Source organism: Kitasatospora sp. GAS1066B (genome assembly GCF_041262605.1).
Taxonomy (GTDB): domain Bacteria; phylum Actinomycetota; class Actinomycetes; order Streptomycetales; family Streptomycetaceae; genus Kitasatospora.
On sequence record NZ_JBGCCO010000008.1, the window covers coordinates 1 to 111592 of the forward strand.

Annotated in this window: 108 protein-coding genes, 3 pseudogenes and 1 riboswitch (1 of these 112 cut by a window edge); of the genes and pseudogenes, 52 read left to right on the top strand and 59 right to left on the bottom strand. The window is 72.9% G+C overall.

Going from position 1 to position 111592, the window contains the following annotated elements:
* Positions 1-157: 157 nt before the first annotated feature.
* Positions 158-352, bottom strand: a complete 195-nt coding sequence (locus tag ABH937_RS10635) for a hypothetical protein (protein ID WP_035840595.1) — start codon at positions 350-352, stop codon at positions 158-160.
* A 523-nt stretch (positions 353-875) separates the two neighbouring features.
* Here ABH937_RS10635 and ABH937_RS10640 point away from each other — a divergent pair.
* The 4 genes from ABH937_RS10640 (at position 876) to ABH937_RS10655 (ending at position 3144) form a co-directional block, all read left to right on the top strand.
* Complete coding sequence (locus ABH937_RS10640; protein ID WP_280690649.1) at positions 876-1301, top strand: ankyrin repeat domain-containing protein; 426 nt, start codon at positions 876-878, stop codon at positions 1299-1301.
* A gap of 86 nt (positions 1302-1387) precedes the next feature.
* Positions 1388-1864, top strand: a complete 477-nt coding sequence (locus tag ABH937_RS10645) for a GNAT family N-acetyltransferase (protein WP_280690650.1) — start codon at positions 1388-1390, stop codon at positions 1862-1864.
* 219 nt (positions 1865-2083) lie between these two features.
* Entirely contained in the window at positions 2084-2407 is a 324-nt protein-coding gene (locus tag ABH937_RS10650) for a hypothetical protein (protein ID WP_370218024.1), read from the top strand.
* Positions 2408-2418: 11 nt separating this feature from the next.
* The gene (locus ABH937_RS10655; protein WP_370218025.1) at positions 2419-3144 is read left to right on the top strand and encodes an acyl-CoA thioesterase; all 726 of its coding nucleotides are present in this window, start codon (positions 2419-2421) and stop codon (positions 3142-3144) included.
* A gap of 50 nt (positions 3145-3194) precedes the next feature.
* Here ABH937_RS10655 and ABH937_RS10660 read toward each other — a convergent pair whose 3' ends face one another.
* The 3 genes from ABH937_RS10660 to ABH937_RS10670 are packed head-to-tail and all read right to left on the bottom strand — an operon-like array spanning position 3195 to position 5466.
* On the bottom strand, positions 3195-3602 hold the full coding sequence (locus ABH937_RS10660) for a RidA family protein (RefSeq protein ID WP_370218026.1): 408 nt from the start codon (positions 3600-3602) through the stop codon (positions 3195-3197).
* 44 nt (positions 3603-3646) lie between these two features.
* The gene (locus ABH937_RS10665; protein WP_370218027.1) at positions 3647-4387 is read right to left on the bottom strand and encodes an IclR family transcriptional regulator; all 741 of its coding nucleotides are present in this window, start codon (positions 4385-4387) and stop codon (positions 3647-3649) included.
* A complete protein-coding gene (locus ABH937_RS10670) occupies positions 4384-5466 on the bottom strand; it encodes a sugar kinase (RefSeq protein WP_370218028.1) in 1083 nt (360 codons plus the stop codon). The genes ABH937_RS10665 and ABH937_RS10670 overlap by 4 nt, the downstream gene beginning before the upstream one ends.
* A 117-nt stretch (positions 5467-5583) precedes the next feature.
* On the opposite strand from ABH937_RS10670, the gene ABH937_RS10675 reads away from it, so the two are divergent.
* Genes ABH937_RS10675 through ABH937_RS10685 form a run of 3 tightly spaced genes read left to right on the top strand, consistent with a single transcriptional unit; the run spans position 5584 to position 9163 of the window.
* The gene (locus ABH937_RS10675; protein WP_370218029.1) at positions 5584-6906 is read left to right on the top strand and encodes an alanine racemase; all 1323 of its coding nucleotides are present in this window, start codon (positions 5584-5586) and stop codon (positions 6904-6906) included.
* Positions 6906-8525, top strand: a complete 1620-nt coding sequence (locus ABH937_RS10680; protein WP_370218030.1) for an amidohydrolase family protein — start codon at positions 6906-6908, stop codon at positions 8523-8525. Before ABH937_RS10675 ends, ABH937_RS10680 begins: the two co-directional genes overlap by 1 nt.
* A complete protein-coding gene (locus tag ABH937_RS10685; RefSeq protein ID WP_280690658.1) occupies positions 8522-9163 on the top strand; it encodes a bifunctional 4-hydroxy-2-oxoglutarate aldolase/2-dehydro-3-deoxy-phosphogluconate aldolase in 642 nt (213 codons plus the stop codon). Before ABH937_RS10680 ends, ABH937_RS10685 begins: the two co-directional genes overlap by 4 nt.
* A gap of 84 nt (positions 9164-9247) precedes the next feature.
* On the opposite strand, the gene ABH937_RS10690 is transcribed toward ABH937_RS10685, so the two are convergent.
* Together ABH937_RS10690 and ABH937_RS10695 are read right to left on the bottom strand one after the other, a co-directional pair.
* Positions 9248-10120, bottom strand: a complete 873-nt coding sequence (locus ABH937_RS10690; protein ID WP_280690659.1) for an SGNH/GDSL hydrolase family protein — start codon at positions 10118-10120, stop codon at positions 9248-9250.
* Positions 10121-10268: 148 nt separating this feature from the next.
* Positions 10269-11174, bottom strand: a complete 906-nt coding sequence (locus tag ABH937_RS10695) for a hypothetical protein (RefSeq protein ID WP_280690660.1) — start codon at positions 11172-11174, stop codon at positions 10269-10271.
* A 214-nt stretch (positions 11175-11388) separates the two neighbouring features.
* On the opposite strand from ABH937_RS10695, the gene ABH937_RS10700 reads away from it, so the two are divergent.
* The 3 genes from ABH937_RS10700 (at position 11389) to ABH937_RS10710 (ending at position 14969) form a co-directional block, all read left to right on the top strand.
* Positions 11389-11922 (top strand): DUF6299 family protein, encoded by a 534-nt coding sequence (locus tag ABH937_RS10700; protein ID WP_280690661.1) that lies wholly within the window; start codon positions 11389-11391, stop codon positions 11920-11922.
* Between the two features lie 445 nt (positions 11923-12367).
* Positions 12368-14017, top strand: a complete 1650-nt coding sequence (locus ABH937_RS10705; protein ID WP_280690662.1) for an APC family permease — start codon at positions 12368-12370, stop codon at positions 14015-14017.
* Between the two features lie 100 nt (positions 14018-14117).
* Positions 14118-14969 carry an SAM-dependent methyltransferase gene (locus ABH937_RS10710; RefSeq protein ID WP_280690663.1) on the top strand — a complete coding sequence of 284 codons (852 nt, stop codon included), beginning with the start codon at positions 14118-14120 and terminating at the stop codon, positions 14967-14969.
* A gap of 63 nt (positions 14970-15032) precedes the next feature.
* Here ABH937_RS10710 and ABH937_RS10715 read toward each other — a convergent pair whose 3' ends face one another.
* The 4 genes from ABH937_RS10715 to ABH937_RS10730 all read right to left on the bottom strand — a co-directional run bounded on the left by ABH937_RS10715 (position 15033) and on the right by ABH937_RS10730 (position 17377).
* A complete protein-coding gene (locus ABH937_RS10715; RefSeq protein WP_280690664.1) occupies positions 15033-15479 on the bottom strand; it encodes an SRPBCC family protein in 447 nt (148 codons plus the stop codon).
* 4 nt (positions 15480-15483) lie between these two features.
* Complete coding sequence (locus ABH937_RS10720) at positions 15484-15636, bottom strand: hypothetical protein (RefSeq protein WP_280690665.1); 153 nt, start codon at positions 15634-15636, stop codon at positions 15484-15486.
* A 76-nt stretch (positions 15637-15712) separates the two neighbouring features.
* The gene (locus ABH937_RS10725) at positions 15713-16411 is read right to left on the bottom strand and encodes a transcriptional regulator (RefSeq protein ID WP_370218031.1); all 699 of its coding nucleotides are present in this window, start codon (positions 16409-16411) and stop codon (positions 15713-15715) included.
* Between the two features lie 54 nt (positions 16412-16465).
* Entirely contained in the window at positions 16466-17377 is a 912-nt protein-coding gene (locus ABH937_RS10730; protein WP_370146459.1) for a glutaminase, read from the bottom strand.
* An 85-nt stretch (positions 17378-17462) separates the two neighbouring features.
* Between ABH937_RS10730 and ABH937_RS10735 the strand changes: the two genes are divergently transcribed.
* Positions 17463-18341: an Fpg/Nei family DNA glycosylase gene (locus ABH937_RS10735; protein WP_280690668.1), complete on the top strand. Its 879-nt coding sequence runs from the start codon at positions 17463-17465 to the stop codon at positions 18339-18341.
* 93 nt (positions 18342-18434) lie between these two features.
* Positions 18435-20054: an AMP-binding protein gene (locus ABH937_RS10740; protein ID WP_280690669.1), complete on the top strand. Its 1620-nt coding sequence runs from the start codon at positions 18435-18437 to the stop codon at positions 20052-20054.
* Positions 20055-20061: 7 nt separating this feature from the next.
* Here ABH937_RS10740 and ABH937_RS10745 read toward each other — a convergent pair whose 3' ends face one another.
* Both ABH937_RS10745 and ABH937_RS10750 read right to left on the bottom strand, forming a co-directional pair.
* The gene (locus ABH937_RS10745; RefSeq protein ID WP_280690670.1) at positions 20062-22203 is read right to left on the bottom strand and encodes an elongation factor G-like protein EF-G2; all 2142 of its coding nucleotides are present in this window, start codon (positions 22201-22203) and stop codon (positions 20062-20064) included.
* A gap of 139 nt (positions 22204-22342) precedes the next feature.
* Entirely contained in the window at positions 22343-23758 is a 1416-nt protein-coding gene (locus ABH937_RS10750; protein ID WP_280690671.1) for an FAD-dependent oxidoreductase, read from the bottom strand.
* A gap of 134 nt (positions 23759-23892) precedes the next feature.
* Here ABH937_RS10750 and ABH937_RS10755 point away from each other — a divergent pair, with 134 nt between their 5' ends.
* Positions 23893-24489 carry a cupin domain-containing protein gene (locus tag ABH937_RS10755; protein ID WP_280690672.1) on the top strand — a complete coding sequence of 199 codons (597 nt, stop codon included), beginning with the start codon at positions 23893-23895 and terminating at the stop codon, positions 24487-24489.
* A gap of 33 nt (positions 24490-24522) precedes the next feature.
* On the opposite strand, the gene ABH937_RS10760 is transcribed toward ABH937_RS10755, so the two are convergent.
* The 4 genes from ABH937_RS10760 to ABH937_RS10775 all read right to left on the bottom strand — a co-directional run bounded on the left by ABH937_RS10760 (position 24523) and on the right by ABH937_RS10775 (position 27974).
* A complete protein-coding gene (locus ABH937_RS10760) occupies positions 24523-25374 on the bottom strand; it encodes an isocitrate lyase/phosphoenolpyruvate mutase family protein (protein WP_280690673.1) in 852 nt (283 codons plus the stop codon).
* 62 nt (positions 25375-25436) lie between these two features.
* Complete coding sequence (locus ABH937_RS10765; protein WP_370218032.1) at positions 25437-26363, bottom strand: DMT family transporter; 927 nt, start codon at positions 26361-26363, stop codon at positions 25437-25439.
* Positions 26364-26458: 95 nt separating this feature from the next.
* Positions 26459-26887, bottom strand: coding sequence for a YchJ family protein (locus ABH937_RS10770; RefSeq protein WP_370218034.1), 429 nt, complete (start codon positions 26885-26887; stop codon positions 26459-26461).
* A 67-nt stretch (positions 26888-26954) separates the two neighbouring features.
* Positions 26955-27974, bottom strand: a complete 1020-nt coding sequence (locus tag ABH937_RS10775; protein WP_370218035.1) for a transglycosylase family protein — start codon at positions 27972-27974, stop codon at positions 26955-26957.
* A gap of 2 nt (positions 27975-27976) precedes the next feature.
* A riboswitch (cyclic di-AMP (ydaO/yuaA leader) is annotated at positions 27977-28143 on the bottom strand.
* 245 nt (positions 28144-28388) lie between these two features.
* Here ABH937_RS10775 and ABH937_RS10780 point away from each other — a divergent pair.
* From ABH937_RS10780 to ABH937_RS10790, 3 genes are all read left to right on the top strand, one after another.
* Complete coding sequence (locus tag ABH937_RS10780) at positions 28389-28814, top strand: PPOX class F420-dependent oxidoreductase (protein ID WP_280690676.1); 426 nt, start codon at positions 28389-28391, stop codon at positions 28812-28814.
* A 145-nt stretch (positions 28815-28959) separates the two neighbouring features.
* Positions 28960-29559, top strand: a complete 600-nt coding sequence (locus ABH937_RS10785; protein ID WP_370218037.1) for a hypothetical protein — start codon at positions 28960-28962, stop codon at positions 29557-29559.
* A gap of 161 nt (positions 29560-29720) precedes the next feature.
* Entirely contained in the window at positions 29721-30983 is a 1263-nt protein-coding gene (locus tag ABH937_RS10790) for a hypothetical protein (RefSeq protein ID WP_370218038.1), read from the top strand.
* A 56-nt stretch (positions 30984-31039) separates the two neighbouring features.
* Here ABH937_RS10790 and ABH937_RS10795 read toward each other — a convergent pair whose 3' ends face one another.
* The 3 genes from ABH937_RS10795 to ABH937_RS10805 are packed head-to-tail and all read right to left on the bottom strand — an operon-like array spanning position 31040 to position 33842.
* Entirely contained in the window at positions 31040-31609 is a 570-nt protein-coding gene (locus ABH937_RS10795; protein WP_370218039.1) for a cysteine hydrolase family protein, read from the bottom strand.
* A complete protein-coding gene (locus ABH937_RS10800) occupies positions 31606-33375 on the bottom strand; it encodes an MFS transporter (RefSeq protein ID WP_370218040.1) in 1770 nt (589 codons plus the stop codon). Before ABH937_RS10800 ends, ABH937_RS10795 begins: the two co-directional genes overlap by 4 nt.
* A complete protein-coding gene (locus ABH937_RS10805; RefSeq protein ID WP_370218041.1) occupies positions 33375-33842 on the bottom strand; it encodes a MarR family winged helix-turn-helix transcriptional regulator in 468 nt (155 codons plus the stop codon). The genes ABH937_RS10800 and ABH937_RS10805 overlap by 1 nt, the downstream gene beginning before the upstream one ends.
* A 165-nt stretch (positions 33843-34007) precedes the next feature.
* On the opposite strand from ABH937_RS10805, the gene ABH937_RS10810 reads away from it, so the two are divergent.
* The 3 genes from ABH937_RS10810 to ABH937_RS10820 all read left to right on the top strand — a co-directional run bounded on the left by ABH937_RS10810 (position 34008) and on the right by ABH937_RS10820 (position 38964).
* A complete protein-coding gene (locus ABH937_RS10810; protein WP_280690682.1) occupies positions 34008-35651 on the top strand; it encodes an APC family permease in 1644 nt (547 codons plus the stop codon).
* Positions 35652-35758: 107 nt separating this feature from the next.
* On the top strand, positions 35759-38212 hold the full coding sequence (locus ABH937_RS10815; RefSeq protein ID WP_280690683.1) for a SpoIIE family protein phosphatase: 2454 nt from the start codon (positions 35759-35761) through the stop codon (positions 38210-38212).
* Between the two features lie 128 nt (positions 38213-38340).
* Positions 38341-38964 carry a 4'-phosphopantetheinyl transferase superfamily protein gene (locus tag ABH937_RS10820; protein WP_370218042.1) on the top strand — a complete coding sequence of 208 codons (624 nt, stop codon included), beginning with the start codon at positions 38341-38343 and terminating at the stop codon, positions 38962-38964.
* A gap of 37 nt (positions 38965-39001) precedes the next feature.
* Here the strand turns inward: ABH937_RS10820 and ABH937_RS10825 are convergent, their stop codons facing one another.
* The 12 genes from ABH937_RS10825 to ABH937_RS10880 form a co-directional block, all read right to left on the bottom strand.
* Positions 39002-39382, bottom strand: a complete 381-nt coding sequence (locus ABH937_RS10825; RefSeq protein ID WP_280690685.1) for a hypothetical protein — start codon at positions 39380-39382, stop codon at positions 39002-39004.
* Between the two features lie 98 nt (positions 39383-39480).
* Positions 39481-40245, bottom strand: coding sequence for a Mut7-C RNAse domain-containing protein (locus ABH937_RS10830; RefSeq protein WP_370218043.1), 765 nt, complete (start codon positions 40243-40245; stop codon positions 39481-39483).
* Positions 40246-40317: 72 nt separating this feature from the next.
* The gene (locus tag ABH937_RS10835) at positions 40318-40575 is read right to left on the bottom strand and encodes a hypothetical protein (protein WP_280690687.1); all 258 of its coding nucleotides are present in this window, start codon (positions 40573-40575) and stop codon (positions 40318-40320) included.
* 169 nt (positions 40576-40744) lie between these two features.
* On the bottom strand, positions 40745-41458 hold the full coding sequence (locus ABH937_RS10840) for a hypothetical protein (RefSeq protein ID WP_370218044.1): 714 nt from the start codon (positions 41456-41458) through the stop codon (positions 40745-40747).
* Positions 41459-41559: 101 nt separating this feature from the next.
* The gene (locus ABH937_RS10845) at positions 41560-41793 is read right to left on the bottom strand and encodes a ferredoxin (protein WP_280690689.1); all 234 of its coding nucleotides are present in this window, start codon (positions 41791-41793) and stop codon (positions 41560-41562) included.
* Positions 41790-43118, bottom strand: a complete 1329-nt coding sequence (locus ABH937_RS10850; RefSeq protein ID WP_370218045.1) for an NADH-ubiquinone oxidoreductase-F iron-sulfur binding region domain-containing protein — start codon at positions 43116-43118, stop codon at positions 41790-41792. The genes ABH937_RS10845 and ABH937_RS10850 overlap by 4 nt, the downstream gene beginning before the upstream one ends.
* Positions 43115-43855, bottom strand: a complete 741-nt coding sequence (locus ABH937_RS10855; protein WP_370218046.1) for a ferric reductase-like transmembrane domain-containing protein — start codon at positions 43853-43855, stop codon at positions 43115-43117. Before ABH937_RS10855 ends, ABH937_RS10850 begins: the two co-directional genes overlap by 4 nt.
* A complete protein-coding gene (locus tag ABH937_RS10860; RefSeq protein WP_370218047.1) occupies positions 43852-44832 on the bottom strand; it encodes an FAD:protein FMN transferase in 981 nt (326 codons plus the stop codon). The genes ABH937_RS10855 and ABH937_RS10860 overlap by 4 nt, the downstream gene beginning before the upstream one ends.
* Positions 44829-45320: a hypothetical protein gene (locus ABH937_RS10865; protein ID WP_370218048.1), complete on the bottom strand. Its 492-nt coding sequence runs from the start codon at positions 45318-45320 to the stop codon at positions 44829-44831. The genes ABH937_RS10860 and ABH937_RS10865 overlap by 4 nt, the downstream gene beginning before the upstream one ends.
* Positions 45321-45433: 113 nt before the next feature.
* Positions 45434-46825: a HAMP domain-containing sensor histidine kinase gene (locus tag ABH937_RS10870; protein WP_280690694.1), complete on the bottom strand. Its 1392-nt coding sequence runs from the start codon at positions 46823-46825 to the stop codon at positions 45434-45436.
* Positions 46822-47571 (bottom strand): response regulator transcription factor, encoded by a 750-nt coding sequence (locus ABH937_RS10875; protein ID WP_370218049.1) that lies wholly within the window; start codon positions 47569-47571, stop codon positions 46822-46824. Before ABH937_RS10875 ends, ABH937_RS10870 begins: the two co-directional genes overlap by 4 nt.
* Before the next feature lie 85 nt (positions 47572-47656).
* Positions 47657-48514, bottom strand: a complete 858-nt coding sequence (locus ABH937_RS10880) for a methyltransferase domain-containing protein (protein ID WP_370218050.1) — start codon at positions 48512-48514, stop codon at positions 47657-47659.
* 103 nt (positions 48515-48617) lie between these two features.
* Here ABH937_RS10880 and ABH937_RS10885 point away from each other — a divergent pair, with 103 nt between their 5' ends.
* Complete coding sequence (locus ABH937_RS10885) at positions 48618-49274, top strand: NAD(P)H-binding protein (protein WP_280690697.1); 657 nt, start codon at positions 48618-48620, stop codon at positions 49272-49274.
* Between the two features lie 135 nt (positions 49275-49409).
* On the opposite strand, the pseudogene ABH937_RS10890 reads toward ABH937_RS10885, so the two are convergent.
* Positions 49410-49574 (bottom strand): annotated as a pseudogene (locus ABH937_RS10890) (LysR family transcriptional regulator); the annotation flags it as partial.
* 81 nt (positions 49575-49655) lie between these two features.
* Between ABH937_RS10890 and ABH937_RS10895 the strand changes: the two are divergent.
* From ABH937_RS10895 to ABH937_RS10920, 6 genes are all read left to right on the top strand, one after another.
* Positions 49656-50144, top strand: a complete 489-nt coding sequence (locus ABH937_RS10895; protein WP_280690699.1) for a cupin domain-containing protein — start codon at positions 49656-49658, stop codon at positions 50142-50144.
* A complete protein-coding gene (locus ABH937_RS10900; protein ID WP_370218052.1) occupies positions 50141-50503 on the top strand; it encodes a DoxX family protein in 363 nt (120 codons plus the stop codon). Before ABH937_RS10895 ends, ABH937_RS10900 begins: the two co-directional genes overlap by 4 nt.
* A gap of 108 nt (positions 50504-50611) precedes the next feature.
* On the top strand, positions 50612-50740 hold the full coding sequence (locus ABH937_RS10905) for a hypothetical protein (RefSeq protein ID WP_280690701.1): 129 nt from the start codon (positions 50612-50614) through the stop codon (positions 50738-50740).
* Positions 50741-51107: 367 nt separating this feature from the next.
* Positions 51108-51863 (top strand): (5-formylfuran-3-yl)methyl phosphate synthase, encoded by a 756-nt coding sequence (locus ABH937_RS10910; protein ID WP_280690702.1) that lies wholly within the window; start codon positions 51108-51110, stop codon positions 51861-51863.
* Positions 51864-51871: 8 nt separating this feature from the next.
* Positions 51872-53275 (top strand): aldehyde dehydrogenase family protein, encoded by a 1404-nt coding sequence (locus ABH937_RS10915; RefSeq protein WP_370218053.1) that lies wholly within the window; start codon positions 51872-51874, stop codon positions 53273-53275.
* Positions 53272-54417, top strand: a complete 1146-nt coding sequence (locus ABH937_RS10920) for an NAD(P)-dependent alcohol dehydrogenase (protein ID WP_370218054.1) — start codon at positions 53272-53274, stop codon at positions 54415-54417. The genes ABH937_RS10915 and ABH937_RS10920 overlap by 4 nt, the downstream gene beginning before the upstream one ends.
* 6 nt (positions 54418-54423) lie before the next feature.
* Here ABH937_RS10920 and ABH937_RS10925 read toward each other — a convergent pair whose 3' ends face one another.
* Together ABH937_RS10925 and ABH937_RS10930 are read right to left on the bottom strand one after the other, a co-directional pair.
* Positions 54424-55329, bottom strand: coding sequence for a class I SAM-dependent methyltransferase (locus ABH937_RS10925; protein ID WP_280690705.1), 906 nt, complete (start codon positions 55327-55329; stop codon positions 54424-54426).
* 328 nt (positions 55330-55657) lie between these two features.
* Positions 55658-56989: a ricin-type beta-trefoil lectin domain protein gene (locus tag ABH937_RS10930; RefSeq protein WP_370218056.1), complete on the bottom strand. Its 1332-nt coding sequence runs from the start codon at positions 56987-56989 to the stop codon at positions 55658-55660.
* A gap of 416 nt (positions 56990-57405) precedes the next feature.
* Here ABH937_RS10930 and ABH937_RS10935 point away from each other — a divergent pair, with 416 nt between their 5' ends.
* The 7 genes from ABH937_RS10935 to ABH937_RS10965 all read left to right on the top strand — a co-directional run bounded on the left by ABH937_RS10935 (position 57406) and on the right by ABH937_RS10965 (position 66341).
* Entirely contained in the window at positions 57406-57702 is a 297-nt protein-coding gene (locus ABH937_RS10935) for a WXG100 family type VII secretion target (protein ID WP_280690707.1), read from the top strand.
* A 100-nt stretch (positions 57703-57802) separates the two neighbouring features.
* The gene (locus ABH937_RS10940; protein WP_348533664.1) at positions 57803-62254 is read left to right on the top strand and encodes an FtsK/SpoIIIE domain-containing protein; all 4452 of its coding nucleotides are present in this window, start codon (positions 57803-57805) and stop codon (positions 62252-62254) included.
* The gene (locus tag ABH937_RS10945; RefSeq protein WP_280690709.1) at positions 62254-62532 is read left to right on the top strand and encodes a hypothetical protein; all 279 of its coding nucleotides are present in this window, start codon (positions 62254-62256) and stop codon (positions 62530-62532) included. Before ABH937_RS10940 ends, ABH937_RS10945 begins: the two co-directional genes overlap by 1 nt.
* A 37-nt stretch (positions 62533-62569) precedes the next feature.
* Positions 62570-64072 (top strand): hypothetical protein, encoded by a 1503-nt coding sequence (locus tag ABH937_RS10950; RefSeq protein ID WP_280690710.1) that lies wholly within the window; start codon positions 62570-62572, stop codon positions 64070-64072.
* 14 nt (positions 64073-64086) lie between these two features.
* The gene (locus ABH937_RS10955) at positions 64087-64857 is read left to right on the top strand and encodes a hypothetical protein (protein WP_370218057.1); all 771 of its coding nucleotides are present in this window, start codon (positions 64087-64089) and stop codon (positions 64855-64857) included.
* The gene (locus ABH937_RS10960; RefSeq protein ID WP_370218058.1) at positions 64854-65570 is read left to right on the top strand and encodes a hypothetical protein; all 717 of its coding nucleotides are present in this window, start codon (positions 64854-64856) and stop codon (positions 65568-65570) included. The genes ABH937_RS10955 and ABH937_RS10960 overlap by 4 nt, the downstream gene beginning before the upstream one ends.
* 57 nt (positions 65571-65627) lie before the next feature.
* Complete coding sequence (locus ABH937_RS10965; RefSeq protein ID WP_370218059.1) at positions 65628-66341, top strand: LuxR C-terminal-related transcriptional regulator; 714 nt, start codon at positions 65628-65630, stop codon at positions 66339-66341.
* Here ABH937_RS10965 and ABH937_RS10970 read toward each other — a convergent pair.
* From ABH937_RS10970 to gdhA, 4 genes are all read right to left on the bottom strand, one after another.
* A complete protein-coding gene (locus tag ABH937_RS10970) occupies positions 66298-69795 on the bottom strand; it encodes a BTAD domain-containing putative transcriptional regulator (RefSeq protein ID WP_370218060.1) in 3498 nt (1165 codons plus the stop codon). The genes ABH937_RS10965 and ABH937_RS10970 overlap by 44 nt on opposite strands.
* A gap of 372 nt (positions 69796-70167) precedes the next feature.
* On the bottom strand, positions 70168-70986 hold the full coding sequence (locus ABH937_RS10975) for a methyltransferase domain-containing protein (protein WP_370218061.1): 819 nt from the start codon (positions 70984-70986) through the stop codon (positions 70168-70170).
* A 95-nt stretch (positions 70987-71081) separates the two neighbouring features.
* On the bottom strand, positions 71082-71369 hold the full coding sequence (locus tag ABH937_RS10980; RefSeq protein ID WP_280690716.1) for a DUF3303 family protein: 288 nt from the start codon (positions 71367-71369) through the stop codon (positions 71082-71084).
* Between the two features lie 183 nt (positions 71370-71552).
* Positions 71553-72911, bottom strand: coding sequence for an NADP-specific glutamate dehydrogenase (gdhA, locus tag ABH937_RS10985; protein ID WP_280690717.1), 1359 nt, complete (start codon positions 72909-72911; stop codon positions 71553-71555).
* Positions 72912-73348: 437 nt separating this feature from the next.
* Between gdhA and ABH937_RS10990 the strand changes: the two genes are divergently transcribed.
* Complete coding sequence (locus ABH937_RS10990; RefSeq protein WP_370218064.1) at positions 73349-75448, top strand: SpoIIE family protein phosphatase; 2100 nt, start codon at positions 73349-73351, stop codon at positions 75446-75448.
* A gap of 23 nt (positions 75449-75471) precedes the next feature.
* Here ABH937_RS10990 and ABH937_RS10995 read toward each other — a convergent pair.
* The 5 genes and pseudogenes from ABH937_RS10995 to ABH937_RS11015 all read right to left on the bottom strand — a co-directional run.
* A pseudogene (locus tag ABH937_RS10995) lies at positions 75472-75576 on the bottom strand (EamA family transporter); the annotation flags it as partial.
* 73 nt (positions 75577-75649) lie between these two features.
* Complete coding sequence (locus ABH937_RS11000) at positions 75650-76021, bottom strand: nuclear transport factor 2 family protein (RefSeq protein ID WP_370218065.1); 372 nt, start codon at positions 76019-76021, stop codon at positions 75650-75652.
* A gap of 62 nt (positions 76022-76083) precedes the next feature.
* The gene (locus ABH937_RS11005; RefSeq protein WP_370218168.1) at positions 76084-77070 is read right to left on the bottom strand and encodes an SDR family NAD(P)-dependent oxidoreductase; all 987 of its coding nucleotides are present in this window, start codon (positions 77068-77070) and stop codon (positions 76084-76086) included.
* 161 nt (positions 77071-77231) lie between these two features.
* Complete coding sequence (locus tag ABH937_RS11010; RefSeq protein ID WP_370218067.1) at positions 77232-78143, bottom strand: NADP-dependent oxidoreductase; 912 nt, start codon at positions 78141-78143, stop codon at positions 77232-77234.
* 75 nt (positions 78144-78218) lie between these two features.
* Positions 78219-78968, bottom strand: coding sequence for an SDR family oxidoreductase (locus tag ABH937_RS11015; protein ID WP_370218069.1), 750 nt, complete (start codon positions 78966-78968; stop codon positions 78219-78221).
* An 89-nt stretch (positions 78969-79057) separates the two neighbouring features.
* On the opposite strand from ABH937_RS11015, the gene ABH937_RS11020 reads away from it, so the two are divergent.
* Positions 79058-79615, top strand: a complete 558-nt coding sequence (locus ABH937_RS11020; protein ID WP_280690723.1) for a MarR family winged helix-turn-helix transcriptional regulator — start codon at positions 79058-79060, stop codon at positions 79613-79615.
* A gap of 86 nt (positions 79616-79701) precedes the next feature.
* Here the strand turns inward: ABH937_RS11020 and ABH937_RS11025 are convergent, their stop codons facing one another.
* Positions 79702-80517 carry an exodeoxyribonuclease III gene (locus ABH937_RS11025; protein WP_280690724.1) on the bottom strand — a complete coding sequence of 272 codons (816 nt, stop codon included), beginning with the start codon at positions 80515-80517 and terminating at the stop codon, positions 79702-79704.
* A 309-nt stretch (positions 80518-80826) separates the two neighbouring features.
* On the opposite strand from ABH937_RS11025, the gene ABH937_RS11030 reads away from it, so the two are divergent.
* Complete coding sequence (locus ABH937_RS11030) at positions 80827-81585, top strand: GntR family transcriptional regulator (protein ID WP_280690725.1); 759 nt, start codon at positions 80827-80829, stop codon at positions 81583-81585.
* A gap of 96 nt (positions 81586-81681) precedes the next feature.
* Here the strand turns inward: ABH937_RS11030 and ABH937_RS11035 are convergent, their stop codons facing one another.
* Positions 81682-82839: an ROK family protein gene (locus ABH937_RS11035; protein ID WP_280690726.1), complete on the bottom strand. Its 1158-nt coding sequence runs from the start codon at positions 82837-82839 to the stop codon at positions 81682-81684.
* Positions 82840-83174: 335 nt separating this feature from the next.
* Here ABH937_RS11035 and ABH937_RS11040 point away from each other — a divergent pair, with 335 nt between their 5' ends.
* Positions 83175-83915 (top strand): methyltransferase, encoded by a 741-nt coding sequence (locus ABH937_RS11040; protein WP_370218070.1) that lies wholly within the window; start codon positions 83175-83177, stop codon positions 83913-83915.
* Between the two features lie 42 nt (positions 83916-83957).
* On the top strand, positions 83958-84383 hold the full coding sequence (locus ABH937_RS11045; protein ID WP_370218071.1) for a GNAT family N-acetyltransferase: 426 nt from the start codon (positions 83958-83960) through the stop codon (positions 84381-84383).
* A gap of 24 nt (positions 84384-84407) precedes the next feature.
* On the opposite strand, the gene bioD is transcribed toward ABH937_RS11045, so the two are convergent.
* The 3 genes from bioD to bioB form a co-directional block, all read right to left on the bottom strand.
* Positions 84408-85145 (bottom strand): dethiobiotin synthase, encoded by a 738-nt coding sequence (gene bioD / locus ABH937_RS11050; protein WP_370218073.1) that lies wholly within the window; start codon positions 85143-85145, stop codon positions 84408-84410.
* 86 nt (positions 85146-85231) lie between these two features.
* The gene (locus ABH937_RS11055) at positions 85232-86527 is read right to left on the bottom strand and encodes an adenosylmethionine--8-amino-7-oxononanoate transaminase (RefSeq protein WP_370218074.1); all 1296 of its coding nucleotides are present in this window, start codon (positions 86525-86527) and stop codon (positions 85232-85234) included.
* 8 nt (positions 86528-86535) lie between these two features.
* Entirely contained in the window at positions 86536-87795 is a 1260-nt protein-coding gene (bioB, locus tag ABH937_RS11060; protein WP_370218075.1) for a biotin synthase BioB, read from the bottom strand.
* A 262-nt stretch (positions 87796-88057) separates the two neighbouring features.
* Between bioB and ABH937_RS11065 the strand changes: the two genes are divergently transcribed.
* Entirely contained in the window at positions 88058-88936 is an 879-nt protein-coding gene (locus ABH937_RS11065; protein ID WP_370218076.1) for a hypothetical protein, read from the top strand.
* 50 nt (positions 88937-88986) lie between these two features.
* Here the strand turns inward: ABH937_RS11065 and ABH937_RS11070 are convergent, their stop codons facing one another.
* Positions 88987-91482: an RNA helicase gene (locus tag ABH937_RS11070; protein ID WP_280690869.1), complete on the bottom strand. Its 2496-nt coding sequence runs from the start codon at positions 91480-91482 to the stop codon at positions 88987-88989.
* Positions 91483-91588: 106 nt separating this feature from the next.
* On the opposite strand from ABH937_RS11070, the gene ABH937_RS11075 reads away from it, so the two are divergent.
* Positions 91589-92770: an 8-amino-7-oxononanoate synthase gene (locus tag ABH937_RS11075; protein ID WP_280690733.1), complete on the top strand. Its 1182-nt coding sequence runs from the start codon at positions 91589-91591 to the stop codon at positions 92768-92770.
* Between the two features lie 478 nt (positions 92771-93248).
* On the opposite strand, the gene ABH937_RS11080 is transcribed toward ABH937_RS11075, so the two are convergent.
* Positions 93249-94406, bottom strand: coding sequence for an MFS transporter (locus tag ABH937_RS11080; RefSeq protein WP_280690734.1), 1158 nt, complete (start codon positions 94404-94406; stop codon positions 93249-93251).
* 294 nt (positions 94407-94700) lie between these two features.
* On the opposite strand from ABH937_RS11080, the gene ABH937_RS11085 reads away from it, so the two are divergent.
* Positions 94701-95474, top strand: a complete 774-nt coding sequence (locus tag ABH937_RS11085; protein WP_280690735.1) for an enoyl-CoA hydratase/isomerase family protein — start codon at positions 94701-94703, stop codon at positions 95472-95474.
* A gap of 33 nt (positions 95475-95507) precedes the next feature.
* On the opposite strand, the gene ABH937_RS11090 is transcribed toward ABH937_RS11085, so the two are convergent.
* The gene (locus ABH937_RS11090; RefSeq protein WP_280690736.1) at positions 95508-96161 is read right to left on the bottom strand and encodes a GNAT family N-acetyltransferase; all 654 of its coding nucleotides are present in this window, start codon (positions 96159-96161) and stop codon (positions 95508-95510) included.
* A gap of 234 nt (positions 96162-96395) precedes the next feature.
* Between ABH937_RS11090 and tdh the strand changes: the two genes are divergently transcribed.
* The 4 genes from tdh to ABH937_RS11110 all read left to right on the top strand — a co-directional run bounded on the left by tdh (position 96396) and on the right by ABH937_RS11110 (position 100560).
* Positions 96396-97427: an L-threonine 3-dehydrogenase gene (gene tdh / locus ABH937_RS11095; RefSeq protein WP_370218077.1), complete on the top strand. Its 1032-nt coding sequence runs from the start codon at positions 96396-96398 to the stop codon at positions 97425-97427.
* Positions 97428-97435: 8 nt separating this feature from the next.
* Positions 97436-98629 carry a glycine C-acetyltransferase gene (locus tag ABH937_RS11100; protein WP_280690738.1) on the top strand — a complete coding sequence of 398 codons (1194 nt, stop codon included), beginning with the start codon at positions 97436-97438 and terminating at the stop codon, positions 98627-98629.
* A gap of 73 nt (positions 98630-98702) precedes the next feature.
* Positions 98703-99614: a LysR family transcriptional regulator gene (locus ABH937_RS11105; RefSeq protein ID WP_280690739.1), complete on the top strand. Its 912-nt coding sequence runs from the start codon at positions 98703-98705 to the stop codon at positions 99612-99614.
* A gap of 55 nt (positions 99615-99669) precedes the next feature.
* On the top strand, positions 99670-100560 hold the full coding sequence (locus tag ABH937_RS11110) for a Gfo/Idh/MocA family oxidoreductase (RefSeq protein ID WP_280690870.1): 891 nt from the start codon (positions 99670-99672) through the stop codon (positions 100558-100560).
* 6 nt (positions 100561-100566) lie between these two features.
* On the opposite strand, the gene ABH937_RS11115 is transcribed toward ABH937_RS11110, so the two are convergent.
* Genes ABH937_RS11115 through ABH937_RS11135 form a run of 5 tightly spaced genes read right to left on the bottom strand, consistent with a single transcriptional unit; the run spans position 100567 to position 104975 of the window.
* On the bottom strand, positions 100567-102027 hold the full coding sequence (locus tag ABH937_RS11115; RefSeq protein WP_280690740.1) for a cytochrome P450: 1461 nt from the start codon (positions 102025-102027) through the stop codon (positions 100567-100569).
* 12 nt (positions 102028-102039) lie between these two features.
* Positions 102040-102675: an ATP/GTP-binding protein gene (locus tag ABH937_RS11120; protein WP_280690741.1), complete on the bottom strand. Its 636-nt coding sequence runs from the start codon at positions 102673-102675 to the stop codon at positions 102040-102042.
* Entirely contained in the window at positions 102656-103015 is a 360-nt protein-coding gene (locus ABH937_RS11125; RefSeq protein ID WP_280690742.1) for a DUF742 domain-containing protein, read from the bottom strand. The genes ABH937_RS11120 and ABH937_RS11125 overlap by 20 nt, the downstream gene beginning before the upstream one ends.
* Positions 103012-103398: a roadblock/LC7 domain-containing protein gene (locus ABH937_RS11130; protein WP_370146461.1), complete on the bottom strand. Its 387-nt coding sequence runs from the start codon at positions 103396-103398 to the stop codon at positions 103012-103014. The genes ABH937_RS11125 and ABH937_RS11130 overlap by 4 nt, the downstream gene beginning before the upstream one ends.
* Positions 103399-103415: 17 nt before the next feature.
* Positions 103416-104975, bottom strand: coding sequence for an ATP-binding protein (locus ABH937_RS11135; RefSeq protein WP_280690744.1), 1560 nt, complete (start codon positions 104973-104975; stop codon positions 103416-103418).
* 550 nt (positions 104976-105525) lie between these two features.
* On the opposite strand from ABH937_RS11135, the pseudogene ABH937_RS11140 reads away from it, so the two are divergent.
* Both ABH937_RS11140 and ABH937_RS11145 read left to right on the top strand, forming a co-directional pair.
* Positions 105526-105690, top strand: a pseudogene (locus tag ABH937_RS11140) (VOC family protein); the annotation flags it as partial.
* A 58-nt stretch (positions 105691-105748) separates the two neighbouring features.
* Complete coding sequence (locus ABH937_RS11145; protein WP_280690745.1) at positions 105749-105880, top strand: hypothetical protein; 132 nt, start codon at positions 105749-105751, stop codon at positions 105878-105880.
* Between the two features lie 57 nt (positions 105881-105937).
* Here the strand turns inward: ABH937_RS11145 and ABH937_RS11150 are convergent, their stop codons facing one another.
* Positions 105938-106561 carry a hypothetical protein gene (locus tag ABH937_RS11150; RefSeq protein ID WP_280690746.1) on the bottom strand — a complete coding sequence of 208 codons (624 nt, stop codon included), beginning with the start codon at positions 106559-106561 and terminating at the stop codon, positions 105938-105940.
* 363 nt (positions 106562-106924) lie between these two features.
* Between ABH937_RS11150 and ABH937_RS11155 the strand changes: the two genes are divergently transcribed.
* The gene (locus ABH937_RS11155; protein WP_280690747.1) at positions 106925-107734 is read left to right on the top strand and encodes a Clp protease N-terminal domain-containing protein; all 810 of its coding nucleotides are present in this window, start codon (positions 106925-106927) and stop codon (positions 107732-107734) included.
* A gap of 187 nt (positions 107735-107921) precedes the next feature.
* On the opposite strand, the gene ABH937_RS11160 is transcribed toward ABH937_RS11155, so the two are convergent.
* On the bottom strand, positions 107922-108653 hold the full coding sequence (locus tag ABH937_RS11160; RefSeq protein ID WP_280690748.1) for an SDR family oxidoreductase: 732 nt from the start codon (positions 108651-108653) through the stop codon (positions 107922-107924).
* Positions 108654-108748: 95 nt separating this feature from the next.
* Here ABH937_RS11160 and ABH937_RS11165 point away from each other — a divergent pair, with 95 nt between their 5' ends.
* From ABH937_RS11165 to ABH937_RS11175, 3 genes are all read left to right on the top strand, one after another.
* Complete coding sequence (locus tag ABH937_RS11165) at positions 108749-109597, top strand: LysR family transcriptional regulator (RefSeq protein WP_280690749.1); 849 nt, start codon at positions 108749-108751, stop codon at positions 109595-109597.
* Between the two features lie 73 nt (positions 109598-109670).
* A complete protein-coding gene (locus ABH937_RS11170; protein ID WP_280690750.1) occupies positions 109671-110096 on the top strand; it encodes a VOC family protein in 426 nt (141 codons plus the stop codon).
* A gap of 236 nt (positions 110097-110332) precedes the next feature.
* Complete coding sequence (locus ABH937_RS11175; protein WP_280690751.1) at positions 110333-110779, top strand: DUF4231 domain-containing protein; 447 nt, start codon at positions 110333-110335, stop codon at positions 110777-110779.
* Here ABH937_RS11175 and ABH937_RS11180 read toward each other — a convergent pair.
* The gene (locus ABH937_RS11180; RefSeq protein ID WP_280690752.1) at positions 110668-111057 is read right to left on the bottom strand and encodes a S1 RNA-binding domain-containing protein; all 390 of its coding nucleotides are present in this window, start codon (positions 111055-111057) and stop codon (positions 110668-110670) included. The two genes, ABH937_RS11175 and ABH937_RS11180, sit on opposite strands and share 112 nt — an antisense overlap.
* Positions 111058-111127: 70 nt before the next feature.
* Between ABH937_RS11180 and ABH937_RS11185 the strand changes: the two genes are divergently transcribed.
* Positions 111128-111592: the beginning of a DUF1446 domain-containing protein gene (locus tag ABH937_RS11185; RefSeq protein ID WP_280690753.1), read on the top strand. It continues 1302 nt past the right edge of the window; 465 of the gene's 1767 nt are visible here — the first part of the coding sequence; the start codon lies at positions 111128-111130; the stop codon falls past the right edge of the window.

Genomic DNA, 111592 nt, shown 5'->3' on the forward strand with positions numbered 1-111592 from the left:
CCGGGGCGGGTGGCGGAACGGGGGGGGGGGCGCCCGGGGGGGGGGGGGGGGGGTGGGGCGGGGGGGGGGGGGGGGGGGGCCCCCCGGGGGGGGCCCGGGGGGGGGGGCCCCCCCCCGGGCCCGCCGCTCGTGTCGTGCGGTTCCGCAGACGTGCGGCTCAGAACTTGATGCCGCCGAGCAGGTTGGCCAGGCTCGCGCCGCCGGCCTGGATGCTCGGGGCGATCGCGGTGCCCGCGAGGTAGAAGCCGAAGAGGGCGCAGACCAAGGCGTGCGAGACCTTGAGCCCGTCCCGCCGGAAGAAGAGGAACGCGATGGTGCCGAACAGGACGATGCCGGAGATGGACAGGATCACGGGGACTGCTCCTCGGTGAGGCGGGACGGGGTGCCACTGCCGGGGCATGGCAGCGATGGGGTGGTCCGCGAGGCCATACAGGGGACAGTGTCACGGAGAGTGCCCCAATCCTGACAAAAAGTAATAGATGACGGAACGGAGCAAATGGGTGGTCTTCGCTCGAAGCCGCAGGCCGGAGGCGGGAACGAAGGTTCGGGTGGGCGCCCGGCGCTGGCCCGGCGGACGGAATTCACGGACTTTCGCGCGCGTCGGAGGCGGCGGGGACGACCGTCGGGCGACGCGCCGAATTCGCTCGAACGGTGGCGTGCCCACGGTCCCGCCGGGTCGCGTCCGGGGCCTCGCGCCGGGGAGTCGTGCCGCGCTCTGCCGTGCCGGGCGCCGCCGGGTGGCCGGATCGCGGACGGTCACTGGCCCGGACGATCACGGACGGCTACGGTTCCGGTGGCCGCACCGCCGCCCCGGGAGGCACTCCCCGGCCGCGACCTGAACCCCGAGCTTCGCTCCCTACTCGAAAGGGCCCGTGATGGCCGACTCGTCCGAATCCCTGCCGCCCACCACCGAGGAGCCCGACGAGGCCGAGCTGATCGAGCTGGCCGGCCGGATCTTCGACGCCGCCCGCGGCGGCGACGCCGAGGCGCTCGGCGCCTTCCTGGCCGCCGGGGCGCCGGTGAACCTCGCCAACGACCGCGGCGACACCCTGCTGATGCTGGCCGCCTACCACGGCCACGCCCCCGTCGTCCGGCTGCTGCTGGCGGGTGGCGCCGACCCGAACCAGGCGAACGACCGCGGCCAGACACCGCTGGCCGGCACCGTCTTCAAGGGTGCCGACGAGGCCTTGGAGGCACTGCTGGAGGGCGGCGCGGACCCGCATGCGGGGCAGCCCTCGGCTTTCGAGACCGCCCAGATGTTCGGCAAGGCGGAACTGCTGGCCCGCTTCGGGGGGCGCTGAGCTTTCCGGTCGAGCCTTCGTGCTCGGCCCTTTCCGGCCAAACATCGAATCATCGGATGATCGGGTTGGTCGCTATCCTGGCGGCCATGGAGCTTCGCATCACCGGGTACGACCACCCCGACGCCGAACTGCTGACCGCCGAGGTCCAGCAGGAGTACATCCGCCGGTACGGCGAGATCGACCGCACCGAGATGCGGGCCGAGCATTTCACCGACCCGCACGGAATCTTCGTGGTCGGCTACCTGGACGGCGCGCCGGTCGCCTGCGGGGGCTGGCGCGCCAAGGACGGCGGTCACGCCTTCCTGCGCGACGGCGACGCCGAGCTCAAGCGGATGTTCGTGGTCCCCACCGCCCGCGGCCGCGGCCTGGCGCGCAGCGTGCTGCGCCACCTGGAGGCGCTGGCCCACCAGGCCGGGCGGCGGCGCCTGGTGCTGGAGACCGGCACCGAGCAGCCGGAGGCCGTGGCGCTGTACCAGGCCGAGGGCTACCTGCCGATCACCAAGTTCGGAATCTACCGGGACGCTCCCGAGTGCATCTGCCTGGGCAAGGAGCTGGCCGCCTGAACTCCGTTCGGTGGTTACCGATGCCGCCGATCGGCCGGTTACTTGACTGATGTCGGTGAATTATCCCTACTCCGGTCGTGGGGTCGTACCACCGGGTGGCGGATAAACCGCGAATGGAGCGGGTGGGCTGGGCTAGCGTCTTCCCCGCTGCGCCTTCGAGTGCTTCCGGAAAACCGGGAGCACTCGTCCCTGCCCATCCGCTATTTCCCGGGAGACCACGTGCACGACAATTGCCAGCCGGAAAGCAGTGCGGCCGCCGCCGACGGAGTCCAGCTCGCCGTGAACGCGCTCGCCGAATTCCCTGTCCGGGGTGGGTCCGGAAACATCGAGGGTCGCATCGCGGCGGCCGCCGAACTGTGCCGGGCGGTGGACAAGGCGCTGGACTCCCTGGTGGTCCGGATCGCGGCCGAGGCGGCCGAGGAGGGCTGGACCACCGGGCGGATGCGCGACACCAGCGCCGACTACCACCAGCGCCTGCAGCAGGCGCTCGCCGTCCCGCGCCGTCCCGCCGACGCCCGGCTCCAGGCCCAGGCACAACGGTGAGCGGGGCTCCGATGACGACGTACCGCAACGCCCACGTCCTGCGCTGCCCGACCCGGTGGGCCGATGTCGACCAGAACGGGCACATCAACAACGCCCGGTTGGTCGGCTACATCCAGGAGGGAATCTACGATCTTTTCCACCACCACGCCCGGGCGGTGCGGGATTCGCTCTTTTCAGCCGGATTCCTGATCGCGCGGCACGAGATCGATTATCTGGAACAGTTGCACCACGGACCGGACCCGCTGCTGGTCCGGCTGATGGTGGAACGGCTCGGCCGCAGTTCCGCGCAGGTCCGGGTGGACGTCTGCCGGGGTCCGTTCACCTACATGACGGCCCGCACCGTGGTGGTGGCCCGGGATCGGGTCTCCGGGCGGTCGCGCAAGCTGAGCCAGTCGGAGCGGCGCTTCCTCTCCGATTATCTGACGGATGTTCCGTCGGGCGGCGCGTCAGGCGTTTCGCCGGTCGGCGGGACCGCTGCCGGGCCGGCGACCGTGCCGGGCAGGGCTTCGGTTCCGGCTGTGGTCACGGCTGTGCTTCCGACGGTGCTGCCGCCTGTGGGTCCGGTGGTTCCGTCGCCCCGGCCGGCGGTCACCCCGTCGGTGATGGCCCGCAGCAAGCCGCTGTCGGGTCGTTCACTGCCGGCCCGTCAGGGCGCGGGCCGGCGCGGTCCGGGCGGCCAGGCCCGCAAGCTGCCACTGCCGGGCCGCGGGCCGGGCCGGGTGCTCTGCGAGGTGTGAGCACGCACCCGCCGCGGCCGGCCCGCCCCCCGGCCGCGGCGGGTGCGTGCTCAGTCCAGGACGGCCTGCGCGTCGATCTCGACCAGCATCGCCTCGTGCGGCAGTCCGACGAAGACCGTGGTGCGGCACGGCTTGACCGCGCCGGGCGGCAGGTGCTCCGCCAGGAACGCGGCGTAGGCCTCGTTCATCGCCGCGAAGTGCGCCCGCTCGGTCAGGTAGACGCGGAACATCAGCACGTCGGCGACGCTCGCCCCACCCGCCGTCAGGACGGCCCGGACGTTCTCCAGGGTCCGCCGGGTCTGCGCCTGGACGTCGCCCTCGTGGAGGTAGGCGCCGGTCTCCGGGTCCTGCGGGCCCTGCCCGGAGACCTGGAGGATCGGGCCCTTGCGGACGCCCTGGGAGAACACCCAGGCCGGGGCCGGGGCTTGGTCGGTGCGGATCTCGGTCTTCTCGCTCATCGCCGCTCTGTCCTTCGGTCGGTGGGGAGGGGCCAGGGCCTCTCTCACGGGGCGCCGCAGTCGGTGGAGATCGCGGCGGTGGTGACGAGCAGCCGGGGCAGCAGCTCCAGCACCTGCTCGTAGGGCAGTACCAGATCAGGCACCGAGAGCGAGGCGGCCGCGACCACCCGTCCGGTGGCGTCCCGGACGGGTGCGGCCACGCAGTTCATGAACGGTTCGTGCTCGGCCCGGTCGTGCGCCCAGCCCTGCTGCGCTACTTGGGCCAGCTCGGCCAGCAGTGCCTTCGGGGTGGTCAGAGTGCGCTCGGTGAAGGGGGTGAACTCCAGTGTCCTGACCATCGTCTGACGTTCGGTCAGCGGCAGGTCGGCGAGCAGCACCTTGGCGACCGCCGCACAGTGCATCGGCACCGGCAGCCCGATCCTGGAGTACATCCGGACCGGCTGCCGGGACTCGTACTTGTCGATGTAGACCACCTCGCCGCCCTCCAACGCCGCCAGGTGGACGGTCTGTCCGGTGGCCGCGTTCAGCTCGGCCAGGTGGGCGGTGGCCACCCGGCGCACCGAGCGCTGCTCCAGCGCCCGGCTGGAGAGTGCGAAGAGCCCCGCGCCCAGGTGGTAGCGGTACTCGCCGTCCCGGTGGACCAGCCGGGACTCCTCCAGGCTCTGCAGCAGCCGCAGCGCGGTGGTCTTGTGCACCTCGAGCAGTGCCGCCAGCTGCTCCAGCGAGCGCTCGCCCTCGGCGAGTTCGGTCAGCAGGGTGAGCGCCCGTCGCACGGTCTGGCTCATCGGTCACCGCTCTCGGACGGGTCGGGGGACGGCGCCGTCACGGGGGAGTCGACGCCCGCCGGGCCGACCCGGGTGGCCGCCCACTGCGCCTCGTCGGCCGCCAGCAGTGCCGCGACCAGCGCGGGTGGCGGCAGCGTGCCCTGATCGCCCGGCGAGGTCAGCGCGGTGGCCGCCGCCAGGTGGCCGAGCCGCAGCCGCCGGCGCTGGTCGAGTCCGCGCAGCGTGCCGGCCAGGTAGCCGGCCGCGAAGGCGTCGCCCGCGCCGGTCGGCTCCACCACCTCGACCCGCAGCGCCGGTTCGGTCACCCGGCGCCCGTCCCGGTCGAGCGCCGTCGCCGCTCGCCCGGCCTCCTTGACCACCAGCGTCGCGGGGCGGGGCAGCAGGGCGCGCAGCCCGTCCGGGGTGCTGGTCCCGAACGCCTGCTCGGCCTCGTCCGCGCCGAGCAGCACCAGATCGGCGCCGTCCAGCAGCTCCGGCAGCACCGCCGGATCGCGGTGCCGCCAGAGCGCGGGGCGCCAGTTGAGGTCGAAACTGATCAGCCGTTCGGCGCGCGGCGCCGCGAGCAAGGTGCGGAGCAGGGCGAGGCAGCTGTCGGAGAGCGCCGCGGTGATGCCGGACAGGTGCAGCAGCCGGGCGCCGGCCAGCAGTTCGGCGGCGGCGGGGTCGTCGAGCAGCTCGGGGCCCAGGGCGGCGGCGGCCGAGCCGGTGCGGTAGTAGTGCAGCCGACTGTTGCCCGGCCCGAGGTCGTGCGGGTGCTCGGCGGCGCCGCCGACCTCCTTGACGTACAAGCCGGTTGGTCGATCCGGGTCGATCACCACGGCCGAGGTGTCGACCCCGTGGGCGGCCAACTCGACGAGCAGGCGGCGGCCGAAGCCGTCCGCGCCGACCCGGCTGAGCCAGGCGGTCGGTATGCCGAGGGCGGCCAGCGCGCAGGCGACGTTGGACTCGGCGCCGCCGACCGCGCCGCGGAAGCCGTCGACGGTCTCCAACGGTCCCGGGCGATCCGGGAGCAGGACCGCCATCGACTCGCCGAGGCAGAGCGCCTGCGCCGCTGTCGCGGCTCCCCGCACTGCAGTCACCAGGCCCTCCCCTTCGTTGACCGCTGTCGTCCCGCATGTTAGAACGGCAACGACAGCATATGCAAAGGGCGTTGCATCATACGCAATGTCCGAGGTGAGAAGCGTGGTGGCGAAGTCATGGGGCAACCGGCAGGGGTGGCGGGCGAGGCAGCTGCGGCCGGGCGGGCGGTCATCGACCGGGCCAAGGTGGCCGAGCTGGCCGCGGAGCGTCTGGACTGGCGGTTCAAGGCCCTGCCGCCAGCCGCCTGGGGGCTGACGGTCAGTCAGTACCTGGCGATCGAACCGACCTTGGATCAGTTCGCCACCCCGCTGCTGACCCTGGACGCGGGCGCCCTGGCACACAACCTGCGCACCATGGCCGACTGGTGCGCGCGGGCCGGTGTGGCGCTCGCCCCGCACGGCAAGACCACCATGGCCCCCGCGCTCTGGCAGGCCCAGCTGGACGCCGGTGCCTACGGGATCACGCTGGCCAACCTGCCGCAGTTGCGGGTCGCCCGGGCCTTCGGGGTGCGCGAGGTGCTGCTTGCCAACACGTTGCTCGATCCGGCGGGACTGGCCTGGCTGGCAAAGGAGTTGGCGGCCGACCCGGCCTTCCGGTTCAGCTCCTGGGTGGATTCGGTGGCGGCGGTGCGGCTGATGGACCAGGCGCTGCGCGCCGCGGGGGTGGCGGCGGGGCGGCCGGTCGAGGTGCTGGTCGAGCTGGGCGGCCCGGCCGGGCGGACCGGGGTGCGGGACCTGGCGACCGCGCTCGACGTGGCCCGGGCCGTCGCGGCGGCGCCCACGCTGCGCCTGGCGGGCGTCGGCGGCTACGAGGGCGCGCTGGCCCATGACGCCACGCCGCGCGGCCTTGCCGCCGTCGAGACCTACCTGCTGCGGCTGGTGGAGCTGCACGACGCGCTGCGCAGCGAAGGCCTCTTCGCGGCGGGCGAGCGGGTGCTGGTGAGCGCCGGCGGCAGTGCCTACTTCGACCAGGTCGCCCGGGTGCTGGCCCCGCTCGGCGCCCAGCCGGACACCACGGTGGTGCTCCGGTCGGGCGCCTACCTGGCGCATGACGACGGCTTCTACCGCGGGGTCTCCCCGCTGGTGCGCGGCGCGGGCGACGAGCCGCTGCGTGCGGCGCTGCACGGATGGGCGCGGGTGCTCTCCCGGCCCGAGCCGGGGCTGGCGCTGCTGGACGGCGGCAAGCGCGACTTCCCGTACGACGACGGCCTGCCGGAGCCGCAACTGGTGCGCGACGGGCGGGCGTTGAAGGGTATGGTGACGGCGCTCAACGACCAGCACGCGTTCCTGCGGGACAGCGACGCCGAGGTTGGTGAGGTGGTCCGGCTCGGCCTGTCGCACCCGTGCACCGCCTTCGACAAGTGGACGTTGATCCCGGTGTTGGACGACACCTCGGCCCACCGGCCCAAGGTGGTCGACCTGGTGCGGACGTTCTTCTGATGTCCACGCTGCTCTTCCGCGGCGCCACGGTGGTCGACGGCACCGGCGCCGAGCGCCGCCGGGCCGACGTGCTGGTCCGGGACGGGGTGATCGCGGAGATCGGCGAGGCCGCGGCGCTCGGTCCGCGCCCGGCGGGCGGCGCGGCCGTCGATGCGGACGGACTGGTACTCGCGCCCGGCTTCATCGACATGCACAGCCACTCGGACCTGCGGCTGCTGGTCGAGCCCGACCACCCGTCCCGGGTGACCCAGGGGGTCACCTGCGAGGTCCTCGGCCAGGACGGACTCTCCTACGCGCCCGTCGACGAGCGGACCCGGCCCGCGCTGCGACGCCAACTCGCCGGCTGGAACGGTGATCCCGAAGACTTCGCGTGGAACTGGCGGACCGTCGGGGAGTACCTGGACCGCCTGGACGGCCATGGCATCGCGGTCAACGCCTGCTACCTGGTGCCCCACGGTACGCTGCGCGCGCTGGTGCTCGGCTGGCAGCGGCGGGCCCCGAGTGCGGGCGAACTCGACGCCATGCGGGCGCTGTTGGCCCAGGGGCTGAGCGAGGGCGCGGTCGGAATGTCGAGCGGGCTCAGCTACCCGCCGGGGATGTACGCGGACACCGACGAGCTCACCGCGCTCTGCGCGGTGGTCGCCGAGTACGGTGGCTACCACTCACCGCACCAACGGTCCTACGGAGCCGGGGCGCTGGACGGCTACGCGGAGATGCTGGAGATCTCGCGCCGCTCCTGCTGCCCGCTGCACCTCGCGCACGCCACGATGAACTTCGGCGTCAACGCCGGACGGGCGGGGGAGCTGCTGGCCCTGCTCGACGTAGCCCTCGCGGAGGGCTGCGACCTGACCCTGGACAGCTATCCCTACCTGCCGGGCTCCACCACGCTGGCCGCCCTGCTGCCGAGTTGGGCGGCCGAGGGCGGTCCCGAGGCGACCCTGGCCCGGCTCGCGGACGACGGGGTACGGGAGCGGATCCGGCTGGCGCTGGAGGAGCAGGGCAGCGACGGGTGCCACGGGGTGGTCGCGGACTGGCGCACGGTGCAGATCTCCGGCGTCCGGGACGCTTCGCTGACCGCCGCCGTCGGACGGACCATCGCCGAACTGGCCGCCGAACGGGGGTGCGGCGGCAGCGAGATCTTCTTCGAGCTGCTGCGCGCCGACGAGTTGGGCACCACGATCCTGCAGCACGTCGGCCACGAGGAGAACGTCCGCGCGATCATGCGGCACCCCGCGCACACGGTGGGCAGTGACGGGCTGCTGGTCGGGGCCCGGCCGCACCCGCGCGCCTGGGGCACCTTCGCCCGCTATCTGGGCCACTACGCAAGGGAGTCGGGCGTGCTGACCCTGGAGCAGGCGGTGGCCCGGATGACCGGCCGCCCGGCGCGCCGGCTGCGCCTGGAGCGGCGCGGCACGATCCGCGTCGGCCACCACGCCGACCTGGTGCTCTTCGACCCCGAGACGGTGGCGGACCGCGCGACCTTCGAGGACCCGCGGCGGCCGGCCGCCGGCATCCACCAGGTCTACGTCAACGGCACGGCGGTGCTGCGCGACGGCCGCCCGACCGGCGCGCTGCCGGGGCGGACGCTGCGGCGCGTGGCGGGCGGGCTGGTTCGATGACGAGCGGCTCCAGGAGCGCACTCGCCGCCGACCGGGTGATCGCGGTGGTGCGCGCGCCGGTGATACCGGACGCCGCCGAGCTCTGTGCCGCGCTGCTGGCGGGCGGCGTCCGGTGGGTCGAACTCACCTGCACCACACCGGACGTGGTCGACCAGCTCGCCCTCGCCGCAGCGGCGGACACGGGCTGCCGGCTCGGCCTCGGCACGGTGCTGACGGCCGACCAGGCCCGAGCCGGCATCGCCGCGGGCGCCGAGTACCTGGTGACGCCGGCCTGCCGCGCCGAGGTGGCGCAGGTGGCACGCGAGGCGGGCGTGCCGGTGTTCCTCGGCGCGCTCACCCCCACGGAGGTGGCGCAGGCCGTGGACCTGGGCGCCGCCGCCGTCAAGATCTTTCCCGCCCGCGCCTTCGGCCCCGGCTACCTGAAGGACCTGCGCGGTCCCTACCCCGACCTGCCGCTGATCGCCTCCGGCGGCGTGGACAGCACCAACGCCACGGCCTTTCTCGCGCAGGGCGCCCTCGCCGTCTGCGCGGGCAGCGAGGTCGTCCCGGCCGCGGCGGTGGCGGCCGGCGACTGGGCGGAACTCACCCGCCGGGCCCGCGCGTTCTCGGCGGCGCTGGCGGGTGGCGCACCCGGGTGACCCGGGTGACCCGGGTGACCCGGGGCGCGGGCGGCCGTCGGCGTCCCGCAGCGGGACGAGGCGCCGACGGCCGGTCAGGAGAGCTCAGAGCTTCGCCAGGAAGGCGTCCGCGATCACCTGGTACCCGGTGTCATTGGCGTGGATGTCGCCACGTGACATGTTCGTCCAGGTCATGATCCGCGCCACGTTCAGCGGCACCTGCTGGCCGTCCAACGGGACCAGCGGCAGCAGCGAGTTGGTGTTGAACGCCTTCGCGACGTCGGCCGTGGGCACCCCGTGCAGCGCGTCGACGAAGTCCAGGGTGCCGTTGAGGGTGTCGGCCAGCGGCACCGACAGGCCGGCCAGCACCTTGCCCTGGGTGCCGGTCATCCAGGCGGCCAGGAACGGGTCGTAGAGGTTCATGCCGACGAACGTGGTCCGCGGGCCGGCGGCCGCCTTCAGCTTGCTGAGGATGGTGTTGAGGTCCCAGCCGGCGGTGGCGATGCCCTTGGCGGCGCAGGCGGCGTCCAGGTTGCCATTGGTGGCGCAGCCGTCCACGTCGTTGGCACCGATGTCCAGGGTGACGGTCAGCTCGTCGTGCCGATGGGCCGTCAGGAAAGCTATCGCGGCGTCGAGTTGGGGGCCCGCGTACGGGTGGGGGTAGGGGCAGCCGCCGTTGATCATCGAGCCGGTGGTCTCGCCCGGGCAGCCGAGGTCGGTGAAGGAGAACGGGTGACCGGCTCTCTGCGCCCGCTGGCCCAGGGTGCGGGCGAGGTCCTGGGCGTAGCCGTGGCCGACCTCGGAGCCGCCGCCGGGCAGGGTCTGGTAGCCGGCCGCGAGCGAGTCGCCCAGGGCCAGGTAGTAGCGGGTGCTGGGGGCCGCGGCCGAGGCGGGGCCGGCGCCGAGGCCGAGCAGAGTGGCGCCGAGCGCGGTGGCACAGGCTGCCGCGCGCAGGCGGCGGCTGAGACGAGAACGCATGAACCCTCCCGAGGCGACCCGGCGCGGCCCGGGTGGCGGCGCGCGGGTCGAACCCGGCGAGGTTACTGCCTGGTATCGGGGAGGGTAAGAGCTGCGGAACGGTCAGCCGCCGCCGATCATGAATCGTTACCCGTCACCGCAACCGCCATCAGGGCAGCGAGACCAGGCCCAGCGCGAGCAGGTCGGCCAGTGGCTCGGCGATGCTGCAGGTGCCGAAGGCGGTGAACGTCGCCCGGGCGGCCTGGGCCTGCTGGTGGCTGAGGTCGGTGAGCTTCTCGGCGATCAGCTCGCCGTCCCGCTCGCTCAGCAGTGCGGCCAGCTCGCCGTGCTCCGCGCCCTCGAGCGCCGCGTGGGTGGCCAGCAGCACGTTGAGGAAACCGTGGTGCGCGAAGCCGGTGGCCGCGTCGTCGTGCCGCAGCGCGTGGTGCAGGCCGGCCGTGCACTTGAAGGCCAGGCGTCGGTAGACCGCGGCGTAGAGGAAGGAGGCCAGCTCCAGCTCGCCGGGGAAGGCGGCGGGGGTGGTGCCGCCGGTGCGGAACTTGGCCCGGTAGGGGCTGCTCTCCAATTCGTCCAGCGCGAGCAGTAGTTCGGGGCCGCGGGTCACCTCGACGGCGGCGTCCACACCCGGCGCGTACTCGGGCAGCAGCTTGTCGAGCGCGGTGCGGACCTTGCGCACGCCCTCGGCGGCGGTGCCGTCCTGGTCGGCGAGCACCTCGATGCCGGCGATCCGCAGGCGCGGGTCGGCCGCCACCGCGCGCAGCGCCGGCTCCAGGCCCGCGCTGCCGTCGGGCACGATCAGGCCGACCGCCAGCGGGTCGGTGCCCAGGCCCGGGTGCTCGGCGCCGTCGCCCAACTGCTCCAGGAGCGCGCCGATCCGCCCGGCGCCGCAGAGGAAGGGGCCGACCAGCTCCGCGTACCAGGCCGTGCGGTGGGCCAGGTGGGCGGGCACGGCCTGCGGCAGCGGCAGGTCGCCGGGCGGGAAGATCGCCGCGTCGTCGCAGAGCCCGGCGAAGAGCGGGGGGATCACGCTCTGGGGGGTCTGAGGGATCGTCATCGGGGGCTCGTCCTTCGGGTCGCGGCGGGGCACGGCGATGTGTCCCTGGTGCCCGAGCCTGCCGCAGGTCGCCGTGGTGGGGCAAGGGGCTCCCCGGGCCGGGGGCTGACACGCGCTGAACGGGTGAGAATGCGCGGCCCGCCTGACCGGAGGAGATAGCTGTAGGCGCGACGCGCCATCACCGAGTGCGCGCAGCCCATCACTGGAGGTAGTCATGCGGATTGCTCCCGCTTCGATCCGGCTCCGCCCCCGTCCCGGCAGATCGGGCGCCGCCGGGCTGCTCGGCGCGGCCGTGCTCGCGCTGCTGGCCGGTGCCGCCCCCGCCGGCGCGGTCAACGGGGCGGTCGCCGGTCCGCCGAACGCCCCGATCAACCGTCCGGCCGCCGGTCCGGCGGGCCCGACCGGCGGCGGGGCCGTGGCCGTGGACGCGGTCGGCACCGTCGGGTCGGACGGCACCGTCACGCTCTCCGGCAGCTACCGCTGTCTGACCGGTGGGGCGGTCTTCGTCAGCAGCAGCCTGCGGATCGGCGACCAGTCCCGCAGCATCGGCAACGGCACCAGGGCCACCTGCGACGGGAGCCCGCACCGCTGGTCCAGCCAGGAGAAGCCGTACGCGCTCGACGCCAGGCCGGGCCCCGCCCGGGTGGAGGCGACGCTTGTGCATCTCACCGAGGGCCCGCTGGTGCCCATGCCCGAATTCCTCGCCGTGCAGCAACAGGACATCACCCTGGTCGCCGACGGCCGCTGAGCCGGGGTCGACCGGGCTCGGAGCCCGCAGCTGATGGGGCGTCAAACACTGCCGGGGGCTTGCGAAGCGGCGGGTGCCCCGGATTCCCGGGCCGCCGATTGGCACCCCCGGCGCACCTTATAGCTATACAGCGATTATGAAAAATATGACCGCGTGGGCCGACAATAATGCAGCAAGGTCCGAGAAGGCTCAAATGAAGCTCAAATATTGGTCTCGACCTGCTGGGCTGTAAGTGGTCAACTGCCGTGACGCCGCTGACCTGCAGCGATCCTGCCACACTCAGGATCCGCTCAGCCTTGGTGCGAACGCCCGAATTGGAGCGCCAAAGGGGCGGCGGGGTGCCCGGTGAACGTAACTATTCGGCTGAGGGGTCTTTGCAGATCCTTAATGGCCCGCTAGCGTTCACCGCACTCTCACCCGCCATCTTTGAAGAGGGTCCCCACACATGGCAGTTGTTGACAAAATAACGTCGTCCGGCACTGGTAGCGGTACCAAGCTCCGCCGGGACATCGGGCTGGTAGGCCTGCTCTGGGCCTCAGTCGGCTCGATCATCGGTTCCGGCTGGCTCTTCGGCGCCAAGAACGCCGTCATGGTCGCCGGGCCGGCGGCAGTTATCTCGTGGGGGATCGGGGCCGTCGCGATCGTGCTGCTCGCGCTGGTCCACGCGGAGCTGGGCGGTCTCTTCCCGGTATCGGGTGGGACGGCGCGCTACCCGCACTACGCCTTCGGCGGCCTGGCCGGCATGTCCTTCGGCTGGTTCTCCTGGCTCCAGGCGGCCACCGTGGCGCCGATCGAGGTCGAAGCCATGATCGGCTACTCGGCCTACTGGAAGAAGTACGTCAGCTTCTTCGGCGACCTCCAGCACACCAACGGCACGCTGACCGTCACCGGCTTCGTCGTCGCGGTCGTGCTGATGGCCGCCTTCGTGGCCGTCAACTTCCTCGGCGTCCGGCTGCTGGCCCGCACCAACAGCGCCGCCACCTGGTGGAAGGTCGCCGTCCCGCTGTTCGTGATCTTCATCCTGGCGCTGACCAACTTCCACCCGTCGAACTTCACCTCGCACGGCTTCCTGCCGTACGGCGTCAAGGGTGTGCTCGGCGCGATCAGCGGCAGCGGCATCATCTTCTCGCTGCTCGGCTTCGAGCAGGCGATCCAGCTCTCCGGTGAGAGCAAGAACCCGAAGAAGGACATCCCCCGCGCCGTCATCGGCTCGGTCGTGATCGGCACCCTGATCTACACCCTGCTGCAGGTCGTCTACATCGGCGCGCTGCCGGGCAGCTCCTTCGTCCACGGCTGGGCTCACCTGGCCTACCAGGGCATCGAGGGTCCGTTCGCCGGCCTGGCGACCGTCATCGGCCTCGGCTGGCTGGCGCTCATCCTGCGCATCGACGCGGTGATCTCGCCCGGTGGCACCGGCCTGATCTACACCACCTCGACCTCCCGGATCTCCTACGGCCTGAGCCGCAACGGCTACACGCCGAAGATCTTCGAGAAGACCGAGAGCCGTGGCGTGCCGTGGTTCGGCCTGATCATGGCCTTCATCACCGGTGTGATCTGCTTCCTGCCCTTCCCGAGCTGGCAGGCGCTGGTCGGCTTCATCTCCTCGGCCAGCGTGCTGATGTACGCGGGTGCCCCGCTGGCCCTCGGCGTCTTCCGCAAGCGGCTGCCGAACCGCGAGCGCCCCTACGTGCTCCCGGCTGCCGAGATCATCTCGCCGATCGCCTTCGTGGTCGCCGGTCTGATCATCTACTGGTCCGGCTGGGACACGCTGTGGCGCCTGGGCGTCGCGATCGTCCTTGGCTACGTCCTGCTCGGCTCCTACGCGGCCTACGCGATCGCGAAGAACCTGCCGGACGCGCCCAAGATGAACTTCAAGTCCGCGCAGTGGCTGCCGGTCTACCTGATCGGCCTCGGGGTCATCTCCAAGCTCGGCGGCTTCGGCGGCCTGAACGACATCCCGCTCTGGTGGGACATGGTGGTCGTCGCGGCCTTCTCGCTCGGCATCTACTACTGGGCCCGCGCGGTCGCGCTGCCCACCGAGGAGATCGAGCGCAACATCGGCACGATCGAGGTCGTCGACGAGGGCGGCCACTGACCGTCCGCCGCTGATCGCTGAACGCCGTCGGGCGCACCCCTACCCCCAGGGTGCGCCCGACGGCGTTCCGCTGTCAGAAGGGCCGCGTAGCATGCCCGCCATGACCGCCCATCAGATTCCCGAGGGGGTCGGCCGCACCGCGATCGGCGTGGCCCGGGCCCGCGCGTTCGAGAGCGCCCGGCCGGACCGCCTGTTCGACGACCCGTACGCGGCCGCCTTCGTCGTCGCCGCCGGCGAGCAGCCGCCCCTGGCGCCCCGGCCGAACCGCTCGCCCGCGCTGATCGCCATGGCGCGCCACCTGGTCGTCCGGACCCGCTTCTTCGACGACTACCTGCTGGGTGCCGCCCGCGAAGGCTGCGCGCAGGTGGTGGTGCCCGCCGTCGGGCTGGACACCCGGGCCTTCCGGCTCGCCTGGCCGGCCGGCACGCGGGTCTTCGAGCTCGACATGCCGCCGGTGCTGGCCTTCAAGGAGCGCGTGCTGGCCGAGCAGGGCGCCGTCGCTCCGGTGGAGCGCACCGTGCTCGCCGCCGACCTGCGCGAGGACTGGGCCACGGTGCTCGCCGGGGCGGGGTTCGACCCGGCGGTGCGCACCGTCTGGCTGCTGGAGGGGCTGCTGGTCTACCTCGGCTCGGACGAGGTCGCCGCGATCCTCGGCACCATCGGCGAACTCAGCGCCCCGGGCAGCCGGTTGGCGCTCACCCACGGGCGCGGCAGCAACGAGCCCGCACAGCCGGGCGGCCCGGCCGAGGAGATGGCGCCGGCCCCGGAGCTGAGCGCCGTCTACGCCCTGTGGCGCGGCGGCCTGGACGAGGACCCGATCAGCTGGCTGAACCGGCACGGATGGCAGGCCGAGCGCCACGACCGCGCCGAGCTGGCCGTCGGCTACGGCCGCCCCGCCGACTACCTGAGCTCGAACCGCAGCTTCGTCACCGCCGAGCGCACCGCCGGCTAGGGCCTCTGTCGGTGCGTCGCAAGTCGGCGGTGCGACCTGCGACGCACCGCCGACCACTTCGGATCAGCTGCCGGGCAGCGGGCGGTCCTCCTCGACCAGACGCTTGAACTGGGCCAGGTCGCCGCGGATGGTCTCCTCGATGGCGTGTGACTGGGCGAAGCCGTGCGGGCCGCCGTAGACCTCGTGGACGGCTTCCGGGTCGTACTCGACCCGTACCTGCATCCGGGTCGTACCGTTCTCCAGCGACCGCAGCGCGAAGGTGCCGCGAAGGTGGGCGGCGTCCAGGGTCTGCCAGTTCATCACCTGGTTCTCGCCGTGGTCGGTGATCGCGGTCTCGAAGACGCGTTCCGCGCCGGCCACCTCGATGTCGCAGTGGGCACGGTGGCTGCCGTGCGGGTGCGCATGCCGCAGGCCGGCCACGAACTCGGGGTACTGGTGGATCCGGTGCAGCTGCTCCCAGCACACCTGGACCGGGACGTCGACGTCGATCTGCTCTTCCAGCGTGCTCATCCGCTCACTCCGCGTCCTCGTAGGGTTCGCCCTCCGCGCGGGACTCGTCCTGGGCGTGCTGGACCTGATCGGAGGTGACACCCTCCAGCGCGTTCAAGTCCTCGGCCTCGGTGTCGTCCGGCTCGGTGTCCGCACGGTGCGGGCTGACGGTGGACATCAGTTGCCTCCCTGGAATTCAGGGGCGGTCGGTCTTAGTCCAGCGTGCGCCCGTCGGCTACCGTGGGCAACCGGCCTCAGGCCAGGCCCAGGCCCGGGTCCGGGTCGGCAACGGCTGCGGGGGAGAGGTCGGCGAGGGTGTTCCAGAACATCAACTCGTAGTCCTGCAGCAACCGTCCGTAGCGGCGGCCCTCGGCGAGCCGGGTCTCGTCGAAGCCGCCGGCCGTGACCACCGCCAGTGCCTCGTCGTCCAGTTCGGGGGCCGGCGTGGCGAAGAAGTCGAAGAAGGCGCAGGCGGCGTCGGAGAAGCCGTAGTGCCGGCGCAGCGCCCGCGCGGTGATCGCGCAGTAGTGGCCCCAGGCCGCGAAGTTGGCGGCCAGCGCGAGCACGATGGCGGTCGGCTCGCCGTTCAGGGCCAGCCAGGCGACCTGCCCGGGGTAGGCCTGGCAGCCGGCCAGCGGTTCGCGGGCGGGCAGCGCCGCCTGGTCCAGGCCGCAGGCGGCCGCGAAGGCGGTCAGTGCGGTGAGGGCCAGCGACTCGCCGTCGGCCAGCGTGGCGAAGTAGCCGCCGGCGGGCGTGTCGGCGCAGCGGGCGGCCAGCACCAGGAAGCTGCGCCGGTCGCTGCGCAGGATCCGGTACTGCTGCCCGGCCAGTTCGGCGAGCGTCGAGAGCGGAGCCAGGCCCTGCTCGATCCGGGGCGCCAGGCGGTTGTCGTGTTCGGCCGGGGCGAGCTCCCGGCGGATCGTCAGCAGGGCCTCGCGGGGCGTCGGCGTCATGGCAGCAGGGTATCGGCGCGAGCACGGCCGGCGGTCGACACCGCTGACGTGTCGTCAGAAGACGGACCAGCCGGTGGCCGTGGTGAAAGCGTCGAGCGCGGTGACCGCGCCGACCGAGTTGCCGGCCCGGTCCAGCGCCGGTCCCCAGGCGCAGAGCGCGCCGCGCCCAGGGACGATGGCGAGGATCCCGCCGCCGACCCCGCTCTTGCCCGGCAGCCCGACCCGGTAGGCGAAGTCGCCCGCCGCGTCGTAGGTGCCGCAGGTCAGCAGCACCGCGTTGATCCGCTTGGCGTCGCTGCGCGAGAGCAGCCGGCTGCCGTCGGCGCGCAGGCCGTGCCGGGCCAGGAAGAGGCCGGCCTGCGCGAGGTCGCGGCAGCTGGCGCTGATCGCGCAGTGCGCGTAGTAGTGCGTGAGGACCGCGTCGACCGGGTTCTCCAGGTTGCCGTAGCTGGCGATGAAGTGGGCGAGCGCGGCGTTGCGGTGGCCGTGGGTGGCCTCGGAGGCGGCCACCGCCGGGTCGGTGTCCAGCAGCGGGTTGCCCGACTCGGCGCGCAGGAACTCGCGCACCGCGCCGCCGGCGTCCCCGGTGAGGGTGAGCAGGTGGTCGGTGACCACCACGGCGCCCGCGTTGATGAACGGGTTGCGCGGGATGCCCTGCTCGGACTCCAGCTGGATCAGCGAGTTGAACGGCGTGCCGGACGGCTCGCGGCCCACCCGGTGCCAGATCCCCTCGCCGCCGGTGGCCAGCGTGAGGGCGAGGGTGAAGAGCTTGGAGATGGACTGGATGGAGAACGGCGCCTCCCAGTCGCCCGCGCCGTACAGCTCGCCGTCGACGGTGGCCAGGGCCAGCCCGAAGGTGGCCGGATCGACCGCGCCGAGCGCGGGGATGTAGTCGGCCACCCGCCCGGTGGTCAGCACGGGCCGGGCGGCGTCCACGGCGCGCTGGAGTTCGAGCTGGTAGTCGATCCGGTCATAAAGCATATGAGCACTTTTTCACGACGCGGCGGCGTCGACCAGCGGCCCCCACCGCTGCGGCGGCAGACTGGATGGTATGCCGGAATTGCCCGAAGTCGAAGCGCTCAGCGCCTTCCTGGCGGAACAGCTGGTCGGCCGCGAGATCGACCGGGTGTACCCGGTCGCCGTCAACGTGCTCAAGACCTACGACCCACCGGTCACCGCGCTGGAGGGCCGCACCGTGACGGCGGTCGGGCGGCGCGGCAAGTTCCTGGTGATCACCGCCGGCGGCGGCGCCGACGAACTCCACCTGGTGATCCACCTGGCCCGGGCCGGCTGGCTGCGCTGGCAGCGGAAGATGTCCGCCGAGCCGCCGCACCCCGGCAAGGGACCGCTGGCCCTGCGCGTGCGCCTGGTGGACCCTCCCACCACGGGCTTCGACCTGACCGAGGCCGGCACCAAGAAGGGCCTGGCGGTCTCGGTGGTCGCCGATCCGGCCGAAGTCCCCGGCATCGCCCGCCTGGGCCCCGACCCGCTGGACCCCGCGTTCACGCTCGCCGCGCTGCGCGCGCTGCTGGCCGGTGAGCGCCGCCAGCTCAAGGGCGTGCTGCGGGACCAGAGCGTGCTGGCGGGCATCGGCAACGCCTATTCGGACGAGATCCTGCACGTCGCGAAGATGTCGCCCTTCAAGCTGGCGGCCAAGCTCACCGAGCCGGAGACCGAGATCCTCCACCGGGCGATCGGCGACACCCTGCGCGATGCCGTCGAGCGCTCGCGCGGGCTGGCCGCCGGGGAGCTGAAGGCGGAGAAGAAGATCGGCCTACGGGTGCACGGCCGGGCCGGTCAGCCCTGCCCGGTCTGCGGGGACACCATCCGCGAGGTCTCGTTCGCCGACTCGGCGCTGCAGTACTGCCCGACCTGCCAGACCGGCGGCAAGCCGCTGGCCGACCGGCGGCTCTCCCGGCTGCTCAAGTGACGGCGAGGGTATGGCGGTGACGCTGCGGGGTATGGCAGCCTCGCTTCCCGGTTCCCACCCTCACCCGTCCCGTCGCCCGTCCTGGAGCTGCCGATGCTCAGCCACGCCCACGGTGCCACCGACCGCCCCCTGCTGACCGAGACGATCGGTGCCGCCCTGGCCCGCACGGTGGCCGCCTTCGGCGAGCGCGAGGCGCTGGTCGACGTCCCCAGCGGCCGGCGCTGGACCTACCGTCAACTCGCCGCCGAGGTGGACGCGGTGGCGCACGGGCTGCTCGCGCTCGGCGTGCGGACCGGCGACCGGGTCGGCATCTGGTCGCCGAACTGCGCCGAGTGGGTGCTGGTGCAGTACGCGACCGCCCGGATCGGCGCGATCCTGGTGAACATCAACCCGGCCTACCGCACCCACGAACTCGAGTACGTGCTGCGCCAGTCCGGGATCGGCGTGGTGGTGGCGATGCCCGCCTACAAGACCTCCGAGTACGCGGCGATGCTGGCGGCGGCCCGGCCGAACTGCCCGGAGCTGCGCGAGGTGGTGCTGATCGGCGAGGACTCCTGGGACGGGCTGCTCGGCGCCGGGCGGGCGGGCGACCCGGCGGCGCTGGCGGCCGTCGCGGCCGAGCTCGGGGCCGACGATCCGATCAACATCCAGTACACCTCGGGCACCACCGGCTTCCCCAAGGGCGCCACCCTGTCGCACCGCAACATCCTCAACAACGGGTACTTCGTCGGCGAGTTGTGCGAGTACACCGAGCAGGACCGGATCTGCGTCCCGGTGCCGTTCTACCACTGCTTCGGCATGGTGATGGGCAACCTGGCGGCCGTCTCGCACGGCGCCTGCGTGGTCATCCCGGCCCCGACCTTCGACCCCGCCGCCACCCTGGCCGCCGTCGCCGCCGAGCGCTGCACCTCGCTCTACGGCGTGCCGACCATGTTCATCGCCGAACTCGACGACCCCGGCTTCGCCGACCACGACCTGAGCTCGCTGCGCACCGGCATCATGGCCGGCTCGCCCTGCCCGGCCGAAGTGATGCGGCAGGTCATCGAGCGGATGCACATGCGCGACGTGTCGATCTGCTACGGCATGACCGAGACCTCCCCGGTCTCCACCCAGACCCGCCGCGAGGACGGCTTCGAGCAGCGGATCGCCACCGTCGGCCGGGTCGGGCCGCAGTTGGAGGTCAAGGTGATCGACCCGGCCACCGGCGCGACCCTGGAGCGCGGCACGCCCGGCGAACTGTGCACCCGGGGCTACTCGGTGATGATCGGCTACTGGGAGCAGCCCGAGCGCACCGCCGAGGTGCTGGACGCCGAGGGCTGGATGCACACCGGCGACCTCGCGGTGATGGACCGGGACGGGTACCTGGCGATCACCGGGCGGATCAAGGACCTGGTGATCCGGGGCGGCGAGAACATCTACCCCCGGGAGATCGAGGAGTTCCTGCTCACCCACCCCGACATCCTGGACGTCCAGGTGGTCGGGGTGCCGGACGAGAAGTACGGCGAGGAGCTGATGGCCTGGATCCGGCTGCGGACCGGTGCCCCCGGGCTGACCGCCGAGATGCTGCGGGCGTACTGCACGGGGCGCCTGGCGCACTACAAGATCCCGCGGTACGTGCACCTGGCGGACGCCTTCCCGATGACCGTGACCGGCAAGGTGCGCAAGGTGGAGATGCGCGAGGAGGCGGTGCGGCTGCTCGCCCAACAGGGCTGACGGTCCGTCAGTCCCGCGCCTTGGCGACCCGGTCCGCGAGCGCGGCGGGCATCGGGTCGTAGCGCAGCGGGCTGCGGGTGAACGAGCCGGTGCCGTGCGAGAGCGAGCGCAGGTCGACCGCGTAGCGGGTCAGCTCCAGTTCGGGCACCTCGGCCCGCAGCAGGCTCTGCCCGGGCCCGGCCGGCTCGGTGCCCAGCACGCGTGCCCGGCGCACCGACAGGTCGCTGAGCACCGCGCCCTGGTACTCGTCCGGTACCAGCACGCCGACCACGGCCACCGGCTCCAGCAGGCGCACGGTGGTCCGGGTCGCCGCGTCGCGCAGCGCCAGCGCGCCCGCCGACTGGAAGGCGGCGTCCGAGGAGTCCACCGAGTGCGCCTTGCCGTCCACCAGCGTGACCCGGACGTCCACCAGCGGGTAGCCCTCGCCCACGCCGTTCGCCAGCTGGGCCCGGACACCCTTCTCCACCGAGGGGATGAAGTTGCGGGGCACCGCGCCGCCGACCACCTTGTCGACGAACTCGAAGCCGCTGCCGCTGGGCAGCGGCTCGACCAGCAGCTCGCAGATCGCGTACTGGCCGTGCCCGCCGGACTGCTTGACCAGCCGGCCGTGCCCGGTGGCGGACCCGCCGAAGGTCTCGCGCAGCGCCACCTGGTACTCGACCTGCTCGACCTGCACGCCGAACTGCGCGCTCAGCAGGTGCAGCAGCACCCCGGCATGTGCCTCGCCGGTGCACCAGAGGACCAGCTGGCGGGTGTCGGGGTTCTGCTCGACCCGGACGGTCGGATCCTGCGCGGCCAGCCGGGACAGGCCCTGGGCCAGCTTGTCCTCGTCACTGCGGCTGTGGGCCGCGATCGCGATCGGCAGCAGCGGTTCCGGCAGCTCCCACCGGGTGAGCGTGGCCGGGGCGGCCGGGTCCGAGAGGGTGTCGCCGACCCTGGCGCCGGTCAGCTTGCCGACGCAGACCAGGTCGCCCGCCACCGCGTGCGGGACCGGGCGCTGCTGCTTGCCGAACGGGCTGGTCAGGCCCGCGATCCGCTCGTCGGCGGCCTGGTGGGCGGCCCCGGCGCGCTGCTCGGCGGCGTCCGGGCCCGCCACGTGCAGCGGGCTGTCCGGGTGCAGGGTGCCGGAGAAGACCCGCACCAGGCTCAGCCGGCCGACATACGGGTCGCCGGTGTTCTGGATCACCTGGGCGACCAGCGGGCCGCGCGGGTCGCCCGGCAGCTCGCTCCCGTCGGTGAACTCGGGCAGCGGCCGGTCGCTCGGGGCGGGGTAGGCGGAGACGATCAGGTCGAGCAGGTCGACCGCGCCGGTGCCGTCCTCGGTGATCGGCAGCACCGGGTGGATCGCGTCGTGCAGCACCGCGCCGCGCAGCCCCCGGGTGAGCGCGTCCTCGTCCAGCGTCTCGCCGCCGAGGTAGCGCTCGAGCAGCTCGTCGTCCTCACCCGCGATCGCCTCCACCAGCCGCTCCCGGGCCGGACCGGTCGCCGGCGCCGACTCCGCCCGGCCCTGGGTCTGCGCCTGGCCGTGAGTCCGGCCCTGACCGTGGAACTCGCCGGAGAGCAGCTCCACCGTGCCGCGCACCTGCCCTTCGCTGCGCACCGGCAGGTCCAGTGGCTGCACCGAGTCCGGGTGCCCGGCGCCGAAGGCCTCCTGACAGCTCTTCAGTACCTCGTCGAAGTCCGCCCGCGCCGCATCCATATGGGTGACCGCGATGGCCCGGGGCAGGCCGAGCACCGCGCACTCCTGCCAGAGCGCCCGCACCGGACCGCCGATCGGGTCGGTCGCCGAGATCACGAAGACCGCCGCGTCGGCGGCCCGCAGCGCGGCCCGCAGCTCGCCGGCGAAGTCGGCGTGGCCCGGCGGGTCGAGCAGGTTGATCTTGACGTCCCGCCAGCCGACCGGCACCAGGGCGAGCCGGACCGAGCGCTGCTGCTGGTGCTCGATCTCCTCGTGGTCGGAGACGGTGGTGCCCTCGCTCACCCGCCCGGCCCGGGGCAGCTCCCCGGCGGCCAGCGCCAGCGACTCGGTGAGCGTGGTCTTGCCGGCCCCGCTGACGCCGACCAGGACCACGTTGCGCACCTGCTCGGGCCGATCGACGGCGGTGACCTGTCCGGCCGCGCCGGCCCGGGATGATGCTCGCTCGGACATGCCGGTGCTCCTCGGACGCACGGGAAAGCTGGTCCTTCGAGCTTTCCACCGGGTCAGGCCGGGGTCCACCGGGGCACGGCCCAAGGGCCTAACGGGAGGCGGCGGCCGCCGCGGCGTTCTCGGGGCTTGCCGTGCGGGTTCAGTGCCGGCCGGCGATCCGGTCGGCGACTCGTGCGATCGGCGAGGTGGTGGGCCGGCCGTCGCGTTCCTGGCGATCCGCGGCGTGGAAGGCGGTGTACATGCTGTGCACGCCGAGCCAGCGCAGCGGCTCCGGCTCCCAGCGGCGGACCGTGTGGCCGACCCAGGGCAGCGTGGTCAACTCGCTCTCGCCGGCCGCCGAGGTCTCCCGCAGGACCAGGTCGCGCAGGGTCCGGGCGGCGAGGTTCGCGGTGGTGACCCCGCTGCCCACGTAGCCGCCGGCCCAGCCCAGGCCGGTGCGCGGGTCCAGCTCGACGGTGCAGCACCAGTCGCGTGGGACGCCGAGGACCCCGGACCAGGCGTGGGCGACGCGCGTGTCGGCGGCGGCCGGGAAGAAGGCGGTCAGGATCGCCCGTAGCTCGTCGACGGTCCGCTGGGCGGTGGCCCCGTCGTGGTCGATGCGCGAGCCGAAGCGGTAGGGCACGCCGCGTCCGCCGAGTGCGATCCGGTCGTCGGCGGTGCGTTGGGCGTACATGTAGGCGTGCGCCAGGTCGCCCAGGGTCTCCCGGCGCTGCCAGCCGACCTGCTCCCAGAACGACGCCGGCAGCGGATCGGTGACGATCATGGAGGAGTTCATCGGCAGCCAGGTCCGCCGCTGGCCGCGCAGGGCCGCGGTGAATCCCTCGGTGGCCCGGAGCACGAACCGGGCGGAGACCGTCCCGCGCGCGGTGACGGCCTGGGCCTGCCGCTCGGCGCCGGCGGGCCGGATCTCGGTGACCGTGGTGCCCTCGTACACCTCGACGCCGAGGCCCAGTACCGTGGCGGCCAGGCCTCTGACCAGGCGGGCCGGCTGGATCCGGGCGCCATGCGGACTCCAGCTCGCGCCCAGCGTGCCGGCCACGGCGAGCCGTTCGGCGGCCTCGGTGGCCGAGAGCAGCAACTGGTCCTGCTGGCCGAAGGCGTGCTCCTCGGCGACGAACGCCTGCAGACGGGCCAGTTGTGGCCGGCTGCGGGCCACCTCCAGCACCCCGCCCTTGACGATGTCGGCCTCGATGCCCTCGGCGTCGGCGGCCCTGATCACCTCGTCCACCGAGGCGTTCATGGCCTGTTGCATGCGGATCGCGGCGTCCTTGCCGTGGCTGCGGGCGAAGGCCGCGCGGCCGGCGAACCCGCCGTAGAGCCAGCCGCCGTTGCGGCCGGAGGCGCCGTAACCGCAGAACCGCTGCTCCAGCACCGCCACCCGCAGGCTCGGATCGGCCTTCTTCAGGTAGTAGGCCGTCCACAGGCCGGTGTAGCCGCCGCCCACCACGCACACGTCCACCTCGGTGGAACCGTCGAGTGGCCGGCGGGGCTCTGGCGCGCCCAGCGAGGCGTACCAGAAGGAGACGCCGCCGTTGGTGGTGGTGACTGTGCCCACGGGAACCTGCTTCCGATCTGTTCCGGTCGATGCTGGTGGGAGTCGAGGTTCAGCTGCATTGAACAAGAAGTTCAGTGAAGCTAGCATCGGCGTTAAGTGGTGGCAAGGGCCGCAGAGATCGAGGGATGGTGGTCATGACGCGATCGTCCGGGGGGAACGGCGAATCGCACGTCGGTGTCCGGGTACGGGACTACCGGCAGATGCGCCGGTTGACTCTGCGTGCGCTGGGCGAGGCGGCCGGGGTCAGTCCCAGCTTCCTGAGCCAGTTGGAGAACGGGCGCACCGAGGCGAGCGTCGGCTCGCTGCGTCGCATCGCCGTGGCACTCAACATCTCGGTCGCCGACCTGTTCGAGAGCGGCGAGCCGGCGCGGCACCAGGTCCTGCGGCGCGCGGACCGACCCGAGGTGGGCGTCCAGGCCGGCTCGCGCAAGTTCATGATCGCGCAGCCGCCGCTGCGTCATCTGGAGGTCTACAGCGCCGACTTCGAGCCCGGGGCCAGCACCGGCGACACCGCGTACTCCCACGGCGACGCCCAGGAGATCCTGCTGGTCCTCAGCGGCGAGGTCAGCCTCGAACTCGACGGCGAGCAGCACGTCCTGACGACCGGGGACAGCATCGAGTACGCCACCTCGGTGCCGCACCGTCTGGTGAACACCGCGGCCACCGCCACCGAGGTGCTCTGGATCATCAGCCCGCCGACGCCCGCCGAAGTCCCGGTCGAGCGGTCCTGACTGGTCGACCGGGAGTCGTCCGTCGGGGGGGCGTCAAAGCTGGTCGCTCATCAGGGAGTTGGCCTCGGACATCGGCATCGCGTCGGCGAACGAGGCGAAGCCGCCGGTGTTCAGGATCTCGGCGGCGGAGCGTTGGGCGGCGGCCAGGGCGACCCGGGCGAAGGCCGAGCCGACACTGATCCGGCGGGCACCCAGCTCGGCGAGCTGACGGACCGTCAACTTGGCGAGCGGGCCGGCGGCGAGCACGTTGACCGGCTTGTCGACGGCGGCGCAGACGGTGCGGACGGCCTCGGCGTCCGGCAGACCGGGCGCGAACAGGACGTCGGCGCCGGCGGCTTCGAAGGCCCGCAGGCGGCGTACGGTGTCGTCCAGGTCCGGCCGGCCGTGCAGGAAGTTCTCGGCGCGGGCGGTGACCGTGAACGGGAAGTCGAGTTCGCGGGCCGCCGCCACGGCGGCCCGGATCCGCTCCACGGCCTGCTCGAACGGGTGGATGGGAGTGGCGGGGTCGCCGGTGGCGTCCTCGATCGAACCGCCGACCAGTCCGGTCGCGGCGGCCAGCCGGATCGTCTCGGCCACCGCGTCCGGGCTCGCGCCGAAGCCGTTCTCCAGGTCGGCGGAGACCGGCAGGTCGGTGGCGGTGACGATGGCGCGGGCGTTGGCCAGCGCCTCCTCGCGGGTGACCAGGTTCGCGCCGTCGGTGCGGCCGAGCGCGAAGGCCAGCCCCGCGCTGGTGGTGGCCACCGCGGTGAAGCCCAGGGCGCTCAGCAGGCGCGCGGTGCCCTGGTCCCAGGCGTTGGCGACGACGAAGGCGCCGGGGCCGGCGTGCAGGTCGCGGAAGGCGTGCGCGCGGCGGCGCTGGTCGTCAGGGGTGATGGGAAGCTGCACGGGGAGTCCTCTGCTGATGAGTAGTCAGCTGACGGTATGTCAGAAGAGCGCTGTGCCGACGGTCAGCGCCGACGGGCGAGGGCGACGCCGCCCAGGCAGAGGCAGCCGCCGGCCAGGCTCAGCAGAGCCGGCACCTCGCCGAGGATCGCCCAGGACATGACCACCACCAGCGCCGGGACGGCATAGGTGGTGGCGCCCATCCGGCCGGCGGTGGTGCGGGAGAGCGCGTAGGCCCAGGTGCTGAAGGCGAGCGCGGTGGGGAACAGGCCCAGGTAGACCAGGTTGAGCGTGGCCGACAGCGGGGCGTGGCCGAGCTGGCCGGCGAGCTGTCCGGAGAACGGCAGGCAGGCCACCGTGCCGATCAGGCAGCCGAAGGCGGTGGCCTGCAGCGCAGTCGCGTGCCGCAGCGCGGGCTTCTGGGCCACCACACCGGCCGCGTAGAGCAGGGCGGCGGCCAGGCAGAGCAGCACGCCCAGCACCGAGGAACCGCTGCCGCCCGACTGCGCGAGACCCACCACCACCGCGCCCGCGAACGAGACGGCCATGCCGACCATCAACTGCCGCGGGAATCCCTCGCGCAGCAGCCAACCGCCCAGCAGCGCGATCAGCATCGGGCCGATGTTCACCACCATGGCGGCCGTGCCGGCGTCGACCTTCTGCTCGCCCCAGTTGAGCGCGACCATGTAGAGGCCGAACCAGAGCAGCCCGGAGAGCGCGATGCCCGGCCAGGCGGCGCGGGGTGGCAGGCCTTCGCGGCGGATGGCCCAGACGGCCAGCAGCGCGATCGAGCCGACGGTCAGCCGGCCCAGCGCGAGCGCACCAGGGCCGTAGTGCGCGGCGGCCGAACGGATCGCCACGAAGGCCGAGGCCCAGAGCAGCACGGTGACGGTGGCCGCGGCCACCGCCTTGGGGTTGAGCTTGGCACCGGGTGGGGCGGTGGTGGGGGCAGCGGCAGGGGCGGTGACTGCGGAGGGGGCGCCTTGGTCCATGCGGGCCAAGCTAGCCCGGGGTTGCCGGGGCGGCCAGGCAATTAGCGGCCGCCCGCGGGCCCCCGGCAGGGTGCCGGCGAGGACGGCAGGACGGTTCAGTCGGCGACCACGCCGTCCAGGTAGACCCAGACGCCCTGGTCGCGCACGAAGCGGCTCTTCTCCCGCATGCTGCCGGAGAGGCCCTGTTCCTGGTAGCGGGCGACGAACTCCACCGTGCCCTCCTGGTGGAACGGGCCGCCCTCGGTGCTGCCCAGGATCTCCAGCCGCTGCCAGCGCAGTCGGGGATCGAAGTCGACGGCCGGCGGCCGGGTCTGCGGGTGCCAGCTGCGCAGCAGGTAGGCGGCGTCCTCGACCACGAAGGCGCTGAACCGCGAGCGCATCAGCTGCTCGGCGGTGGTCGCCTGGGCCAGGCCGCTGTGCAGCCGGCCGCAGCAGTCGGCGTAGCTCGCGGGCAGTCCGCACGGGCAGCGGTCCGGCGCGGCGGGGGCGGGGGCCGGGCGGGGCCTGGTGGGGCGTCGTGACATGGGTCCATTCTGACGGCTGCCCGAGGTGCCCGGCGCCAGGGGCGCCGGGCACGGGGCTGACGGTCCGTCAGGGCAGCTGGAGCTGCTGACCGGGGTAGATCAGGTCGGGGTTGGTGCCGACCGTGCCGAGGTTGTCCTGGTAGAGGTGCTGCCAGGTGTCGAGGTGGTGGCTCTGGGCGATGGTCCAGAGGTTGTCGCCGTGCTGGACGGTGTAGCCCTGGCCGGCGGCGGGGGACTGGGGGGTGCCGGGCGCGGCCGGGGTTGCCGGGGTGGTCGGATCGGCTACGGGCGCGCTGGTCGGGGCGGTGCTCGGCGTGCCAGTGGCGGGGGTGGTCGCGGTGCCGGCCGGGGGAGTGCTGCTCTGGGCCTGGGTCGGCGCTGCGGGGGCCTGGGTTGCCGGGGTCGGCGAGCCGGTCGGCGCCTGCGGGGTCGGGCTGGCGGTGGGCGCGGCGGCGTTGGTGGTGCCGGGCGCGGCCGGCGCCGGGGCCGTGGTGCCGGGGGCGGCCGGGGCCTGGGTCGGCGCAGCCGTCGACGTGGGCGCGGAGCCGGGCAGGGGGCTGGTCGAGGTGCCCGTCGAGGCGCTGGGCCCGATCGACACGCCGATCACCGGCGCGGTCGGCGTGTCGGTGATCGGGGGTGCGGTGGTGGGCGCGGACGTCGACGCAGTGGGCGCGGGTGTGGGCACGGAGGTGGCGGTCGGCGCGGTCAGCCCCGCCACCGTCGCGCAGTTCCCCCAGACGCCCGGACCCTGGCCGGCGAGCAGCTGCTCGGCCACCTTGATCTGCTGCGCCTCGGTCGCGTGCGAGGCCACCGCGCCGTACCGGTCGCCGCCGTTGGCGACCCAGTCCTGCTGGGTGAACTGCAGCCCGCCGTAGTGCCCGTTGCCCGTGTCGGCGCTCCAGTTGCCGCCGGTCTCGCACTGGGCCACCGTGTCCCAGGCGGTGGCCGGGGCGGCGTGCGCGCCGGTGGCCGTGAGCAGTGGCAGGGCCAGACCGGCGCCGGCCACGGTCGCGACGGCCACTGCGCGGTCGGCCTGGCTCGGCCGACGGTGGCGGCCCGGACCGGAGAACACCCCGGATATGCCCATGGAAGATCCCTCTCCGCACGCCTGCGAGGTGAGCTGTCGGGTTCGGACCGGAGGCTGGCCCGGCCGTTCGCGCGGACGGATCCGGCGGACGGCTTCACCCCGAGCCGTACGGGGACGGCATGAATCCTGGGTCCCCCGCCCCTGCCCAGAGGTGTGTCGTGGTCCCGGGAGCGCGTTGGGCAGGACTCGGCGTACCGCGTCCGGGTGCCCGCACGGTGACGGGTTGCTGGGGAGACTAGACGGATCATCACCCTGATAACAACCCCGCATCGCACACGTCACACGCGAATCACGGCAGCTGGGCGATGCTCCGTACCGGGAACACCGCGCGCTGTCGCGGCCGGTTCGCCTCCCGGCCCGCTAGTTTGGCGGTGGAACAGCCGATCAGTTGCTTCAGTTGCTGAGGAGAGGCCGATGGCCGACGAAGTCAAGATCCGCGAACTGTTCGCCGCCCAACGGACCGGCGTGCTGGTGACCCTGAAACGGGACGGGCGGCCCCAGCTCTCCAATGTCCGCTATGCGTACGACCCGGCTCGGGAGCTGATCCGGGTCTCGATCACCGCCGATCGCGTGAAGGCGAAGAACCTGGCCCGCGACCCGCGGGCGAGCCTGTACGCGACCAGCCCGGACTACGGGACCTGGGCGGTGGCCGAGGGCACCGCCGAGCTGACGCCGGTGGCCGCCGCCGAGGACGACGCCACCGTCGAGGAGTTGGTCGACCTCTACCGCACGCTGTCAGGCGAGCACCCGGACTGGGACGAGTACCGCGCGGCGATGGTCCGCGATCGCCGGCTGGTGGTCGAACTGCACGTCGAGCACCTGTACGGCCAGACGCCCTGAGGCTGGACGGCCGGGCGGCGCAAGGGAGTTGCCCACCCGCCCGGCCGAGCGGGTTTGCCCGATCGGCGGACATCGCGCCGCGCACCACCGCACCATAGGGGGCACGCGCGCCCGACCGGGATGCGGTGGGCGCACCGGGAGCGAGGTGAGGGCTGTGCACGAGTTGGAGCCGGCCATCGAGGCGGCCGAGGGCGATCCGCACTGGTGGTGGGAGGTGGACGCCGCGCTGATGGGCAAGGCGGCCGCCTTGGACGTGGCCATGTACTGGGCCCGGGGGCTGACCAACTGGGCGGCCAGATACGACCCCCGGGTGGCCGGCGGCGATCTGGCGGCGGTGCGGACCCTGCTCGGCCTGGCGGTCTACCGCGCGGCCCAGGGCGAGGGCGTCACCGATCCGGGCCGGATCCCCACCCTGCTGCCGCTGCTGACGCTCGCTCGCGGCGTGGCCAGGACCACCGCGGAGGTCCGCCCGCTCGGCTACGGTGACCGGGGGCGGCTGCGGCTGGCCGACCGGGCCCGGCTGCGGGCCGCGTTGGACGACCCGGATCAGGCCGTCTTCGAGCGGCTGCGCAAGGAGACGGTCCTGGTGCTGGTGGCCAACACCGACCACGCGCGCACCGAGATGTGCCGCCGGTCCAACGACGCGACGGTCTGGAAGGACCGCCCGCTGATCACCATCAACTCGCGTGAGCCGCAGCTGCCGGAGCACGGGGCGCTGCCCTGGGACTGGTACAGCACCGGCTGACCGCGCCGGCCCGGTCGATCCGCCTAGCCACCCGGCCGTCGACCGGCCGCCCCGGTCGTGCCTGCCGTGCCGGCCCTCCCGTACGCTCTGGGGTCCGCGGGCCGAATACACCTGGCCGGCGCGAGACAACGGCACTGTGCGGTACAGGGGGAGAGCAGAGCATGAGCGGCGATGACGTGTGGCGGGCGCCGGATCCGGAGCCCGATCCGGCGCCGGGGCAGCCGGGCGGCGGGCAGGCCGACGCGGCGGCGCCGAGTGACCGGCCGGGTGCCGCCGGCCCGTACCCGCCGCCACCGCCGCCGTACCAGCAGCCCTACCAAGCCACTCAGGGCTACCAGGGCCCGTACCCCGGCGCCGCGCCGGGTGGTTGGCCGCCGCCCTGGGCGGGTTGGGGCGTTCGGCCCGCGCCGCCCAAGCCCGGGGTGATACCGCTGGCCCCGCTCGGGCTCGGCGACGTGCTCAGCGGTGTCTTCACCACCATGCGCCGCTACGTCAAGCCGCTGCTGCTGCCGCTGCTCGGCGTGCTGGCGGCCGCCGCCGTGCTGTTCACCGTCTACGGCACGGTGGGCTACCTGCTGACCTCGGGGACCTTCCAGCAGTTGTCGGACCAGACCGAGGCCCAGCCGACCGACAGCCAGGGTTTCACCATCGGCGTGCTCGCCATCGTCGGCGGGCTCCTGCTGCTGCTCTGCTTCCTGGCGTTCTCGCTGGTGGCGAGCGTGTCGAGTGCGGCGGTGCTGCGGCACGCCGTGGTCGGCCGCCCGGTGACGGCCGGTCAGCTCTGGTCGCAGGCCCGCCCCCACCTGTGGCGGGTGCTCGGTGCCCAGCTGCTGCTGGCGGCGGCCGGGCTCGCCGCGGTGCTGGTCGCGCTGGTGCCGGCCACCGTGCTCGGGCTGCTGACCGACAGCGGTGCCGTGTTCGGCGTGCTGGCGGTGCTCCTGCTGCTGGTGGTGCTGGGGCTCGGTGGCTACGCGGGGGTGCGGCTGACCCTGCTGGTCCCGGTGGTGGTGCTGGAGAACCGGCGCCCGGTCGCCGCGATCCGCCGGGCCTGGACGCTCAACCACGGCGCCTGGTGGCGCAGTCTGGGCATCCCGTACCTGATCCGGATGATCGGATCCTTCGTCAGCCAGGCGATTCTGGCCCCGGCCTGGGTGATCGGCGTGATCGGGCTCGGCCTCACCGCCGGCGATCGGGTCGACCAGTACGGGGACACCGTGTCCGGCGGCCCCTCGGCCTTCGGCGTGGTCTTCTGCATCGCCTTCGTGCTGCTGGGCCTGGGCGTCGCGACGGTGCTCACCGCACCGATCACGCCGCTGACCGACGGGCTGCTCTACGTCGACCGGCGGATTCGCCGCGAGGCACTGGCCGACTCGCTCGCGGCGCAGGTCGGAATCCCCGTTCCACCGAGCACTCCTGGCGTCTAGGACGTGAACGCCGCTGCCGACCGGCGCGCGCCGGTCGGCAGCGGCGTTCCATGCCGTCACCTGCCGAGGCTCGTCACCCACGCCTCGATGTCCAGGACCTCCGCCTGCCGGGGGAACACCTTCTCGGTGAGCACCCGGTGCACCTCGGGGTCGGCGTCCAGGCAGCCGTCGGCCAGCACGGTGAGGCCGAAATCGAGGTCGGCGGCCTCGCGCAGGGTGGAGAGCACCACGCCGCTGGTGGCGATGCCGGTCAGCACCAGGTGCTCGATCCCGCCGGCGCGCAGCACCAGGGCGAGGTCGCTGCCAGCGAAGGCGCTGACCCGCTTCTTGGTGACGACCGGTTCGCCGTCCTTCGGCGCGACCTCGTCCGAGACCTGGGTGCCGGGGTCGGTGTCGGTGAAGGCGCCGCTGAGCCGCAGGGCGCCGAAGGTCTTGTTGCGGGGGCTGATCTCCGGGTGGCCGGCCCGGAAGCCGACCACCACGTAGATCACCGGTATCCCGGCGGCGCGGGCGGCCTCGACGGCGCCGGCCAGCCGGGGGAGGTACTCAGGGGCGGGGAAGCGGTCCACGATGGTCCGCTGAACGTCCATCACCAGCAGGGCGCTGTTCGCGGGGTGCTGCGTCATCGCTGAGGTCCTTTCACTGCGGGGGTCTTGGTGTCGGAGCCGGCCCGGTCCGAGTCGGGGTGCTGTCCGGCTCCGGCCTGGCCGCTCCTGGCGGCGCGCGGGCCGCGCAGCGCCGAGGCGAGCGCGCCGATCAGGGCCAGCGCGGCGGCCGCGCTGAAGACGGTGACCAGGCCGTGGTGGAACGGGCCGGAGACCAGTTCGGGGAAGAACCGGTTGCCGGTCAGCACCTGCGAGTTGGCCGCCGGCAGGCTGTGCAGTACGCCGCTGGGGCCGAGCAGCTGACCGATCGGGTTCTTGCCGAGGAAGGTGGCGAAGAGCGTGCTCACCGGCGGCAGCCCGGCCACCTGCTGCGCCGTCGCTGGCGGCACCTGCTGCGCGGTCAGGCCACTCTGCAGCGCGTGCGGCAGCGAGCCGGCCAGGCCGACGATCATCAGCGAGAAGAACAGGCCGATCGACAGCGCGGTGCCGGAGTTCTGGAAGGTGGAGCGCATGCCGGAGGCCACGCCGCGCTGCTCCGGCGGCACGCTGCCCATGATCGCCGAGGTGTTCGGCGCCGAGAACATGCCCTGGCCGATCCCGCTGACCAGCAGGAGGGCCGAGAAGGCGGGGTAGGGGAAGTCGACCGGCAGCAGCATCAGGCCGATGAAGGCGGCGGCCACCAGGAGCAGCCCGCTGGTGGCGAAGAGCCGCGCGCCGTACCGGTCGGAGAGGTAGCCGGAGATCGGACCGCCGAGCAGGAAGCCGACGGTCAGCGGCAGCATGAAGATGCCGGCCCAGAGCGGGGTGCGCTCGAAGGAGTAGCCGTGCAGCGGCAGCCAGATCCCCTGCAGCCAGATGATCAGCATGAACTGCATGCCGCCGCGGGCGATCGCGATCAGCAGCGCCGCCAGGTTCCCGGCGGCGAACGCGCGGATCTTGAACAGCCGCAGCTGGAACATCGGTTCGGCGATCCGGGTCTCCGCGACGCAGAAGGTGGCGAGCAGCGCCAGGCCGGCGCCCAGGCCGCCCAGCACCCAGGGGTTGGTCCAGCCGGTGGGGTGACCGCCGTAGGGCTGGATGCCGTAGGTGATCGCGGCGAGAAGGCAGGCGGCGCCCCCGGTGAAGGTCAGGTTGCCGACCCAGTCGATCCGCCCGGGCCTGCGGGTGCCGGTCTCCCGCAGGCTGCGGTACGACCAGAAGGTGCCCAGCACCCCGACCGGCACGCTGACCCAGAAGACCGCGCGCCAGTCGATGGTGGCCAGCACGCCGCCGACCAGCAGGCCGAGGAACATGCCCATCAGCGCGGTGATCTGGTTGATGCCCAGGGCCATGCCGCGCTGGCGGGCCGGGAAGGCGTCGGTGAGGATCGCCGCCGAGTTCGCCGTCAGCATCGATCCGCCGACGGCCTGCACGATCCGGAAGCCGATCAGCCAGAGCGCCCCGCCCCCGCCCTTGAGCGGATCGAGCGAGAGGGCCAGCGAGGCGGCGGCGAAGATCGCGAAGCCCAGGTTGTACATCCGGACCCGGCCGAACATGTCGCCGAGCCGTCCGAGTGCCACCACCAGCACGGCGGTGACCAGGGTGTAGCCGAGGATCATCCAGAGCAGGTAGCCGATGTTGGCGGGGGCCAGCGGGTCCAGGCCGATGCCGCGGAAGATCGCCGGCAGCGAGATGATCACGATCGAGCCGTCGATGGTCGCGATCAGCACGCCCATCGTGGTGTTGGAGAGGGCGATCCACTTGTAGCGGCCGCCGTCCGGCTCCTTGGCTATCGCGGTCGCCGGCATCACAGTCCCTCCGCCAGGCGTTCGAGCAGCGGCAGCGTGGCGCGCAGCTGCTGCCGCTCCTCGTCGGTGAACTCGGTGCCGAGGGTGGCGGCCAGCAGCCGCACCGACTCCGAGCGGCGCTCGGTGAGCACCTGGCGGCCCGCTTCGGTGAGCGTCATGATCACCCGGCGGCCGTCGCTGGGGTCCGGTCGCCGGCTCACCAGGCCGCGCTCCTCCAGCCCGGCCAGCGTGGTGGCCATCGCCTGCGGGCGCACTCGCTCCAACTCGGCGAGCGCACCGGGCGAGTTGGCGCCCTCCCGGTCCAGCCGGGCCAGCACGGACACCTCGGAGTGCGCCAGGTCCCCCGAGATGTGGGCCTGCCGCACCCGGCGGGCGATCCGGCCGACGATCAGCCGCAGCGTCGCCGCGAGCTCCTCCGGGCTGTCTCCGGGTGGTGGATCCGCGGCGAGTGGTGGTGTGGTCTGCATAAGTAATAACAATAGCTTAATCAATCTGCCGTAACTACCCCCGCTGCCTCATTAGCCCGGACGGTTGGCGGTCCCGTCGTGTCGCGGGCCCGAAGTCACCAGGCCGGGCCGGATCTGCGGCAGCGTCGGAGCGATACCCACCGTCGTTCGAGAGAGGCCGCAGCCATGGCAACGCCCGCCCCGGCGCCCCAGCGCTCGTCCCCCAGGCACGCCCTGCGTCGCGAGGTGGGCATGATCGGCCTGCTCTGGGCCTCGGTCGGCGCGATCATCGGCTCCGGCTGGCTCTTCGGCGCCGAGAAGGCCGTCAAGGCGGCCGGGCCGGCCGCGATCATCTCCTGGATCGTCGGTACGGTCGCCATCGTGCTGCTCGCCCTGGTGCACGCCGAGCTCGGCGGCCTCTTCCCGGTGGCGGGCGGCACCGCGCGCTACCCGCACTACGCCTTCGGCGGGTTCACGGGGATGTCGTTCGGCTGGTTCACCTGGCTGCAGGCCGCCACCATCGCGCCGATCGAGGTGCAGGCGATGATCGGCTACGCCCGGCACTGGAGCTGGGCGGACGGCCTGCAACACCCCAAGGACTCGACGCTGACCGCATCAGGCTTCGCGGTGGCGGCCGCGCTGCTCGCCCTCTTCGTCGGGATCAACTTCTTCGGCGTCAAGTGGCTGGCCCGCACCAACAGCGCGGCCACCTGGTGGAAGGTCGCCATCCCGGTGGTGACCATCGTGATCTTCGCCGCCACCGAGTTCCACGGCCACAACTTCAGCTCGCAGGGCTTCGCGCCGTTCGGCGCCCGCGGCGTGCTGTCGGCGATCAGCACCAGCGGGGTGATCTTCGCGCTGCTCGGCTTCGAGCAGGCGATCCAGTGGGCCGGGGAGAGCACCCACCCGCGCCGCGACATCCCGCGCGCGGTGCTCGGCTCGGTGTTCATCGGCAGCCTGGTCTACCTGCTGCTCCAGGTGGTCTTCATCGGCGCCGTGCCGGGATCCGCCATCACCGGCGGCTGGGGCGAGCTCACCTACGCTGGGATCAGCGGCCCGTTCGCCGGGCTCGCCACCGTGATCGGCCTCGGCGGGTTCGCCACCGTGCTCTACATCGACGCGATCATCTCGCCCGCCGGTACCGGCCTGGTCTACATCACCTCCAGCTCCCGGATCACCTACGGCCTCAGCCGCAACGGCTACGCGCCGGAGACGCTGCAGGCCACCGACCGGCGCGCGGTGCCCTGGATCGGCCTGCTGATCGCCTTCGTGGCCGGGGTGCTCTGCTTCCTGCCGTTCCCCAGCTGGCAGAAGCTGGTCAGCTTCATCACCTCGGCGGTGGTGCTGATGTACGCGGGCGCGCCGCTGGCCTTCGGCGTGCTGCGCAAGCGGTTCCCGGACCTGGAGCGACCCTTCCGGCTGCCCGCCGGGGAGGTCGTCTCGCCGATCGCCTTCGTCGTCGCGGGCCTGGTCATCTACTGGGCCGGCTGGGACACCCTCTGGCGGCTGGGCGCCTCGATCCTGATCGGCTACCTGCTGCTCGGCTCGTACGCGGCCTACGCCAGGGTCAAGCGGCTCCCGCGCGCGCCCCGGATGGACTTCCGGGCCGGGCAGTGGCTGCCGGTCTACCTGGTCGGCCTGGGGGTCGCCTCCTGGCAGGGCCAGTTCGGGGTCGGGGCGCAGAAGAACCTGCCGCTCTGGTGGGACATCGCGGTGATCGCCGCCTTCTCGCTGGTCATCTACTACTGGGCGATGGCCGTCGCGCTGCCGGCCGAGGAGATCGAGCGGAACATCGCGGACGTCGAGGTGCTGGACGCCGGCGGGCACTGATCGCTGTCATGGGGGCAAAAGTCGGTGGCGTTCCGGAGCGCCGAGACGCCGGCGGCGGCCTCCCGGTGGAGGATGAGGGGAGGGCTTGACCGGGCGAGGTGGACGGTATGGACGACTCCCGCTTCCCGTTCCTCGACGGTGTGGCAGGGGTGCTGGTCGATGGCGGTGGCAGGATCCTGGACTGCACGGCGGCAGCCGAGGCGCTGCTCGCCCTTCCCGCCGGAGTGCTGCGCGGCCGTCTGGTCCGCGAGCTGCTCGCCGGGCGGCTCGAACCCGCCGGGGCGCTGGACGGGGTCAAGCTGGGTGAGCCCGAAGGCGCCTGGGCCGGGCGGGTGCAGGTCCGCACCGGGGACGGCCGGCTGCTCGACCTGGAGGTCCGGCTGCTGGCGCTGCGCGGCGCCGCCGGCGGGGATCGCACGGCCGCCCGCTACGTGGTGCTCGGCGCCCCCGCGGCCACCGCCGACCGCTGGCGCCAGGACCAGGCCTTCACCCGCGAGCTCTTCCTCCAGGACCGGTTCGGCCTGGTGGTCTTCGACCGCGACCTGCGGATCGTGCGCACCAACACCCACCTGCTGCCCTACTCCGGCATGCCCGTCGCGCTCAGCGGGCGCCGGCTCGCCGACTTCCTGCAGCCCCAGGACGCCGCCGCCGTGGAACAGCACCTGCGGCAGGTGATGGAGACCGGCCGGCCGCTGGTGCTGGCCGAGGAGCTGGCCAGGACGGTGATAGACCCGCGCGGTGGTCGGATGATGGCGATCTCCGCCTTCCGCCTGCAGGGCGCCGACGGCGAGGTGATCGGGCTCACCGCGCTCTTCAACGACATCACCGAGGAGTACCGGACCCGGCGCCGGCTGGCTCTGCTGCACCAGGTCACCGCCGCCATCGGCCGCTCGCTCTCGGTCACCGACAGCGCGAAACAGCTCGCCGAGGCGCTGACCGGCACCTTCGCCGACGTGGCCAGCGTGGAGATCGCCGCCGCCGTGTTCAGCGGTGAGGAACCCGCCCCGGACCCGAACGGGCGGCTGCTGCTGCGCCGCACCGCCGTGGCCGGTCCGCCCGAGTCGCTGCCGGCCCCCGGCGACACCGTGCTGGTCGGCCCCGACGGCGAGACGGTGCTGGTCGGCCCGGACGGCAGGGAGGAGGTCGGGGTGCTCGGGGCCCTCGCCGAGCCCTGGCGGCTCACCGCCCCGCTGAGCGCCCGCGGCGTGCTGCTCGGCCGGATCAGCGTGCGCCGCGACCGCTGGAAGGAGGCCTACGAGGAGGAGGACCACGCACTGCTGAAGGAGGCCGCCGCCCGCGCCGGGCTCGCGCTGGACAACGCGCGCCGCTACACCCGCGAGCACCGCGCCGCGATCGGCCTGCAGCGCAGCCTGCTGCCGCCGGCCGTCCGCTCGGTCGCCGCCGTCAGCACCGCCAGTGTCTACCTGCCCACCGACACCGTCGGCGGGGTGGGTGGCGACTGGTTCGACGTCATCCCGCTCTCCTCCGCCCGGGTGGCGCTGGTGGTCGGCGACGTCACGGGCCACGGCCTGCACGCCTCCGCCACCATGGGACGGCTGCGCACCGCCGTGCGCACCCTGGCCGACCTGGACCTGGAGCCCGAGGAGCTGCTGGTCCACCTCGACGACCTGGTGGCCCAGTTGCTGGTGGAAGCCGCGCTGGCGGCCGACGACGAGGACGACCTGGAGGCCGACGGCCTGCACCCGACCCGGTACGGGGTGGTCGCCGAGCCGGCCGTGGAGCAGAGTGGCAGCGCGCGCTCCCGGCCCGAGGCCGCCTCCTTCGGCGGCACCTGCCTGTACGCCGTCTACGACCCGGTGTCGCGCACCTGCACCGTGGCCAGCGCCGGCCACCCGCCGCCCGCCGTCGCGCATCCGGACGGCAGCACCGAGTTCCTGCCGGTGGTGCCGGGCCCGCCGCTGGGCGTCGGCGGCCTGCCGTTCGAGTCGGTCAAGGTGGAGCTGGAGCCCGGCAGCGTGCTGGCGCTCTACACCGACGGCCTGATCGAGCGCGGCGAGGGTGACATCGACGCCGGGATGGCCGAGTTGACCCGGCGGCTGGCCGTCGTGCTGGCCCAGGACCTGCCGCTGCCCGAGACGGGTCAGCGGATCATCGCCGGCCTGCCGCCCACCCGGCTGCAGGACGACGTCACCCTGCTGCTGGCCCGCACCAAGGCCGTCGCGGCGGCGGACACCGCCGTCTGGTCGGTGGAGCCGGAGCCGGCGGCGGTGGCCAAGGTCCGTGAGGACGCCACCAGCACCCTGGAGGACTGGGGGCTGGCGGAGTTGGCCTTCACCACCGAACTGGTGCTCAGCGAGCTGGTGACCAACGCGATCCGCTACGCCGGCGGCCCGGTGGTCGTGCGGCTGATCCGCGCGGACACGCTGACCTGCGAGGTCTCGGACGGCAGCAGCACCCAGCCGCGGATGCGCCGGGCCCGGCTGACCGACGAGGGCGGGCGCGGGCTCTACCTGGTGGCGCAGCTGACCAACCGCTGGGGGAGCCGGTACACGGCTTCGGGCAAGACGATCTGGACCGAGCAGGAGCTACCGGGCGGGTGAGCCGCGGGATCGGCTGCCACGAGGCTGCTGACGCTCTATCATGTCGTCTCCCCCGTATGCCGTCCTCCGGAGGTGCTGGTGACCGCGACCTCAGCGGCGATACCTGACGGTGCGGCGGGCGGCGGTCGATGACTGAGGCCGCCGACGTGGAGGTGTGGCTGACCCGGGTCGATGGCCAGGAGCGGTCTGCCGCACGGGAGTTGGTGTTGCGGCTGGTGGCGGAGCGGACCGGGACACCGGTCGGGCGGCTGCGGCTGGGGCGGGCCGCGTCGGGGCGGCCGGTGGTCGAAGGTGTGGCGGGTGTGGCGGGCGTGGCGGTGAGCGTGAGCCGGCTGCGCGGGGTGGTCGCCGTGGCGGCGGGGGACGGGGTGGCGGGGGTCGGCGTGGCCGTGGAGTGGATCCGGCCGCTCGCCCACGCGGCATTGGCGCGGCGCTGGTTCCCGGCCGCCGAGGCCGCCTGGATCGCTGGACAGCACCCGGACCAGCGCTCGGCCGCCCTCCTCTGGCTCTGGACCCGGAAGGAGGCGCTGGCCAAGGCGGTTGGTCAGGGGCTGGGTGGCGGCACCGGTCTGCTGCGCCCGGTCGGGGCGGCGCCGTCGAGCTGGCCGCCCGGGCCCTGCTCGGCGCTGCCGATCGGCTCGGAACCCGGCTCCGTGGCCTGGCCGGTGACGGAGGATCTGATGCTGGCGGTCGCGGCCCACGGCGCGCACCGCACGGCCTTGACGGTCCGTCAGTCACCGTGCGGCGCATGATGCCTGATCGAAGCCGTGCGGAGACCGCCAGTTGGCGTCAGCCAGTGTGCCCGGCGCGGTGCACCCGCAGGGCCCAGCGCACCAGCGGTACCTGGAGCGGGAGTCGGGCGAGCGTGGCCGCGCGCTGCGGGGTCGGCCGGTGGCGCGCGTCGTAGGCCATCTTGACGTTGGCCGGGTAGACGGCCACGAAGAGTCCGGCCGCCGCCAGGGCGGCGAGCCGCCGGGTGCGCGGTGCGACGACGGCCGCCCCGATGGCGAGTTCGGCCACCCCGCTGGCGTACGTCCAGCGGCGCGGGGCGCCGGGCAGCGCGCGGGGCACCATCGCGTCGTACGGCTTGGGCGCGACGAAGTGGGTGATGCCGGCCCCGATCAGCAGGCCGCCGAGGACCCGGGCGGAGCGCTCTGCGGAAGCGGGCATGGGGTTCACTCCAGGGCTCGGCGGATCTCGCTACCCGGTCTCGGCAGCTGATCTCGTTACTGGAGAGTAGCCGCTGGCAGCGGTCGGCGACAGCCCCCTCAGTGCGCCGGGGTGGGGAGCGGCTGAGCCGTCGGGCCGAACTCCCGCAGCGCCTCGTCCACGATGGCGGTCAGCTGGGCGTGGTGAGCGCCCCGCCAGTAGACCTGCCCGCAGTCGCCGCAGCGGGCGAACGCGTCGTACGAGCGCTCGGTGCCGTCCAGCAGCTGCTCCTGCACCGCGTCCTTGGTGGCCTCGTGCAGCGTGCCGTTGCAGGCCGTGCACCTGGTCCACGGCGCCAGTGGTGGCGCGAACCGGGAGAGCACGTCGCGCAGTTGCTCGGCCGGCCGGTGGCTGTACACGTACCCGCCCGCCCACAGCTCGCGGCGCCGCAGCAGCCCGCGGTCGCGCGAGAGCAGCACCCGCCGCTCGGTGGCCGAGCGGGTGGCGAGCGCGGCGTCGCCGATGTCCGGGTTCTCGTACGCGGCGTCAACTCCCAGCAGGCGCAGCCGGCGGGCGAGCGTGCCGAGATGGACGTCGAGCAGGAAGCGCAGCGGCCCCGGCACCTGCTGCGGTCGCGTGACGCCCTGGACGGTGATCTGCGCGCCGTGCTCGGGCAGGTGCCCGGCCGGCACCGGACGCCCGTCGGCGAGCAGTGCGCCCACCTCGGTCAGCGGCACGCCGAGCGACTCCACGACGTGGCCCAGGGTCGAGGCGCCGTCGGTGCGGACCAGGGTGCGGTCCGCCTGGCGCCGACCTGAGGCGAGGAACAGTCGTAGCTCAGGGGCGACGATCAACGAGATCTCGGGCTTCTGCGCGCTCTCCACGCGGCCAGCATGCCAGCGCGGGGGCGGGCCGGGCCAATCGTTTCACGGTCGGTGGGGGTGGGGCGGTCCGAGTCAGGAGGCGTGGGTCTGCGCGTGCACCGGGCCGCTGCCGGAGGTCGGCGGCTGGGCCGGGGGTTGCAGCGGTGAGGTCGAGGGCGTGCTGGACGGCGTGTCGCCGGCGGGGGCCGGGCTGCTGCCACCGGCCGCCTGGCCGGGGACGGCGTGGGCGAAGAACACCCCGAGCGCCGCACAGAGCAGCACGGCGCCCGCCCCGATCCGGCGGGTCCAACCGGCCGACCGGGCCAGGCCTGTGTCGCGCAGGGTGTTCATGCCGCGCACCTCCTTGCGTCTGCCACCAGTCTGCGACGGCGGGTGTAGGGCGAGGGTGAAGTCCCGGTAGGCGCAGCGCTGGGGCCTCTCTTACGGATCTTGCCCGGCGTCGCGCGCCCCGCGGCGTCAGCCGCTGGTGTCACAGCCGACAAGATCCGTAAGAGAGGCCCTAGTTGCCCCAACGGCTCGCGAGCGGAGCGCCGGCGATCGCGAGGCCGATGCCCACCGCGAGGGCGAGGACGGGCAGCAGCCAGCGCAGGGCCCGCCCCGGCACGTGTTCGGCGGCGCGGCGGGCGGCGGCGCGGTGGCCGGTGCCCACGGCGGCTCTTCCGGAGGGCCGGCGGCGCAGGTCGGCGCCGATCAGCCTGGGCAGGCGCCACAGGTGGACCAGCACGTGCAGGCCCATGGCCGCCAGCCAGAGGTAGAAGAACGCCTTGTGCAGGAAGAGCACGGGCAGGCCGTCGACCGTGCGCTCGCCGGTCAGGGCCAGCGTGGTGCCGGTGGCCAGCACGCCGGCGGTGGTGACCACCACCGCCGGGCCGAGCAGCCGCAGGGCCGGCGGCGGCGGGCCCTGGTGGCGGTAGGCGGCGGCGCCCGTGTAGTACCGCACGGCTCGGTAGCAGACCGTGCCGAGCTTCAGCGTGGCCGGGCCGATCAGGGTGAGGCCGAAGATGAAGTGCCAGGTCAGCAGCCGGCTCACGGACAGGATGGTGACGCCCTGGGCGGCGAAGAGCACCAGCAGCAGGGTGCCCACCAGCGCGGTGAGCCGCTGGTTGCCGAGCGGGCGCCCGCCCGTGCCGGCGCCGGGCGCGGCGGGATCGCCGGGCCCGCCGGGCCCGCGCTGCGGGGCGAGGTGCGAAGGCGCGCTGCTGGTCGGTGGCACGAGGGCTCCCTGGGGTGCTCGGCGGAGCGGATCGGTCGCCACCGCGGGTGCCTTCCCCGGGGGCGTGCAGCAGTCTGACGGGTCATCGACTAAGAAATGGTTCAGGCGGCCGGTGGCGGGCGGTCACCGGCCGCCCGCTCCAGGCGCAGGGCCAGGACCGGGCAGGCGGCGACCGCCCGGCGGGCGTGGCCGAGCAGGTCGGCGGGCACGGCCTGGCCGTGGATGACCGGGTAGCCCCATTCGTCCAGGTCGATGAGCTCGGGCAGCAGCTCCGCGCACAGGCCCCGCCCGTCGCAGGCGATCCGGTCGATGGCGAGCCGGTGGTGACGGTTCATCGCCAGCCCACCTCGTCGGCTGCCGGCCCGCCCGGTACGGGCAGCACCGGTGGCAGTGCCGCGCCCGGACACGGACCCGTCTCCAGGTGGCGCCGCACGTCGGCGGCGAAGACCGCCAGCGCCGTCGCGGCCAGCCGGGACGCCCCGTCCGGGTGGCGGCAGGCGCCCCGTCCGGCGAGCAGCTCGACCCGGTGCGGGAGCCGGGCGGGCAGCTCGGCGTCCGGGCGGCCCCAGGCCAGTTGGTGGAAGTCGGCGGCGACGGCCGGCAGGCCGAACCGGCACGGCCCGCACTGCCGGGCGCTCTGCGCGGCGAGGAAACCGAGGACCCGTGCCGTCTCGGCCAGCCCGCAGGAGTCCGCCGGCAGCGCCACCAGTACCCCCGCGCCCGGCCCGGCGCCCAGCGCGGCCAGCTCGGGCCTGGCGAACGGCACCGCCGGCGCCTGCTCGGCGCTGAGCCAGCTGCCGAAGAACCCGCCGACCAGCACCGCGCCCAGCGGCCGGCTCGTCCCGCCCGCCGCGGCCAGCACGGCGCCCAGCGGCGTGCCGAGCGGCAACTCGTGCACCCCGGGCGCGTGGACGGCGCCGGAGACGGTGAGCAGCGTGGTGCCCGGCGCGTCGGCCGTTCCGGTGCCGCGGAACCAGCTGGGGCCGTAGCGGGCGATCAGTGCCAGGTGGGCCAGCGTCTCCACGTTGTCGACCAGGGTCGGGCGGCGGTCCACCCCCTTCTCGAACGGGCGGGGCGGTGTGGCCAGCGGGCGGGCCGGGCCGCCGTTCAGCCACTGGACCAGTGAGGTCTCCTCGCTGGAGACGTAGTGGTGGGGGAGCCGGTGCACCTCGACGGGTATCCGGTCCAGCCCGGCCCGCCACCGCTCCGCGACCGCCCGGGTCAGCCGGTCCACCTGGGTGGCGCGGGCGCTGCCGCGCGGCAGGCAGAGGTGGATCACCGTGGCGTCGACGGCGGCGGCGGCCAGCGCTGCGCCGTCCAGGACCAGGTGCGGAGCCAGGTCGAGCAGCGCCTCGTCCTTGCGGCTGGCGGGCTCGCTCTCCATGCCGTTGACGACCACCACAGGGCGACCGCGCCCCTCGGCGACCGCGCGCAGCTTGCGTCCGGTGGGGAAGGCCGCGCCGCCGCGTCCGGTGAGGCCGGCCTGCTCGACGGTTTGGAGCAGCGCCGCACGGGCCTGCCGGGCGCCGCGCTCGGACGGGAGCGGGGCGGGGCCGTAGCGCCGCAGGTGCTCGGTGAGGTCGGCCGGGCCGCCCGTCTCGAACCAGCCGCGCAGCAGGCGGTGTTCGGTGCTCTGCCGAAGTTCGGTGGTCTGGGTCATCCGAGCTCCCGGGAGATCAGGCCGGTCGACGTGCTGACAGTCGACGTGCTGACGGTCGACGTGGCGGGGGCGAGTGCGCGGTGCGACCAACCCGGTTGCAGCGGACCGGTGGCCAGGAACACGGTCAGCACGGCGGGGACGGCCGCCGCCGCCACCGCGCCCCACCAGCGCGCGGCCCGGTGGCCGGGGCCCGCCCGGTACAGGCGCCACCAGACCGCGCCGACCACGGCCAGCAAGCAGACCGCGTAGAGGCCGAGTTGGAGCGAGAGCCGGGTGTCGGTCCCGGTCCCGGCAGCATGGAACAGGGCCAGCGGCCAGCTCGCGTACGCCAGCCAGTGCACCGCCTTCCAGCGCCGCTGCCCGATCCGCAGCCGCACCGCGCTGGTCAGCAGCACGGCGAGCAGCAGATCGAAGGCGAGCGCGCCCAGGCCCACCCAGAGCGTCCGGTAGGAGGAGGCGAACGGGACCACCGCGTCGATCCAGCCGAAGTGCACGTAGCTGTCGGCGATCGCGGTGACGATGTGCAGCAGCAGGAACGCCAGCGCCAGCAGCGAGAGGTTGCGGTGCAGCGCGCCGATCTCGAACCGGGCGATCCGCTTGGGCGCGTACCGGCCGCCGGCCACGATGCCGAGCAGCACGGTCGCGGTGAGCAGCAGCAGCGCCACCGTGCCGCCCGCGCGGGTGGCGTACCAGAGCGGGCTGGGTCCGGCGGCGGCCAGCAGGACCGTGCTCGTCATCGGCGACCTCCGTCGGTGGGGCGGTCCTCGGTGGGCTGGTCTTCGGCGGGCCAGGCGGCGAGCCGGAGCACGGCGCCGTCCGTGCGCACCAGCCGGGCGGGCAGGGCGCGTTCGCGCAGCCAGCCGGGGGCCGCCTCGCCCAGCACGATCGCCGCCGTGCTGGCGGTGTTGGCGTCCAGACAGCTCGCGGCGGCCACGCTGACGGTCCGCCAGACGGGTGGCGGCACGTCGCCGGTGGTCGGGTCGACGATGTGGTGCAGCAACCGGCCACCGCGCCGCCAGGTCCGGGCGGTGATGCCCGAGGTGGCGAGGCCGCCGCCGCGCAGGGCGACCACGGGGCTGTCACCGCGGTCATCGCCGTCGCTGTCGTGCTGCTCCGGGTGCCCGTCGGCGATCCGCACCCGCCAGCCGTCGGCCGGCGGCGGACCGGCCACCGAGAGGTCGCCGCCGAGGTTCACCAGCACCCCGCAGCCGGTCGCCCGGGCCGCCCGCCGGGCCGCTCGGTCGGCGGCCAGCGCCTTGGCGGTGGCGCCCAGGTCGAGCGCGCAGCCCGGTGGCAGCCGCAGGCGGCGGCTCGCCGGCGCCCACTCGACGCTGCGCCAGCCGCTCGGCCGCACCGGCAGCGCCGGGCCGACCTGCTCGGGACGCACCGTCGCGAAGGTCCGGTCGTAGCCCAGCGCGACCAGCGCCGGGCCCACGGTCGGGTCGACCGCGCCGTCGGTGAGCTCGGCGGCCCGGAACGCGGCGTCGAGCGCTTCGGCGAAGAGCGGTCCGACCGTCACCGGCTGCCCGGCGGCGGCGTTCGCTCCGGAGAGCTCGGAGTCGGCGCGGAAACGGCTGCAGGCCAGGTCGATCGCCGCGAGCTCGGCGGTGAGCACCTGCCGGGCCGCGGCGAGCCGCTCCGGGTCGGTGACCAGCAGCACGGCGGTCGTCCCGAGGGCGGGGAAGCGGTCGATGGCCGGGGCGGCGCGGCTCATGACGCCTTCGACGTGGTGGTCGGCTGCGGCTGGGGCTGCTGCGGGGTGGGCGCCACCGGAGTCGGCGGCTGCTGGGGCGGCTGGAGCGGCGGTACGGGCTGCACCGGTTGCGTGGGCTGGACGGGCACCGGCTGCGGGGGCGGTGTCGGCCGGGCCGCTGCTGTCGGGCTCGCCTGGGACGGGACAGGAGCTGGTGCGGATGTCTGTGCGGTGGTGGGCATGGGTGTCGTCGGAGTCGGAGTCGGAGTCGGAGTCGGGGTCGCGTTCGGAGTCGGGGTCGGCGTCGGGGTGGCCGCGACCGCCGAAGGCCGCGCCGCCGGCACCACCGCCGTGCTGCCCGGCAGCGAGTGCGCGTACCCCGTGCCCAGCACCACCGACCCCGCCGCCGCGGCCACCCCGGCGCCGATGGTCGCCGCGCCGACCCGGCGCAGCCCCCAGCGGCGCAGCCGGACCGCGCGCCGGTTCGGGGTCGGGTGCTGAGCGCTCATGAAGGGGGCTCCTCGGGTTCCTCGGGGTCCGTCCACCTCCAGAGTCCCCATCGACCTGTCGGGAACCCGTTCAGAAGACCTTCACAACTCGTAAAGACCGAGAGAAGGCCAGGTCAGCCGCTCGCCGCCCGGGCGGCCGGCAGTTCGAGTTCGACCGTCAGGCCACCGCCCGGCGTGTCGGCCAGCCGCGCCTCGCCGCCGTTGGCGGTGACCAGCCGGTGCACGATCGCCAGCCCCAGGCCGGTGCCGGTCGCCTCCGGGTTGCCGAAGCGGCGGAACGCCGCCTCCCGCGCCGCCGCCGTCATCCCCGGGCCGTCGTCCACCACGCGCAGCAGCACCCGGCCGCTCCCGGCGGCCGCGCCCTCGATCCGGACCCGACCGCCCGCCGGGACGGCGTCCAGCGCGTTGGCGAGGAGGTTGTCCAGCACTTGCTCCAGGTCGCCGCCGCCGAGCGAGGCGGCCAGCCGCGCCGGGCAGCTGGTGCTGAGCGCCACCCCGCGCTCGGTCGCCAGCGGTTCCCACGCCGCCACCCGCTCGGCGGCCACCTCGGCCAGTCGGACGGTGACCGGCTTGGGCACCGCGCTCTCCGCCCGCGCGGCCGCGAGCAGCCCGTCCACCAGCCGGGAGAGCCGGGCGATCTCCTCCTGCGCCCCGGCCAGCTCGGCCGCCGTCTCGCCGTCCGCCCCGGTGGGTCCGTCCGCCAGCAGGTCGAGCCGCAGCCGCAACGCCGTCAGCGGGGTGCGCAGTTGGTGCGAGACATCGGCGATCACCGCCCGGTGCCCGTGCACCAGCGTCTCGGTCCGCGCCGCCATGGTGTTGAACGTCGCCGCCAGCCGCCGGACCTCCTGCGGTCCGCGCTCCACCGGCGCCCGCGCCGCCAGCTCGCCCTCGCCGAGCCGGCGCGCGGCCAGGTCCACCTCGTGCAGCGGCCGGCCGACCCAGCGGGCCAGCCGGACCGAGACCAGCGTCCCGGTCAGGATGCCGCCGACGCCGATCAGGGCGAGCCAGCTCCAGATCACCGCGATCCGGTCGTCCAGCGGGTCGGTGGAGCGGGTCAGCACGGCCACCCCCACCGCGTCGTCGGTGTCACCGACCGGCACGGCCACCGTGAGGCGGTCGTCGGCGCGCGCTGTGCGGGTCTGCGGCGAGTCCGACCTGCCGGCGGCGTTCGGGCTCGCGAGCACGGCGCCGACCAGGGACGGGACGACGCCGCCGGTGGCCGTGCCGCAGGAGGTGCGGGCGATCTGCGCTCCGGTGGCGTCGTAGACGGCCGCGCAGCCGCCGTCCCGCTGGGCGTCGTCCAGCAGGCGCAGCATCGCCTCTTCGGACTTCTGGTCGGACAGGTGCTCCTCGGCCGCCGACGCGATCGCCCGGGTGGCGGCCTCGGCGGAGCTGCGGAAGGAGGTCTCCTCGCGCTCGGTCAGCAGGATGCCGAGCGGGACCACCGCCAGCACCAGCAGCACCACGACCAGCAGCGAGACGGTCAGCGCGATCCGCCGGGTCATGGCCGCGGGGTGCCGGTCGCGGTGTCCTGCGTCGCGCCCTCACCCACGCCCAGCCGGAATCCGCGCCCGTAGACGGTCTCCACCAGCCCCGGCACGCCGAGCTTGCGGCGCAGCGCGGCCATGTGGACGTCCAGCACCTTGGTCGGGCCGTACCAGTGTTCGTCCCAGGCGCGTTCCAGGATCTCCTGGCGGGTCACCACCCGCCCCGGGTCGACGGCCAGGCACTCCAGGATGTCGAACTCCTTGGGCGTCAGCGCCACTTCGCCGCCGTGCACGGTGACCTTGCGGGTGCGCGGGTCCACCGTCAGCGGTCCGTGGCTGAGCAGTTCTGGCCCGATCGGCCGGGTGCGGCGCAGCACCGCGCGGATCCGGGCCAGCAACTCGGCCAGCCCGAACGGCTTCACCAGGTAGTCGTCCGCCCCCTCGTCCAGCGCGCTGACCCGGTCGCCCTCCTCGCCGCGCGCGGTCACCACGATGATCGCCGCCGCGTCCGAGCGGCGCCGCAGCAGCCGGCAGACGGTCACCCCGTCCAGGTCCGGCAGCCCGAGGTCGAGCAGCACCACGTCCGGTACCGGGTCCTGGCGCAGTGCCGCCTGCCCCGTGTCCACGCTGCCCGCCGCGTACCCCGCCCGCGCCAGGCCGCGGACCAGCGACCGGGAGATCGCGGGGTCGTCCTCGACCACCAGGACACGGACGGCCGGGGCGCCGGGAGCCTCGGCGGGGTGGCCGGGAGTGGTGTCGTGCATGCTCCCAGCCTAGGGCCGAACCCTTCGCGGACCGGTCGCGGTCCACGTCGCCGTCACGCCGCCTTCGCCGCCCCCGTCGTCGCCGTCACGCCTCGTCCGTCGCGCGCCGTCCCCAGGCGGTGATCAGCGGGGCGGTGGTGACGTCCAGCTCCTGGTCCGGTGCCGTGCTCGCCAGCCGGTCGAGGTGGCGCTGGATCTCGGCGCCGGTCGCCAGCCCGCCGGCGATCAGCTGCTCGCTCAGCTGACGGACCGTCGCCGCCTCCAGGGTCCGGCAGGCCGCCGAGGTGACCGGGAAGTAGCCCTCCGCCCGCACCTCGTGCAGGCCCGCCCCGCGGAGCAGGGCCGGCAGGGTGCGCCCGAAGGCGAGGTCGACGCCACGCTCGGCCAGCAGCGCGCGGAAGCCGCGCCGGATCCGGTTGGCCAGCTCCTCGGCCGGTCCCCGCTCGTCCGGGCAGGCGAGCGGTTGGAGCGCCGGGTCCGCGTCCTCCACCACCAACCAGCCGCCCGGGCGGACGGCGGCGGCCAACCGCCGCAGCACCGCGGCGCGCTCGGGCAGGTGCACCAGCACCAGGCGGGCGTGCACCAGGTCGAACCGCCCCTCGGGCGGGGCGTCGCGGACCACGTCGTGACGGCGCACCTCGATCGGTGGCCCGGCCGGTGGGTCGAGGTCGGCCAGCCAGGAGGTGTCGATGTCGGTGGCCAGCACCCGCCCGCTCGGCCCGACCCGCTCGGCCAGCGCCAGGGGCAGCGCAGGGCCGCCCGCGCCGACCTCCCAGCAGCGCCAACCCCGCAGTGGCCCGAGCCGCTCCAGGTGGGTGAGCGTCCACGGGTCGAACAACTCGGCGATCGCGGCGAAGCGTTGGCCCGCCTCGCGTTGCCGGTTGTCGAGCAGGTAGCGGGTGGCGGCATTGTCGGGTGCGCTGTCAGGTGTCCGGTCGTTCATGCCCCCATCCTGCACCCCGTCCTGCCTGCGGTTCGTCCGGCCACCACGCTGACGGTCCGTCAGGTCCACGGTCGGCGCCGCGCCGCCCGGTACCGTGGCGGGCATGCGAATCGTCATCGCCGGTGGCCACGGCCAGGTCGCGCTCCACCTCGAACTCCTGCTCGCCGCCCGCGGCGACCAGCCGGTCGGCCTGATCCGCCGCTCCGAACAGGCCGACGACCTGCGCCGGCAGGGTGCGGAGCCGGTGCTCTTCGACCTGGAGACCGCCGCGCCCGAGCAGCTCGCCAAGGTGCTGGACGGCGCCGACGCGGTCGTCTTCGCCGCCGGTGCCGGGCCCGGCAGCACCGCCGCCCGCAAGGACACCGTCGACCGGGGCGCCGCCGTCCTGCTCGCCGACGCCGCCGAACTGGCCGGTGTGCGACGCTACTTGATGCTGTCGTCGATGGGCGCGGACGCCCGCGCCGGGGACGGCGCGGACCCGGTCTTCGGCGCGTACCTGCGGGCGAAGGGCGCCGCCGACGACGACCTGCGCGGGCGGCACGGCCTGCACTGGACGGTGCTTCGCCCCGGCCGGCTGACCGACGAGCCGGCTACCGGGCTGGTCCGGCTGGCCGACTCGACGGGCCGCGGCGCCGTCCCCCGCGAGGACGTGGCGGCGGTGCTCGCCGCGCTCCTGGCGGACCCGCCGCCGCTGGCGGGGCGGACGGTGGAGCTGGTGTCGGGCACGGTGCAGGTGGCGGCGGCAGTCGCGGCGGCGTAGGAAGAGGCCGCGCAGGAGCGGGCCGGCGGGGCCGGAACGCCACTTCGGGGAAGGCTACTTCTGGTACGCGGCGGTCGCGATCTGGACGAACGAGCGGATCAGTGGATTCGGGTCGCCCTCGTTCCAGGCCGCGACCACACGGCTCGGCGCCATGTCGATCAGTGCGCCGCCGAGCTCGGTCTCCAGCTGCTTGACCGCCCGGCTCAGCGGCGGCTGGCTCATGTGCAGCCGGGAGGCGGCCCGGCCGAAGTGGAGTTCCTCGGCGACCGCCACGAAGTAGCGCAGCGTGCGTAGCTCCATGCCCGCCACGATACCCGTACGGTATCGACGGTACGGAACAGGTCTTGGACGGCCGCACCGCCCTGGCGGTGGAATCGAAGCATGACCGATGAACCGCAAACCAGCGAGCCGATCGCCTACCCCGCCGTCTCGGTGGTCGGGCCGGGCGACGGCGAGACGATCGTCCTGGGCACCACGCGCCTGCGCGTCCTCGAAGACGGCAGCAACACCGGCCACCGCCTCGGGATCGCCGAGTCCGTTCTCGCGCCGCACACGCCCGGACCGCCGCAGCACCGCCACGCCCAGCACGACGAGGGCTTCTACATCATCTCCGGCACGGTGCGCTTCACGGTCGGCGAGACGGACTACGACGCGCCGGCGGGAACCCTCGTGATGGTCCCGCCCGGCGCCCCGCACACCTTCGCCAACCTGACCGACCAACCGGCCGTCATGCTCAGCACGTTCACGCCGGACAGCTATGTGCAGTACTTCCGGGACCTGCGGGACATGATCGCCGGCGGTCAGGCGCTGACCCCACAGGCGCACCTCGCGACGATGAGCCGGTACGCCACCGAGCCCGCCGTCTCGTGAACGTCGCCTACTGGATCGTCGCCGGCCTGCTCGCGCTCTTCTACCTCTACGGGGGCGGAGTGAAGGTGGTCCGGAACCGTGAGCAGCTCCGGCCGATGATGGCCTGGGTGGACAGCACGCCGATGCCGGCCGTCAGGGCGATCGGGATGATCGAACTGCTCGGTGCGGCCGGGCTGATCCTCCCGCCGCTGACCGGCATCGCGCCCTGGTCGGCGCCGGCCGCCGCCATCGGGTTCGTGGTCCTGCAGATCGGCGCGACCAGGGTCCACCTGAGGATGGGCGACCGCCAGGTCGCCCTCAACCTCGCGCTCCTGCTCGCCGCGGCCGTGACCGGCTGGCTGGCGACGACCTGGCTGTGACTCCGGGACCCTCGGACTGCGCCGGTTGCCGCACGTGAAGTGCCGTTCCTACGATGAACATATGGAAGCGAAGCCCGGCACCTGTGGCGGCGACCAGGAGTGGTGGTCATGACCAGGATCGACCCCGCCCACCGGCTCGCCCATCGCTGGCCGGCCGTGCTGGTCGTGCTGCTCGCCGTCGCGGTGCTGGTCCTGCTGATCGTGCTGCTGGACACGTTCCCGATCGCGTCCTCCTGAGCGTGATCGCCGGATGGGCGAAGCGGGTTGCCGATCGGCTCCTTTCGCCGGGACTTCGACGGCCCACTCGGCGGGGAGCCGTGGGGGCCCGAACAGTCCCCGCAGAGCCCGGCCGTGCGCTCGGCGCGGTGCAGGCGCCGTCCTCCGGTACCGAGTTCCGCGAGCGGGCACCACCTGCGCGCGCCTGGTTCGGACCGGCGTGGACGGCGCACTGGAGGGTGGACACGTCGTGGCAGTGAGCCGTCCGGATTCCGTGCGCCCTACCGATGGTCACGGGCCGCGGCAATGATGAGCGGACCGCAAGTGATTCAGGCGACTCCGTGCACCTGCCCGTTGGCCGGTGGGCACGCGGTGGAAGGAACCCACGTTGTTGCTTCTCATCTCCCCGGACAGCGTCGAGGAGGCCATCGACTGTGCGAAGGCGGCGGAGCACCTTGACATCGTCGATGTCAAGAGGCCTGAGGAGGGCTCGCTCGGCGCGAACTTCCCGTGGGTCATCAGGGAGATCCGCGACGCGGTCCCGGCTGACAAGCCGGTGTCCGCCACCGTGGGAGACGTACCGTACAAGCCCGGCACGGTGGCCCAGGCGGCGCTCGGTGCGGCTGTCTCCGGAGCGACCTACATCAAGGTCGGCCTCTACGGATGCACGACGCCCGAACAGGCCATCGATGTCATGCGCGGGGTCGTCCGGGCAGTGAAGGACTATCGGCCGGACGCGTTCGTCGTCGCCTCGGGCTACGCCGACGCCCACCGGATCGGTTGCGTCAACCCGCTGGCGCTGCCGGACATCGCCCGCCGTTCCGGCTGTGACGCGGCCATGCTCGATACCGCGATCAAGGACGGGACACGGCTGTTCGACCACGTTCCGCCCGACGTCTGTGCGGAGTTCGTCCGGCTGGCCCACCAGGCCGATCTGCTCGCTGCCCTCGCGGGCAGCGTCAAGGTGGCAGACCTCGGCGCGCTGACCCGCATCGGCACGGACATCGTGGGGGTGCGCGGGGCGGTCTGCGAGGGGGGCGACCGCAACACCGGAAGGATTCAGCCGCAGTTGGTGGCCGCTTTCCGGGCAGAGATGAACCGGCATGCCCGGCAATCCGCAGCCGGCGTCGCCGAGGCGAGCTGACTGCCGGCATGCCGACACGTCAGCCCGGTCGCGCGCCCGGGACCCGCACCGAGCGCTTCGCCGTCGTCGATCCGGCAACGGGCGAGGCCTTCGACGAGGCTCCCGACCAGCAGCCGGACGAGTTGGACGCCGTCGTCGGCCGGGCCCACGAGGCCTGGCGCAGCTGGCGGGCCGACCCCGTCGCCCGTGCCACCGCGTTGCTCGCGGCAGCCGACGCCGTGGAGGCGGCCGGGACCGACCTCGCTCCGCTGCTCACCCGTGAACAGGGCAAACCGCTGGCCGAGTCGTACGCGGAGATCGCCCGCACGGCGGCCCGCCTGCGCTACTTCGCAGAGCTGGCCCCCTCGCCCCAGCCGATCACCGACGGTCGGCCGGTACGCAGCGAGGTCCGCTGGCGACCGCTCGGGCCCGTCGCCGCGATCGTTCCGTGGAACTTTCCCCTCCAGCTCGCGTCGGCGAAGTTCGCGCCCGCGCTCGCCGCAGGCAACACGACGGTGCTCAAGCCCTCCCCGTTCACACCCCTGGCCACCCGGCTGCTGGGGTCCGTGATCTCCACCGCGCTCCCCGAGGACGTACTGACGATCGTCACCGGTCGCGAACCCCTCGGCGCCCGCCTCGCGTCCCATCCGGGGATCCGCCACGTGACCTTCACCGGTTCGATTCCCACCGGTCGGGCCGTCGCTGAGGGCGCGGCGGCCTCGCTCGCCCGGGTGACCCTGGAGCTGGGCGGTAACGACGCCGCCATCCTGCTGGAGGACGTGGATGTGGAGCGGATCGCGGACCGGCTGTTCTGGGCGGCGTTCCGCAACTGCGGGCAGGTCTGCATGGCGGTCAAACGCGTCTACGCCCCGGCCCGGCTCTACTCCCACGTGGTCGAGGCCCTCGCACAGCGTGCGAAGACCGCCGTCGTCGGAGCCGGGCTCGACCCGGGTACGCAGCTGGGGCCGGTCAACAACGCCCCCCAGCTGGCCCGGGTCGAGCGCTACACGGCCCAGGCTCTGGCAGCCGGCGCCCGAGCCGTGGCCGGTGGTCACCGGCTGGACCGACCGGGCTACTTCTTCGCCCCGACGATCCTGGCCGATGTCCCGTCCGACAGCCCGGTGGTGACGCAGGAGCAGTTCGGCCCGGTCCTGCCGGTGCTGCCGTACGGGAGCCTCGACGAAGCCGTCGAGGCGGCCAACGGCACCGGCTTCGGGCTGGGCGGTTCGGTATGGGGAACCGACCTCGACCGGGCCGAGGCGGTGGCCGACCGGCTGGAGTGCGGGACGGCGTGGATCAACCACCACGCCGAACTGTCCCTCGCTCAGCCCTTCGCCGGCATCAAGGAGAGCGGTGTCGGCGTCGCGGGCGGGCCGTGGGGGCTCTACGGGAACCTCAGGCCTTTCGTCGTGCACCGCCCGGAGGAGGCGTGACGAGGAGGTTCGGCGCGGCGGTACTGCGCTCGCACGAGAGCCGATTCGCCGTCGAGGAGGTGATCCTGAACGCGGGGCCGGCCGACGGCGAGATCCTGGTCAGGATCGCGGGCTGCGGGATGTGCCGCACCGATCTCGCGGTCCGGCGCTCAGCGGGCCGCTCACCGCTGCCGGCGGTGCTCGGCCACGAGGGGGCCGGGGTCGTGGTGGAGACGGGCGGCCCGGACACCGGGCTGAGCGTGGGCGACCACGTGGTGCTGAGCTTCGACTCCTGCGGACACTGCCGGAACTGCCTGGGCGCGGCCCCCGCCTACTGTGACTCCTTCGCCTCGCTCAACCTCTTCGGAGGGCGCGAGGAGAACGCGGAGCGGTTCACCGACGCGGCCGGGGGCGAACTGGCTCCCCGGTGGTTCGGCCAGTCCTCCTTCGCCGAGTACGCGATGGTCCCGGCCCGCAACGCCGTCCGGGTCGACTCCTCGCTGCCCATCGAACTGCTCGGCCCGCTCGGCTGCGGTTTCCTCACCGGCGCCGGAGCGGTCTTCAACTCCTTCGGCCTCGGCCCCGGCGACACGATCGCGGTCTTCGGCGCGGGAGCGGTGGGTCTGGCCGCGGTGATGGCGGCCGCCGCCGCCGGGGCGGTGGCGGTGGCCGTCGACCGGCACCCCGAACGGCTGGCGCTCGCCGAGCGGTTCGGCGCGATCCCGCTGCGCGCCGGCTCGGCCGACCTGCCCTCCCTGCCCGACCTGCCCGAGCTGCCCGACCTGCCCGACCGTATCCGGCGACTGACGGACGGCGGCGCGCAGTTCGCGCTGGACACCACGGGCTCCGCCCGACTCATCAACGACGCGCTCCGGGCCCTTCGCCCGACCGGCCACCTCGGCCTGGTGGCACGGCTCCACACCGCGCTGCCGCTCGAGCCGGGTGCACTCGACCGGGGTCGGAGGATCTCCCACATCTGCGAGGGGGACGCGGTGCCGGGACTGCTGGTTCCGCGGCTGACCGGGCTGTGGCAGGCCGGGCGGTTCCCCTTCGACCAGCTGATCCGCACGTACCCGCTCGCCGACATCAATGAGGCCGAACGCGACTGCGACGCGGGCCGCGTGGTCAAACCCGTCCTGGTCCCGGAGCGAACGAGCGGATGAACTGCTCTACGGCCTGGGCTTGTTCGCGAACACCCACCGGTTGCCCGCCAGCGCGTCGTTCTGCTCGGGCAGCGGGCCGCGTCCGTGCCGGCGGGTGAAGTCGAACGGGGTGTGGACCGAGGTGGACCAGCCTCTGCCCGCCAGATCACCCGCGGAGTCCGGCCGCGGCTCCACGTTGAACAGGTTGAGGAGGTCGACGCCGATCTGCTGTTTCGTCGAGGAGTAGAGCGGGTTGTCGCGGTATTCCAGCAAGTCGATGTCGACCTTGGCCTCGAACGCCAGAGCGCTTCCCCCCGTGCTCAACCGGTCCACCGTGTCGACGAGATACGTCTCGGCGGCGTTGGACAGGTAGAACAGCAGCCCCTCGGCCAGCCAGACGCTCGGTGCGGCCGTGTCGAAGCCGGCAGCGGTCAGCGCTCCGACCCAGTCGGCGCGCAGATCGATCGGGATCGGTACGCGTGCGGCCTTGGGGGTGGCCGCCAGCCCGCCGAGCACCTCGTGTTTGAACGCCAGCACGCCTTCCGTGTCGATCTCGAAGATCACGCAGCCGGCAGGCCAGTCGAGTCGGAACGCCCGCGAATCCAACCCGGCCCCGAGCAGTACCACTTGGCGGGCGCCCGCGTGTACCGATCGGAGGAGGAAGTCGTCGAGGACCCTTGTCCGCAGACCGAAGTACCGCGCGAATCTCCCCCACAGCGGGTTCGCGTCCCCGTCCGGAACCTGGTGCATGCGGACCGGCCAGCCTGCGGACGCCGGTGCGGCGAGCACGAAGTGCTCCGCGTAGACGTCCCGCGCCAGGGTGTCGTGGCGGTGGGTCTCGATCGCCCGTGCCGCGGCGACCATGAGAGCGGTCAGGCCGACACCCCCTGCGACGCCTTCAACGCCGGTGCTCCGATCCGCTGTGCCGACCATGTGTCCTCCCTTGGGGGCGAGTTGAGACCAGGAACAGCGAGGAGAGCGAGCGCCGACGGACTCCTCACTATCCGGCCGACGATCGCCCCCCCGCACGAAAAGCCAATCGGAGTCACCTGATCGAGTGAATCTCGCCCACACGGCCCCAGGGTGCCCCGCACTGTGCTGCCCGCTGCGGGGCCTGGCGCACTGCGGGATCAACACGCCTTCTCCGGAGCTCAGTGCCGCCAGATAACAGCCACTCGGCCCCGACAGCAGCCCCAGCGGCTCGACATCGCGCACCGCTCCGGCGCGTACGGCCGGAGCGCCCGCCGTGGAACGGCGGCGGTCAGCCCTGTTTGAAGGCCTGGGCCGCGCTCTGGTCGCAGGGCAGCAGCTGGACCGCCGTGCCGCCGTTCACCTCGCCCACGCACAGCTTGGCCTGGGCGGAGTAGATGGTGCCACCGTTGACGGCGAAGTGCTGCGCCGGGTTGCCGCTGCAGTTCGCGACCTGCACGACCGTGCCGGGGGTGGTGGCGCCCCAGGCGGCGTCCATGCAGATGGCGCCCGTCCGGAGCGTGCCGTTGGCGCCGGCGGCCCACTTCTGGGTCGCGCTGCCGTCGCACGCCGCGAGGACCAGCGGTGTGCCGTCGGTACCCGCCCCGCCGCTGAGGCACTTGCCGGTGCCGGGGTTCACCAGCGCGGTCGGCGCGCCGCCGGCCCCCGGGCTCGCGGGCGCCGTGGTCCTCGCCGGGTTCGAAGCGGCGGGTCCCTGGTTGTGGGAGGCCTGGGCCACGGGTGCGGAGGGCGAATGCGACGGGGAGCCCTTCAGCGTGAGCACGAGGGCGCCGCCCACCAGGCAGGCGACGACCACGGTCGCCGCGGCGATCCACCAGCCGGTGAACCGCCGCTCGCGCGGGCCGCTTTCGCCCGCCGCTCCGCCGACCGGATCGGTGTCGGCCTCCTCGTGGGCGGGCGCGTCCATGGCCGAATCCAGCCGGCGCATCACGGGCTCGTCCAGCAGGCCGGTGTCCACGACGCCGGCGGAGTCGATGGTGAACCGCCACCGCGGATGGTCGACGCGGCCGACGACGACCACCGACCAGGGGCCCTGCGGATTGTCGGCCAGCCGGTAGATGAACTCGCGGTCCCGGCCGCCGGGCAGGCCGATCAGCAGCGCCACCCCGCCGCGCTCGTCGGCCAGTGCGGCATCGCCGTCGGTCAGCGCCGGTGCGTCGGTGGATCCCAACCGCTCCGCGCCGCCGGATTTGAACCCGATCCGGACCACCTGCACACCCCGTGACCACGGGCTCGTGGTGAGCTCGCGGGTCCAGTCCTCGGCCAGGGCCCTCGCCTGCTGGGCGTCGCCCTCCAGGCTGATGATCCCGCCGACCTGGCTGAGGTTGAGCAGCACGAATCCCTTGCTGGTGTGGCCGAGTGAGACCAGCCGCGGGTACGGCTCGGTCAGCGACTCCGCCACGCTCTCGCTCTGCAGCCGGCGCAGCTGAGCCTGCCAGGTCCGGCCGCCGTCACTGGCGGTCCATCCGGCGGGGGGCCGCTCGTCGGGGGTCTTCAGGCTCAGCCAGACGGTATCGGGCCCGACGACGACGGCGTGGGCCACCGGCACGGCGCGGTTCTCGCGGTCGCAGGCGGTGGCCAGGACGCGCACGACCCGGTCCACGGTCCACAGGCCGTGATCGGCCCGCGGGCCCAGCCCCGACCGCGGCTCGGCCCGTCGCGACCTGCGTATCCGGGCAAGCCAGTCGCCGCGGCGAGGAACGCGTTCAGCGGGTCGGCTCAGCAGTGTCACCTGTGTCTCCTCGTCAAGAACCGCATCGTCAAAGCCGCATCGTCGGGAGCCGCGCCGAATCGACCGGCGCGCACGGGGAATTCGGCCTCCCCGGAACGGTGCTCTTCCCGGCCGAGTGGTGTCAACGCCGAGCACCGGGCCGGCTTGGGCCCCAGGGCCCAAGCCGGCAGCGGGGGTTCTGGACCGCCCTCGGGTCCGTTCCTAGCATCGACGGCGTCGGTGCCGAACGTGTCGTTGCCTGTCGAGGCCTGTCGAGACGCTCGGCAACACCAGAAGGGACACACACCATGGCGAACCTGAACGTCACCTATCAGGAGATGTCGGACACCGCGACCACCATGCGGAACAACAAGGCCGACATCGACGACAAGCTCAACCAGTGCAAGAGCATCGTCGACAACCTGACCAGCAACGGCTTCGTCACCGAGCAGGCGTCGGGCCACTTCGACGAGGTGCACAACGAGTTCAACTCCTCGGCCACGCAGGCCATGGACACCCTGGACCAGCTGTCGCAGTGGCTCGACAAGGCCGTGGCCGCGATGCGTGACATGGACACCCAGCTCTCCGGCTCCCTCAACAAGTAGCCTCTGGCCCGGAGTTGGCCGGGCATCCGCACGTGTGCCCCGCGCCGGCCGTACTGGCGGCGCGGGTGCTCGGACTCATGAGGGGTTGGGAGCCATGCCCATGATGATCACCATTGCCCGGCGTCCGGACTGGTCGGCCGACGTGGTCGTGGACGCCGATCCCACCACGCTCCTGCGCGACGTCGTCAAGAACCTGCTGGACAGCCTCGATGTGTCGCAGGCCCCGCCGATCGGCGACTCGCCCGTGACGGCGATCTATCTCGCCGATCAGTTGCTCGACCTCTCCCAGCCCCTGGCGGGCAGCGGGATCCACGACGGCACCGTGCTGTGGCTCGGCCGGCCGGGGCCGCTCCCGAGCCGCCGCGCCGGCCTGGTCACCATCAGGGTGGTGGCGGGCGCCGGCGCCGGGCGGGTCTGGTACCTCAACGCGGGCGAGCACCGGATCCGCACCGGTGCCGGTGTCCAGGTCACCAAGGGCGGTGATCCGGCGGCGGTGGCCGCCATCGTCCGGGTGTCGCTGGACGCGTCGGTGCACGTGCGCGCTGTCGCGCCCGCCGCCCTGCTCAACCGAGCCCCGATGCCCGACCACGAGGTCCGCTGGCGGGAGACGGTCCAACTCCTGGTCGGGGACACCATCCTGGAGGCGCACCCGCTGCTGCGCCCGGATGCCGTCGTCGAACCCTCGCACGACGGTGAGTACCTGGACTACAACCGCCCCCCTCGGCTGCTACCCCCGGTGCAGCGCACGGCATTTCGCATCCCGACCCAGCCCAGGCCGGCGGCCCCGAGCGCGCTGCCGTGGCTGGCGGCCGGTCTGCCCGCCGTCGGCGGCGGCCTGATCGCGGTGATGACGCACAACGCGATGTTCCTGATGATGGCGGGGATGTCGCCGGTCATGATGATCGCGAACTGGCTCAACGGGCGCCGTCAGGGCAAGCTCGGCAACCGGCGGCAGCTGGCCGAGTACCAGGTCCAACTCGCGGCCACCGAAGCCGAGATCGCGGCGGCGCTGGATCAGGAGCGGCTGGACTGCCGCGCCGCCAGCCCGGACCCGGCCGAGTTGCTCGTCATCGCGACCGGCCCGCGGGCCCGGCTCTGGGAGCGCCGCCGCACCGATCCCGACCACCTGCTGGTCCGGGTCGGCGTCGCCGACCTGCCCACCGGGATTGTCGTGGAGGAGGGCGAAGGCACCCAGCGCCACCGGGACCTGCGTGCGGCGCAGGACGTGCCCGTCAACTTCTCCATCGCGCAGACCGGAGTCGTCGGTGTCGCGGGGCCGGACGGCTGGCCGCGGCGGATGGCCCGCTGGCTGGTCGGTCAACTGGCCGTCCTGCAGAGCCCGCGCGACGTGCAGCTGTACGTCCTGACCGACCCGGCGGGCGAACCCCTGTGGCAGTGGGCGGCCTGGCTGCCGCACACCCGGCCGATGCTGGGGCAGCAGGCCCTGGCGCTGGTGGGTGCGGACGCCGAGACGCTCGGCCACCGGGTCGCCGAGCTGATCGAGCTCATCACCGCCCGCCAGCAGGTGCGCCTCAACGCCGGCGCTTCGGCCGTGCTCGCCGACCCGGACGTCGTCGTGGTGATGGACGGCGCGCGCCGGCTGCGGGCGCTGCCCGGAGTGGTGACGATCCTTCAGGAAGGACCCGCGGTCGGCGTCTACAGCATCTGCGTGGACGCCGACGAGCGCACCCTGCCGGAGGAGTGCGCGACCGTGGTCGTCGGGGGCGAGGCGCGGCCGGCCGCGCTCCGCCAGCAGCGCGCCGCGCAGATCGACGGGATCCGCGCGGACGAGGTGGCGGACAGCTGGTACGCGGAGACCGGGCGCCAGTTGGCGCCCCTGCGCGATGTCAGCGAGACCCAGGGCGAGGCCGCGCTGCCGGGCGCCGCGCGCCTGCTAGAGGTCCTCGGTCTCGAGGACCCGACCGCCGCCGCGATCGCCGCCCGCTGGCGCTCCTCGAGCCGCAGCACCAAGGCCGTGGTCGGGTACTCGCTCAACGGCCCGTTCGCCCTCGACCTGGTCAACCACGGCCCGCACGGCCTGGTGGCCGGCACCACGGGCTCCGGCAAGTCGGAGTTCCTGCAGACGCTGGTGGCCTCACTGGCCGTGGCCAACCGCCCGGACGCCATGACCTTCGTCCTGGTCGACTACAAGGGCGGCGCCGCGTTCAAGGACTGCGTCGAACTGCCCCACACCGTCGGCCTGGTGACGGACCTCGACACGCATCTCGTCGAACGGGCCCTGACCTCGCTGAGCGCCGAGCTGACCCAGCGCGAGCACCTGCTGGCGGCCGCCGGCGCGAAGGACCTCGAGGACTACATCGACTACGCGGGCCGGCGCCCCGGACTGGCGCCGATCCCGCGCCTGCTCATCGTCATCGACGAGTTCGCCTCCATGGCGCGCGAGTTGCCCGACTTCGTCAGCGGCCTGGTGAACGTCGCCCAGCGCGGCCGCTCGCTGGGCATCCATCTGATCCTGGCGACGCAACGCCCGTCCGGTGTGGTCTCGGCGGAGATCCGCGCCAACACCAACCTGCGGGTCGCGCTGCGGGTGACCGACGCCGGCGAGAGCACCGATGTCATCGACGCCCGGGAGGCCGCGAACATCTCGGCGGCGACCCCGGGGCGGGCCTTCGCCCGGCTCGGGCACAGCTCGCTGATCCCGTTCCAGACAGGCCGGGTGGGCGGCCGCCGCCCGCTGGCCGACCGGGCGGCCGCGGTGGCCCCGCCGTTCCTGCAGCCGGTCTCCTGGCTGGACCTCGGACTGCCCGCGCCGCAACGCCCGCACAGCGCGACCGAGACCGACGAGGTGACCGACCTGTCGGTCCTGGTGACGGCGATCAGGCAGGCCAACGACATGCAGGGCATCGCCCCGCAGCGCCGCCCGTGGCTACCGCCGCTGCCACTGTCGCCGGTGGTCGAGCTGGCGACGGAGCCGGTCGGCGGTGCGAGCGGGAATCCGTCGTTCTCCTGGGCGGTCCAGGACCTGCCGGCGCAGCAGCGCCAGGAGCCGGTGACGGTGGACCTGGCCACCTTCGGGCACCTGCACATCGTCGGGGCGCCGCGCTCCGGGCGCTCCGCGGCGCTGCGCACCTTCGCGGCGGCCGCGGCCAGCGCCTCCAGCGTCGCCGACCTGCACCTGTACGGGCTCGACTGCGGCAACGGCGCCCTGCTTCCGCTCTCCAGGCTGCCGCACTGCGGTGCGGTGGTGCAGCGCACCGAGAGCGACCGGGCCGCCCGGCTGCTCAAGCGCCTGCACGCCGAGGTGCAGGAGCGTCAGCGCCTGCTCGGTGAGGGCGGCTTCGCCGACGTGGCCGAGCAACGAGCGGCCAGGCCGGAGTCCGAGCGGCTGCCCCACATCGTGCTGCTGCTGGATCGCTGGGAAGGGTTCATGGGCACCCTCAGCGAGTACGACAACGGGGCGCTGACCGACCTGATCCAGACCCTGCACCGCGAAGGCGCCAGCGCCGGGGTGCACGTGGTCATCGCCGGTGACCACATGCTGCTGAGCGGCCGGATGAGTTCACTCTGTGACGACAAGCTGGTGCTGCGGCTGTCGGACCGCAGCGACGCGAGCCTGGCCGGGCTGAACCCGCGGAAGATCCCGGAGAACCTGCCACCGGGCCGCGGGTACCGCGCGGTCAGCGCGATCGAGACCCAGGTCGCGCTGCTGGCGGCCGACCCGGCGGGCCCGGCGCAGGTCGCCGCGGTGCACGCGCTGGCGGCACGGCTCGTCGAGCGCGAGGCGGGCGTCCCGAAGTCGGTGCGGCCCAACCGGATCGCGGTGCTGCCGACCCAACTGCCGTTCGAGCAGGCATGGGAGATGGTCGGGACCCCGGCCCCCATGTGGGCACTGATCGGGGTCGCCGGCGACGACGTGGAGCCGGTCGGGGCCGATCTGCTGGGCGATCAGCCGACCTTCCTGGTCGCCGGGCCGTCCCGGTCCGGGCGCAGCACGGCCCTGGGCGTGATGACCGAGTCGCTGCTGCGCGGCGGGTGCGAGGTGGTCATCGGCGCCCCCATGAACTCCCCGCTGCGCGGCTTCGCCGGTCGGCCCGGAGTGCGTGGCGTCCTCACCGACGACGCCCCCACCGAGGCCGAGTTCGCCGAACTGCTGGACCCCGGGGCCGGTCCGGTGGTGCTGGTGGTCGACGACGCCGAGGTGTGGCGGGACCTGCCGTGCCGGGACTGGCTGAAGACGTTCGTCCGCAAGGCCTCCGGCAGCAGGCGAGGCGTGATCATCGGCGGCGAGATCGCCTCGGTGGCGAACGGCTTCTCCGGCTGGCAGGCGGAGGTCAAGAAGAACCGGCGCGGGGTGCTGCTGTCGCCGCCCAACATGGGCGACGGCGACCTGGTGGGCGTCCGGCTGTCCCGTTCCCAGGTCGCCGCCCGGGTCGTACCGGGCGCGGCCCTGGTGCACCTGGGGAGCGGCAGCCTGCTGGCCGCCCGGATCCCGCTGCCGGCGCCTGCTCAACCCGACAAGCCCGCGCCCGACAAATCCGCGCACGACAGTCTCGTCCACGACAATCTCGTCCACGACAACCAGGAGCAGTGATGGCAGACCTCGTGGTGAAGGACCTGCAGGACCTGGTCAACGACCTCAACTCGCTGATCGGCCAGTTCGAGGGGGCGCTGGACTTCCAGAACGACGACAAGGGGCTCTGGGGACAGCACAACGCCAATCTCTCGATGGGTGACTTCGCCGACAACTGGACCGTTCACCGCGACGCGATGGTCAAGGACATGAAGGCCCTGCGCGACAAGGTGAGCAAGGTCGACGACTCCTGGTCGCAGGCGGAGACGCAGCTGATGGACACGTTCCAGAACAAGTGACGTGGTGGTCAAGTTGAAAGAGGCCAAGGAGAACTGAATGTCCGTCAGAAACCTCGACTGGGCGCCGTTGGACCTGCACTCGGACCCGGTCCACGCCGACCCCGATGTGGTGGTCGCGGCGCAGAAGCGCTACGCCATGATCGCCTCGACCATCGACGACACGACCGCCAAGCTCGGGCAGATCGTCGACGCCAACAGCGACAGCCTCGCCGGCCAGTACGTCGCGGGGCTGAAGTCCGGGGCGAGTTCGCTCAAGGACCGGCTCAGCAAGGCCGCCGTGCGCTACCACGACGTCGCCAACGAGATCAACAAGTACGAGCCGGATCTGGACCGGGGGCTCAGCGAGACCGCCGGTGCGCTGACGGACGCCGAAGCGGCCAAGAACGCCCAGACCAAGGCGAACGGGATGCCGGATCCGCAGAAGAGCTCGGACGGCACCACCACTCCCGCGGAGCAGCAGAAGGCCACCGACAAGAGCAAGGCCCAGTCCGACGCGGACGGGAAGCTGGCGGCGGCGAAGACGCGGCTCAACAACGCGCTGGACGCGCTCAATGTGGCCGGCAAGCGTTTCGGTGACGCGGTCAACTGCAAGAACTACGACGACGGGCTGACCGACTCCTACAAGGACAAGCTCGACGCCGTGATGGCCAAGATCAGCCAGATCTTCGCCATCATCGGCATGATCCTGGCCGCCCTCGCGATCCTCATCCCCGGTGTGGACGTGCTGGTCATCGCCGGAGTGGTGGCCGGCGCGGTCACGCTGGTCGCCAACATCGTGCTCTATCACGACGGCAAGGGCAGCGTCGTCGACGTCATCCTCGGGGTGGTCGGGCTGGGCCTGGCCGGCGCCGGCGCCGCCATCTCGCTGATCGGCAAGGGGCTGTCCGCCGGCGCCAAGGCCGCCGCCGCCCTCGGCGGTAAGGTGCCCAAGCCGATCGTGACCGGGGGTGGCAACAACATCGAGATGGTGCCGCTGCGGCCACCCGGCGGCGGAGGCGGCGGCGGTGGCGTCCCGAACTTCTCCAGGCCGTTCGGGCCGGGCAACCAGCCCCGCCCGGTACCGAACTACTCCAGGCCGTTCGGGCCGAACAACCTGCCCAAGCCGGTGCTGCCCAAGCCGGTGGCGCCCAAGCCGGCGGGCCCGAACGCGGCCGCCGACTGGAAGAACCTGTCGGACTGGTTCAACAATCCGGCCACCAACTGGGTGCTGGGCAAGCTCGGTGTCATCACCCCGGACACCGGGTTCTGGGCCTCGGCCTGGGAGCAACTCAAGGGCGCCGGCGACATGTGGGCCACCCTGTTCAGTGATCCGGCGAAGTTCGGCAAGGACTTCGCGGCCATCATCACCGGTCTGAAAGGCCCCCTCGACCTCTCGGCCATCATGAAGGCGGGCGGCCTCGGCAACATCTCGCCGCTCTGGTTCGCCTGGGGTGGCCTGAACGGCGCGTTCGGCATCGGTGCCGGATTCATCTACACCGGCGGGCGCCTGATGGGCTGGATCCCCGCGGTCAACCCGCCGGGCCAGGTGCCTGCCACGTGAGCGAGGGAGGGACGATGAGCGAGGATCTGCTGGCACTGACGCGGCAGCCGTGGCACTGGGAGTGGGTGCCGACCGTGCGACCGGGCGAGCCGGCGGACGAGGCGTGGATCGAGCGCCTGGCGGCTCTGTTCGAGGAGTGGACGTCCGAGGGCCTGGCCGCCGCGCGCGCGGCCTGGCCCGCCGACGCCGGGGCGGAGTTCCCCTTCACCTCGGAGATGCTGGGGCGTGATGCCGCCCGCTGGCTACTGGAACGCGCGGAGGGACTGCCCGCCTGGACCCGGCTGGCCTGGGGCGCGGCGTTCGTGAACGGCCGGCCCAGGTGGGCGCCGGTCCCGGTGGTCGTGGAGTTCACCGGGCCCGTGACCGGGGATCCCAACTACCTCATGCACCTGGTCGGCGCCCGTGGCATGGAGGGCGACGCGCGCGAGCCCGTGGTCGACTACGTGACCACCTCGATCGGTGACGGGCTACGGGTGTTCGCGCTGTGCCGCAGCGAGGAGGGCGCCGCCTACGCCCGCGTCCACGCCGCGCTCCGCCTCGACGTGCCACCGACCGGCGGCGCGCCGAGCGTCGGCATCGACGTCACGCTGACCACGCTCGTCTTCGAGATGGGACTGATGGCCTTGATCGGCAACGGAGTCGAGCAGTTGATGCACCAGATAGCCGACGAATGCGTTCCGACCGACGGGGGCCCGGCCCGGCTCGGATTCGTCGCGGGCACCGAAGTCACGGGCACCGAAGTCACGGGCACCGAGGTCGCGGCCACCGGGGGAGGGCCGGCATGATCGACTTCGAACTCGTCCTCCCGGACGGCTGGGTACAGATTCCCACCACGCCGGACACCAGTACGCTGCGCCGCCGGGTCATCGAGGATGTGATCCAGCACCACCTGCCCGACTCGCTGCCACGGGACAAGGCCGGTCCGTGGCGCCGGATGCTGCGCAAGGAACTCATCGAGGCGACCGACGAGGCCACCCGGCAGAGCGCCCGTTCGGTCCTGCTGCCGCTGCAGGAGTTCAGCGGCATCCGGCTGCCCGGATCGATGCTGGTGACCGTCCTCGAAGGCGAGGACGAGAGCGAGGACCCGGAGCAGCTGCTGGCCTCGATCCTCAGCGACGCGGGGTCCGAAGGGACCTACCTGGAGATCGGCGGTGCCCCGGCGGTGCGGGTGGCCTCGGTCATCGACAGCGGCCGGCTCCGCCGCAAGTCACCGTCCTGGCGGGTCTCGTACTACGTGTCCAATCCGGACGCGCCCGGCGTGTGGGGACTGCTGACCTTCACGGTGCTGACCGACGGGGACGTCGAGGCCGCGCCGGTGCAGGCCGTCGTGCTGCTCTTCGACATGATCGTGTCGACGTTGCGCTGGGCGGACCGCGTCGACGTCCCCACCGAGGACGAGGTGCTCGCCCAGCTGGCCGAAGTGGCCCAGGCGGCCGGGGAGTCGGGCGCGGGCTCTACGGCCGTGGGGGCCGACGGTGCCGTGGGTGCCGAGCCGTGAACTCCCTCTGAACCGGGTCTGAAGGAAGTATGAAGCCGGCTCCGCCACGCTGGGCGTATGACACTCGTCGCCACGTCCGCGCCGGTCAGTCCGACCAGCGTGCGGATCGCCATCACCAGCCCGGACATCCTGGCCCAGATCCGGCAGGTGTTCGCCAGCAAGAACCTGGCCGTGGACATCGTCAGCATGCCCTTCGTCGAGGTCACCGTCCGACCGGCGATGGGTGCGATCGGTGCGGTGGGCGCGGCCGGCACGGACCGGTCCGCGGTGGGGACCGCGCTGGAGCGGGTGGCCGCCCCCACCGCCCGGGCCGGCGCCCCGGCCGGTGCCTCGCCCGCTCGCCGGCTCTGCGCCGAGTACCGGCTGAGCGTCGTCGAGGTCGGCGGCCGCCCCAGGGCCGAGCTTCCTGCCCCGCAGGGCCGGCCGCACCCGGCGCCGGAGCCGGCCCCCGACGCCGACAGTCCGGTGGTCGCCCTGTCGCGGCGTCAGCACGAGGTGATGGCCCTGGTCTCCCGCGGCGCGCGCAACAGCGAGATCGCCGCACGGCTGAACGTCAGCGAGAAGACCGTGAAGAACCACATCAACCGGATCTTCAGGTCGCTGGGCGCGGGCAGCCGGGTCGAGGCGGTGCTGATCTGGCAGCGCCACCAACGCCGGCAGCGCCAGCAGGGCGACCAGCGCCAGCAGCAGAGCGACCAGCATCACCAGGGCGCCCCGCGCGACGGTGTCATCCGGCGCGGCGTACCGCATCCTCCGCTGCTGCCGGTCTGAGGTCGGCGGCCAGGGTGCGGAGGAAGGCCATGACGTCGGCGACCTCCTCGGCCTCGAGTTCCTTCAGCAGCCGCAACGCCCGGGTTGCCAGGCCGTGGGCCGCCTGCCGGGCCGATCCCGTCCGGTACACCTTGGCGAGCCCGAACAGGGCCACGGCCTCGTGGTAGCGGTCGCCGCTGGACTCGCAGACCGAGAGCGCGTCCTGGAAATGCCGCTGCGCCCGCTCGGCGTTGTCCAGCCCGAGTTCCGCCACGCCCAGGTTGATCAGGATGTTGGCCTCCAACAGTACGTTCCGACAGCGTCGGGCCGCCGTGAGACCGGGGCGCCCGCACCGCAAGGCCTCCTCGAACTCGCCGAGTTCGGCGTGCAGTTCGCACAGGACGTCCAGGCAACCTGCCGAGTAGTACGCCAACCCGATGCGGTGGGCCAGGCGCAGTGCCTGCCTGGCGTAGGGCAGGGCAGCCGCGTAGTCCTTGGCCTGCCGAAGGGCGGAGGCCAGATTGCCGAGCAGACCGGTGCGCAGCACGTCGTCGCCGAGATCGTCGAGCAACCGCAGGCCACGCTGGAGCCGCTGCACCGCGGTGCTGTTCTGGCCCATCCGCGCGTGGGCCACGCCCAGGTGGTTGAGCAGGACCGCCTGGGCGCGCCGGTTCTCGGTCATCTCGGCGCTGCGCAGCCCGATCTGCAGCGTGCTCATCCATTCCCGGGCCTGCCCGGTCGCGTAGAAGTAGTCGAAGAGCAGGTAGGCCAGTTGCCAGGCCTGTTCGTGGCAGCCGATCCGCTGCGCGGTGCGGACCAGCGGGGCGATGTTCTCCCACTCCTGTGCGCACCAGGCCACGAACGCCTTCTGGTCGTCGAAGCGCAACGGCTCGTGGCGGGCGCCGCTGTCGGTCTCCGTCCCGGTCCCGGCTTCGGTCTCGGTCTCGGCTTCGACGGTGAACGGGAGCTTGATCTGGGTGGACTGGTGATACCGCGTCAGGATCCTTACGTACCAACGGAGTACCCGCTCCAGAGCCGCTCGACGTGACGCGCTCGTCTCGCCGCCGCGGGCCACCTCCTCCGCGTAGATCCGGGTCAGGTCATGCATCCGGTAGCTGGTGCCGGTGGTCTCCACCAGATGCTGCGCGGCCAGGCTCCGCAACGCCGCGGTCGCCGCCGACGGCGGGACGTTCAGCAGGGCGGCGGCCACCTCCACGCGGATGCTCACTCCGGGGAACAGCCCGAGCGTGCGGAACGCGTGCGCTGTCGCGGCGTCGAGCCTGGCGTAGGACCAGGAGAGCACGCCGCGCGCCGAGTACAGCTCGTCGTCCGGGATCTGCAGGGCGTCGAGCCGGCGCCGTACGTCCTCCAGGTCGGCGATCAGGTCGGCGATCCGTGACCGCGGGCCCGCCGTCACCTGTTCCGAGGCGATCCGCAGCGCCAGCGGCAGGTGGTCGCACAACTCCGCGAGGCGCCGCGCCGCCGACGTCTCGGCGTCGACCCGAGCGCTCCCGATCGAGTCGGAGAGCAGCCGCAACGATTCCCCGGCGGTGAACGGGGACAGCGTCACTCGGCGGGCCGAGTACCGGACCGCGAGGCCGCTGAGCCGGTTGCGGCTGGTCACGACGGTGAAGGACGGACCGCCACCCGGCAGCAGGTCCTCGACCTGGTCGGCGGAGGCGGCGTTGTCCAGCACGATGAGCATGCGCTTGTCGCGCACGATGCTGCGCCACAGCGCGACCCGCTCTCCCTGGTCCGCCGGGATCGTCCCCGCGTCCAGCGAGGTGAGCAGGTGGTGCAGGGCGTCCACGGGGGAACTCGCCGGCTGCTTGGGGTCGAAGCCGCGAAGGTTCACGTACAACTGGCCGTCCGGGTACTCGGCGGCGAGCAGATGACCGCAGTGCACCGCCAGCGCCGTCTTGCCGACCCCGGCCACGCCGACCAGCATCACGATCTGCGGGCACCCGGCCTCGCCGGCCCCGCCGTCGGCGGGCGCGGTGCGCGCCACGTCCAGCACCTGCCGGACCGAGTCGACGCGACCCACGAAGCCGCCGACGCCGCGCGGCAGTTGTGCCGGCCGGACCGGAGCGGCGGCCGCCGGCCCGGTCGGGGCGCTGCGCGGCCCGGCGGTGTCGGTCAGCATCGACGAGTACAGGGACTGCAGTTCGGCCGACGGGTCGATCCCCAGGTCCTCGGCGAGCAGCTTGCGCAGCTCGTGGTACTGCGCGAGCGCGTCGGCGGTCCGGCCGCTCTGGCGCAGCGCTGTCATCAGCAGGGCGCGCAACCGCTCGTGGTACGGATTGTCCGGCACGTGGCCCCGCAACTGGTCGGCCACCGTGGTCGGTCGCTCGAGCTCCAGCAGCAGCTCGGCACGCTCCAGCAGCAGGCGCAGCCGCAGATCCGCCACCCACGTCCGGTGCTCGGCCGCGAACGGACCCGGCAGCCCGCTGAGCACCGAGCCGGGGTGCCAGTGCGCCAGCGCCTCGTCGAAGGCCCCGACCGCGGCGCCCGGGTCCCGCTGAGCCCGGCTCGTCCGAGCCCGTGCCGCCAGCCGCTCGACCACTCTGATGTCGAGCCGCCCGGGGTCGAGTTGGAGCGCGTAGCCCGATCCCGAGCTGGTCAGCGGCGCGCCCAGACCGGCCAGGGTCCGGCGTAGACCGGACACGTAGGTGTGCAGGCTGCCGGCCGCGGTGGCCGGCGGTGCCTCGCCCCAGATGTAGTCGATCAGATCGTCACGCGAGACCACGCTGTTGGTCCGCAGCGCGAGAACGGCGAACACCGCGCGCTGCTTCGGCGGCCCAAGGAGAATTTCGCGCCCTTCGGCATGTGCGCGGAGCGGTCCGAGCGTCTCGACACTCAGGCAACCGTTCTCCATGACGGTCTCTCCCTCTGAGGAAGCAGAGTCCTGACCGGCCCGGCGCGCGAAGAGGCGAGGTCCGGCTCTGCGTAGTCTGTGTCGCGATCGGGCTTGCGACAAGGGCGGAAGGCGCGCCGCTGTCGCGGGCGACCGGAAGGGCGCAGCGTCGGTCCTGGGACCGCCACCCGCAGCGGCGGTCGGCGCCCCGGCACGGGGCGTGGCTCTGTCGGCCGCACCCGGATCCAGTTCCGCAGTGTCTCCGGGTCGATCCCCGAGGTCATCGGCGACCGACGCGATCGTCGGTCCCGGCCGCTCCTGGTCCAGCGGGACAGTGTCCGGCTCGAACTGCGGCGGGTGGCGCTTCATCACCATCGGCACGGGAATGCGGCCCACCCAGACCATCGGGGTCCGAGTGTCGCCGGAGGCCGACACCCGGGTCAAGCCCCGTGACCATGTTCGCTCAGCGCGCCCGACCAGGGCCGAACCCGCGGTCGGGCAACCGTTTCTGCGGTCTTGTGCCCAATCGGGTGCCAGCGGGCGAGTATTCGGGCACCGTGATCTGGCCGCAGTGCGGTGCGAGGCCGCTGACCTGCTCTCATGCCCCTTGGAAGCGGGCATATTTCGGGCCTCTTCAGGCCCGCGCTGGAACTGTCCGCCGCTGCGGCGCGGGGGTATAAATCTTGCTACAGACACTTCGGTCTGGACCACACGTCATGTCGGGCCCGAGGCACCGGGCCTGACAACACGGCACCTGAACACCACACTTGAACACCGCACTTGAGGCACCACCCGCGGGTGGCCACAGCACGGCCGTCGTCTCCGCAGGACGCACGGCCGCCGCCTCGGTCGCCCGCACCCCGAACCCGGTCCCCACCCGACCGGGTTCGCCAGGAAAGGGGACAGCACGATGGGGATCAGGCAGACAGGCCTGCGCAGCGCCGCGCCACCGGGCGCGGTGGTCCGAGGCGCCCTCGCAGCCGGCCCGGCCGGTCAGCCGGGCCGGTGGGCGACGACGGCGAACATCGTCACCGACAGGTGGAAAGCGCCCTGCTCGGCGGCGGCCGTGAGGTCGGCGTAGAGCCGGTCGCGCTGCTCCTCGGTGATCAGGCTCCGCCCGAGGGCCGCCGTGCCGAGCCCGCGGACGATCGGCCAGCTGACGGAGCGGGGGTCGTGCAGGACGACGTCGGACCCGACGTCGTCGACGGTCAGGCCCGCTGCGCTCAGCCAGCTCGCCAGGCGGCGTCCGGCGTCCGGGGTGGCGGCGGTGGCCTGGGTGACGGAGGCCAGCGCGGGGCGGATCTCCGGGGCGGCCGGGTGCAGGACGAAGGTGGCCCAGTCGGTGTCGAGCAGCGCGACCCGGCCGCCCGGGCGCAGGACCCGGGCGATCTCGGCGACGGCCCGCGCCGGATCGGTGAGGTGCTGCAGCACGCGCTCGCACCGGACCACGTCGAGGTCGGCGTCGGGCAGCGGCAGCGCGAGCGCGTCGCCTTCCAGGAACCGGGCCGGGCTGTCGGCGTCGGCGGCGCGCCGCTCGGCGAGGGCGCGCAGGCCGGGATGGGGTTCGAGGCCGATCGCGGCGCCGTCCGGGGCGACCGCCGCGGCGAGTACCCGGGTCTCCGAGCCGGTACCGGAGCCGACGTCCAGCGCCCGCTCGCCGGGGCGCGCGGCGAGGCGCGAGTGCGCCCACTCGCGCAGCCGGCGCACACCGGGGTTGGCGGCCTGGGCGTCCAGCGCGGCGGCCAGCCGGTCGGTGGCCGAGGGGTCGGCGTTGGCCGCGTGGAAGCCCGAGGTGGGGCGCGGGTCGCTCATGGCGCTCACTATAGGCGCGGCTATCGGCCGGGCCGCGCCCGGCAACGAGCGATGGCCCGCCCCCCGTGCCGGGTGCGGGCCATTCGTCGGTGCGGTCAGGCCTTCGGCAAGCCTGCTTGGACATCGTCGAAGTTCATCACCGGCGTCAAGGTGATCTTGGCGCCGAGGTCCTGAAAGAACGGCTCGGCGACGCTCGGGATGTCGGACGGCTCCTTCAGGTCGAAGACGACGAATCCGGTCCGCATCCCGTCCAGCGCTCCGAAGTACGCGGCCTCCGGCTTGATCCGGTCGAAGACCGACTTCATGGTGTTGGCCAGCGTCTTGCCCGCGATCGCCTTGTTCGCCTTCTCGGTGTCCATCTGGACCGTCAGCAGCACCCTCATGGTCGTTCCACCTCTGGTTGGCGTTTCGGCACACTCGTGCCTCCCCCAGATCGTGGCCGCGATCGGCGGCCTTGGCAGCCGGGGTAAGGCATCGGAGGGACGAGAGGGGAGTTGCCCGGTGCGGCACGACGGCGCCGCACCATCGAGGCGGTGCGGCGCCGGTCTAGCGGAGCGGCTGAAGCGTCAGATCAGGCCCTGGGCGAGCATCGCGTCCGCGACCCGTTCGAAGCCGGCGATGTTGGCGCCGGTGACGTAGTCGCCGGGGGCGCCGTAGCGGGCGGCGGTCTCGAAGCAGGTGTCGTGGATGTCGCGCATGATGCCCGCGAGGCGGTCCTCGACCTGGGCGAACGACCAGACGTCGCGGCCGGCGTTCTGCGCCATCTCCAGGCCGCTGGTGGCGACGCCGCCCGCGTTGGCGGCCTTGCCCGGGCCGAACGCGACGCCGGCCTCCTGGAGGATGCGCACGGCCTCGGGGGTGGTGGGCATGTTCGCCCCCTCCGAGACGGCCTTGACGCCGTTGCGCACCAGGGTGGCCGCGGCCTCGGCGTCCAGCTCGTTCTGGGTGGCGGAGGGCAGGGCGACGTCGGCGGCGACGTCCCACACGCTCCCGCCGGCGACGTAACGGGCGGAGCCGCCGCGGCGCTCGGCGTAGTCGCTGACCCGGCCGCGCTCGACCTCCTTGATCTGCTTCAGCAGGGCGACGTCCATGCCCTTGTCGTCCACGACGTAGCCCTGCGAGTCGGACGCCGTGATCACGTTCGCACCGAGCGCCTGGGCCTTCTCGATCGAGTAGATCGCGACGTTGCCGGAACCGGAGACCACGACCGTCTGGCCGTCCAGGTCCTCGCCGCGCTTCTTCAGCATCTCGGCGGTGAACAGCACGTTGCCGTACCCGGTGGCCTCCGTCCGGGCCTGCGAGCCGCCCCAGTCCAGGCCCTTGCCGGTCAGCACGCCGGCTTCCCAGCGGTTGGTGATCCGGCGGTACTGGCCGAACAGGAAGCCGATCTCGCGGCCGCCGACGCCGATGTCACCGGCCGGCACGTCGGTGTGCTCGCCCAGGTGCCGGTAGAGCTCGGTCATGAACGACTGGCAGAAGCGCATCACTTCGTTGTCGCTGCGGCCGCGCGGGTCGAAGTCGCTGCCGCCCTTGCCGCCGCCGATGTTCAGACCGGTCAGGGCGTTCTTGAAGATCTGCTCGAAGCCGAGGAACTTCACGATGCCGAGGTTCACCGACGGGTGGAAGCGCAGACCGCCCTTGTACGGGCCGAGCGCGCTGTTGAACTCCACCCGGAAGCCGCGGTTGACGTGGACGACGCCCGCGTCGTCCAGCCACGGGACCCGGAACATGACCTGCCGCTCCGGCTCGGCGATCCGCTCGATCAGCTTGGCCCGGGCGTACTCCGGGCGGGCCGCGAGCACTGGCGCGAGGCTGTCCAGTACCTCGCGAGCGGCCTGATGGAACTCGGATTCACCGGGATTGCGCCGGAGGATCTCCGCGTAGACGGATTCCACCGAGGTGCTTTCGATGGTGCGTGCCGACATGGGATCGGTTCCCTTCCCGAGTACCGGTGACGGAGCGGCGGTTCTGCCCGGCGACGACATCGGCGATCGGGCGGCGGGCAGGGACCACCGGAACCGGACGGTGTCAGGCGCTGCCTGCCAGGCACCGTAGTGTCACATTTTGTTGAAGCCATCTCAATATCTATGGCGCACCGTCTCATTGGGCGGTCCTCCGCCGTCCGGTGCCCACCGCCGAAGGGGGCCCGGACCCGTCCCCGCCGTCCGGTGCGGGACTCGGCTCGCCGTCCTGCGCGTACACCTTCCGTCAGGACCGCAGGTCGTCGATGATGAGCTATCCCGTGGGCCGGTTGCGGCCGGCGGAGAGACGATGGAGGACACCGAGGCGACCGGGCGCGCCGCTCGGCTGCCGGGCCGGGACGCGGCAGCTGCTCACCGGGTGGGCGGAAGGAGGGCCGGCAATGCGCACAGGAGATGCGTCCGGGGCCCGGCGCGGCCCGGCCGGGGTCGTCCCGTCCGAGGCGGGCGGTCTGCTGGACGTGCTGAGCCTGGCGGCCGCGGTGCTGGACGCGGACGGACGGATCGTGCTCTGGAGCCCGCAGGCCCACGAGCTGTTCGGCTGGAGCGCCGAGGAGGTGCTGGGTCGGCACGCGGCCGAGGTCCTGGTGGCCGAGGAGCACGTCGGCGCGGTCCTGGAGCTGTTCGTCGAGGTCATGGAGGGCAGCGGAAGCTGGGCGGGAGTCTTTCCCGTGCGGCACAAGGACGGCAGCATCCGGCCGATGGAGTTCCGCAACATGCGGCTGCAGGATCGGCAAGGCGGTCTGTACGCACTCGGGATCGCCGCCGACGAGGCCACGCTGCGCGGCGTCGAGCGGGACCTGGCACTGTCGGCGCGCCTGGTGGCCCAGTCCCCGATCGGGCTAGCGGTGCTGGGTACCGACCTGCGGTATGTGCTGGTCAACCCGGCGCTCGAGCGCATCAACGGCCTTTCCGCCGGCGAGCACCTCGGTCGCACCGTTCATGAGGCACTGCCGTTCCTGGACGTCGAGTCCATCGAGTCCGCGATGCACCAGGTCCTCACCAGCGGGACATCGCTGGTGGACGAGTTCACCGTCGGCCGCACGCGGGCGGATCCGGACGTCGAGCACGCCTGGCGAGCGTCGTACTTCCGGCTGGAGGACCCGGCCGGGCGGGTGCTCGGGCTGGCGACCTCCGTGGTGGACGTCACCGAGCAGCACCGCGCGGCCACCGAGGCGGCCGAAGCCCGGCGGCGGCTGGCCCTCATCGCCCGTGCCTCGGTGCGGATCGGCACCACGCTCGACCTCGACCGGACCGCCCGAGAGCTCGCCGACTTCGTCGTTCCCGACTTCGCCGACGTCGCGGCGGTGGACGTCCTCGACTCGGTCCTGAACGGCCGCCCGATCGGCACGGTGTCCGGCGGCGCGGCGCCCGCGACGTTCCGGGCCCTCGCGGTGGCGGCGGCCCACGCCACCGAGGCCGTTCGGGCCGCCGACCCCACCGGCGAGATCGCCAAGTACGATGCCGACCGGCTGGTCACCCGCTGCGTGACCACCGGGCGCCCGGTCCTGGTGGCGCACGTCGAGGCTCGGGACCTGCCGCGCATCGCCCGCGACGACCAGGCCGCCACCCTGCTGGCCCAGGCCGGCCTGCACTCCTACCTTGCCGTGCCGCTGATCGCCCGCGGCGAAGTCCTCGGTGCTCTCGACCTCAAACGCACCCGCCACCCGTTGCCGTTCAACGACGACGACGTCATCCTGGCCGGCGAACTGGCCGCCCGCGCCGCCGTCTGCATCGACAACGCCCGCTGGTACCAGAGCCAACGCCACGCCGCCCTGACCCTCCAGCGGCACCTCCTCCCGCACCAGCCGCCCCAGCCCATCGGCCTCGAGGTCGCCTACCGGTACCAACCCGCGGCGGCTGCCGGCGAGGTCGGCGGCGACTGGTTCGACGCCATCCCGGTGTCCGGCGACAAGACCGCCCTGGTCGTCGGCGACGTCATGGGCAGCGGCATCAACGCCGCCGCCACCATGGGGCAACTGCGCACCGCCACCCGCACCCTGGCCGGGCTCGACCTCGATCCCGCCCAGGTCCTGCACCACCTGGACCGCATCACCCAGGGTCTGGAGGAGACCATCGCCACCTGCGTCTACGCCGTCTTCGACCCGCACCGCGCACAGTGCCGCATCGCGATGGCGGGCCACCTGCCGCCCGTCCTGATCCGCTCCGACCGCGCACCCGCACTGCTGGACCTGCCGACCGGCGCGCCGCTCGGCGTCGGCGGCGTCCCCTTCGAGGCCACCAGCCGCGAACTCGGGCCCGGAGACCGGCTGGTGCTGTACACCGACGGGTTGGTCGAGACCCGCGACCAACCCATCGACAGCCGCCTGCGCACCCTCCTCGATCTGCTCGCCGAGCCCCGGCTCCCGCTGGAGGCGACCTGTGACCGGCTCCTGTCCGCACTGCGGGACCCGGACGGCCACGATGACGTCGCCCTGCTCATCGCCCAGGTCGACCCCCACCGACCGATCGGCCGAGACTGATCCGACGCGCCGGCCGCGACGGGCGGTCCCAGCGCTTGACCGAGGACGACGAGACCGGCCAGGGCGGCCAGCACGGGGTTGACGCTCATGAACAGGCCGAAGAACCGGGCCGGAACGCGGCGCAGGGGCCTGGCCGGTGAACCTCGTGCGATGCGACTCGTGCGCCCGCGTGCTGGGCGCGAAGCGTTCGGGCCCGTCGCGCTAGGAGGGTTGGCTGCTCCCGCTGACGAAGGTGTAGAGCTCTACGATGACGCCGTCCTTGCAGCGGGCGATGTCCATTCCGGTCGCGACGGGCGGTTGACCGGCAGGGCCGAACTGGAAGCCGAGGTGGCCGAGGTCGTCGTTGACGGAGACGGGGCCGTCGGGCCGGAAGACCCAGTCCGGGCTCTGCGCACGCAGCTCCGTGGCGCGCTGGGCGAGCGCCTCGCGGCCTCGGATCACGCGGTCGGGTTCGTGCCACACGACGTCCTGGGCGTAGGTCTGCGCGATGGCCGCGTTGCGGCGCTCGGGAGCCGGTTCGTTGAAGACGTCGAGAAGGTTGCGGCGCATCAGGTCGGCGACGGAGCTGTTCATGAGCGGTCCTTCGGGTCGGCTTGCAGGGTGAGTTGTGGCCCGGCTGGCAGGACCACCCGGGATCAGTGCTGTTGGTCCTGCGAACGCGTCAGGGTTGCGGAGTGCGAAGAGCCGGAGGACCAGGGGCGGATGAGGTCGAGCGAGACCTGCCACAGGCGTGCGGCGTTGTCCTCGCCGAGCGCGTACGCGGCCACTCCGCGGCGAACACCGGGCTCGTTGGGGCCGGCCTCGTTGCAGTCCTCGAAGTAGCGGCCGCCGATGCCGTCGAGGAGGGGAGAGGCTGCCAGTAGGGCCGAGGTGGCCGCACCTTGCTCCTCGTTCTTCCAGGAGACGCCGGTGCTGTCGGTGGAGGCGTCGACCTGCGGGATGTGCCGCATGAGGCCCGTGGAAGGGATACGGCCGGGGTTGAGTGCGTTGGCGAAGATGCCGTCGCCGGCCCACCGCTTCGTCGCCTCGACGGCGAAGAGGACGTTGGCTGTCTTCGACTGGCCGTAGGCGACCCACTCGTTGTAGGGACGGTGGTCGAACATGATGTCGTCGAAGTCGACGTTGCCGCCGATGTGCCCGACGGAACTGACGGCCACGATGCGCGCTCCATGTGCCTTGGCGAGGGCGTCGTGCAGTCCTACGGCAAGTGCGAAGTGTCCGAGGTGGTTCGTGGCGAACTGCATCTCCCAGCCCTCCGCCGTGCGGTTCAGCGGCATGGCCATGACGCCGGCGTTGTTGACCAGGATGTGCAGTGGCCCCTGCCATGCGTCCACGAACTGCCGGACGGACTCCTGGTCGGCGAGGTCGAGCCGTGCGACGTGGAGGTTCTGGTTGCCCGTGGTCGCCGCGATGTCGCTCCTGGCTTTCTCGCCGGCTTCGGTGTTGCGTACCGCGAGGGTGACTTCCGCGCCGACTGAGGCCAGTGCACGTGCCGTTTCGAGGCCCAGCCCGGATGAGCCGCCGGTGACGATGGCGCGCTTGCCCGTCAGGTCGACGCCGTTGACGACTTCCAGCGCGGTCGACTCTGCTCCGAACGGCGTGGTGAGCAGTGTGTGTGCCATGGGGTGTTCTCTCCTGTCTCCATTGTCCGCACGCGAGCGGTGCGGCGATGAAGGCGGCCCGGGGGCGGCTTTGAGGCTGGCGCCCGCGTCGACCTCGGCGCGGGCGCAGTGGGGGCTGATCGCCAACCGTGTGGCGATGGCAGCGACGAGCGGGCCGGCGGTCACGAGACCGCGAGCACGGCCTTCCTGCGCAGGGTCCCGGCCTGCAGTTGCGCGTGAACGTCCGCGGCGTCCGCGAGCGGTCTGACGGTTCGGTCGCGCAGGATCAGATTGCCGTCGGCCAGTTGCTCCATCGCTTCCGTCAGCGCCGCCGGGATCTCAGCCGGGATCGGTCCGGAGAGAGTGGCGCCGAGCTGCTCGGCACTCGGATTGGTGAGCGTGATGACGCGTCGGGGAGCGCTGGCAAGTCCAGCCGCTGTTTCCAGGTCACTGGCGCGCGCCGCGTCCATCACCGCGTCCACCTGTCCGACGGCCGAGCGCACTGCGTCGGCCATGTGCTCGCCGTACTCGACTGGGATCGCACCGAGGTTCTCGGCGACGCCGAAGTCATCGCGTCGGACCGCAGCGACGACCCGCACGCCGCGCGCGACGGCGAGCTGGGTGGCGATGGTGCCGACCGAACCGGTGCCACCGAGCATCAGCAGGGTCTCTCCCGGTGCTACTCGCAGCAGATTGAGCACGCGCACCGCGGCTTCACCAGAAGCCGGCAATGCCGCCGCGGCGTCCCAGTCGACCGATGGCGGCTTGCGCACCCAGTAGTCGGCCAGTACGAGTTCGGCGTAGCCACCGAGCCCGGGCAGGAAGACCGCGACCTCGTCACCGGTCGAGACATCGGCGACCGCGCTTCCGACGGCATCGACCACCCCTGCGGCCTCGAAGCCGAGCACCGCGCCAGGCGATGCGGGGAAGACGTTGCGCAGGTGCCCGGACCTGATGGCCAGATCCGTGGGCCCGACACCGGCGAAGCGCACGGCCAGGCGGATTTGGGTCGGGCCGGGGTCGCCGATCTTGATGTCGCCGAGCTTGAGTACTTCGGGGGGTCCGAAATCGGTGAGCAGGACTGCCTGTGACATGAGCTCCTCCTTCTGGAAGGTGGTGTCAGAACTGCGTAGGAGTGGTGCGGAGCGCGCGGGTGCCCGCGTGTGCGACTACTGCTGTTCTTCGCCGCCGTCGGCGAAGAGTTCGCTGCCGGTGACGAAGCTGCTCTGGCCGGAGGCGAGAAACAGCACGGCGTTGGCGATCTCGTCGGGGCGGGCGACTCGCCCCAACGGCACTCCGCTGCCCAGCTGGGCGATGAGTCCGTCGGCCTGGGCCGCGTCGCCGGCCAGGCCGCGCAAGCCGGTGGTCTCGGTCGGGCCGGGCACGATCACGTTGACCCGTACGCTTCGGCCGGCCAGCTCCACCGCCCACGTCCGTCCGAACGATCGGATGGCGGCCTTGGTCGCGGCGTAGACGCCGAAGGCGGGGGTGCCGCTGGTGGCGGCGGTCGAGCCGGACAGGATGACCGAGGCGCCCTTGTTCAGCAGTGGCAGAGCCTTCTGCACGGTGAACACCGTGCCCCGGACGTTGACGGCGAAGGTCTGGTCGAAGTGCGCGGCGTCCAACTCTTCGAGCGTCGCGAACGACCCACCACCGGCGTTGGCGAACAGGACGTCCAAGCCGCGACCGCGTTGAGCGATCTTCGCGTAGACCGCATCGAGATCGGTCAGGTCGGACACGTCGCCGCGGACGCCGACCGCGCCGTGACCGATCGAAGTGACCGCCTGGTCGAGCTCGGCTTGGCGGCGGCCGGTGACGAACACGTGGGCGCCCTCCTCGGCGAAGCGCTGGGCCGTCGCGAGCCCGATCCCGGACGTGCCGCCGGTCACGAGGGCCGTCTTGCCTTCAAGCTGGTTCATCGTCGTCCTCCCTCGGGGATTACGTGACATGTCAAGCATAAGCCCGAGACGGATCGCAGTATTCCCGGCGCCACGCCGAGGGTGTGAGAATGAGCAGACGAGCCGATGACGGCTGGACCGAGGAAGGCCTGCACGTGATGCCCCGCAAGCGGCCCGTACCCGAGCCCGTCACAGGATGGCTCGACGAGGAGCAACAACGGGCATGGCTGGCCTACATCAAGGTCCAGCTACGGCTGGTCTATGAGATGAACCGACAGCTACAGGCCGACAGCCGCATGTCCCTCGCCGACTGGGACGTGCTCACCGCGCTCGGCGCAAGCGAATCCGCGAGCCTGACCGTCACCGTCCTCGCCGCCCAGATCGGCTGGGAGAGAAGCCGGCTGTCCCACCACGCGAAGCGGATGGCGAGCCGAGGACTGGTCGAACTCGCGACCGCCGACTCCGACCGGCGAGCCACCGAAGTCCGCCTGACCGCCGAGGGCCGCCTCACCCTGGAGCGAGCCGCTCCCGGTCATGTCGAACTGATCAAGCGGCTGTTCTTCGGTGGAATCCCCCGCGAACTGCTGGACCCGCTGAGCACCGCACTGGAATCCGTGTACACGAACCTCCTCACACACGGATCGCTCCCCCCACCGGACAACCTCTAGTGTCGAGCTGGGCTCGGCCCTGCCCGGTCGCCGAGGGCAAGCAGTGCGACGACCGAGGTGGCTGAAACCGGTCGCCCGATCTTCCGTCAGCGCTGGGGGAGTTGACCGAGGTCGAACTCGGCGGTCACCGGCGCGTGGTCGGACCACCGCTCAGCATGGGTGGCGGCGCGCTCGACGCGGGCGGAGACGCAGGTGTCCGCAAGGTTCTGACTGGCCATCAGATAATCGATCCGCCAGCCGGAGTCGTTGTCGAACGCGCGCCCCCGGTAGGACCACCACGTGTACGGGCCGGCCTGGTCCGGGTGCTGGCGGCGGACCACGTCGACGTAGCCGGCCTCGTCCAGGACCTGGGTGAGCCAGGCGCGTTCCTCGGGGAGGAAGCCGGCGGCCTTCTGGTTGGCCTTCCAGTTCTTGAGGTCGGCTTCCTGGTGGGCGATGTTCCAGTCGCCGCAGACCACGACCTCGCGGCCCTCGGCGGCGGCGCGGGTGCGCAGGGCGGTGAGGTGGGTGAGGAACTCCGCCATGAAGCGTTCCTTCTCGTCCTGGCGCTCGGTGCCGACCTCGCCGGAGGGGAGGTAGAGGCTGGCGACGGTCAGGCCGGGGAGGTCGATTTCGAGGTATCTGCCCGAATTGTCGAATTCGGCGGACCCGAAGCCGATCTGGGACCGCTGCGGCTCGGCGCGCGACAGGATGGCGACGCCGGCCCTGCCCTTGGCGGCAGCGGGTGCCCAGAAGGCGTGCCAGCCGGGCAACTCGCGCAGCTCGGGCGGGAGTTGGCCGCTCTCGGCGCGGACCTCCTGGAGGCAGACGACATCCGCCTCGGTGGCCGCGAGCCACTCGATGAAGCCCTTCTTCGCGGCGGCTCGAATCCCGTTGACGTTGGCAGTGGTTACGACGGTCACCCCGGCAGCCTACCCGGCTCGGGCGGCGGGGCCCGGTCAAGGCCCGCTCGCCGTCAAGGTCCTGTTCGCTGCCAGGGCCTGTTCGCCGGCAAGGTCCGTTCACTGGCAAGGCGTGTCATTGGTCTTGACCATCTTCCGGCGAACCGCCTAGGGTCACTTACTGCAAAGACCTTTAATAAAGAAGGACGGATAAAGCCCGCGCCCTCACCTGGCACGCCAGCCAGGCCCCGGCCGGGGTCCACCCCGGTCCTTCAGGATGCCGGCAGTCCCGTCCACAGCGGTCGACGGTCGGACAGGGTGGAGGACACGGTGGGGACAGCTCAGCTCGCGGCGGTACCGGAGCCGAAGTACTGGCACCTGCGCACGGTGCTGCTGCGCGCCATCGACTCGGAGTTCGCCACCGGTGCGGTGATCCCCAACGAGCGTGAGCTGTCCGCTCGATTCGGGGTCGCCCGGGCCACGCTGCGCCAGGCCCTGGACCAGCTGGAGCTGGAGGGGCGGCTGGTCCGCCGCCGTGGCATCGGCACCCTGGTCGCCGCGCCGCGGGTCGGCGTGCCGGTCAGCCGGCGCGAGGAGGGCGAGGCCTGGCAGGCCGTCGACTGCGCGAGCGCGCCGGCTGCCGACAAGCTCGCCCAGGCGCTCGGCATCCCGGCCGGCGCGCTGGTGCACACGGTGCGCCGGGTGCGGGTCGAGCAGGGGCAGACGGTCGCCACCGAGCGGCTGCACGTGCCGGACAGCGCGCTGGAGCAGGTCCCCGAGATCCGGCTGTCCGGCGCGGCGGCCTCGGCCGAGGATCAGGGCCGGGCGGTGCTGCGCCGGCTGGAGCGGCTGACCATGGACGGCGAGTCGCGGGCCGTCGAGCTCGGCGTGGCCGAGGCCGAGGAGGCCGCGCTGCTGCTGCGCCCGCCGGGTACTCCGGTGCTGGTGGTCACCACCCAGTACGCCTCGGGCGGCCGGCTGGCGGCGCTCGCGGTCTCCACCTACCGGGCCGACACCTGCCGGCTGACCTTCGGTGAGACCGGCCTGGTGGAGGTCCTGCCGGCGGCGCCGGTCCGTACGGCGTCGTAGCGTCGCCGCGCGCACCACAGACATCACCGAGGCCCGGCACCGCAGCAGCGGCGCCGGGCCTCGGTGCTGGGTCTCGCTGGCTCGATGCCTGGCCCGCTACCCCCGGCCGCCCGGCTGGTCCACCGCGAACAACTGCTCTTCGACCTGGTCCAGCGCCACCCGCAGCGCCCCCAGCGCCACCACGTCCTCGCCCAGCGTGGAGAGCGCCACCTCGGGCGCGCGCAGGCAGTAGAGCGCGAGTTGCTCGCGCAGCGGTTCCAGGACGTCGTCCAGCCCGGCCGCCCAGCCGCCGATCACCACCAGCTGCGGGTCGATCGCCAGCACCAGCGCCGCCACGTCGTGGACCAGGCGACGCAGGAAGCGGTCCATCGCGACCCGGGCCACCTCGTCGCCCTCCCGGGCCAGGGTGAGCACCCGGGCGACGGCCGCCTCGTCCAGCGGGTCCAGCGGCTTGCCGGTGGTGGAGAGCAGGCGTTCGGGGGTCGCCTCCTGGCCGAGCAGGTGCAGCGCGCCGATCTCACCGGCCGCGCCGCCGAAGCCGCGGTGCAGCCGGCCGTTGATCAGCGAGCCGGCCCCGGGGCTCAGGCCGGCCAGCACGAAGACCACGTCGCCCATGCCGACCGCCACACCCTGCCAGTGCTCGGCGATGGCGGCCAGGTTGGCGTCGTTCTCGATCAGCACGGGACAGCGGAACGAGCGGCGCAGCCGGGCGCCCAGGTCCAGGCCGGTCCAGCCGGGCATCGCGGTGCCCAGGCGCACCGAGCCGTCCCGGTCCACGATGCCGGGGCTGCCGACGCCCACCGCCCACAGGCTGTCCCGGGAGACGCCGGCCTTGCGCAGCACCTCGGCGACGGCGGTGCGGACGGCGCCCAGCCGCTCCTCGGCGTCCAGCGTCTCGTCGACCGGCCGGGCGTGGCTCTCCAGCTGGCGTCCGGTCAGGTCGGCGAGCACCACCCGGATCGCGTGCACCCCGATCTCGATGCCCAGCGTGTGCCCGGCCTCGGCACGGAACCGGAACCAGCGGGCGGGCCGGCCGCGCTGACGTCCGTTGTCCTGGGCCTGCTCCACCTCGGCGACCAGCCCGGATTCGACCAGGCCCTCGATCACGCCTTCGACGGTGGGCCGGGACAGCCCGGTCTCGCCGACCAGTTGGGTCAGGGTGACGGCCTGCCCGTCGCGCAGCGAGCGCAGGGTGACCGCGGCGTTGATCCGACGCAGCAGGGAGGAGTCCCCTCCGGTGAGCCGATCCGCCAAGACGCTGCCTTTCCGCGTTCGCGCGACTGCACTGGCGCGCGGTGACGAGTGCGCGAAGACGTCCGGTCGCCCCAGCGCACGGGCCGTCCGGCGGCGCCACCGCAGTGTGCCGCACGCCGGAGGGCGTCAGCCGGATCGTACCCGCGAGGCATCGCGCTCGCGAGCAAATGCGCAGCTCATGACCGGTTCGAGATCGAAAGTTGACCTACCGCTCGGCAGCGTGGCGGAACGGGCGGAACGGGCCTGCTCCGGGATGCGTCCGGTTGACGAGCGGTCAGGGTGGGCGGCCGCAGTGCACTAGGGTCTGCACTCCGGCGCGAGCACAGGAGTGCACCATGTCCGATCTCGTCACACCCCACAGCCAACTGGAGAGCGGGCAACTGGAGCGCGGGCAACCGGAGAGCGGGCAACCGGCGCGCGGGGGGACTGAAGCCCGCGCGGCGTTCGTGCGGGCGCAGACCCGGCTGGCGCCGGTGCCGTTCGTCCCGGAGATCAGCCTGCACCTGGCGGACGAGGCGATCGAGCTGTGGGAGCGGACCGAGGCGGAGCGCGGTGAGATCGGTCTGCCGCCGCCGTTCTGGGCCTTCGCCTGGGCGGGCGGCCTCGGGGTCGCCCGGTATGTCCTGGATCATCCCGAACTGGTCGCCGGGCGGGCCGTGCTGGACCTGGCGGCGGGCTCGGGACTGGTCGGGGTGGCGGCGGCGCTGCGCGGTGCGGGCTCGGTGCGGGCCGCCGAGATCGACGTCTACGCGGTGGCGGCGATCGCGGTCAACGCGGCGGCCAACGAGGTGCGGATCACGGCCGAGTGCGCGGATCTGCTGGACGGCGACGGCGGGCCGGCCGAGGTGGTGCTGGCCGGCGACGTCTTCTACGAACGCGCGATGGCCGCCCGCTTCCTGCCGTTCCTGGAGCGCGCGCACGCCCGTGGCGCGCTGGTGCTGGTCGGCGACCCGGGGCGGGCCTATCTGCCGCGCGAGCGGTTCACGGCGCTCGCCGAGTACGACGTGCCGGTGCTGGCCGACCTGGAGGACCGCGCGGTCAAGCGCACCACGGTGTGGCGGCTGTCCGGCAGCTGAAATGCGCTGAAGCCGACCGTCGGCGACTGGTAGGACGAGTGGATGACCGATCTGATCATCCGCCCCGCCGGCGCCGCCGAGATTCCCGACCTGCTCGCCTTCTGGGCCCGTGCGGCCGAGGGCACCAGCATCACCGACGACCCGGCCGGCGTGGCCCGGCTGATCGAGCGCGACCCCGAGGCGCTGATCGTCGCCGAGCGGGACGGCGCGCTGGCCGGCACCGTGATCGCGGGGTGGGACGGCTGGCGCGCCAGCCTCTACCGCCTCGCCGTCGACCCGGACCAGCGCCGCCAGGGCATCGGCGCCGCGCTGCTGGCCGCCGCCGAGCGGCGCTTCGCCGCGCTCGGTGGTCGTCGCGCCGACGCGATGGTGCTGGTCGACAACGAACTGGGCCAGCATGCCTGGCGCGCCGCCGGCTACCACCGCGAGGAGCAGTGGCGCCGCTGGGTCAAGCCGCTGGAGGCGTAGGCGACGGCCGGTGACGCTGGGCGACTACCCCGCGAACGGCACCGCGAACGCGTCGGTGAACGTGGCCGCGTCCCAGCGCCCGCCGAGTTCCGGGGCCAGCGAGGCGGCGGCCAGGGCGGTGAAGTCCGCAGCGTCCGGCGCGCCCGCCGGCAGTGCGCCCAGCAGCGGGGCGCCGGCGGCCACCGGCAGGTCGGCCAGGTTGCAGCGGGTGGCCAGGTCCGGCTCGCTCGGCCAACTGCCGATCACCACGCCCGCGCAGGGCAGCTTGCGGGCCAGCAGCGCCTCGGCGGTGAGCGTGGTGATGCTGAGCGTGCCCAGCCCGGGGTGGGCGACCAGCAGCAGTTCGGCGCCGTCGACGGCCTGCGCCAGGTCGGCCAGGGTCAGCCCGTCGGCGTCGTAGCGGACCAGCAACCCGCCCGCGCCCTCGACCAGCACCAGGTCGTGGGATTCCCGCAACTCCTCGACTGCCAGCGCGAACTGAGGGACCGTCACGAACGGCATCCCGGCCCGCAGCGCGGCCCGCTCCGGGGAGAGCGGCTCCGGGTAGCGGACCAGCTCCCGGGTGGTCAGCCGGGCGCCCGCGCCGACCAACCGGGCCACCTCCGCCGCGTCCCCCGGCTCGCCCGGCGCCACGCCCGTCTGGCCGGGCTTCAGGACCGCCGTGCGCAGCCCGGCGCGCAGCGCGAGTGCGGCCACCGCCGCCGTCACCGCGGTCTTGCCGACCTCGGTGTTGGTGCCCGTGACGAACAGCACCCGACTCATCCCACTACTCCGCTCAACTCGTCCATCCCGCACGGTGTTCATCCAGCACGGTGTTCATCCGGCAGCGCGTTCATCCGGCAGGGCGTTCACCCCGCGAGGGCCGCCGCCCGCACCGCCGCGCCGATCCGGGCGAGGTCCTCCCCGCCGGTGACGTACGGCGGCATGGTGTAGATCAGATCCCGGAACGGCCGCAGCCACACGCCCTCGCGGGCCGCTGCCTCGGTGGCGGCCGCCATGTTCACCGGGTGGTCCAGCTGCACCACCCCGATCGCGCCCAGCACCCGCACGTCCGCGACACCCGGGAGCTCGGCGGCGCCGGCCAGGCTGTCCAGCAGCCCGGTCTCGATCCGCTTGACCTCGCCCTGCCAGTCCTGGCCGAGCAGCAGCTCGATCGAGGCGTTGGCGACGGCCGAGGCCAGCGGGTTGCCCATGAAGGTCGGCCCGTGCGCCAGCACCGGGACCTCGCCCCGGCTGATCCCGTCGGCCACCTCGCTGGTGCACAAGGTGGCGGCCATGCTCAGGTAGCCGCCGGTCAGCGCCTTGCCCAGGCACATCACATCGGGGGAGACGCCCGCGTGGTCGGCGGCGAAGAGCGCGCCGCTGCGCCCGAAGCCGGTGGCGATCTCGTCGAAGACGAGCAGCACCCCGTGCCGGTCGCAGAGTTCGCGCAGCAGCCGCAGGTAGCCGGGGGAGTGGAAGCGCATGCCGCCCGCGCCCTGCACCACCGGCTCCACGATCACGGCGGCCAGCTCGTCGGCATGACGCTCGATCAGCTCGGCCAGCTCCGCCGCGTACTGGGGATCCACCTGCTCGTCGAACCCGGCCGGCGGCTCGCCGGCGAAGAGTTGCCGGGGCAGCACCCCGCCCCACAGCTGGTGCATCCCGCCCTCGGGGTCGCAGACCGACATCGGGTGGAAGGTGTCACCGTGGTAGCCGCCGCGCCAGGTGAGCAGGCGCTGCTTGGCCGGCCGCCCGATCGACTGCCAGTACTGCAGGCACATCTTCATCGCGACCTCGACCGCGACCGACCCGGAGTCGCTGAGGAAGACGTGCCGCAGCGGCTCGGGGGTGATGTCCACCAGGGTGGCGGCCAGCCGGACGGCGGGCTCATGGGTGAGCCCGCCGAACATCACATGGCTCATCCGCCCCAGCTGCTGCTGGATCGCCTCGTTGAGCACCGGGTGGTTGTAGCCGTGCACGGCCGCCCACCAGGAGGACATGCCGTCGATCAGCTCGCGGTGCCCGCCCGCGGGTTCGGCCAGCCGCAGGCGCACCCCGGCGGCCGACTCGACCAGGTAGGGCTGTGCGGTGCCGGGCATCGGCCCGTACGGGTGCCACACGTGCGCCCGGTCGAGTGCGAGCAGGGTCGGAGTGTCCGTCATCACAAGCCTCAGGCGTTCGGGGCGAGCTCGGTGCCGGCGCCGCGCAGGCGCACCCGCACCAGGTCCGAGCGCAGCTCGTTCTCGGCGGCAGGCGCCTGCTCGGCACCGGCAGCGGCACCGACCTCGGCGGCCTCGGCAGCCGGGGCCTGGTGCCCGCCGCACGGCCCGCAGCCGCCGCCCGCCGCGTGGCTGCCGCAACCCGTCGCCGCGCCGCCGCCGTGGCTGCCACAACCGCCGGTCGGCGCCGCCTGCTGTGCCACGTCGGCCCGGTGCCGGGGCAGCGTCGGCTCGCCCTGGCCCTCCACCTCGAAGCCCGCGTCCTTGATCATGTCCAGGTCGGCCTGGCCGGCCTGCCCCTCGCTGGTCAGGTAGTCGCCCAGGAAGATCGAGTTGGCGATGTGCAGACCCAGCGGCTGCAGGCTGCGCAGGTGCACCTCGCGCCCGCCGGCGATCCGCACCTCGACGTCCGGGTTCACGAACCGGACCATCGCCAGGATCCGCAGGCAGCGCTGCGGCGTGAGGTTCCACTCCTTGGCCAGCGGGGTGCCCTCGAACGGGATCAGGAAGTTCACCGGCACCGAGTCCGAGCCCAGCTCGCGCAGCGCGTAGACCACGTCCACCAGGTCCTCGTCGCTCTCACCCATGCCCGCGATCAGCCCGGAGCAGGCCGACAGGCCCGCGCCGTGCGCCTTCTGCACGGTGTCCACCCGGTCCGCGTAGGTGTGGGTGGTGGTGATGTCGCCGTAGGTGTTCTCGGAGGTGTTGAGGTTGTGGTTGTAGGCGTCGACGCCCGCCGCGCGCAGCCGCTCGGCCTGGTTGTCGGAGAGCAGGCCCAGGCAGGCGCAGATCTCGACGGCCGGCTCGTGCTCCTTGATCGCCGCCACGGTGCTGGTGACCCGGTCGATGTCACGGTCCGTCGGACCGCGCCCGCTGGCCACCAGGCAGACCCGCTTGGCGCCGCCGTTGACGCCGGCGGTGGCCGCCTCGGCGGCCTGGTCCGGCTTCAGCCAGGTGTACTTGAGGATGCCGGTGTCGGCACCGAGCCGCTGCGAGCAGTAGGAGCAGTCCTCGGGGCACAGGCCGCTCTTCAGGTTGACCAGGTAGTTGAGCTTGACCCGGCGGCCGAACCACTGCCGGCGCACCCGTCCGGCGGCCGCCACCACGTCGAGCAGGTCGTCGTCGCTGGTGGCCAGCACGGCGAGGGCCTCCTCCCGGGTGGGGAGGATGCGGTTCACGCCTTTGACGATGAGGGTGTCGAGCAGATCCATGAAGCTGATCCTGCCTGGATGACCTTGAACCGCGCCATACCGAATCGACCAGAAGATCTCCGCGCGGGTGTGCGAGTTGTCACAGTGCCGTCCGGCGGGGTCGTTCGCCTGCGACGCGTTCCCCGTGGCGATCCGCCCGCGGCGGCGGTTCGGGTGCGATCGCTCCGTCGGCCGGTTCACCGCCCACGGCGCTTCTCTGACAGACCGTTCGACGTATCCCGGCTGTTCGGAGGGGTCGCCGCGCTGCTTAGAATCTGGAGCTATGACCGCCACGGGGGACCACCACTCGATACCCACCGATTCCGCCGACGCTGAAGCGCCCGAGGAGTCCGAGGAGTCCGGGGAGTCCGGGGAGTCCGACGGGATACCCGGACCGGGCCGGCCGGGTTCGCGGTTCGGCGCTCGCCGGGTGCTGGTCGGCTCCGTGGCGGTGGTGGTGCTCGGTGCCGGCGGCTGGCTGGTCTCCCGTCCGCATCCCGGCGACTGGCTGCCGGGCCTCGGTCCGACCAGCCAGGGCACGAAGTACCCGTCGGTGGTCGGCACTCCGCCGCCGACCTCCTCGGACAACCCCTCCGCCTTCGACGTCAAGAGGCTCTTCCCGCCGACCAAGCTGATCGACCTGGACACCTACAAGGGCTGGTACGCCGGCGCCCGGCAGGGCGGGGACTGCGCCGAGACGCTGCAGAACACCGGACAGGCCCTGCTGCACGGCGCGGTCTGCCAGGGCTACCTCGCGCTCGACTTCACCCGTCAGGACGGCAAGGTGGAGACCAGCGTGACGGTGCTGAGGTTCGGCGCCGACGGGATCGCCGGCGCCGTGGCGAACTCGATGCGGGGCCAGCACGACCTGGTTCGGTTCGTGCAGACGGACGGCAGCCTGGCGGGCGCCGGCGCACCGTCGTCCACCGCCACCTCGTCCACCGCCGCCTCGCCCTCGTCCTCGCCCTCCACCTCGCCGGGCGCTGCCGGCGCGAAGGCCGAGCCGCCGCCGCGGGTCGAGGCGGTTCGGCACTACGTCACCGTGACCAGTTCCCGTTTCGCCGACGGGCACAGCCCGACCACCCCGCAGGACTTGCAGGACCTGGACGCGGCGACCCGCGCTGCCTCCTACACGGTCGGGATCGCTTTTGTCTGGTCCTGAGGTCGACCGGTCAGGAAGGGTGTCGGGAGCTGACGCATCGTCAGCTCGGCTCAGCCCAGCCGGTCCACCGCCGTGACCCGCAGCACGGCCCGGCCCTCGGCGTCCGAGCCGTGCAGGTCGACCTCGGCGCTGATGCCCCAGTCGTGGTCGTCCGCCGGGTCGTCGAAGATCTGCCGCACCCGCCAGATGCCGTCCGCCTCGTCCTCCTCGATCAGCAGCATCTTGGGACCGCGCGCGTCCGGACCGGTGCCCAGGTCGTCGTGCTCCTCGTAGTAGGCGTCCAGCGCGTCCGCCCAGCGGTCCGCGTCCCAGCCGTACTCGCCGTCCAACTCGCCCAGCGCGTCGTAGTGTTCGAGTGCGGACAGCTCCACCCGGCGGAACATCTCGTTGCGCACCAGGACCCGGAAGGCCCGCTCGTTGGCCGTAACCGGCAGCGGCTTGCCCTCCAACTCGCGCTCCTCCTCGGCCTCTTCGGTCGGGTTGGCGAGCTGCTCCCACTCGTCCAGCAGGCTGGAGTCGACCTGGCGGACCAGCTCGCCCAGCCAGGCGATCACGTCCTTGAGCGACTCGGTCTTGCTGTCCTCGGGGACGGTCTGCTCCAAGGCCTTGTAGGCGCCGGCCAGGTAGCGCAGCACGATGCCCTCGGTGCGGGCCAGATCGTAGTGGCCGACGTAGTCCACGAAGGTCATCGCACGCTCGAACAGGTCGCGCACCACGGACTTGGGCGCCAACTGGTAGTCGCCGATCCACGGGTGGGCCTGGCGGTAGACCTCGTAGGCGTGGTTCAGCAGCTCTTCCAGCGGCTTCGGATAGGTCACCTCCTGCAGGCGCTCCATCCGCTCCTCGTACTCGATCCCGTCCCGCTTCATCTCGCCGATCGCCTCGCCGCGCGCCTTGTTCTGCTGCGCGGCCAGGATCTGGCGCGGGTCGTCCAGGGTCGCCTCGACCACCGAGACCATGTCCATGGCGTAGCTCGGCGACTCCGGGTCGAGCAGCTCGAAGGCGGCCAGGGCGAAGGTGGAGAGTGGCTGGTTGAGCGCGAAGTTCTCCTGGAGGTCCACGGTCAGCCGCACGATCCGGCCCTCGGCGTCCGGCTCCGCCAGCCGCTCCACCACGCCGCCGGCCAGCAGCGAGCGGTAGATGGCGATCGCCGAGCGGATGTGCCGGCGCTGGGCACCGCGCTCCTCGTGGTTGTCGGTGAGCAGGTGCCGCATCGCCTCGAAGGCGTTGCCCGGGCGGCCGATCACCGCGAGCAGCATCGCGTGGCTGACCTTGAACCGGGAGACCAGCGGCTCCGGTTCGGCCGCGATCAGCCGCTCGAAGGTCTCCTCGGTCCAGCCGACGAAACCTTCCGGCGCCTTCTTGCGCACCACCTTGCGCTTCTTCTTCGGGTCGTCGCCCGCCTTGGCCAGCGCCTTGTCGTTCTCCACCACGTGGTCGGGCGCCTGGGCGATCACCTGGCCCACCGTGTCGAAGCCGGCCCGGCCCGCGCGCCCGGCGATCTGGTGGAACTCCCGGGCCCGCAGCACCCGGACCTTGACCCCGTCGTACTTGGAGAGCGCGGTGAACAGCACCGTGCGGATCGGCACGTTGACGCCGACGCCCAGCGTGTCGGTACCGCAGATCACCTTCAGCAGACCGGCCTGCGCCAGCCGCTCGACCAGCCGGCGGTACTTGGGCAGCATGCCCGCGTGGTGCACGCCGATCCCGTGCCGGACGAACCGGGAGAGGTTGCGGCCGAACTTGGTGGTGAAGCGGAAGTTGCCGATCAGCGCGGCGATGGCGTCCTTCTCCGCCTTCGAGCACATGTTGATGCTCATCAGCGACTGGGCTCGCTCCACCGCCTCCTTCTGGGTGAAGTGCACGACGTAGACCGGGGCCTGACCGGTCGTCAGCAGCTCTTCCAGGGTGTCGTGCAGGGTGGTGCGCTTGTACTCGTAGAAGAGCGGCACCGGACGGGTGGTGGAGCGCACCACCGTGGTCGGCTTGCCGGTGCGCCGGGTCAGGTCCGCCTCGAAGCGGCGGACGTCGCCCAGGGTGGCCGACATCAGCAGGAACTGCGCCTGCGGCAGCTCCAGGATCGGGATCTGCCAGGCCCAGCCGCGGTCCGGCTCGGCGTAGAAGTGGAACTCGTCCATCACCACCTGGCCGATGTCGGCCCTGGCACCGTCCCGCAGTGCGATGTTCGCCAGCACCTCGGCGGTGCAGCAGATGATCGGCGCGGTCGGGTTGACGCTCGCGTCGCCGGTCATCATGCCGACCTGTTCGGTACCGAAGATCTTGCACAGGTCGAAGAACTTCTCCGAGACCAGGGCCTTGATCGGAGCGGTGTAGAAGGTCCGCTTGCCCTCGGCCAGCGCCGCGAAGTGCGCACCCGCCGCCACCAGCGACTTGCCCGATCCGGTGGGGGTCGCCAGGATCACGTTGGCGCCGGTGAACAGCTCGATCAGCGCCTCCTCCTGGGCGGGGTAGAGCGTGATGCCCCGCTCCTCGGCCCACGCGGCGAAGGTGGTGTACAGCGCGTCGGCGTCGGCGGGCTTGGGCATCAGGTCAAGGAGGGTCACCGGCCCACCCTACCGTTCACCTGCGAGGTCCCCCGTGTGCGCGGGGGCACGTTGCCCGGTCCGGGCAGCCCGTGCCAGGCTGCCGCCCATGATCCAGCAACCCGTCGCGGCCACCCGCCCGGCCGCGCCCGCCGCCGTCTTCGACTGGCTCGACGAGGCCGCCGAGCTGCGCGCCCGCGCCGGGCTCACCCGCACCCTGCGCAGCCGCCCCGACCAGGACCCGGTGCTCGATCTGGCGAGCAACGACTACCTGGGCCTCACCCATCACCCCGAGGTGACCCGGGCCGCCGCCGAGGCGGCGCTGCGTTGGGGCGGCGGATCCACCGGGTCCCGGCTGGTCACCGGCACCACCGAGCTGCACACCGAGCTGGAAGTCGAGCTGGCCGACTTCTACGGCGTGGAGGCCGCGCTGGTCTTCTCCTCCGGCTACGCCGCCAACCTGGCCGCACTCACGGCGCTGACCGACCCGGACACGCTGATCGTCTCCGACGCCTACAACCACGCCTCGCTGATCGACGGTTGCCGGCTCTCCCGGGCCGCCGTGCACCGGGCCCCGCACGCCGACCCGGCCGCGGTCGCCGCGGTGCTCGACGACCGGGTCCAGCCGCGCGCTCTGGTGGTCAGCGACAGCGTCTTCTCGGTGGACGGCAACGCGGCCCCGCTGCCCGCGCTGGCCGCCGCCGCCCGCGCGTACGGCGCGGCGCTGCTGGTGGACGACGCGCACGGGCTCGGCGTGCTCGGCCCGGGCGGTCGCGGCGCGCTGGCGGCCGCCGGGCTCGCGGGGGAGCCGGACGTGGTCGCCACCGCGACGCTCTCCAAGTCGCTGGGCTCGCAGGGCGGCGTGGTGCTCGGGCCGCGCCGGGTGATCAGGCACCTGATCGAGACGGCCCGCACCTTCATCTTCGACACCGGGCTGGCCCCGGCCGCCGTCGGTGCGGCGCTCGGCGCGCTGCGCCTGCTGCGCGCCGAGCCGCACCGCGCCGAGCGCGCCCGCGAGGTCGCCCACACCCTGGCCGCCCGCCTCACCGCCGCCGGCCTGCTGGCCAGCACCCCGGACGCCGCCGTGGTCTCGGTCCGCGCCCCGGGCCCCGAGCAGGCCCTCGCCTGGGCCACCGCCTGCCGCACCGCGGGCCTCGCGGTGGGCTGCTTCCGCCCGCCGTCCGTGCCGGACGGGTTCTCGCGCCTGCGGCTGACCGCCCGGGCGGACCTGACGGATGCTCAGATCGACCTGGCAGTCCGCACTTTGGTCGCGACGGCGGCGGCGAACTGACGCGGGGCCGCCCGGGGGCGGCGCGCGGAGCCGGCAGACCGGTCGTTGGCCGCGACGGCGGCGGTGAACTTGCACGGGCCGCCCGGGGCCGGCGTGCGGACCTGGCCGTCCCCGGGCGGGCGGGCGGACTTGGTGGTCCCCGGGCGGGACGGCGCGCGGACCTGGTGGTCCCCGGGCGGGCTGGCGTGCGGTCCTGACCGTCCCCGGGCGGGACGGCGTGCGGGCCCGGTGGTCCCCGGGCGGGACGGCGTGCGGACCTGGCCGCCCCCGGGCGGGACGGCGTGCGGACCTGGTGGTCCCCGGGTGGGCCGGCGTGCGGGCCTGGCCGTCCCCGGGTGGGCCGGCGTGCGGACCTGACCGTCCCCGGGTCGGCCGGCGTGCGGGCCCGGTGGTCCGCACCTGATCGCGGCCGCACCGGCGCGCTGGCGCAGGCCGTCTGGGGCAAGCGCGGCCGGCGTGCGGCACGTCTGACGGTTGATCAGATCGACCTGGCAGCCCGCACCTTGACCACGACCGCAGCGGCGAACCGACGCAGGCCGCCCGAGGACAGAGCGACCACCGCCAGCGGTGCGGCCACGCAGCCGAAGCAGAGGGCGGCCGGCAGTCGGTCCGCCAGTGGTCCGGTGGCCGCCAGGCCCAGCGTGGAGCCGGCGTTGAACGCGGTGTTCACCCAGCTCCCCGCCCTGGTCCGGTGCTCCGGTGCCGACCGTTGGTCGGCCAGCACGTAGGCCGTGGCCAGGGTCGGGCTGACGAAGAGTCCGGTCAGTGCGACGCCCACGGCCAGCGCGCCGAGCCCGCCCGCCCACAGCGCGCAGCCGGTCAGTGCGAGAACGCCGGCGAGGCCGGCCGCCATCACCGCCAGCCGCGCCGCCACCGGGCGGCGCCAGCGGACCGCCCCGTGGGCCAGGCCGCCGATCGCGCTGCCCGTGGCCAGGGCCGCCTCCAGCCAGGCGAGGACGCCGGCCTGCCCCCGCGCACCGACCGCGACCACCAGCAGCAGGCTGAGGCCACCCAGTGCGGCGCCGAGCGCGGCGGCCACGGCGACCGGCCGCCCGATCCCGCGTACCCGCCCCATCCCGCCCGCCGGTCGGGCTCCCGCAGGTACGGGTGCCGGCGCGAGCTTCGCCAGGCACAGCGTTCCGGTGACCACCAGCGCCGCGCTGAGCAGCAGCCCCGCAGGGCCGCCGAGCAGCCCCACCAGCAACGGGCCGCCGACGTAGAGCAGTTCCTCCGCCACCACGTCCAGGCTGTAGGCGCGCTCCAACAGCCCCTGGCCGTCCAGCAGTTCGCTCCAACGGGCGCGCAGCACCGGCCCGAGCGGGGGAGCGAGGGCGCCGGCCGCGGTCGCCAGCGTGAGCAGCGCGGGCCGGCCGGGCACCACCGCGAGCGCGAGCAGGGTCGCGCCGTAGAGCAGAGCCAGCACCGGCAGCACCCGCCGCGCGCCGTGCCGGTCGATCAGCCCGGCGCGCACCGGCGCCAGCGCGGCGCAGGTCAGGCCGAACAGGGCGAGCACCTCGCCCACCGCGGCGTAGGAGCCGGTGCGGTGCTGGACGGTGAGCACCAGCGCGAGCGAGACGGTGCCGTAGGAGAGCCGCCCGACCAGGGCGGCGGCGAACACGGACGCGACGCCGGGCACGCGCAGCAGCGCCCGGTAGCGGGACGAAGACGTGGGCGAAGGCGTGGGCGAAGGCGTGGATGTAGACGTGGATGTGGACACGGACGAAGACATGAGAGTTCCTCAGGACAGTTGCGAGGCCAAGGGGACGCCGAAGGACCGCACCGGGAGGACGTCACCGATGCGGTCGCGGGCGGGGTCTATGCCAAGAGGAGGAACACACCCTGAACCATAGCGGTACGGGGCCAGCTAGTGTCAGGGTTTACGGTCGTTAACCACCCTGGCGTTAACACCCCTGGACCTGGAGGACCTCCCATGACCCGGTTCGTCACCCTGGACGTCGCGGACGCCGTCGGCACCATCCGGCTGGCCCGCCCGCCGATGAACGCGCTGGACATCGCCATGCAGGACCAGTTGCGCGAGGTCGCCCAGGAGGCCACCGAGCGCGGCGACGTGCGTGCGGTGGTGATCTGGGGCGGCGAGAAGGTCTTCGCGGCCGGCGCGGACATCAAGGAGATGCAGCGCATGTCGTACACCGACATGGTGGCCCGCGGTGGCGCGCTGCAGGAGGCGTTCACCGCCGTGGCGCGGATCCCCAAGCCGGTGGTGGCCGCCGTGACCGGCTACGCGCTGGGCGGCGGCTGCGAGTTGGCGCTCTGCGCCGACATCCGGATCGTGGCCGAGAACGCCAAGCTCGGCCAGCCGGAGATCCTGCTCGGCCTGATCCCCGGCGCCGGCGGCACCCAGCGGCTGGCCCGGCTGGTCGGCCCGTCGAAGGCGAAGGAGCTGATCTTCACGGGCCGTCAGGTCCGCGCCGAGGAGGCGCTGCGGATCGGCCTGGCCGACCAGGTGGTCCCGGCCGAGGAGGTCTACCAGACCGCACTCGACTGGGCCGGCAAGCTCGCCGCCGGACCGGCCTGGGCGCTGCGCGCGGCCAAGGAGGCGGTGGACCGCGGCCTGGAGAGCGACCTCGACACCGGCCTGGCCCTGGAACGCTCGCTCTTCGCCGGCCTGTTCGCCACCGAGGACCGCGAGATCGGCATGCGCAGCTTCGTCGAGGACGGCCCGGGCAAGGCCAAGTTCAACTGAGACCGACCCGCCGAGCCGCTGCCCGGCCGCTGCTCAGCCGAGGCTGAGCAGCAGTTCGGCGCCCACCGGCCGGTAGCCCGCCGCCTGGAAGGCCCGCACGCTGGTCGCGTTGCCCGGCGCCTGCTGGGCCCAGACCACGTCGCCCGCGGGCACCAGGTGGCGGGCGCTGACCCCCAGCGCCCGCCCCAGGCCGCGCCCGCGTGCGGCGGCGTCCACCTCGATCGCCGCCTCCCAGCGCCCGGCCACCCCGCGCCCGAGCACCAGCACCCCGCCGGGCACCGTCCAGACCCGCACGCCGTCGCGGAAGCGCAGCGCCCGCACCACCCGGGGGTGCTCGCGGTCCTCGATCTCCACCAGCGGCAGCGGCGGCTCGCCCTGCAGGCGATCGGCCACCGTGACCAGGTCGACGTTGCCGATCACCCGCCCGGTGCGGGTCGCGAAGGCGGTCAGGAAGGCGGGGCTGAGCGGGGCCGCCAGGGGGTCGGTGGTCACCTTCGCCAGCTCCGCGCGCACCCACCCCGGCTCCTCGTCGGTGAAGACCACCGCGTGCGCGCTGAACGAGAGCACCCCGGCGGTGCGCGCAGCCGGCTGCGGCACCACGGTCAACCCGCCGTCCGAGGGCGGGAAGACACCCCGCGCCGCATCGTCCAGAAGGTCGGCCAGCGTGCACTGCTGAATGCTCGTCATACGAGGAAGCCTAACGATCTCCGCCGGTCGGCAGCTCCCCCTAACGGGTGAGGACCGGCATGGTGCCGGGCGGCCCCGGCGCAGCTCGGGCACGATCGTGAAGCCCAGCTGTCGCCGCCGTTAAGAATTCCTCGATGGACCACGCCCCCTCCCACCAGGCACATTGCTCGTGCCCGGCGCGGAATGGCGCCGTAGCCGGGCCCCCCTCTCGTTACACCGTCAGGAGCCGCAGTCGTGAAGGCACTCGTCAAGAAGCAGGCCGAGCCCGGACTGTGGCTGACCGATGTCCCGGAGCCGGAGATCGGCCCCGCCGACGTGCTGATCAAGGTGCTGCGCACCGGCATCTGCGGCACCGACCTGCACATCCGCAAGTGGGACGGCTGGGCGCAGCAGACCATCCGCACCCCGATGACCATCGGCCACGAGTTCGTCGGCGAGGTCGTCGCGCTCGGTCCGGCGGTCGCCGACATCAACGTGGGCGACCTGGTCAGCGGCGAGGGCCACCTGGTCTGCGGCAAGTGCCGCAACTGCCTGGCCGGGCGCCGCCACCTGTGCCGCAACACGATCGGCCTGGGCGTCAACCGGGACGGCGCGTTCGCCGAGTACGTCGCGCTGCCCGCCTCCAACGTCTGGGTGCACCGGGTGCCGGTCGACCTCGACGTGGCGGCGATCTTCGACCCGTTCGGCAACGCCGTGCACACCGCGCTCTCCTTCCCGCTGGTCGGCGAGGACGTGCTGGTCACCGGCGCGGGCCCGATCGGCATCATGGCGGCGGCCGTCGCCAAGCACGCCGGCGCCCGGCACGTGATGATCACTGACGTCAGCCCGTACCGCCTGGACCTGGCCCGTAAGATCGGCGTCTCGCTGGCCCTGGACGTCTCGCAGCACACCATCGAGGAGGGCCAGCAGAAGCTCGGCCTGCGCGAGGGCTTCGACGTCGGACTGGAGATGTCGGGCCGCCCCGAGGCGCTGCGCTCGATGATCGACAACCTGACGCACGGTGGCAAGATCGCCATGCTCGGCCTGCCCGCCGAGGACTTCTCGATCGACTGGGCGAAGGTGGTCACCTCGATGATCACCATCAAGGGCATCTACGGCCGCGAGATGTTCGAGACCTGGTACGCGATGTCGGTGCTGCTGGAGGGCGGGCTCGACCTGACCCCGGTGATCACCGGGCGGTACGCCGCGCAGGACTTCGAGGCCGCGTTCGACGAAGCGGCGAGCGGCCGCTGCGGCAAGATCATTCTCGACTGGACCTCTCTCTAGGAGCCCCTGTGTTCGACTCCGTACGCGAAGACGTCGCCGCCACCCTGGACGAGATCCGCGACGCCGGCCTGTTCAAGCCGGAGCGGGTGATCGGCAGCCCGCAGAGCGCCGCCGTCACGGTCACCGGCGGCGGCCGGGCCGGCGAGGTGCTGAACTTCTGCGCCAACAACTACCTGGGCCTGGCCGACCACCCCGCCGTGGTCGCCGCCGCCAAGGACGCGCTGGACCGCTGGGGCTACGGCATGGCCTCGGTCCGCTTCATCTGCGGCACCCAGGACGTGCACAAGGAGCTGGAGGCGCGGCTGTCGAGCTTCCTCGGCCAGGAGGACACGATCCTCTACTCCTCCTGCTTCGACGCCAACGGCGGCGTCTTCGAGACCCTGCTGGACGAGCGCGACGCCGTCATCTCCGACGCGCTCAACCACGCGAGCATCATCGACGGCATCCGGCTCTGCAAGGCCACCCGCAAGCGGTACGCCAACCGCGACCTGGCCGAGCTGGAGCAGTGCCTGAAGGAGACCCAGGACGCCCGTCGCCGCCTGATCGTCACCGATGGCGTCTTCTCGATGGACGGCTACGTCGCCCCGCTGCGCGAGATCTGCGACCTGGCCGACCGCTACGACGCGATGGTGATGGTCGACGACTCGCACGCGGTCGGCTTCGTCGGCCCCGGCGGCCGCGGCACCCCCGAGCTGCACGGCGTGATGGACCGGGTCGACATCATCACCGGCACCCTGGGCAAGGCGCTCGGCGGCGCCTCCGGTGGCTACGTCGCGGCCCGCCGCGAGATCGTCGCGCTGCTGCGCCAGCGCTCGCGTCCGTACCTGTTCTCCAACTCGCTCGCCCCGGTGATCGCGGCCGCCTCGCTGACCGTGCTCGACCTGCTGGAGACCTCGCACGAGCTGCGCGAGCGGCTGCGCGCCAACACCGCGCTGTTCCGCTCGAAGATGACCGAGGCGGGCTTCGAGATCCTGCCCGGCGACCACGCGATCGCCCCGGTGATGATCGGCGACGCTGCCAAGGCCGGCAAGCTCGCCGAGCTGCTGCTGGAGCGCGGGGTGTACGTGATCGGGTTCTCCTTCCCGGTCGTCCCGCACGGCCAGGCCCGGATCCGGGTGCAGCTCTCGGCGGCCCACTCCACCGAGGACGTCGAGCGCGCCGTCGCGGCGTTCATCGACGCCCGGGCGGCCCTGGAGAGCTGACCGGGCGCGTTGTTCATCGGGCCCCGCCCGGCAGGCGGGAGGAATCGCTGATCAACGCTGGCAGAATTGAGGCGTGATCGACGCCAGACGCCTGCGGACCCTGCGTGCCGTGGCGGACCACCGAACGGTGACCGCCGCGGCCGCCGCGCTCTACCTGACCCCCTCGGCGGTCTCCCAGCAGCTGGCCGCCCTCGAACAGGAGACCGGTCACGCGCTGCTCGCCAGGGACGGGCGCGGGGTGCGCCTGACCGCGGCCGGCGAGATCCTGCTCGGCCACGCCGATGCCGTGCTGGCCCAGCTCGAACGCGCCGAGGCGGACCTCGCGGCGTACGCGACCGGCGCGCACGGCCAGGTCACCGTGGCCTCCTTCGCCACCGGCATCGCGCTGGTGCTGGCCCCGGCGATCGGCTCGCTCGCCGAGAGCGCGCCGGGCGTGCGGCTCAAGGTGCTGGACGCCGAGGGCGACGCCAGCCTGCCGATGGTGCTCGACGGGCAGGCCGACCTCGCGGTCGCGGTCGAGTACCGCGGCGCACCGCGGGCCGACGCCCAGCGGCTGGCCCGATTCCCGCTCTACGCCGAGCCCTTCGAGGCGGTGCTGCCACTGGACCACCGGCTGGCCGGGCGGCCCGGCCCGGTGGCGATGGCCGACCTGGCCGCCGAGCCGTGGATCGGCCCCTACCCCGGCAACCCCTGCCACGACGTGGTGCTGCTCGCCTGCGAGCACGCCGGGTTCACGCCGCGCCTGGTGCACTCCTCCGACAACTTCAGCGCGGTGGTCGCGCTCGCCTCGGCCGGGGCCGGTGTGGCGCTGGTCCCGCGCTCGGCGCTGCTCGGCGTCGACCTTTCGCGGGTCGCGGTCCGCGCGGTGGACAGCGACCTGGCCACCCGCAAGGTCTTCGCCGCCGTGCGCGGCGGCGCGGAGCGGCACCCGCTGATCCGCCCCGTGCTCGGCGCCTTGGAGAAGGCGGCGGCGGAGCTGGGCTGACCTTCGGCCACCGCTACCAACCCCCAGCTACCCACAGGAGCGACCGTTGACCACCCTGCCCGTCGCGGTGATCGGCCTGGGCGACATTGCCCAGAAGGCCTACCTGCCGGTGCTCGCCGCCGAACCCGGCCTGGACCTGCGGCTGATGACCCGGGACCGGGCCAAGCTCGACCGGATCGGCGACGCCTACCGGATCCCGGCCCGCTACACCGACCTGGACGCGCTGATCGCCGACGGCCCACGTGCCGCGTTCGTGCACGCCGCCACCGACCAGCACGTCGCGATCGCCGAGCGGCTGCTGACGGCGGGCATCGACGTCTACGTGGACAAGCCGCTCGACTACCGGCTGGACGGGGCCCGCCGCCTCACCGAACTCGCCGACCGGCTGGGCCGCTCGCTGCTGGTCGGCTTCAACCGCCGCTACGCGCCCGCCTATGTGCAGGCCAAGGAGCGCCCGCGCGATCTGATCATCCTGCAGAAGAACCGCGAGGGGCTGCCCGAGGCGGCCCGCACCCTGGTGCTCGACGACTTCATCCACGTGGTGGACACCCTGCGCTTCCTGGTCCCCGGCGAGATCGAGCACGTCGACGTCCGTTCACGCAGCCGGGACGGCCTGCTCGAGCACCTGGTGCTGACCCTCGCGGGCGACGGCTTCACCGCGCTGGGCGTGATGAACCGGGTGAGCGGCTCGTCCGAGGAGGTGCTGGAGGTGGCGGGCGCCGACGCCAAGCGCACGGTGGTCAACCTGGCCGAGGTGATCGACCACCGTGGCCAGCCCACCGTGCGCCGCCGCGGCGACTGGGTCCCGGTGGCCCGCCAGCGCGGCATCGAGCAGATCGTGCACACCTTCCTGGACGCGGTCCGCGCCGGGCGCCGGCTGGACGCCCAGGACGCGCTGCGCACGCATGAGTTGTGCGAGCTGATCGTGGAGCGGGTGGGGGACTAGGGCCTGTCAGCGCCGGAACCTCCCGATCAGGACGTCCCACCAACTGCGTCGCTGCCGGGGGATGGTGGCGGTGGCGGCCGGGCCGGCAGCGGGCGCGGTCGGCACCGTCGGATCGGGCTGCGGGGTGGCGGGCATCGCGGGCGGCGTCGCCGGCGGTGTGGTGGGCGCGGTACCTTCGGCGACCGGCGCCTCCTCCTCGGACTTCCGCCGCGGCGTGAAGCGCACCGGCAGCTCGACCAGGTGCCGCGAGATCCAGGCCGAGGTCCAGGTCAACTCGGCCTCGGGAATAGCGAGTTGGAGGTCCGGCAGGCGGGTCAGCAGGATGTCGATGCCGGTCTCCACGATGGCCCGGCCGATGTCCTGGCCGGGGCACTCGTGCGGGCCGCTGCCGAACGCCAGGTGGGAGCGGTTGCCGTAGAGCGGCTCCGACAGGTCGGGACGGACGGCCGGGTCGACGTTGCCGGCCGCGAGGCCGAGCAGGAGCATGTCGCCCGCCTTGATCTGCTGTCCGCCGAGTTCGGTGTCGCCGGTGGCCCAGCGGCCCGCGACCAGCGACATCGGCGGGGAGTCCCAGAGCACCTGGTCCAGGGCGTCGGGCAGGGTCATGTGGCCGCCGGACAGGTGGGCGCGGAACCGCCGGTCGGTGAGGACGAGCTTCAGGGTGTCCGCGATCAGGTTGACGGTCGTCTCGTTCGCGGCGAGCAGCACCACCCGCAGGTGCTCCAGCACCTCGTCGTCGGTGAGCCCGGCGTTGTGCTGCATCAGCCAGGACACGAGATCTGCGCCCGGCGCCACGCGCTTGCGCTCCATCATCCGGCGCAGCGTCGCCACGACGTAGTCGTTGCTCGCGACGGCCGTCTCGGTGCCCTTCATCAAGTCCCGGGCGGCGTCGACCAGTCGGGGCCCGTACTCCTCGGGCATCCCGACCACCTGGGTCATCACGAGCATCGGCAGGTGCTCGGCGAACTGGGCCACCAGCTCGGCCTGGCCGCTGGGTCCGAAGTCCTGGATCAGCTGGTCGGTGAAGCGGGTGACGTAGCGGCGGATCCCGCGCCGGTCGAAGCGGTCCAGGCTCTCGGTGACCGCTCCGCGCAGGCGCTTCTGCTCCTCGCCGTCCGCGAACACGCACAGCGGCTGCCAGGCGATCACCGGCATCAGCGGCGAGTCCGGGGTGACCAGGCCCTGCTGGAACGCCGTCCAGCGGCGGGAGTCCCGGGAGAACCGGGAGGGCGTACGCATGGCGGTGAGGTTCGCGGAGTGGCCGAGGATCAGCCAGGCCGGGAGGTCGCCGTGCAGCAGCACGGGCGCCACCTCGCCGTGCTCGGCGCGCAGTTTCTCGTACAGGCCCGCCGGGTCGGCTTCGGCCTCAGGCCCGTAGAGCCGCCGGAGGCCGTGGGCGCCGAGCCCGTGGGCCGGGCAGCCGGGAGGCGGAGTGAGGGAGGCGTCGTCATGGAACGGGGTCGTCACGGTATCTCCGGGTCAGCGGGAGGCGGGCATCGTGGTCGGTGGCGGCGGTGCCGAGAGGTCGTACAGGTAGCGCATCAAGGCCATCAGGACGTCCCGGCCGGATTCGCGGCTCCGGGCGTCGCACGCGACGATCGGCACCTCGGGGGGCAGGTCCAGGGCGGCCCGCAGTTCCTCGGTCGGGTGGGTCGGCGACTCGGGGAAGGTGTTGGCAGCGACGACGAAGGGCACGCCGCGGTCCTCCAGCCGCCCGATCACGTCGAAGCTGACTTCGAGCCGGCGGGTGTCGACCAGCACGACCGCACCGAGGGCTCCCTCGAACAGGCCGTTCCAGAGGAACCAGAACCGCTCCTGCCCGGGAGTGCCGAACACGTACAGCACCAGTTCGTCGCTGATGCTGATCCGGCCGAAGTCCATCGCGACCGTGGTGGAGGTCTTGCGTTCGACCCCGGCGGTGTCGTCGACGCTCGCTCCGGCCTGCGTCATCGTCTCCTCGGTGGTCAGCGGGCGGATCTCGCTCACGGAGCCGACCAGCGTCGTCTTGCCGACGCCGAAGCCGCCCACGATCACCACCTTGACCGCCATGGTGGCCGAGGCCGGGAGCAGGTCCGCGCCCTGCGGCCCCACCACCTCAGAGCTTCTGAAGTCCATGCATCACCGCCTCCAACAGGGCAATGTCGGGCAGGACCGCTCGTGGGACGCAGGCCCGGGCCTCGATCCGTTCCTCGGTCAGGAGGTCCGCCAACAGCACGGTGACCGCGCTCACCGGCAGCCGCAGGTAGGCGGAGACCTCGGCCACGGACAGCGGCGAGCCGCAGATCCGCAGGATCGCCGCGTGCTCCGGCTGCATCGTGGGTGTCGGCTCCGAGCGGGAGACGACCAGGGTGACCAGGTCGAACGTGGTCTGCTCGGTCAGACCGCTGCGGCCGCGCGTGATCACGTAGAGCCGTTCGGGATTGTCTGCGCCCCAGCCCTGGTCGGCTGCACTCATGCGACCTGCTCGCTGTTGCGCGGAGACGTGCTGAGGTGTTCGCCGATCCGGGCGACCAGGTCCCGCATCCGCTGGCCCATCAGGCCGGCGTCGACTCCCTCGTCGGCGAGCACCGCGAGGAAGGCCCGGGCGCCGGCCGCCATCAAGTAGAAGAAGCCGCCGCCCATTTCGATCACGACCAGCCGCATCCGGCCGTCGCCGTGCGGGAACTCGTGCCCCACCGCGGCAGCCAGGCTCTGCAGGCCGGCGCAGGCGGCGGCGAGGCGGTCGGCGGTGTCGGTCTCGGTGCCGTGCTGGGCCATCCGCAGGCCGTCGGCGGAGAGCACGACGACGTTGCGGATGTGCGGGACGTCGTCCGCCAGCTCCTTGAGCATCCAGTCCATGTTGGCCTGCTGCTTAATCACTGCTCACCTTTCCCTGCCGACTCTTCACTGGTGTAGTCGGCCGCACCGGTGGACGGCGCGTGGCCGTTCACCCCTTCGTGGAACGCGGCCAGCCACATACCCGGCTGTACCGGCACCTCGGCCGACTCGGGGACCTTGGCGGCCGCGGGAGCGCTCATCCGGGAGGGTGCGGCGTGACGGCGGCGCTGCGGCAGGCCGTTCGAGGTCCGCTCCGTCACGATGGGCAGCTCGCTGTCCGCCGGGCTCGCCGCCGCGACGGCCCCCCGGGAGGACCCGAAGGACGACCCCGCGGCGGAAGCGGCTACCGTCCTCGACCCCCACGGTCGCGCTCCGCCCGCCGACCGGGGAGCAGGGGCCGTCGCCGGCAGGGGGCTGCCGGTGACGCCGATGCCGTGGGCCCGGCCGATGGCGGGCGCCGTGGTGATGAGCTCCTGCGGCACGATCAGCACGGCACGCACGCCGCCGTAGGCGGAGGGGCGCAGCGAGACCTGGAAGCCGTACGCCTGCGCGAGCCGGCCGACCACGGCCAGGCCGAGCCGGGGGGACTCGCCGAGGTCGTTGAGGTCGATGCCGGCCTGGGCCTCCCTGAGCATCCGTTCGGCGCGGGCGCGGCCCTCCTCGCTCAGGCTCAGACCACCGTCCTCGATCTCGATCGCGATACCGGTCTGCACCTCCACCGCGGTCAGGTGCACGTTGGTCTGCGGCGGGGAGTAGCGGGTGGCGTTGTCCAGCAGTTCCGCGAGCGCGTGGATGAGCGGCTCGACGGCGGGTCCGACCACGGCGACCTCGGACACCGGGTGCAGTTCCACCCGCCGGTAGTCCAGGATTCGCGAGATGCCACCGCGCAGCACGCTGTACAGCGGCACCGACCTGCTCCACTGCCGACCAGGGCGGGCGCCGCCGAGGACGGCGATGCTGTCCGCGAGGCGGCCGATCAGCGCGTTGCCGTGGTCCAGCCGCAGCAGGTCGTCGAAGACGGCCGGGTCGTTGCCGTGCCGGTCCTCCATCTCGCGCAGGTCCTGGGCCTGCCGGTGGACGATCGCCTGCACCCGGCGGGCGATGTTCACGAAGGCCCGCTGGGCGGACTCGTGCATGCCCTCCTCGGCGTCCACGGCCTCCAGGACGGTACGCAGCACGGCCTGTCGGGCGGCCTGGAACTCCAGGCCGACGACGGGGTCGTGGGACTCGTACGTCTTCAGTACGTCCTCGATGAACTCGCCGCGCTTGAGCCGGGCGACCGCCTCGGGCAGCGTGACCTTGGCCAGGTGGACCGTTTCGACCTCCTGCCGGGCCAGTCGACGGCGCAGCTCGCTCTCCTGCCGGGTGTACCGCTCGCGCAGGTTCGCCAGCGCACGCCCCCGGCGCGCGGCCTCGGCGGCCACCACGGCCACCGCCGCGGTGCCCACCAGCCCGCACCAGACGACTCCCGCGCGGGCGCCGGCGGAGGTCACCGATGCGGCGACGACAGCGACGGCCGCCGTCACGACCGTTGGCAGGAACCACACGAGAACGGGAGCGGAGCGCCGGCCTCCAGGTGACGATCCAGCACGAAGCATCAGCATCCTCAACGATCGAAGGAGTAGGGAAGGGCGGGCGAGGGCCGGCCTCGGCGGCACGGGGGCTGGGTTGCGGATGAGGACAGCTTTTCTGACAAGCCATCAACAACACTGCCCTATGGCTGACTTAGTGCCTTTCTACCGGATATGTCACGCATCTCGCACACCGGCGGAAGGCGTCCGGACGGGGCTCTAGCTCCGCCGGCCGGGGGTGGGTGCAGGCACCAGGCTGCCCCGTCCTGGGCTTGTCGTACCGGCGCCCGGGCCCAGTTCGCTCAAGAGAGGGGATTCCCTGGGAATATGCCATGTGCATCGGAGGAACCGTGGTACGGGCGTCGCTGATCGTGCGGGTCGGTGTGCCGCCCGTCTGTGCCGAGCCGAAGCCGGGACACCGTGTTCCGGGGGAGACTTGAGCGGCCCGGGCACGGCGAACCAGCCTGCCTGGCACGGCATCGCGTGCCGGTCACCGGCCGGTCGCCGGCATGGCGAGGCATGGAGAGGCATGGGGAGGCGTGGCGAGGCATGGAGAGGCATGGGGAGGCAGGGAGGTGCCCGTGCACGGATCCGGCCGGCGGGCGTCACCTACTACGCCGACCCGCACCTGAAGCAGCCGGGCGAGATCAACCATCACCACGGCGGGCGCGGCGTCCACTTCCTTGACCCGGCCGGCGACGGTACGGAGGTCATCACCCGCGACGGCGGTAACCAGGCATGACGAAGGCCGGCCCGGGCAGCCGCCCGGGCCGGCCTTCGTCATGCCAGAGCCGGTAGCCGTGTCCTCCAACTCGTGGTGGAAGAGCGAGGAGCCTTCCGAATCCTCGTCCGCGCTGCGCGAGATGGGCCGCCGACGCGCAGACGTCCTCGCCCGCCGAGCGGCCTTGGTGGCGGCGCTGGCGGGCGAGTGACGGTCAGTCAGGTGGATCCGGTCAGGCGGATCGATCGGTCACGATGATCGGCCGACCTCAGGACGCCGACGGCGAGGCGGACGGCGCGGCCGAGCTGCCGTCCGTGGGCGCCCCGGACGGAGCGCCGGAGGGGCGGGCCGGGAGCAGCGGCGCGCAGGTCTTGTAAGCGGCCGCCGTGGTCGGGTCGGCGGTGTTGAGGCCGCGCAGGCCGCTGCCGGCGCCGCTGGTCGGCAGGGTCACGCCGTGGTCCTTCAGGCAGCTGGCGAACGCCTGCATCGCGGTGCTGTTGAGGCCGCCCTTGCCGCCTTGCCCGCCCTGCGGGCGCAGCGAGGCGCAGGCCTGCATCGCGGCCTGCCGGGCCGGGTCGGGCGAGGCGCCACCGCCGAATCCGCCACCGCCGTACCCGCCGCCGTAGCCTCCGCCGCCGCCCGGGCTGCCGCTCGGCCGTCCGCTCGGGCGCCCGCCCGGCCGGCCGGAGGGCAGCGTGACACCGTGCTGCTGCAGGCAGGCGGTGTATGCGGCCATCTCCTGCGAGCGGCTGCCCGAGGCGCTGGCCGACGGTGCGGCGGAGCTCGCCGAGGAGGAGGCGGTCGTGTTGGAGGACGAGGAGCAGCCGGTGAGCAGCAGGCCGGCGGCCAGCAGGGCGGCGGCGCCGACGGTGCGGATGGTGGTCCGGGACAAGGGCCGGTGCCTCCTGGTTCGGTGCGGGACGAGCGCTTGGCGCCGCTGGCGCAGCGGGGGCTGGGCGCCAGCGGCATCCTCGACTCAACAGCACCGTCGTTTAGGAAAGCTGGGCCATCCTGGGAGCTTCCCGTAACCCGTCGACCCCGGTCCGTCGGCGATGGCTTGCCCAGGCGGCGTCTATTTCCCGTTTTCCGCCGTTCTGTCCCCGCCGAATCTGAGAGTGTCGCTCATCGACCTCCCAGGTTCTTCGAAGCCGAACCAAGCCGAACCTTTGCCCTGGGCATGGGGTTATATCCCTATGCCCCCAGTAGGGGTACAACTGAGGCATCCGAACCGCATCCGCTGCTGGAGGCGTCAGTCATGCCCAAGATCAACGTCTATCTGCCCGACGAACTGGCCGAGGCGGTCAAGGAGGCCGGACTGTCGGTCTCGCCGATCTGCCAGCGGGCGCTGGAGCAGGCCGTCCGCAGGGTCACCGCGATCCGCGAGGCCGTCGCGCACGACCTCGGCGACCTGGGCGAGTCCGGCGGCCTCGCCCGCTTCACCGCCCGCGCCCGCACGGTCCTGCGGTTGGCCGCCGAGCGAGCCGCAGCGGAGGGTTCGCCGAACGTCGGCACCGGCCACCTGCTGGCCGGGCTCCTCGCGGAAGGCGGCAACCTCGCCCTCCAGGTGCTCGGCGTCCTGGAGATCAGTGCCGAGCAGCTCACCGAGGCGCTGGCCCACGCCGAACTGGGCGGGGAGGCGGGCGGCCGCTCGAGCACGGCGGTCGCAGCCGGCGTCGGTGCGAGCCAAGGCAGCGGGCCGGCGGTCCCGGCGCTGCGGCTCAGCGGCCCGGCGGCGGACGCGGTGGAGTCGACGGTCAACGAGGCGGCCGGGCTCGGCCACAACTACGTCGGCTGCGAGCATCTGCTGCTCGGCCTGGTCACCGAGTCCGACGGTGTGGGCGGTCGCCTGCTGCGCGAGGCCGGCGCCGAGCAGCGGCTGACCCGGCGCGCCGTCGCGGCGGCCCTGGCCGGTTACGTCCACCTGCGCGCCAACCAGCCGCCGCAGGCCGAGCAGCCGGCGTCGCCCCAGCCCTCGACGGAGCAACTGCAGGCGCTGGCCGCCTTCGTCCGGCGCGAGCTGCAGCCGCTGGTGGAGCGGATCGAGCGGCTCGAGGCGCGCGGCTGACGCTCACTCGGGCCCACCATCGCGGTCGGGGCGGCTTCCCGTCGCCCTCCCGGAGGCGGAGATCTCGCGCCCGGATGCCGCCTACGGTGGCTGTCATGGCAGACGAAGACGCGCCGGCCGCGCGGCTCACCCGTTCGAGACGCGCGGGCGAAGCCGCCGCACTCGGCGGCTGATCACCGCGTGCACCTCACCAGGGCACCTCGCCGGCGTCCTCGAAGAACTTGCCGGTCGGGCCGTCGTCGGGCAGGGTCGCGAGCTTGATGGCGATCGCCGCGCCCTGTTCGGGGGTTCGCACGCCGCGGAAGCCGTTGAGGTCGGTCGCGACGTAGCCGGGACAGGCGGCGTTGATCAGGATGTTCGAGCCGCTCAGCTCCCGGGTGTACTGGAGCGTGACAGCGTTCAGGAAGGTCTTCGACGGCGCGTACGCCACGGCCACCGGACCCGTCGTCAGCTCGGCGGCGGTTCCGGACTGCCGGGTGAGGGAGCCGACGCTGCTGGACATGTTCACGATCCGCGGTGAGGCGGAGCGGCGCAGCAGCGGCAGCATCGCGTTGGTGACGCGGATGACGCCGATCACGTTGGTCTCCACGACCGTTCGGATGGTGGCGGGATCGACCCGGGTGGGCTCCTGCGGCATGCCGCCGGTGATGGCGGCGTTGTTGACGAGCACGTCGAGGCGCCCGGCCTTCTCCTCGATCAGCTGTGCGGCGGCGGTCACGCTCGCGTCGTCGGTCACGTCCAGCGGTACGCCGAAGGCGTCGACGCCGGCCGCGCGCAGCCGCTCCACCGCGGCCTCACGGCGCTGGTCGTCTCGGGCGCCGACGCCGACGCTCCAGCCGAGGGCGCCCAGGCCCACGGCGATCTCGTAGCCAATTCCCTTGTTCGCGCCGGTGATCAGCGCAATCGTTCGTTCGCTCATGGGGACCATGCTGCCCGCGGACCCCGCCGGGGGTCCAAGACCGATCGGGTGGTCGACGATACCGTCCGGGTATTGATCCGGGGTAGCGTGGTTCCATGGAGACCCGGGAACTGCGGTACTTCGTCGCCGTCGCCGAGGAGTTGCACTTCGGGCGCGCCGCACAGCGGCTCGGGATCGCGCAGCCGCCCTTGTCGCGGGCCATCCAGCAGCTCGAACGCCGGCTCGGGGCAGCGCTGCTGGATCGGACCAGCCGCACTGTCACGCTGACCGAGGCCGGCTCGGTGCTGCTGGTCGAGGGCCGGGCAGCGCTCGACGCGGTCGACGCCGCTGAGCGCCGGACCCGCCGCGCAGCCCTGTCCCTGACCGGCCGTCCCGGCCTGGCCCTGGTCACGAAGGCCAGCGCGTCCAGCGAACTGCTGGCCAAACTGCTCGACGCGTACGCCGCCGAACCCGACGCGGTCCCCATCGAGGTCATCCTGTGCGGCCCGGCCGAGCAGCAACGACTGCTGCGAGAGGGCCGGGCCGACGTGGCGCTGCTGCACCGGCCGTTCGACTCGACGGCCGGGTTCCACACCGAGGAACTCAGCACGGAGGGCCAAGTCGTGGTCCTGCCGGCCGGGCATCCGCTCACCGCACGGGCCCATCTGCACATGGCCGACATCACCGGGCTGCCGGGCCTGCCCCTGCCACGCTGGCCCGCCCCCGACGGCACCTACCCGCCCGGCCCCGGCCCGCAGGTCCGCGACCACGCGCAGTTGTTGCAACTCGTCGCGCTCGGCCGTGCCTGCGCGGTCTCACCGGAGTCGTGCCGATCCCAACTGCACGGTGACCTCGCCGCGGTGCCCGTGCTGGACGCGCCGACCGTCACCACCGTGATCGCCTGGCCACCGCACAGCCGGTCCAGAGCCGTCGCCGACCTCGTCCGGACTGCGACCCGTCTCTAGTCGTCGGGTTTCGGACGGGAGCGTCGAGCGCCAATCCCATGCCAGGCCGACCTCGGCCCGTAGCCTGTGCCACGTGAACGTTCTCTTCGTCACGAGCGTGGCGGTTGTCACGGCTGACCCACCGCAGAGCCGCAAGCTGTTCATCGACACCCTCGGCCTCCCGCTGGAGGGCGAAGGCGATGGCTACTACTCCAGCGGAAGCATCCCCGGCAGCAAGCACTTCGGCGTGTGGCCGCTCTCGCAGGCGGCAGAGGCGTGCTTCGGCACACCGGAGTGGCCCGCCGATCGGTTGGCCCCCCAGGCCTCGATCGAGTTCGAGGTGGAGGACGCCGAAGCCGTCGCAGCGGCAGGCGGCGAGCTTCAGCGCGCGGGCTTCGAGCTGTTGCACGCGGCCCGCACAGAGCCGTGGGGTCAGACGGTGGCCAGACTCCTCACGGAGGATGGCTTGATCGTCGGTATCTCCTACGCTCCGTCGCTTCACGGCAAAGCCCCTGCCTGAGCGCCCGAGCCGCGCGCGAGAGCAGCATGACGGACGCGCCCGCCGCCCAGATCCCCGCCACGAGTGGGCGGTGGAACAGGAGGCGTAGATCCCGGCTTCGGTAGGCAGGGTTCGCCGTCGACCGCACAGTCCTGCGGCGTGAGACCCTACGGTCGGGAGTCGCGGGGGTGTCGCGCGCTGGGAGTGATGGGGGCGAAATGGGATCGAGCGGGCATGTGGGAGCGGGGCTGGCTCCGATGGAGACTGCTGGTCACCTCCTGGAGAAGATCCGGCAGGGCAACGCATACGCGCGAAGCAGGAAGAAGCGTTTTCGCCTGGCCTCCTCGGCGTTGAAGGTGCTGACGCTCTCGCTGTCCGCCGCCTCAACGATCATCCTCGGCTTGCAGAGCCTGAACCTCTGGGCCGGCTTGGCCTTCGCCTTCGTGGCACTGGTCACCCTGCTGGGGGCCGTCGAATCGTTCTTCAACTGGAGATCGCGCTGGGTGTTGATGGAGGAGACACAGCACCGGTTCCGGCGTCTCGCTGATGACCTCGAGTACCTCATCGCGTCAACGCCCACTGCCAATCTCACCTACGACCGGCTCCAGCCGATCTTCGATGAATACCAGAGTGTATGGGCGCACCTGAGTGAGCGTTGGCTGCAGGAGCGCCGCACGCTGACCTCCCCCTCCGAGAGCCAATGAGCCATCGGCTCCCTGGTACCAGCGGATGCAGGTGGCGATGGCCACCGTGGATCGAGCTGTGACTGGGTCTCGATCGGCTCGTCAGTCAGCTCTGAGAGGTGCAGGAACCCCACAACGTCGGGAGCAAGCTGCACGAACACGCCAAAAGGAACGACCTTGGTGATCGGCCCGGTGAGGACCCGGCCGACCTGATCCGCAAACCGAATGAGTGGATCTTCCTGCAGAGCCTTCAACGAGAGCGGGCCGAGGGTCCTGGCGGCGAAAAAACAAGCACGCACGATTGCTTTTTTTCGGCCGCTGACCCATCCTCAGTACCGACCCCGCCAGCGCGATCGAAGAGGTCCCCGCATGCCGCGCCCCGGATCGGTACCCGACGCCACGTCCGCGCCCGCCCCTGCCGTCGTCCCTGCACCCGTCGCCGCTCCGTTGCGGATCGGCAACGCCTCCGGCTTCTACGGCGACCGCTTCGCCGCCGTGCGCGAGATGCTCACGGGTGGGCCGCTGGACGTGCTCACCGGCGACTACCTGGCCGAGTTGACCATGCTGATCCTGGCCCGTGACCGGCTGAAGGACCCCAAGCTCGGCTACGCCAAGGTGTTCCTGCGCCAGTTGGAGGAGTGCCTGGGGCTGGCGGTCGATCGCGGGGTCCGGATCGTGGTCAACGCCGGTGGCCTCAACCCGGGTCAACTCGCCGTTCGAACAGCCGAGTTGGCCGACCGCCTGGGCATCCCGCTGCGAGTGGCCCAGGTGACCGGGGACGACCTGCTGGAGCGGGCCGGCGAGTTCACCCGACCCACCGGACTGCTCGCGGCC

Coding starts and splice junctions, on each gene's coding strand:
- ABH937_RS10695 (WP_280690660.1), bottom strand. CDS start 11,174: ATGACGATCCCTCAGACCCCCCAGAGCGTGATCCCCCCGCTCTTCGCC.
- ABH937_RS11000 (WP_370218065.1), bottom strand. CDS start 76,021: ATGAACAGCTCCGTCGCCGACCTGATGCGCCGCAACCTTCTCGACGTC.
- ABH937_RS10640 (WP_280690649.1), top strand. CDS start 876: ATGGCCGACTCGTCCGAATCCCTGCCGCCCACCACCGAGGAGCCCGAC.
- ABH937_RS10905 (WP_280690701.1), top strand. CDS start 50,612: ATGACCAGGATCGACCCCGCCCACCGGCTCGCCCATCGCTGGCCGGCC.
- ABH937_RS10660 (WP_370218026.1), bottom strand. CDS start 3,602: ATGAGCGAGAAGACCGAGATCCGCACCGACCAAGCCCCGGCCCCGGCC.
- bioB (WP_370218075.1), bottom strand. CDS start 87,795: ATGGATCTGCTCGACACCCTCATCGTCAAAGGCGTGAACCGCATCCTC.
- ABH937_RS10810 (WP_280690682.1), top strand. CDS start 34,008: ATGGCAACGCCCGCCCCGGCGCCCCAGCGCTCGTCCCCCAGGCACGCC.
- ABH937_RS11155 (WP_280690747.1), top strand. CDS start 106,925: ATGCCCAAGATCAACGTCTATCTGCCCGACGAACTGGCCGAGGCGGTC.
- ABH937_RS10720 (WP_280690665.1), bottom strand. CDS start 15,636: ATGTCCACCGTCAGCCCGCACCGTGCGGACACCGAGCCGGACGACACC.
- ABH937_RS10805 (WP_370218041.1), bottom strand. CDS start 33,842: ATGCAGACCACACCACCACTCGCCGCGGATCCACCACCCGGAGACAGC.
- ABH937_RS10835 (WP_280690687.1), bottom strand. CDS start 40,575: ATGAACACCCTGCGCGACACAGGCCTGGCCCGGTCGGCCGGTTGGACC.
- ABH937_RS10710 (WP_280690663.1), top strand. CDS start 14,118: ATGACCGCCCATCAGATTCCCGAGGGGGTCGGCCGCACCGCGATCGGC.
- ABH937_RS10765 (WP_370218032.1), bottom strand. CDS start 26,363: ATGGACCAAGGCGCCCCCTCCGCAGTCACCGCCCCTGCCGCTGCCCCC.
- ABH937_RS10990 (WP_370218064.1), top strand. CDS start 73,349: ATGCGCACAGGAGATGCGTCCGGGGCCCGGCGCGGCCCGGCCGGGGTC.
- ABH937_RS10980 (WP_280690716.1), bottom strand. CDS start 71,369: ATGAGGGTGCTGCTGACGGTCCAGATGGACACCGAGAAGGCGAACAAG.
- ABH937_RS10820 (WP_370218042.1), top strand. CDS start 38,341: ATGACTGAGGCCGCCGACGTGGAGGTGTGGCTGACCCGGGTCGATGGC.
- ABH937_RS10815 (WP_280690683.1), top strand. CDS start 35,759: ATGGACGACTCCCGCTTCCCGTTCCTCGACGGTGTGGCAGGGGTGCTG.
- ABH937_RS11135 (WP_280690744.1), bottom strand. CDS start 104,975: ATGCTTCGTGCTGGATCGTCACCTGGAGGCCGGCGCTCCGCTCCCGTT.
- ABH937_RS11010 (WP_370218067.1), bottom strand. CDS start 78,143: ATGTCACAGGCAGTCCTGCTCACCGATTTCGGACCCCCCGAAGTACTC.
- ABH937_RS10665 (WP_370218027.1), bottom strand. CDS start 4,387: ATGAGCCAGACCGTGCGACGGGCGCTCACCCTGCTGACCGAACTCGCC.
- ABH937_RS10915 (WP_370218053.1), top strand. CDS start 51,872: ATGCCGACACGTCAGCCCGGTCGCGCGCCCGGGACCCGCACCGAGCGC.
- ABH937_RS10715 (WP_280690664.1), bottom strand. CDS start 15,479: ATGAGCACGCTGGAAGAGCAGATCGACGTCGACGTCCCGGTCCAGGTG.
- ABH937_RS11165 (WP_280690749.1), top strand. CDS start 108,749: ATGGAGACCCGGGAACTGCGGTACTTCGTCGCCGTCGCCGAGGAGTTG.
- ABH937_RS10975 (WP_370218061.1), bottom strand. CDS start 70,986: ATGAGCGACCCGCGCCCCACCTCGGGCTTCCACGCGGCCAACGCCGAC.
- ABH937_RS10740 (WP_280690669.1), top strand. CDS start 18,435: ATGCTCAGCCACGCCCACGGTGCCACCGACCGCCCCCTGCTGACCGAG.
- ABH937_RS10780 (WP_280690676.1), top strand. CDS start 28,389: ATGGCCGACGAAGTCAAGATCCGCGAACTGTTCGCCGCCCAACGGACC.
- ABH937_RS10675 (WP_370218029.1), top strand. CDS start 5,584: ATGGGGCAACCGGCAGGGGTGGCGGGCGAGGCAGCTGCGGCCGGGCGG.
- ABH937_RS10745 (WP_280690670.1), bottom strand. CDS start 22,203: ATGTCCGAGCGAGCATCATCCCGGGCCGGCGCGGCCGGACAGGTCACC.
- ABH937_RS10965 (WP_370218059.1), top strand. CDS start 65,628: ATGACACTCGTCGCCACGTCCGCGCCGGTCAGTCCGACCAGCGTGCGG.
- ABH937_RS10935 (WP_280690707.1), top strand. CDS start 57,406: ATGGCGAACCTGAACGTCACCTATCAGGAGATGTCGGACACCGCGACC.
- ABH937_RS10800 (WP_370218040.1), bottom strand. CDS start 33,375: ATGCCGGCGACCGCGATAGCCAAGGAGCCGGACGGCGGCCGCTACAAG.
- ABH937_RS10950 (WP_280690710.1), top strand. CDS start 62,570: ATGTCCGTCAGAAACCTCGACTGGGCGCCGTTGGACCTGCACTCGGAC.
- ABH937_RS10690 (WP_280690659.1), bottom strand. CDS start 10,120: ATGCGTTCTCGTCTCAGCCGCCGCCTGCGCGCGGCAGCCTGTGCCACC.
- ABH937_RS10885 (WP_280690697.1), top strand. CDS start 48,618: ATGCGAATCGTCATCGCCGGTGGCCACGGCCAGGTCGCGCTCCACCTC.
- gdhA (WP_280690717.1), bottom strand. CDS start 72,911: ATGTCGGCACGCACCATCGAAAGCACCTCGGTGGAATCCGTCTACGCG.
- ABH937_RS10825 (WP_280690685.1), bottom strand. CDS start 39,382: ATGCCCGCTTCCGCAGAGCGCTCCGCCCGGGTCCTCGGCGGCCTGCTG.
- ABH937_RS10945 (WP_280690709.1), top strand. CDS start 62,254: ATGGCAGACCTCGTGGTGAAGGACCTGCAGGACCTGGTCAACGACCTC.
- ABH937_RS11090 (WP_280690736.1), bottom strand. CDS start 96,161: ATGACGAGCATTCAGCAGTGCACGCTGGCCGACCTTCTGGACGATGCG.
- ABH937_RS11130 (WP_370146461.1), bottom strand. CDS start 103,398: ATGGACTGGATGCTCAAGGAGCTGGCGGACGACGTCCCGCACATCCGC.
- ABH937_RS10725 (WP_370218031.1), bottom strand. CDS start 16,411: ATGACGCCGACGCCCCGCGAGGCCCTGCTGACGATCCGCCGGGAGCTC.
- ABH937_RS10770 (WP_370218034.1), bottom strand. CDS start 26,887: ATGTCACGACGCCCCACCAGGCCCCGCCCGGCCCCCGCCCCCGCCGCG.
- ABH937_RS11055 (WP_370218074.1), bottom strand. CDS start 86,527: ATGACGGACACTCCGACCCTGCTCGCACTCGACCGGGCGCACGTGTGG.
- ABH937_RS11125 (WP_280690742.1), bottom strand. CDS start 103,015: ATGAGTGCAGCCGACCAGGGCTGGGGCGCAGACAATCCCGAACGGCTC.
- ABH937_RS10865 (WP_370218048.1), bottom strand. CDS start 45,320: ATGAGCGCTCAGCACCCGACCCCGAACCGGCGCGCGGTCCGGCTGCGC.
- ABH937_RS11065 (WP_370218076.1), top strand. CDS start 88,058: ATGACCGCCACGGGGGACCACCACTCGATACCCACCGATTCCGCCGAC.
- ABH937_RS11070 (WP_280690869.1), bottom strand. CDS start 91,482: ATGCCCAAGCCCGCCGACGCCGACGCGCTGTACACCACCTTCGCCGCG.
- ABH937_RS10925 (WP_280690705.1), bottom strand. CDS start 55,329: ATGGTCGGCACAGCGGATCGGAGCACCGGCGTTGAAGGCGTCGCAGGG.
- ABH937_RS11020 (WP_280690723.1), top strand. CDS start 79,058: ATGAGCAGACGAGCCGATGACGGCTGGACCGAGGAAGGCCTGCACGTG.
- ABH937_RS11075 (WP_280690733.1), top strand. CDS start 91,589: ATGATCCAGCAACCCGTCGCGGCCACCCGCCCGGCCGCGCCCGCCGCC.
- ABH937_RS10855 (WP_370218046.1), bottom strand. CDS start 43,855: ATGACGAGCACGGTCCTGCTGGCCGCCGCCGGACCCAGCCCGCTCTGG.
- ABH937_RS10790 (WP_370218038.1), top strand. CDS start 29,721: ATGAGCGGCGATGACGTGTGGCGGGCGCCGGATCCGGAGCCCGATCCG.
- ABH937_RS10845 (WP_280690689.1), bottom strand. CDS start 41,793: ATGAACCGTCACCACCGGCTCGCCATCGACCGGATCGCCTGCGACGGG.
- bioD (WP_370218073.1), bottom strand. CDS start 85,145: ATGAGTCGGGTGCTGTTCGTCACGGGCACCAACACCGAGGTCGGCAAG.
- ABH937_RS10755 (WP_280690672.1), top strand. CDS start 23,893: ATGACGCGATCGTCCGGGGGGAACGGCGAATCGCACGTCGGTGTCCGG.
- ABH937_RS11175 (WP_280690751.1), top strand. CDS start 110,333: ATGGAGACTGCTGGTCACCTCCTGGAGAAGATCCGGCAGGGCAACGCA.
- ABH937_RS10970 (WP_370218060.1), bottom strand. CDS start 69,795: ATGCCCGCTTCCAAGGGGCATGAGAGCAGGTCAGCGGCCTCGCACCGC.
- ABH937_RS11040 (WP_370218070.1), top strand. CDS start 83,175: ATGTCCGATCTCGTCACACCCCACAGCCAACTGGAGAGCGGGCAACTG.
- ABH937_RS10850 (WP_370218045.1), bottom strand. CDS start 43,118: ATGACCCAGACCACCGAACTTCGGCAGAGCACCGAACACCGCCTGCTG.
- ABH937_RS10655 (WP_370218025.1), top strand. CDS start 2,419: ATGACGACGTACCGCAACGCCCACGTCCTGCGCTGCCCGACCCGGTGG.
- ABH937_RS10700 (WP_280690661.1), top strand. CDS start 11,389: ATGCGGATTGCTCCCGCTTCGATCCGGCTCCGCCCCCGTCCCGGCAGA.
- ABH937_RS11085 (WP_280690735.1), top strand. CDS start 94,701: ATGACCCGGTTCGTCACCCTGGACGTCGCGGACGCCGTCGGCACCATC.
- ABH937_RS10645 (WP_280690650.1), top strand. CDS start 1,388: ATGGAGCTTCGCATCACCGGGTACGACCACCCCGACGCCGAACTGCTG.
- ABH937_RS10685 (WP_280690658.1), top strand. CDS start 8,522: ATGACGAGCGGCTCCAGGAGCGCACTCGCCGCCGACCGGGTGATCGCG.
- ABH937_RS10895 (WP_280690699.1), top strand. CDS start 49,656: ATGACCGATGAACCGCAAACCAGCGAGCCGATCGCCTACCCCGCCGTC.
- ABH937_RS11005 (WP_370218168.1), bottom strand. CDS start 77,070: ATGGCACACACACTGCTCACCACGCCGTTCGGAGCAGAGTCGACCGCG.
- ABH937_RS11160 (WP_280690748.1), bottom strand. CDS start 108,653: ATGAGCGAACGAACGATTGCGCTGATCACCGGCGCGAACAAGGGAATT.
- ABH937_RS11120 (WP_280690741.1), bottom strand. CDS start 102,675: ATGGACTTCAGAAGCTCTGAGGTGGTGGGGCCGCAGGGCGCGGACCTG.
- ABH937_RS10880 (WP_370218050.1), bottom strand. CDS start 48,514: ATGAACGACCGGACACCTGACAGCGCACCCGACAATGCCGCCACCCGC.
- ABH937_RS10795 (WP_370218039.1), bottom strand. CDS start 31,609: ATGACGCAGCACCCCGCGAACAGCGCCCTGCTGGTGATGGACGTTCAG.
- ABH937_RS10875 (WP_370218049.1), bottom strand. CDS start 47,571: ATGCACGACACCACTCCCGGCCACCCCGCCGAGGCTCCCGGCGCCCCG.
- ABH937_RS10860 (WP_370218047.1), bottom strand. CDS start 44,832: ATGAGCCGCGCCGCCCCGGCCATCGACCGCTTCCCCGCCCTCGGGACG.
- ABH937_RS10940 (WP_348533664.1), top strand. CDS start 57,803: ATGATGATCACCATTGCCCGGCGTCCGGACTGGTCGGCCGACGTGGTC.
- ABH937_RS10955 (WP_370218057.1), top strand. CDS start 64,087: ATGAGCGAGGATCTGCTGGCACTGACGCGGCAGCCGTGGCACTGGGAG.
- ABH937_RS10735 (WP_280690668.1), top strand. CDS start 17,463: ATGCCGGAATTGCCCGAAGTCGAAGCGCTCAGCGCCTTCCTGGCGGAA.
- ABH937_RS10960 (WP_370218058.1), top strand. CDS start 64,854: ATGATCGACTTCGAACTCGTCCTCCCGGACGGCTGGGTACAGATTCCC.
- ABH937_RS11015 (WP_370218069.1), bottom strand. CDS start 78,968: ATGAACCAGCTTGAAGGCAAGACGGCCCTCGTGACCGGCGGCACGTCC.
- ABH937_RS10680 (WP_370218030.1), top strand. CDS start 6,906: ATGTCCACGCTGCTCTTCCGCGGCGCCACGGTGGTCGACGGCACCGGC.
- ABH937_RS10705 (WP_280690662.1), top strand. CDS start 12,368: ATGGCAGTTGTTGACAAAATAACGTCGTCCGGCACTGGTAGCGGTACC.
- ABH937_RS10870 (WP_280690694.1), bottom strand. CDS start 46,825: ATGACCCGGCGGATCGCGCTGACCGTCTCGCTGCTGGTCGTGGTGCTG.
- ABH937_RS10775 (WP_370218035.1), bottom strand. CDS start 27,974: ATGGGCATATCCGGGGTGTTCTCCGGTCCGGGCCGCCACCGTCGGCCG.
- ABH937_RS11045 (WP_370218071.1), top strand. CDS start 83,958: ATGACCGATCTGATCATCCGCCCCGCCGGCGCCGCCGAGATTCCCGAC.